At 50.0% G+C, this 115343-nt stretch carries 88 protein-coding genes and 3 pseudogenes (1 of these 91 only partly in view); 72 read left to right on the top strand and 19 right to left on the bottom strand.

Annotated elements, in window-relative coordinates:
• The 7 genes from ACFVVF_RS08705 to ACFVVF_RS08675 form a co-directional block, all read left to right on the top strand.
• Positions 1-123, top strand: the final stretch of a protein-coding gene (locus ACFVVF_RS08705; protein WP_387807228.1) for an ABC transporter permease. Its footprint begins 807 nt before the window's first position; 123 of the gene's 930 nt are visible here — the last part of the coding sequence; the start codon falls outside the window, past its left edge; it ends in the stop codon at positions 121-123.
• 14 nt (positions 124-137) lie between these two features.
• Positions 138-1034 carry a carbohydrate ABC transporter permease gene (locus ACFVVF_RS08700; RefSeq protein WP_387807226.1) on the top strand — a complete coding sequence of 299 codons (897 nt, stop codon included), beginning with the start codon at positions 138-140 and terminating at the stop codon, positions 1032-1034.
• A gap of 133 nt (positions 1035-1167) precedes the next feature.
• Positions 1168-2835 carry an ABC transporter substrate-binding protein gene (locus ACFVVF_RS08695; RefSeq protein WP_387807224.1) on the top strand — a complete coding sequence of 556 codons (1668 nt, stop codon included), beginning with the start codon at positions 1168-1170 and terminating at the stop codon, positions 2833-2835.
• 79 nt (positions 2836-2914) lie between these two features.
• Entirely contained in the window at positions 2915-6898 is a 3984-nt protein-coding gene (locus tag ACFVVF_RS08690) for a X2-like carbohydrate binding domain-containing protein (protein ID WP_387807222.1), read from the top strand.
• Between the two features lie 224 nt (positions 6899-7122).
• Positions 7123-7569, top strand: a complete 447-nt coding sequence (locus tag ACFVVF_RS08685; RefSeq protein ID WP_387807220.1) for a CcdC protein domain-containing protein — start codon at positions 7123-7125, stop codon at positions 7567-7569.
• Between the two features lie 106 nt (positions 7570-7675).
• Positions 7676-8899, top strand: coding sequence for a sensor histidine kinase (locus ACFVVF_RS08680; RefSeq protein WP_387807217.1), 1224 nt, complete (start codon positions 7676-7678; stop codon positions 8897-8899).
• Positions 8892-9584, top strand: a complete 693-nt coding sequence (locus ACFVVF_RS08675; protein ID WP_387807215.1) for a response regulator transcription factor — start codon at positions 8892-8894, stop codon at positions 9582-9584. Before ACFVVF_RS08680 ends, ACFVVF_RS08675 begins: the two co-directional genes overlap by 8 nt.
• A 520-nt stretch (positions 9585-10104) precedes the next feature.
• Here ACFVVF_RS08675 and ACFVVF_RS08670 read toward each other — a convergent pair.
• On the bottom strand, positions 10105-10899 hold the full coding sequence (locus ACFVVF_RS08670) for an arylamine N-acetyltransferase family protein (RefSeq protein ID WP_387807212.1): 795 nt from the start codon (positions 10897-10899) through the stop codon (positions 10105-10107).
• 147 nt (positions 10900-11046) lie between these two features.
• On the opposite strand from ACFVVF_RS08670, the gene ACFVVF_RS08665 reads away from it, so the two are divergent.
• From ACFVVF_RS08665 to ACFVVF_RS08650, 4 genes are all read left to right on the top strand, one after another.
• Complete coding sequence (locus tag ACFVVF_RS08665) at positions 11047-12387, top strand: aminotransferase-like domain-containing protein (RefSeq protein ID WP_387807210.1); 1341 nt, start codon at positions 11047-11049, stop codon at positions 12385-12387.
• A gap of 88 nt (positions 12388-12475) precedes the next feature.
• On the top strand, positions 12476-12937 hold the full coding sequence (locus tag ACFVVF_RS08660; protein ID WP_387807207.1) for an SRPBCC domain-containing protein: 462 nt from the start codon (positions 12476-12478) through the stop codon (positions 12935-12937).
• Between the two features lie 344 nt (positions 12938-13281).
• On the top strand, positions 13282-15219 hold the full coding sequence (gene abc-f / locus ACFVVF_RS08655) for a ribosomal protection-like ABC-F family protein (protein ID WP_387807204.1): 1938 nt from the start codon (positions 13282-13284) through the stop codon (positions 15217-15219).
• Positions 15220-15464: 245 nt separating this feature from the next.
• Complete coding sequence (locus tag ACFVVF_RS08650; protein WP_387807201.1) at positions 15465-17555, top strand: alpha-galactosidase; 2091 nt, start codon at positions 15465-15467, stop codon at positions 17553-17555.
• Between the two features lie 106 nt (positions 17556-17661).
• On the opposite strand, the gene ACFVVF_RS08645 is transcribed toward ACFVVF_RS08650, so the two are convergent.
• Positions 17662-18483, bottom strand: a complete 822-nt coding sequence (locus ACFVVF_RS08645) for an SDR family oxidoreductase (protein WP_387807198.1) — start codon at positions 18481-18483, stop codon at positions 17662-17664.
• Positions 18484-18632: 149 nt separating this feature from the next.
• Here ACFVVF_RS08645 and ACFVVF_RS08640 point away from each other — a divergent pair, with 149 nt between their 5' ends.
• Positions 18633-19238, top strand: a complete 606-nt coding sequence (locus ACFVVF_RS08640) for a TetR/AcrR family transcriptional regulator (RefSeq protein ID WP_387807195.1) — start codon at positions 18633-18635, stop codon at positions 19236-19238.
• A 38-nt stretch (positions 19239-19276) separates the two neighbouring features.
• On the opposite strand, the gene ACFVVF_RS08635 is transcribed toward ACFVVF_RS08640, so the two are convergent.
• A complete protein-coding gene (locus tag ACFVVF_RS08635; protein WP_387807192.1) occupies positions 19277-20149 on the bottom strand; it encodes an oxidoreductase in 873 nt (290 codons plus the stop codon).
• 166 nt (positions 20150-20315) lie between these two features.
• Between ACFVVF_RS08635 and ACFVVF_RS08630 the strand changes: the two genes are divergently transcribed.
• The 13 genes and pseudogenes from ACFVVF_RS08630 (at position 20316) to ACFVVF_RS08570 (ending at position 36506) form a co-directional block, all read left to right on the top strand.
• Positions 20316-20873 (top strand): TetR/AcrR family transcriptional regulator, encoded by a 558-nt coding sequence (locus tag ACFVVF_RS08630; protein ID WP_387807189.1) that lies wholly within the window; start codon positions 20316-20318, stop codon positions 20871-20873.
• A 58-nt stretch (positions 20874-20931) separates the two neighbouring features.
• A complete protein-coding gene (locus ACFVVF_RS08625) occupies positions 20932-21504 on the top strand; it encodes a DUF1697 domain-containing protein (RefSeq protein WP_387807186.1) in 573 nt (190 codons plus the stop codon).
• Positions 21505-21730: 226 nt separating this feature from the next.
• Positions 21731-23058, top strand: a protein-coding gene (locus tag ACFVVF_RS08620; RefSeq protein ID WP_387808943.1) for an IS3 family transposase whose coding sequence is annotated in 2 segments (ribosomal slippage) — positions 21731-22118 and positions 22118-23058 — 1329 coding nt in all. Because the reading frame shifts where the segments join, the coding sequence is not laid out codon by codon here.
• Between the two features lie 253 nt (positions 23059-23311).
• The gene (locus ACFVVF_RS08615; protein WP_483875025.1) at positions 23312-27898 is read left to right on the top strand and encodes an SBBP repeat-containing protein; all 4587 of its coding nucleotides are present in this window, start codon (positions 23312-23314) and stop codon (positions 27896-27898) included.
• 139 nt (positions 27899-28037) lie between these two features.
• Positions 28038-28511 (top strand): hypothetical protein, encoded by a 474-nt coding sequence (locus tag ACFVVF_RS08610; protein WP_387807181.1) that lies wholly within the window; start codon positions 28038-28040, stop codon positions 28509-28511.
• 598 nt (positions 28512-29109) lie between these two features.
• Complete coding sequence (gene vanG / locus ACFVVF_RS08605; protein ID WP_387807178.1) at positions 29110-30177, top strand: D-alanine--D-serine ligase VanG; 1068 nt, start codon at positions 29110-29112, stop codon at positions 30175-30177.
• A complete protein-coding gene (locus ACFVVF_RS08600) occupies positions 30174-31022 on the top strand; it encodes a D-alanyl-D-alanine carboxypeptidase family protein (RefSeq protein ID WP_387807175.1) in 849 nt (282 codons plus the stop codon). Before vanG ends, ACFVVF_RS08600 begins: the two co-directional genes overlap by 4 nt.
• Entirely contained in the window at positions 30916-33321 is a 2406-nt protein-coding gene (vanT, locus tag ACFVVF_RS08595; RefSeq protein WP_387807173.1) for a serine racemase VanT catalytic subunit, read from the top strand. Before ACFVVF_RS08600 ends, vanT begins: the two co-directional genes overlap by 107 nt.
• 1074 nt (positions 33322-34395) lie before the next feature.
• On the top strand, positions 34396-34731 hold the full coding sequence (locus ACFVVF_RS08590; RefSeq protein WP_387808940.1) for a zinc ribbon domain-containing protein YjdM: 336 nt from the start codon (positions 34396-34398) through the stop codon (positions 34729-34731).
• 262 nt (positions 34732-34993) lie between these two features.
• A pseudogene (locus tag ACFVVF_RS08585) lies at positions 34994-35338 on the top strand (VOC family protein); the annotation flags it as partial.
• Positions 35339-35374: 36 nt separating this feature from the next.
• Complete coding sequence (locus tag ACFVVF_RS08580; RefSeq protein WP_387808938.1) at positions 35375-35776, top strand: SRPBCC family protein; 402 nt, start codon at positions 35375-35377, stop codon at positions 35774-35776.
• A 77-nt stretch (positions 35777-35853) separates the two neighbouring features.
• Positions 35854-36030 (top strand): YjfB family protein, encoded by a 177-nt coding sequence (locus ACFVVF_RS08575; protein WP_188887266.1) that lies wholly within the window; start codon positions 35854-35856, stop codon positions 36028-36030.
• Positions 36031-36203: 173 nt separating this feature from the next.
• A complete protein-coding gene (locus ACFVVF_RS08570; RefSeq protein WP_387807171.1) occupies positions 36204-36506 on the top strand; it encodes a hypothetical protein in 303 nt (100 codons plus the stop codon).
• Positions 36507-36606: 100 nt separating this feature from the next.
• On the opposite strand, the gene ACFVVF_RS08565 is transcribed toward ACFVVF_RS08570, so the two are convergent.
• Positions 36607-37098, bottom strand: a complete 492-nt coding sequence (locus ACFVVF_RS08565; protein WP_387807168.1) for a YhjD family protein — start codon at positions 37096-37098, stop codon at positions 36607-36609.
• Between the two features lie 174 nt (positions 37099-37272).
• Here ACFVVF_RS08565 and ACFVVF_RS08560 point away from each other — a divergent pair, with 174 nt between their 5' ends.
• Both ACFVVF_RS08560 and ACFVVF_RS08555 read left to right on the top strand, forming a co-directional pair.
• Positions 37273-39150: a prenyltransferase/squalene oxidase repeat-containing protein gene (locus tag ACFVVF_RS08560; protein ID WP_387807166.1), complete on the top strand. Its 1878-nt coding sequence runs from the start codon at positions 37273-37275 to the stop codon at positions 39148-39150.
• A gap of 87 nt (positions 39151-39237) precedes the next feature.
• The gene (locus ACFVVF_RS08555) at positions 39238-40248 is read left to right on the top strand and encodes an HD domain-containing phosphohydrolase (RefSeq protein ID WP_387807163.1); all 1011 of its coding nucleotides are present in this window, start codon (positions 39238-39240) and stop codon (positions 40246-40248) included.
• Positions 40249-40310: 62 nt separating this feature from the next.
• On the opposite strand, the gene ACFVVF_RS08550 is transcribed toward ACFVVF_RS08555, so the two are convergent.
• The gene (locus ACFVVF_RS08550; protein WP_387807160.1) at positions 40311-41237 is read right to left on the bottom strand and encodes an aldo/keto reductase; all 927 of its coding nucleotides are present in this window, start codon (positions 41235-41237) and stop codon (positions 40311-40313) included.
• Between the two features lie 152 nt (positions 41238-41389).
• Here ACFVVF_RS08550 and ACFVVF_RS08545 point away from each other — a divergent pair, with 152 nt between their 5' ends.
• On the top strand, positions 41390-41821 hold the full coding sequence (locus ACFVVF_RS08545; protein WP_387807157.1) for a MerR family transcriptional regulator: 432 nt from the start codon (positions 41390-41392) through the stop codon (positions 41819-41821).
• A gap of 1212 nt (positions 41822-43033) precedes the next feature.
• Here the strand turns inward: ACFVVF_RS08545 and ACFVVF_RS08540 are convergent.
• Entirely contained in the window at positions 43034-46192 is a 3159-nt protein-coding gene (locus tag ACFVVF_RS08540; protein ID WP_387807154.1) for an alpha-mannosidase, read from the bottom strand.
• A 244-nt stretch (positions 46193-46436) separates the two neighbouring features.
• On the opposite strand from ACFVVF_RS08540, the gene ACFVVF_RS08535 reads away from it, so the two are divergent.
• From ACFVVF_RS08535 to ACFVVF_RS08520, 4 genes are all read left to right on the top strand, one after another.
• Positions 46437-48068, top strand: coding sequence for a response regulator (locus tag ACFVVF_RS08535; protein ID WP_387807151.1), 1632 nt, complete (start codon positions 46437-46439; stop codon positions 48066-48068).
• A gap of 146 nt (positions 48069-48214) precedes the next feature.
• On the top strand, positions 48215-49993 hold the full coding sequence (locus ACFVVF_RS08530) for a sensor histidine kinase (protein WP_387807148.1): 1779 nt from the start codon (positions 48215-48217) through the stop codon (positions 49991-49993).
• 66 nt (positions 49994-50059) lie between these two features.
• Positions 50060-51589, top strand: coding sequence for an extracellular solute-binding protein (locus ACFVVF_RS08525; RefSeq protein WP_387807145.1), 1530 nt, complete (start codon positions 50060-50062; stop codon positions 51587-51589).
• Between the two features lie 257 nt (positions 51590-51846).
• Positions 51847-52527: a VOC family protein gene (locus ACFVVF_RS08520; RefSeq protein ID WP_387807142.1), complete on the top strand. Its 681-nt coding sequence runs from the start codon at positions 51847-51849 to the stop codon at positions 52525-52527.
• Between the two features lie 1378 nt (positions 52528-53905).
• Here the strand turns inward: ACFVVF_RS08520 and ACFVVF_RS08515 are convergent.
• Both ACFVVF_RS08515 and ACFVVF_RS08510 read right to left on the bottom strand, forming a co-directional pair.
• Positions 53906-56548 carry a glycoside hydrolase family 3 protein gene (locus ACFVVF_RS08515; RefSeq protein WP_387807139.1) on the bottom strand — a complete coding sequence of 881 codons (2643 nt, stop codon included), beginning with the start codon at positions 56546-56548 and terminating at the stop codon, positions 53906-53908.
• A 130-nt stretch (positions 56549-56678) separates the two neighbouring features.
• A complete protein-coding gene (locus ACFVVF_RS08510) occupies positions 56679-57545 on the bottom strand; it encodes a helix-turn-helix transcriptional regulator (protein WP_387807136.1) in 867 nt (288 codons plus the stop codon).
• A 236-nt stretch (positions 57546-57781) separates the two neighbouring features.
• On the opposite strand from ACFVVF_RS08510, the gene ACFVVF_RS08505 reads away from it, so the two are divergent.
• From ACFVVF_RS08505 to ACFVVF_RS08450, 12 genes and pseudogenes are all read left to right on the top strand, one after another.
• The gene (locus ACFVVF_RS08505; protein WP_387807133.1) at positions 57782-58639 is read left to right on the top strand and encodes an NAD-dependent epimerase/dehydratase family protein; all 858 of its coding nucleotides are present in this window, start codon (positions 57782-57784) and stop codon (positions 58637-58639) included.
• A gap of 2 nt (positions 58640-58641) precedes the next feature.
• A complete protein-coding gene (locus tag ACFVVF_RS08500; protein ID WP_387807130.1) occupies positions 58642-59601 on the top strand; it encodes an acetylxylan esterase in 960 nt (319 codons plus the stop codon).
• 153 nt (positions 59602-59754) lie between these two features.
• Complete coding sequence (locus ACFVVF_RS08495; protein ID WP_387807127.1) at positions 59755-60885, top strand: ABC transporter ATP-binding protein; 1131 nt, start codon at positions 59755-59757, stop codon at positions 60883-60885.
• Positions 60882-63833, top strand: coding sequence for an extracellular solute-binding protein (locus ACFVVF_RS08490; RefSeq protein ID WP_387807124.1), 2952 nt, complete (start codon positions 60882-60884; stop codon positions 63831-63833). Before ACFVVF_RS08495 ends, ACFVVF_RS08490 begins: the two co-directional genes overlap by 4 nt.
• The gene (locus ACFVVF_RS08485; RefSeq protein WP_387807121.1) at positions 63830-64804 is read left to right on the top strand and encodes a carbohydrate ABC transporter permease; all 975 of its coding nucleotides are present in this window, start codon (positions 63830-63832) and stop codon (positions 64802-64804) included. Before ACFVVF_RS08490 ends, ACFVVF_RS08485 begins: the two co-directional genes overlap by 4 nt.
• A gap of 3 nt (positions 64805-64807) precedes the next feature.
• Positions 64808-65668, top strand: coding sequence for a carbohydrate ABC transporter permease (locus tag ACFVVF_RS08480; protein WP_387807118.1), 861 nt, complete (start codon positions 64808-64810; stop codon positions 65666-65668).
• Between the two features lie 26 nt (positions 65669-65694).
• A complete protein-coding gene (locus tag ACFVVF_RS08475; protein ID WP_387807117.1) occupies positions 65695-67710 on the top strand; it encodes a YIP1 family protein in 2016 nt (671 codons plus the stop codon).
• Entirely contained in the window at positions 67703-69937 is a 2235-nt protein-coding gene (locus tag ACFVVF_RS08470; protein WP_387807115.1) for a DUF5696 domain-containing protein, read from the top strand. Before ACFVVF_RS08475 ends, ACFVVF_RS08470 begins: the two co-directional genes overlap by 8 nt.
• Positions 69937-70830: a carbohydrate ABC transporter permease gene (locus tag ACFVVF_RS08465; RefSeq protein WP_387807113.1), complete on the top strand. Its 894-nt coding sequence runs from the start codon at positions 69937-69939 to the stop codon at positions 70828-70830. The genes ACFVVF_RS08470 and ACFVVF_RS08465 overlap by 1 nt, the downstream gene beginning before the upstream one ends.
• Positions 70827-71810 carry a carbohydrate ABC transporter permease gene (locus ACFVVF_RS08460; protein ID WP_387807111.1) on the top strand — a complete coding sequence of 328 codons (984 nt, stop codon included), beginning with the start codon at positions 70827-70829 and terminating at the stop codon, positions 71808-71810. Before ACFVVF_RS08465 ends, ACFVVF_RS08460 begins: the two co-directional genes overlap by 4 nt.
• Positions 71811-72006: 196 nt before the next feature.
• Positions 72007-73368, top strand: coding sequence for an ABC transporter substrate-binding protein (locus ACFVVF_RS08455; RefSeq protein WP_387807109.1), 1362 nt, complete (start codon positions 72007-72009; stop codon positions 73366-73368).
• A gap of 137 nt (positions 73369-73505) precedes the next feature.
• A pseudogene (locus tag ACFVVF_RS08450) lies at positions 73506-75072 on the top strand (IS1182 family transposase).
• Positions 75073-75202: 130 nt separating this feature from the next.
• Here the strand turns inward: ACFVVF_RS08450 and ACFVVF_RS08445 are convergent.
• Positions 75203-76414 carry an oxalate decarboxylase family bicupin gene (locus ACFVVF_RS08445; RefSeq protein ID WP_387807107.1) on the bottom strand — a complete coding sequence of 404 codons (1212 nt, stop codon included), beginning with the start codon at positions 76412-76414 and terminating at the stop codon, positions 75203-75205.
• Positions 76415-76594: 180 nt separating this feature from the next.
• Positions 76595-77272 carry a cupin domain-containing protein gene (locus tag ACFVVF_RS08440; protein WP_387807105.1) on the bottom strand — a complete coding sequence of 226 codons (678 nt, stop codon included), beginning with the start codon at positions 77270-77272 and terminating at the stop codon, positions 76595-76597.
• A gap of 199 nt (positions 77273-77471) precedes the next feature.
• Here ACFVVF_RS08440 and ACFVVF_RS08435 point away from each other — a divergent pair, with 199 nt between their 5' ends.
• The 4 genes from ACFVVF_RS08435 to cysI all read left to right on the top strand — a co-directional run bounded on the left by ACFVVF_RS08435 (position 77472) and on the right by cysI (position 83266).
• Positions 77472-77921: an Rrf2 family transcriptional regulator gene (locus tag ACFVVF_RS08435; RefSeq protein WP_387807103.1), complete on the top strand. Its 450-nt coding sequence runs from the start codon at positions 77472-77474 to the stop codon at positions 77919-77921.
• A gap of 63 nt (positions 77922-77984) precedes the next feature.
• Positions 77985-79256, top strand: coding sequence for an MFS transporter (locus tag ACFVVF_RS08430; protein ID WP_387807101.1), 1272 nt, complete (start codon positions 77985-77987; stop codon positions 79254-79256).
• Positions 79257-79602: 346 nt separating this feature from the next.
• The gene (locus ACFVVF_RS08425) at positions 79603-81462 is read left to right on the top strand and encodes an assimilatory sulfite reductase (NADPH) flavoprotein subunit (RefSeq protein WP_387807099.1); all 1860 of its coding nucleotides are present in this window, start codon (positions 79603-79605) and stop codon (positions 81460-81462) included.
• Between the two features lie 67 nt (positions 81463-81529).
• Positions 81530-83266: an assimilatory sulfite reductase (NADPH) hemoprotein subunit gene (gene cysI, locus ACFVVF_RS08420; protein WP_387807097.1), complete on the top strand. Its 1737-nt coding sequence runs from the start codon at positions 81530-81532 to the stop codon at positions 83264-83266.
• Positions 83267-83352: 86 nt separating this feature from the next.
• Here cysI and ACFVVF_RS08415 read toward each other — a convergent pair whose 3' ends face one another.
• Entirely contained in the window at positions 83353-83679 is a 327-nt protein-coding gene (locus ACFVVF_RS08415) for a hypothetical protein (protein ID WP_387807096.1), read from the bottom strand.
• Between the two features lie 170 nt (positions 83680-83849).
• On the opposite strand from ACFVVF_RS08415, the gene ACFVVF_RS08410 reads away from it, so the two are divergent.
• Together ACFVVF_RS08410 and ACFVVF_RS08405 are read left to right on the top strand one after the other, a co-directional pair.
• Positions 83850-84368, top strand: a complete 519-nt coding sequence (locus ACFVVF_RS08410; RefSeq protein WP_387807094.1) for a TetR/AcrR family transcriptional regulator — start codon at positions 83850-83852, stop codon at positions 84366-84368.
• A 143-nt stretch (positions 84369-84511) separates the two neighbouring features.
• The gene (locus ACFVVF_RS08405) at positions 84512-85372 is read left to right on the top strand and encodes a TolB family protein (RefSeq protein ID WP_387807092.1); all 861 of its coding nucleotides are present in this window, start codon (positions 84512-84514) and stop codon (positions 85370-85372) included.
• A gap of 776 nt (positions 85373-86148) precedes the next feature.
• On the opposite strand, the gene ACFVVF_RS08400 is transcribed toward ACFVVF_RS08405, so the two are convergent.
• The gene (locus ACFVVF_RS08400) at positions 86149-87048 is read right to left on the bottom strand and encodes a LysR family transcriptional regulator (protein ID WP_387808935.1); all 900 of its coding nucleotides are present in this window, start codon (positions 87046-87048) and stop codon (positions 86149-86151) included.
• Between the two features lie 160 nt (positions 87049-87208).
• On the opposite strand from ACFVVF_RS08400, the gene ACFVVF_RS08395 reads away from it, so the two are divergent.
• The 12 genes from ACFVVF_RS08395 to ACFVVF_RS08340 all read left to right on the top strand — a co-directional run bounded on the left by ACFVVF_RS08395 (position 87209) and on the right by ACFVVF_RS08340 (position 101860).
• Positions 87209-88312, top strand: coding sequence for an ABC transporter substrate-binding protein (locus ACFVVF_RS08395; protein ID WP_387807090.1), 1104 nt, complete (start codon positions 87209-87211; stop codon positions 88310-88312).
• 3 nt (positions 88313-88315) lie between these two features.
• Positions 88316-90016 carry an ABC transporter permease gene (locus ACFVVF_RS08390; protein ID WP_387807088.1) on the top strand — a complete coding sequence of 567 codons (1701 nt, stop codon included), beginning with the start codon at positions 88316-88318 and terminating at the stop codon, positions 90014-90016.
• The gene (locus tag ACFVVF_RS08385) at positions 90013-91092 is read left to right on the top strand and encodes an ABC transporter ATP-binding protein (protein ID WP_387807086.1); all 1080 of its coding nucleotides are present in this window, start codon (positions 90013-90015) and stop codon (positions 91090-91092) included. Before ACFVVF_RS08390 ends, ACFVVF_RS08385 begins: the two co-directional genes overlap by 4 nt.
• Before the next feature lie 7 nt (positions 91093-91099).
• Positions 91100-91762: a metallophosphoesterase gene (locus ACFVVF_RS08380; RefSeq protein WP_387807084.1), complete on the top strand. Its 663-nt coding sequence runs from the start codon at positions 91100-91102 to the stop codon at positions 91760-91762.
• Positions 91763-91921: 159 nt separating this feature from the next.
• Complete coding sequence (locus tag ACFVVF_RS08375) at positions 91922-92947, top strand: LacI family DNA-binding transcriptional regulator (RefSeq protein WP_387807082.1); 1026 nt, start codon at positions 91922-91924, stop codon at positions 92945-92947.
• 244 nt (positions 92948-93191) lie between these two features.
• On the top strand, positions 93192-94160 hold the full coding sequence (locus tag ACFVVF_RS08370) for a nucleoside hydrolase (RefSeq protein WP_387807080.1): 969 nt from the start codon (positions 93192-93194) through the stop codon (positions 94158-94160).
• The gene (locus tag ACFVVF_RS08365; protein WP_387807078.1) at positions 94157-95521 is read left to right on the top strand and encodes an ABC transporter substrate-binding protein; all 1365 of its coding nucleotides are present in this window, start codon (positions 94157-94159) and stop codon (positions 95519-95521) included. The genes ACFVVF_RS08370 and ACFVVF_RS08365 overlap by 4 nt, the downstream gene beginning before the upstream one ends.
• Before the next feature lie 100 nt (positions 95522-95621).
• Entirely contained in the window at positions 95622-96551 is a 930-nt protein-coding gene (locus tag ACFVVF_RS08360) for a carbohydrate ABC transporter permease (protein WP_387807077.1), read from the top strand.
• Between the two features lie 24 nt (positions 96552-96575).
• On the top strand, positions 96576-97421 hold the full coding sequence (locus tag ACFVVF_RS08355) for a carbohydrate ABC transporter permease (protein WP_387807075.1): 846 nt from the start codon (positions 96576-96578) through the stop codon (positions 97419-97421).
• 25 nt (positions 97422-97446) lie between these two features.
• Entirely contained in the window at positions 97447-99609 is a 2163-nt protein-coding gene (locus tag ACFVVF_RS08350; RefSeq protein WP_387807073.1) for an ADP-ribosylglycohydrolase family protein, read from the top strand.
• A 2-nt stretch (positions 99610-99611) separates the two neighbouring features.
• Positions 99612-100556: a ribokinase gene (gene rbsK, locus ACFVVF_RS08345; RefSeq protein WP_387807072.1), complete on the top strand. Its 945-nt coding sequence runs from the start codon at positions 99612-99614 to the stop codon at positions 100554-100556.
• Positions 100553-101860, top strand: a complete 1308-nt coding sequence (locus ACFVVF_RS08340) for a choice-of-anchor Q domain-containing protein (protein WP_387807070.1) — start codon at positions 100553-100555, stop codon at positions 101858-101860. Before rbsK ends, ACFVVF_RS08340 begins: the two co-directional genes overlap by 4 nt.
• 63 nt (positions 101861-101923) lie before the next feature.
• Here ACFVVF_RS08340 and ACFVVF_RS08335 read toward each other — a convergent pair whose 3' ends face one another.
• The 3 genes from ACFVVF_RS08335 to ACFVVF_RS08325 form a co-directional block, all read right to left on the bottom strand.
• Positions 101924-102565: a ThuA domain-containing protein gene (locus tag ACFVVF_RS08335; protein ID WP_387807068.1), complete on the bottom strand. Its 642-nt coding sequence runs from the start codon at positions 102563-102565 to the stop codon at positions 101924-101926.
• A 46-nt stretch (positions 102566-102611) separates the two neighbouring features.
• Positions 102612-102953, bottom strand: coding sequence for an ArsR/SmtB family transcription factor (locus tag ACFVVF_RS08330; RefSeq protein WP_387807066.1), 342 nt, complete (start codon positions 102951-102953; stop codon positions 102612-102614).
• 172 nt (positions 102954-103125) lie between these two features.
• On the bottom strand, positions 103126-104004 hold the full coding sequence (locus ACFVVF_RS08325; protein ID WP_387807064.1) for a LysR family transcriptional regulator: 879 nt from the start codon (positions 104002-104004) through the stop codon (positions 103126-103128).
• 112 nt (positions 104005-104116) lie between these two features.
• Between ACFVVF_RS08325 and ACFVVF_RS08320 the strand changes: the two are divergent.
• The 7 genes and pseudogenes from ACFVVF_RS08320 to ACFVVF_RS08290 form a co-directional block, all read left to right on the top strand.
• Positions 104117-104464, top strand: a pseudogene (locus ACFVVF_RS08320) (tautomerase family protein); the annotation flags it as partial.
• A gap of 132 nt (positions 104465-104596) precedes the next feature.
• The gene (locus ACFVVF_RS08315) at positions 104597-104905 is read left to right on the top strand and encodes a carboxymuconolactone decarboxylase family protein (protein WP_387808933.1); all 309 of its coding nucleotides are present in this window, start codon (positions 104597-104599) and stop codon (positions 104903-104905) included.
• Positions 104906-105028: 123 nt separating this feature from the next.
• Positions 105029-106450, top strand: coding sequence for an MDR family MFS transporter (locus ACFVVF_RS08310; RefSeq protein ID WP_387808930.1), 1422 nt, complete (start codon positions 105029-105031; stop codon positions 106448-106450).
• A gap of 188 nt (positions 106451-106638) precedes the next feature.
• On the top strand, positions 106639-106878 hold the full coding sequence (locus ACFVVF_RS08305) for a spore coat associated protein CotJA (RefSeq protein WP_387807063.1): 240 nt from the start codon (positions 106639-106641) through the stop codon (positions 106876-106878).
• A gap of 11 nt (positions 106879-106889) precedes the next feature.
• On the top strand, positions 106890-107141 hold the full coding sequence (locus ACFVVF_RS08300) for a spore coat protein CotJB (RefSeq protein ID WP_387807062.1): 252 nt from the start codon (positions 106890-106892) through the stop codon (positions 107139-107141).
• A 49-nt stretch (positions 107142-107190) separates the two neighbouring features.
• The gene (locus ACFVVF_RS08295) at positions 107191-107760 is read left to right on the top strand and encodes a manganese catalase family protein (protein WP_387807060.1); all 570 of its coding nucleotides are present in this window, start codon (positions 107191-107193) and stop codon (positions 107758-107760) included.
• 165 nt (positions 107761-107925) lie between these two features.
• A complete protein-coding gene (locus tag ACFVVF_RS08290) occupies positions 107926-108723 on the top strand; it encodes a hypothetical protein (protein WP_387807058.1) in 798 nt (265 codons plus the stop codon).
• 715 nt (positions 108724-109438) lie between these two features.
• Here the strand turns inward: ACFVVF_RS08290 and ACFVVF_RS08285 are convergent.
• Positions 109439-110377, bottom strand: a complete 939-nt coding sequence (locus tag ACFVVF_RS08285; protein WP_387807056.1) for a phosphotransferase family protein — start codon at positions 110375-110377, stop codon at positions 109439-109441.
• 1 nt (position 110378) lies between these two features.
• Positions 110379-110957, bottom strand: a complete 579-nt coding sequence (locus ACFVVF_RS08280) for an NUDIX hydrolase (protein ID WP_387807054.1) — start codon at positions 110955-110957, stop codon at positions 110379-110381.
• A 182-nt stretch (positions 110958-111139) separates the two neighbouring features.
• On the opposite strand from ACFVVF_RS08280, the gene ACFVVF_RS08275 reads away from it, so the two are divergent.
• A complete protein-coding gene (locus ACFVVF_RS08275; protein WP_387807053.1) occupies positions 111140-112033 on the top strand; it encodes a DMT family transporter in 894 nt (297 codons plus the stop codon).
• Between the two features lie 45 nt (positions 112034-112078).
• Here ACFVVF_RS08275 and ACFVVF_RS08270 read toward each other — a convergent pair whose 3' ends face one another.
• Positions 112079-112972 (bottom strand): DUF4358 domain-containing protein, encoded by an 894-nt coding sequence (locus tag ACFVVF_RS08270; RefSeq protein ID WP_387807051.1) that lies wholly within the window; start codon positions 112970-112972, stop codon positions 112079-112081.
• Positions 112973-113092: 120 nt separating this feature from the next.
• Here ACFVVF_RS08270 and ACFVVF_RS08265 point away from each other — a divergent pair, with 120 nt between their 5' ends.
• The gene (locus ACFVVF_RS08265; protein WP_387807049.1) at positions 113093-113314 is read left to right on the top strand and encodes a hypothetical protein; all 222 of its coding nucleotides are present in this window, start codon (positions 113093-113095) and stop codon (positions 113312-113314) included.
• 19 nt (positions 113315-113333) lie between these two features.
• Here the strand turns inward: ACFVVF_RS08265 and ACFVVF_RS08260 are convergent, their stop codons facing one another.
• Positions 113334-114260: a helix-turn-helix domain-containing protein gene (locus ACFVVF_RS08260; protein ID WP_387807048.1), complete on the bottom strand. Its 927-nt coding sequence runs from the start codon at positions 114258-114260 to the stop codon at positions 113334-113336.
• A 151-nt stretch (positions 114261-114411) separates the two neighbouring features.
• On the opposite strand from ACFVVF_RS08260, the gene ACFVVF_RS08255 reads away from it, so the two are divergent.
• The gene (locus ACFVVF_RS08255) at positions 114412-115143 is read left to right on the top strand and encodes a ThuA domain-containing protein (RefSeq protein ID WP_387807046.1); all 732 of its coding nucleotides are present in this window, start codon (positions 114412-114414) and stop codon (positions 115141-115143) included.
• Positions 115144-115343 lie beyond the last annotated feature (200 nt).

Below are 115343 nucleotides of genomic sequence, written 5' to 3'. Positions count from 1 at the left end.
CTCTTGAATGCGAACTACAGCTTCGCAACGGCAGTCGGAATGTTCAATTCCGTCGTTAACCTTATTTTGCTGGTGATGGTCAACGGCCTCGCTAAGCGGATTTCGAAAAACAGTATTTGGTAAAGAGGAGTGTGCATATGGCTTCAGCGAGCAAAGCAATCAAGGAATCCAGAGGCGATCGAATAGTAATGGCCGTTATTTATGCCATTCTGAGTATCGTATTAATCGTTGTTCTTTATCCGCTGCTGTTTGTAGTCAGCAGCTCTATAAGCAGCCCAGCTGCGGTTTCATCCGGCCAGGTGTGGCTATGGCCCGTCGATATTTCCTTCAAGGGCTATGAGACGCTGTTCAAGACGCCGCTTGTGCTTCGCGGCTACGGCAATTCATTGCTGTACACAGCGGCCGGTACGTTTGTCAGCGTAATGCTCACGGTTATGATTGCGTACCCGCTGTCCCGCAAGACGATATTCGGCCGCAACGCGCTGATGATGATCATTACGTTCACGATGGTTTTCTCCGGCGGTTTGATCCCTACCTATATGGTCGTGAGAGAAATGGGCCTGATCGATACAAGATGGGCGCTTATTATTCCTAACGCGATTTGGGTGTGGCAAGTCATTATTGCAAGATCGTTTTTCCATAGCTCGATTCCAGAGGAGCTGATGGAAGCAGCGGAAATCGACGGCTGCAGCGATATCCGGTTCATTTGGAGCGTCGTACTGCCTTTATCCAAGCCGGTCTTAGCCGTATTGGTACTGATGTATGCCGTAGGCCAATGGAATGCCTATTTCGATGCTTTGATCTATTTGAAGGACGCGAAGCTGTTCCCGCTTCAGCTCGTGCTTAGAAGCATCATTATTCAGAATAACAGCGCCAACATTACGGATGCCCTGAAGCAAGTAGAGCGTCAGCAGCTGGCTGAGCTGTTGAAATATTCGCTGATCGTTATCGCGACTTTGCCTGTTCTCGTTATTTATCCGTTCGTGCAGCGCCACTTCGTGCAAGGGCTGCTGGTCGGCTCCGTGAAGGGATAAAAGGAATAAAAGGGATAACGAAAACGTTATGGAAAGCTGCTGGATATTCATTGGAAGGAGTGATGCCGATAGCAGGTGATCCCGGCATGAAGGAATACGAACAACCGAACCATTAAAAAGGGAGCGATCGACATTGAAAAAGAACATCGCAAGTCTATTGGTACTCGTCTTGTCCATCACCTTAGTTCTGGCAGCATGCTCGTCGGGCAATGACAAAGGCAATGCCGGCAGTAACACGCCGGCCGGCGAAGGCAACTCGACTGAGGCAGCTAAGCCGGTTCAGGTTAGCGTCTTTGCTGTTCAAGAGCCTAACCTGGATTGGGCAACGAATAAATTTACACAATTTGCGGAAGGCAAATTCAACATCAAATTCAAGTGGGAGACGACTCCGCCGGACGGCGCGAAAGAAAAACGCCAAATCTCTTTGGCCAGCGGCGACTATCCTGACGTGTACATGCTGACGCATTACATCGACCAGTTCTCGCAAGCAGATATCGTGAAGTTCGGCCAACAAGGCGTACTGATTCCGCTTAACGACCTGATCGACGAATATGCCCCTAACATTAAAGCAGCTCTGGAAGCGAAACCGGATTTGAAAGCGCTGACTACTGCGCCGGACGGCAATATTTACGGTCTGACTGCTTATTCGCAATGTTTCCACTGCTCGTACCCGAACAAAATGTGGGTCAACACGAAGTGGCTGGAAAAGCTGAATATGGAAATGCCGAAAACAACGGAAGAATTCAAAGATATGCTGAAAGCGTTCAAAACAAAAGATCCAAATGGCAACGGCAAAGCCGACGAAGTGCCGCTCAGCGGTTCGATCGAGGATTTCGGCGTACGGATCATTCCATTCTTGATGAATGCGTTCGTGTATGACGACGACCGCAACCATCTCCGCCTGAACAATGGCAAAGTAGAGTCTTCCGCGGTTACGGAAGAGTGGAGACAAGGTCTTGCTTATATCAAATCATTGTATGACGAAGGCTTGATCGATCCAGGCGCCTTCACGCAAAACGCCGAGGCGTTCAAAAAAATCGGCGAAAACGGCGACGTTCAGCTGCTTGGCGCAGGCGCAGGCATGCACCCGGCTATCTTCATTAACATCGATGGAGGCAACAAAAACTCGAAGGATTACAATCCGCTTTCTCCGCTGACAGGTCCTGGCGGCGTGTCGCTTGCGACACATGACGGCGGCGGCGTAAACCCTGGCGCGAAATTCGCAATTACGAACAAAGCAAGCAAGGAAGCACAAATTGCATTGATTAAACTGGTGGATTATATGTACACGCCTGAGGGCCAAACCAACGGCGCCAGCGGTATGGAAGGCATTGACTGGAGAAAACCGAAAGAAGGCGAGGTTGCGCTTGGTGAAGGCGTAACGCCGATGGTTGCTCCAATTCCTGCGGTTGAAGGCGAAGCTCCGCGCAATGCGGGCTGGAGCGGCATGGGTCACTTCTTCATGCCGAAAGAGTACCGCGACAGCTGGGTTCAAGGCACAGACATCTATGATTCCGCAAACTATGAGCGCAGATTGTATCAAGCCACTTTGCTCTATCAAGGACATGAGCCTAAAGAGCTGTTCCCGCTCTGGGCGCTTTGGGTAGATGCGGCTGATATGGACGAATCCAGCATTCTGCAAACGAACATCCGCTCCTACATCGACCAAAGCTCGCTGCAATTCATTACCGGCAACAAGAGCTTGGATAAAGATTGGGATGCGTACATTAAAGGGCTGGAAAGCTTGAAACTGAACCGTTACCTGGAAATTTTGCAAAAAGCATATGACGCATCCTTCTAAACGAATAACCTACTAACGCAACAGGCGCTCATTGATTAACAATAGGGCGCCTGTTTTTTTATTTCAAATGCCGAAGGAGATGAATGATGTGGGAGTCAAATCGATACTTAAAGCAGGCAGAAAGCGGTTAATGGTATTAGTTTTTGTAATAGTAATAGCACAGCTAGGGATACTGGCACCAGCTCCGGCAACTGTACAAGCAGCTGACAATGGTCTAGGGGCCAAGCCGTATATGGGCTGGAGCAGCTACAGTCTGCAGGTATACACCGGCCAGAATCATTGGATAAGCGCCGCGACCATTAAAGCGCAATCCGATGCGATGCACACCACGCTGCAGCCTTACGGCTATGAGTACATCAACATTGATGCAGGCTGGAACGGGGACATGGACGGGTACGGAAGACCGATTCCAAGCACAGTGCATTACCCGAACGGCTTCCAGGAAGTCATCGATTACGTACACAACAATGGGCAAAAAATCGGTATTTACGGCATTCCGGGGCTCTCTCCGAAAGCCTATGAGGATGATCTGCCAATCTACGGAGCACCGGGCTGTTCGATGAAAGATATCGCGGCCCAGCCGCTGAGATCCGCCGATTATTGGGGAATCGGCTACAAGATCGACTTCTCTAACCCTTGTGCGCAAAGCTATATTGATTCCATCGCCGATTTGTACGGGGAATGGGGCATTGATTTTCTGAAATTTGATAGTGTAACACCAGGCTCGGGCATTTCCGATTTGTCTATGGATGCGCGTGATGACGTAGCGGCATGGTCGCAAGCGCTGGCAGAGCATAACATTTGGCTGGAGCTGTCGTGGGCGCTCGACATCAACTACGCCGACTACTGGAAAGAGTATGCCAATGGCTGGCGTGTAGACTGGGATATTGAATGCTATTGCGAAGAAGGGCTGACGACATGGAGCAGCATCGCACGGCTGTTTCAGAAGCAGGAGCAATGGTGGCGCCATGGCGGCCCGGGCGGCTGGAATGACTTCGATTCAATGAATATCGGCAACGGAGCAATGGACGGCATTACGCAGGACGAGCGCCGCTCCGCAATGACGCTGTGGGCGATGTCAGCTGCGCCGCTCTATATCGGCAACGACATGACGAATCTGGACAGCTTTGGCATCGGATTGCTGACGAATGAGGAAGTCATTGCGGTTAACCAAGCGGGACGGCCAGTACGTCCGTTATCTACGGAGACGCCGCAGCAGGTCTGGTACGCCAATAACGGCGACGGCAGCTTCACGGTCGCTTTGTTCAATCTCGGTGACAGCGCGGCGACGGTAAATGTAAATTGGAGCGAGCTGGGCATCGACGGATCAGCCTCTGTCCGCGACTTATGGAGCCACAGCGATTTGGGCGTGTTCAACAGCGGTTTTAGCTCGGTTAATCTGGCTTCGCATGCTTCACGCTTGCTGAAGGTTTATCCGAAGGGCGGCACCGTTTCAGCGAATGATGACGACCACGGCTTCAAGTACACAGGAAGCTGGAGCAGAAACGGCGGCGTGGAGGAAACAGGCGGCTCGCAAAATCTGATTGTTCATGTAAGCGATTCCACTGTACAGAACAGCCTGGTTTACCCGGCAGCAGCGGGCTTCAATAAGAAGACAGCTGCGCAAGCGGATATAACAGTTGATTTGACGCTGAACGGCAATACCCTTAGCGGAATTGCGAACGGCACGGCGACATTGGCCAGCGGCACAGACTATACCGTATCGGGTACCCAGCTTACGATTAAGAAAGGCTATCTGGCCGGATTGCCAACGGGACAAGCCAAGCTGAAATTTACGTTCAGCGCGGGCAATGTGCAGTATGTGGATATTGAGATAAGCGATACGACCAATGGCGTTATCCTTTCCTTAAATGATGACGATCCAGGCATCGTGTATACAGGCTCGTGGCAGCGCAGCTGGAACCGCGGCTTCGGCGACTACAAGGATGATGTTCATTACACCGAGACCAACAATGATTATTTCCAGTATGAATTTTGGGGAACCGGCGTTTCGTTATTGACGGAAAAAGACAGCTCCCAGGGCGATATCGACATCTATGTGGACGGCGTCTTCAAGCAAACGGTCAGCACGCATCATACGAGCCGTCTGGCAGGGCAAACCGTCTATTCGATTTCCGGACTAACCGAGGGGCTCCATACCTTAAAGGCCGTGAAAAAATCAGGGACGTTCATGCTGCTTGATCAATTAAAGGTGACTTTGCCAGATTATATTATCCCGGCGGCGGGAACGTTTAACAAAAAGACGACGGCGCAGGCCGATGTGAAGACGACACTGACGCAAGGCGGACCTGCATTAACCGGAATCAGCAACGGCAGTGCCGCGCTTATCTCTGGCACGGACTATACCGTCTCTGGCAAAACGGTGACGATCAAGAAGGAATACTTGGCTTCACAGGCTGCGGGCAAGACCCGGCTGACCTTCTCCTTTGCAGGCGGTGCCAAACAAACGCTGTCCATCGATGTGATTGGCGTAACGCCGCAGACGGTATCCATCAACGATAATGACAGCGGCATTGTGTATACCGGCACATGGGGCTATAGCTGGAATCGCGGGCTTGGCGACTATAATGATGATGTTCACTATACGGAAACCAATGGCGATTACTTTGAATACACGTTCTCTGGCACAGGCATTGACCTCATAACCGAGAAGGATGTATCGCAAGGTGATATCGACATTTACCTGGACGGCGTATTTAAGCAAACGGTCAGCACGTATAATGCCAGTCGTCTGGCAGGGGTTAACGTATATAGTGCAACCGGTCTCCCGGACGGGACACATACGTTAAAGGTTGTGAAGAAATCAGGTACGTTTATGCTGCTTGACCGGCTTATTGTAACGGGAACGCCGGCAATTCAGAACAGCAGTCTGAATCCGAGCGCGGTCAGCTTTGATAAGAAGGCATCGGCACAGGCTGACATTCCGGTCTCGTTAACATTGAACGGCAATGACTGGAGCGGCCTGTTCAACGGTACGGCTCAACTGGCAGAAGGCACAGATTATACCCGCACGGGCAATGTGATTACGGTTAACAAGAGCTACTTGTCTTCGCTGCCGGAAGGTATGGCCAGCTTGACCTTTGCTTTTACCGGAGGAGCGGAGCAGAAGCTTGCGGTTGCGGTTAGAGACACTTCAAGAGGACGTTATGTGCTAGTCAACAATGACGAGCCGGGGATTGTGTATAAGGGAGGCTGGCAAAACAGCCGCAACAGAGGCATTGGCGATTATAAGGACGATGCGCAGTATACGGAAGCTAACGGAGATTATTTCGAATATACCTTCAAGGGCATTGGCATCGAGCTCGTAACGGAGAAGGATATGTCGCAGGGCGATATCGACATTTATATCGATGGCGTCTTCCAGCAGACGATCAGCACGCAGAGCCCCAACCGGCTTGTGCAGCAAGCGGTTTTCGTTGCAGCGGGGCTTGCTGACGGCGCGCATACCTTGAAAGCGGTGAAGAAATCGGGTCAATATATGCTTCTGGATCAGTTGCGGATTCAGCAATCTAATCTGTTTGGTCCGGATAAGGCCAGCTTTGATAAAAAACCGGCTCAGCAAGCTGATGTGACAGTGACACTGGCTACCGATGCTGATAATTTGATTGGCGTGAAAAATGGTGCTGCGGCGCTGACGGCTGGTACAGATTATACCGTTGCAGGCAATCAACTGACGGTGAAAAAACAATATCTGGCGAATCAGCCTGAAGGGGTAACGAGTCTGGCGATTTCGTTCCGCGGCGATTACTTCAAGGATGTACATCAAACGACAGCGAACGGCGACGCTTTCGAGTACACCTTCACTGGAACAGGTGCTGCGCTAATTGGTCCAAAAGGACCAGAGCAAGGCGAAATTGATATCTATGTGGACGGTGTATTTGTACAAACCGTCAACGCATATCATGCATCGAGGCAGACAGGGCAAACGCTTTATAGCATAAGCGGTCTAACGAACGGACTGCACACGATCAAAGGCGTCAAAAAAACAGGCAGCCGCATGCTGGTCGATCAAGTGAAGTACAACGTGCCGACGACACCATAATTTGTCTCAGCCGGCTTCAACCTTCTGAATTGAAAATGAACTGTAAAACCGCTAACCATAGGGCATCCTATGGCTAGCGGTTTTTTTGCTGTGATGGAACTCATCATATCAACTATTAAGTCGAAGAAATATCCACCTGCAGGTGGACTCCGGAATGCAAGCTGGTCCGTTACAATCGGTTTGTGGCATTCAATCAATCATACACAGAAAGAGGAATCGCAAACATGAACATGACCAGCTATATTATTATACTTATCGTCGTCGTTATTCTAAGCTTAAGGGAGAGAGAAATCCGGCCATCGCGCTTATGGATTATGCCTGTTATTTTCACCTATTTGGCCTTTTCCAACGTCACGCATCTGGATCTGTCATTCGGAAGTCTGCTTTTATACCTGTTATGTCTTGTGATCGGGCTTGCCCTTGGCGCTTGGAGAGGCATGCTGCAAAAAGTTCGCGTTAATCCGTCCACCGGTAAAATCACTTCACAGGGCTCCATCGCCGGTGTTGCCGTCTTTATTGCCGTATTACTAGTAAAGGTGTTTGCCGAATACTGGGGCGCCCATCACTCCTTCTTGTCCTTTAGCACAGCCTTGCTGTTTGTTCCGCTTGGCAGCGTCATTGCGCGGCGTTATTTCATATACCAAAAGTATCGGCAGCTGGTTGCAAGGTAATGCAATTCTGCATCATGCTTCACTGCTAACGGTGCTATAATGGGATGACTATCCAATCATTAGTGAATAAGGGGAACGGCGCGGTCTCATCATACGCCTATCATATATGATGTTGAAACAGATGAAACAACACTCGCGAAAAATTATTCTGAGCATCATCCTGCTCTGTATTATGGCCGAGACTTCAATTCCTCAGCATCCCGCCGCGGGAATTATTCCGGCAGCTGCTGCCAGCCTTATTTATTTAACTGTGTTGTGGCTGCCGGATGAGCGCTTCAAGCCACGTACCCGCAGTGTGATCGTTATCGGAACTTGGCTGCTGATGGCAATCTATTGCATTTGGTTCAATGCTTGGGGAACGGCGATTGCGTTCTCCTTCTTTATGACCGGCTATTCCGCGTTCCGGCTTCCATTCGCTTTGTCCGTCGGACAGACCGCTTTGTTTATTGCCGGGAACGCAGTCATCTTCTATACGCATGAGGTGTCATACGATAACATTTTGCTTTATTCGGTTATGCATGCGGGGATTTACCTTTTATTTTGGAATGCACGAATTAGGCGCGATACTAACCTGGCAAACAAAAAGCATTATGAGGAGCTGCAAAGTGTATATGCTGAGCTGGAGCAGGCGCATGCCAAATTGCAGCATACCCATCAGGAGCTGGAGGATGCAACCGTTCATTTGCTCCGTTATGCTGTCGTCGAGGAAAGAAGCCGGATTTCAAGAGATTTGCATGACAGCATCGGCCATGGATTAACGTCTGTTATTGTTCAACTGCAAGCTTTGCCTTATATGATGAAAATGGATGCTCCAGAGGCAGAACGGTCACTGCAAACGGTATTGGAGGTAGCCCGCCGCTGCCTGCAGGATGTGCGTTCTGTTGTCCGCCAGATGGCTGTCGACGAGGCGGGATTGGGTCTAGTAGCATTAGAAAGTCTGGTCAAACAGGTGCGAGAGCAGGCTTCGCTATCTATCGAGCTGTCTGCTACTGCCCCGGATGCGGAGTGGCCGGTGGAAATTTCCGAGCTGCTGTACCGGATTTTGCAGGAGGCGCTAACCAACGTCATTCGCCATGCGAACGCTTCGAGAGTGGACGTTGCAATCTCGGAGGAAGAGGGAGTATTAACGATGACCGTAACCGATAACGGCGGCTGGACAGCGGCATCACCGTTAACGCCGGGATTCGGTATGTCCAGTATGGAGGCCCGCTGTGAGAGAGCGGGGGGCATGCTGCGGATCGAACAGGCTGCTTCTCATGGCATGCGGCTAATTGTACAAGTGCCGCTGGCAGTTGAAGCGGGGGAAGCTGGAGGTGAACGAGATGAGTGAACCGGCTGCAATTCGCGTTATCGTTGCCGATGATCAGCAGCTGGTCCGGCATGGGCTGCGTTATATTATTAACGCACAAGACGATATGGAGCTTGCCGGAGAAGCGGAGAGCGGGGCGGAGGCCTTGCAGCTGGCTGCACAGATTCGTCCTGATGTTATACTAATGGACGTTCGGATGCCCGGCGGAAATGGCATTGAAGCGACACGAACGCTCATGCAGCTTCAACCGGACTGCAAGGTCGTAATATTAACGACCTTCGATCAGGAGGATTATGTGTACGAGGGCATTCGTGCAGGTGCTGTCGGTTACTTGCTGAAGGATGCTGCGCCGGACGAACTGGTTCAGGCGGTGCGTGCCGCTTACCGGGGCGAGGCAATTTACCGCACCGCGGTAGCGGCTAAAGTGATCGGCCGTGCGATCCGGTCGAAGAGCGGAGACGAGCTTGAGATTGATGCTGCCGGGAGGGGAAGTGCCGGCGCTGCAATCTTTGAACCGTTGACGGACAGGGAGAGCGAGGTGCTGCAGCAGATGGCGTACGGGCTGCGCAATGAGGAGATCGCTTCCGCGCTCTATATTGGTGAAAGCACCGTGAAGACGCATGTTCACCGCATTTTGCAAAAGCTCGGTGCGGAAGACCGCACGCAGGCGGTCGTATTTGCGATCCGCAACCGGTTGGTCAAGTAGCGCGCGGCTTCGCACAGCTATATGCAGCTTCGCTGCGCGTTCTGGTTCAAGTGGCCGTTCTTGATTCCAATTTTGATATCGCTCTCGCGATGAAACAATGGATAGAATCTGCAAAAAGTCCCCCTGAACTCAAAACGCTCCACTCACTTACTGTGTGCGAACTGCGGCTTATAACCTATTGCTACCTGCCACCAATCGGCTGATAACCGGATCAAAATGTAAAAGTGCAGGTGGTGAGGCGCTTTTTCGACGATTTTTCGCTTCAAAATGCAAAAGTGCATTTTGTTTGGCCTAAAAAGCCCCTTTTTGGCCAAAAAGGATGATTTCAAATGTACTTTTACATTTTGAACGCGATTTTAGACCGTTTTAGGCGTATCAACCTGCACTTTTGCATTTTGTTTCTTCAGTGGCATGCGGAGACTAACCTACGGAATCAATTTCGCATCTGGACAGGTGGCACACAGCGGCACGCGGTGCTCGATCGCACGTCGGCGGTCAAACCTTGCTCTTCGGCTTGCTTTTAAACGGGTTCATCCCTTCCAAAATGCTGCTTCAGCAGCTCCTTATACCGCGTCTCCCCGATTTCTTCCTTCGTCATCGTTCCGTTACGCCAAGCTGTAAAGGAATGGTCCGTCAGCGTCATGCTCCCTTCATCGGTCAGCTTCATAATGAGCGGATCTTTATTAAAGACGGACAGCTCATGCTCCGCAATTAATTGCTGCAGCTCATCAAGCTCAGTCACATCAGATATTAACATGCGGGAATCGATTACATAGCCAATTTTCCAGTCGGCATCCTTATGTTTGACCTTTATCTCAAAGCGATAATTGCCGTGCTCGCTATCTGCATTACGGATTCGGAATTCGCCATTAGCTGTATGCACCGTTTCGCCAGTTAATGGAACCGGGGTCAGAGGCAGGTTGCCTCCAAAGCCCGAATCGACCAAATATGTCCGGCCTTCATGGGTGAGAAGAATGGTAGCATGAGTTCTGCCGATAGGCATGAACGTCTTGGTCTCGTTATTAAACACGACGCCTCGAGTCATGACGGCATTGAAGCCATTTTCCAGCAGGAAAAGATACAGGATCGAATTGACCTCGTAGCAAAGGCCGCCTTCTCCCTGCACTAAAATTTTGTCCAGCAAGTTTTGCTGCGTAATGCGCTGTGTGTTCCGCTCCATAATGCGGAAGTTTTCGAAGGGAATCGTTTTCCCTGCCAACTCCAATACACGCGGCAAATCAGCAAAAGTGAGCTTGTGATCTGCCGGAAACCCGATTCGGCTGCGAAATAAAGCATTTAGTTGTTCAGGTATCATTCCAATCTGCCTCCCGGTCTTATCTGTTTTTGCTTTGTTAACTAAAGTTTAGAGGAGTTTGAGAGCTCTAACCATAGGAAATTGCTTGACTGTATCGGTACAGTTGAAAGTTGATTATACTTATAAGAACGGCAGAAAGGGGCGGCTATGAAAAAATATTTAGCGATTATTACCGATATGGAGCAGCAAATCGCGGAGGGAGCTTTTAAGCAGGGACAAAAGCTGCCATCGGTCCGCAGCGCGGCAAAGGGATATGGCTGCAGCATGAGTACGGTCATCCGGGCATATGAGGAGCTGGAACGCCGTCATGCTATCTATTCGATTCCGCAAAGCGGCTATTATGTGGTGGAAAAAGCCGGAAGCAAGCGGAATGAAGCGGACAGCAGGGCGATAGATTTCTCATCAGCGTCCCCGGATTTGAACGCGGTTCCGTATTTGGATTTTCAGCATTGCATAAATAAGGCGATCGATACTTACAAATATAACTTGTTCACCTATGGCGAATCGAAGGGACTCGGCAAGCTTAGGCAGACACTAGCCTCTCACTTGGCGAATGATCAAATTTTTACAACGCCCGATCGGATCGTCGTCACTTCCGGCGTGCAGCAGGCGCTTGAAATATTGGCGAGAATGCCTTTTCCGAACGGCAATTCGGTCATTCTGGTGGAGCAGCCGAGCTATGATATTTATTTGCATTTTTTGGAGACGGAGGGGCTGCCCGTGAGCGGGATCGCCCGTTCGGCGGACGGCATCGATTTACAGGAGCTGGAGGAGCGATTCCGCTCGGGCGGCATTAAGTTTTTTTATACGATGTCACGCTACCATAATCCGCTTGGCACTTCTCTTCGAGTGGAGGAAAGGAAGAAAATTGCCGAGCTGGCCGCCAAATACCACGTTTATATTGTAGAAGACGACTATATGGCCGATTTGGGCCAGGAGCAGACGTTTGCTTCTATTTATTCCTATAACGAAAGCGGGCATGTCATCTATTTGAAAAGCTTCTCGAAAATTATTTTTCCAGGGCTGCGGCTGGGCGCAGCGGTGATGCCGGAGCGTATGCTTGCTCTATTTCACACTTATAAAAGCTATGCCGATACATCTCTGCTATCCCAGGCCGCACTGGAGATTTATATTAAAAACGGCATGTACGAGCGGCACAAGCGGAAAATATATAGCCAATATACGCCTAAAATCACGCAATTGATTCATTCTCTGGACCGTTATGATGAGCGCGGACTGATCCAATTCGCCCGAGAGAGCGCAGGCATTCATACGATGTTCAAGCTTCCGATAACCGTGAATCTGGACGTGCTGGCCAGCCGGCTTAAAGCGAGAAAAGTTAGCGTCGTTACCAGCCGGAGGTTTTATTTGTCCGGTTACTTGGAGCGGGATAAGTTTCTGCGAATCAGCATATCCCGGGCTCGTCTTGAGCAGATTGATGAAGGGGTGAAGGCCATAGTCGAGGAAACGAGACGGGCAGACGGTTGAAAACAAGTTAGAGTTGAACTACGATGGATAAGCCATCCATTTTTGGCTAAATGGACTCAGGCATCATTCAAGAAAAGGATGTGGGCAGATGGCGGATCAGGAGCGGAGCAGCAATAGTTTGACTTACGAGATTGGGATTAAGGCGAAGCCGGAACAGGTGTGGAAGGCCATTACTACTTCGGAGGGCACACGGGCTACGCTATTCGGATGCAGCATCGAATCCACCTTCGAGCCGGGAGCCAGAATTGAATTCCGGGGACCGGGACCGGAAGGTGATCAAACGCTGCATGTATATGGTTTTGTACGTTCGTTCAGACCGTTTGCTGAATTTTCTTATGAACAGCATCCTGCCCCTGCTTACAATGAGAATCACGAGACGGTCTATTGCGACATGAACTTCAAATTAATAGTAGCAGATGCCGGCACTACTCGGCTGGAGCTAACTTGCGTATGGACGGAAGGAAATCCCGGATATGAGCATGCAAAAGCCGATTATCCAGTTTCTGATTATTTGGATGGGATTAAAAGCTTTGCGGAATCTTTAAAGTAATGCTTCGCGTTTGACAGGGAGACATGAGCTGCCGTTGTCATCATCGCTAAAGTTATGTTATAGTAAGGCTAATTATGTTAAAGGGGGGTGAGGTAGGTGAATCACGAATTGGTTAACAACCGTATAAGCCAGCTTCCAGTTTCGATGGCTGGCATTACTCACACGTTTTTCGCGAACGGGATCAGTCTGTCTAAATTCGGCTATACGTTTAAACCATTCGCGAGAAGACGCCTACCTTAACCACAACGGATTTTTTGTATCCTGAAGGGTCGCGGGCTTGTTGCCGCGGCTCTTTTTTTGTGTACCAAGAGGGGGTCTTCCGACATAACAGGAGGCTCTTTACTATGATTATTGTAACCATGCAGCAATTGAATAAATACCACGCGGCAAACCTGGTGCTGGACAGCATCTCCCTGCAAATTCAAGAAGGCGGAAAGTATGGACTGATTGGCAGAAACGGAAGCGGCAAATCTACGCTGCTCCGGCTGATTGCCGGGCATGAACAACCGGATGGAGGAATGCTTGCGATTCGGAAGGGACTGCAAATCGGTTATTTGCCGCAAATTCCTTCGGCATTCGATACTTTGACCGTATATGAAACGCTCGCCTATGGATGCCGGGAGCTTCTTGCTATCAAACGGGAAATGACGCTGCTGGAGGAGCGTTTGTCCAGTTCCGGTGAAGCCGGCGAGGGGGAAGAGCTGGAGCGGCTGCTTCATTCCTACGCATCTGCGCAAGATCGGTTTGAGCGCGGCGGAGGCTATGAGATGGATGTGCGGATCGATCAAGTGGCAAGCGGCCTGCAAATCGATCGCAGCAATGACCATCGCGCTTTCGGAAGCTTGTCTGGAGGAGAAAAGACGCGTGTCGTCCTGGCTTCTCAATTAATAACCCGTCCCGAGCTGCTGCTGCTCGATGAGCCTACAAATCATCTTGATCTGAGGGGGCTGGAATGGCTGGAGCAATATTTGAGCCGGTACGAAGGCACCTGCATCATCGTGTCGCATGACCGTTATTTTCTCGATGCGGCGACTGACCGGACGATAGAGCTGGAGGATGGGGGAACGCAGCTCTATCCGGTCAGCTACAGCGGTTATGTTCTTGAAAAAGAACAGCTTCTGCTGCAGCAATTTGCACAATTTCAAGAGCAGCAAAAAGTTGTGAAAAAAATGAAGGAGTCGATCCGCCAGCTGGAGGAATGGGGACGGGTCGGGGGCAATGAAAAGTTTTTCAAACGGGCAGCTTCAATACGCAGAGCGCTGGAGAAGATGGAGATGGTCAAACGTCCCCAATTAAATCGAAAGACTGCCAGCTTCGAATTGTCTCCGCTTGACCGTTCGGCCCGGATCGTCCTTGCTTTCGAGGATATCCGCAAACAGTTCGGGGAACGTGTCCTGTTAAACGGAGCGGAAGGCCGTATACTGTACGGTGAGCGGGTTGTGCTGCTTGGCGAAAACGGCAGCGGCAAGTCGACATTGTTCAAGCTCATTCAAGGCATGGAGGCTCCGGACGAGGGAAGCGTCACACTAGGCTCTCGGGTGGAGATCGGCTATCTGGCTCAGCAAGAGGCGGTAAGCGAGAGCAAGCAGACACTGCTGGACTATTTCCGGACAGAGGGCAAATACGAAGAAGGCGAAGCTAGAAATGTGCTTGCCGGGTATTTATTTTATGGCAATGACGTATTTAAGCCGCTCGCCGCGCTTTCCGGCGGTGAATGGTCCCGGGTGCGATTAGCGCTCATTGTAAGCCGCAATCCCAACCTGCTTCTGCTGGATGAGCCGACCAACCATCTTGATATCGAGTCGAGGGAAGCGCTGGAGAAAGCGCTGGATGATTTTCAGGGAACGGTGCTGGCGATTTCGCATGACCGCTATTTCATTAACCGGCTGGCCGAGCGGCTATGGGAGCTGGAGGGCGGCAAAGTAAATGGCTATACCGGCAATTATGACGCTTATAGCGAACATAGGAAACGGGAAATAGCTCGAATGGAAGAGAAGGCGGCAGCTTCATCTTCAACGCCTTCGGCCCTCGCAGCTGATGAGAAGAAGCGAAGATCAAATGCGGTGACGGAGTCTGACAAAAGCTTTAATCGCGATCTTACTCAGCTAGAGCTCGAAATTGCCTCCTTGGAAGCCAAGCTTGCTCAAGCGGACGAAGCTTTAAATGCAATGGCAGCTGAAGCGGACCACGTGCCGCTGGAAGAAGAGTGGAGGAAGCGGGAGGAGCTCGCTTCCTCACTGGATAAGCTGATGGAGGAATGGCTGGCGATCTCCGGTGAATAGTTGGAATGAGCAATAACAAGAGCAAGAGCAGGCTGGCCCCGGCAAGGGGCTGGCTTTTTTATTATCAGGGCTGCCGAGATATAATCATTTGCGTACTATTTTTCATTGGGGACAGCTGCGGGAAAGTAGGAGCCAAAATGTTGCTTTCGGCTATGAATTGGTGAATCTTAGCATATATTGCGGCGGCAGCTTTTTATATAATTTTATTTGAAAGCGCTTGCATAAATAAAATGGGAGGCTTGATAATGAAGAAGACAATCAAAACGGCTTTTCGATTTGTGATGGTGACTGCCCTCCTCTGGACTTCAGTGATTGGAGGTTTGCCGCCGCAAAAGGCATCTGCAGCTGTGTACACCTACAACCAGACGACGGTGGACGACGTGGCCGGATCAACGACGATTACGAATGGCGCACTAAAAATCGTGTACAACAAATCGAACGGACTTGCTGATTATTATTGGAGCAATGTCAAGAAAGCCGGGGGAATGTATAGCGAGTTCGCGACAACGGCAACGTTCAAGAGCAAGGATTACACAAGCCATACGTTCTCGACAGCCAACGTCGCTACATTCAATGACGGCTTTGGCACGGGCACGAGGATTACTTTTGTGAACACCGCTTCCGGCAAGGCGGATATTAGGCAGAATTACTACATTTATGACGGCAAGCCGTTTTTTCTTACAGATACTCAAGTCGTGTCGGGGACTGCGATCAGCTCTAATTACATGGCTCCTCTGAAAAGCGACAGCGGCGCAACCTCCATCAACAGCAGCGCCAACAAGCGGGCGCTTAACGTACCTTTTGACAATGACAAATGGGTCCGTTACGATGCGAAGCCGGCTAACAGCTCATCTGTAAGCTATGAAGCCTTCGCCACCTATGACAACGACAGCCGGAACGGGCTGGTGCTGGGCTCTATTTCTCATGATGTATGGAAGACAGGCATCTGGTACTACGGAACCGGTAACAACGTTACGGAGATGCAGGTGTACGGCGGGGTGGCGAACAGCAATACACGCGATGTTGATACACATGGCAAAATAACGGGCACGAGCCTGTGGTCGCCGAAAATTTTCGTCGGCTACTATGCGGACTGGCGTACTGGGATGGAAGAGTACGGGCAAGCCAACGCTACTCAGAACGGTGCGATGAGCTGGAGCGGCGGTGTTCCATTCGGCTGGAACAGCTGGGGAAGCGTACAGACGAACTTGAATTACAATAATGCGGTTGCGACCTCCAATTGGATCAAGAACAACATTCAGAACAATAACTTCTCGAATAACAATACCGTCTATATCAATCTGGATTCCTATTGGGACAATCTCAGCGACACGGAGCTGACCAATTATGTGAACGCGGTGCATGCCAACGGTCAGAAGGCCGGCATCTATTGGGCGCCTTTTGTTTATTGGGGCGATGATATGAATCAGGCCGTAGAGGGCTCCAGCTATAAGTACGGAGACATTGTGCTGAAAAAATTCAACGGTACGAGATGGGATAAATCGCTCGACGGCGCCTATCCGGTTGATCCGACTCATCCCGGCAGCAAGCAGCGGATTAATTATTTTATCGATAAGTTTAAATCGAAGGGCTTTGACTACATTAAATTGGATTTCCTGACGCATGGCTCACTGGAAGGCATCCATTACGATAACGCGGTGAATACGGGAATTCAGGCCTACAATCAGGGGATGGCTTATGTCCGCGACCGGATTGCCGGATCGATGTTTATTTCCTTGTCCATTGCACCGCTGTTCCCGAGCCAGTACGGACATGCCCGCCGCATTTCCTGTGATGTGTACGGCGATTTGAACGGGGATGTGTCGACGGAATATTTGCTCAACTCGTTAAGCTACGGCTGGTGGCAGAACGGAACGGTGTACAAATATACCGATCCGGATCATATGGTGCTGAAGAGCAATATAGAGGAAGCAAGAAGCCGGGTTAATTCCGGTGTCATCGCCGGTACGGTATTTCTCAACGGCAATGATGTGACGAACACTGCTCAGCAAGCGATCGTTTCGCAGCTGATGACGAATAACGCTGTTAATAGCGTAGCCCGTCTGGGTAAAGCTTTCAGGGCGGTAGAAGGCAACACCGGAACAGCTGCTGCGGATGCTTTCGTTCTGCAGGATGGTAGCATTTATTATATCGCATTGTTTAATTTCAGTACGAGCGCCAGCAAAAATATGTCCGTCAGCCTGTCCCGCGCCGGATTGAACGGCAGTCAGACCTATACGGTTACCGATTTGTGGACGGGCGCCGTCACTACGGCACAAGGCACTTTGTCCGTTGCCTTGCAGCCGTATCAATCGAAGCTGGTAAAGCTGAACTGATTTGATTTAATTTGAGCTGGACAAGTGATGGCTTGATGAAGCCCCTAGAGCAGATGATGCTGTAGGGGCTTTCGGCATGCTGTGATAGGATGTGCGCCTTGCGATTCTAGAAGGAGACGTCATTACCTAGATATACGTTAGGTGCCGTAACATACAGCTCACGGACGACAATGTTAAGCGGCTGCTTTAATGCGTATAGCACCGCATCGGAGATATCTTCACTGCTCAGGAAGGTTTGCCCCATCGCTTCATGCAGCCGTTGCAGCAGCGATTCGGGCAGATGATCGCCGGGAGTAAATTTCAGTTCTATTCCGAGCACTTGGGCAAGCTGCTCTACACGAGCCGGCTCCAGTGTCCGGCCAAAATTGGTAGCGACCGCGCCAGGCATTATAGTCGTGATGCGGATCGGTTCGCTTGCCAGCTCTTTCGTTAGCGCTTGCCCCAGCGCATTTACCATATGCTTAGTAGCGCTATAGAAGTCGCTACCGGGTTCTTTCGCATTTCCCGACGAAATATTGACGATATGTCCGCCCTCACCATGCAGCCGCATTGACTGAACAGCCGCTTGCGTGCCTGCCAGCAGGGCTATTATATTCACATCAATCATTTCTCTCCAGCTGTCGGGACCTGTATCTACGATGCGGCCATGAAGATGAAGGCCGGCATTGTTGATTAGTATATCAAGACGTCCGGTTTGTGCATGAGCCTCTTGAATAAAATGCTGCAGCACGACCGTATTGCGAATATCGAACGCACTGGCAGATGCCTTTCCGCCTTCAGCTTCGATTTGATGCTTAAGCTGCTCTAGCGCTTCCTTGCTTCTTCCAGTGATGAACACATGTATGCCTTCGCGGGCGAGCCGCAAAGCGACGGAGCGCCCAATGCCGCTGGAAGCACCTGTAATGACAGCCGTTTTGTTTGTTAACATCGTGAAAAACTCCTTTCTCTTGCAGAGCATTTTGATTTGCGCCGTTCGATGTGTTTATTATAGAAAGGAGCAATTTCAGATACAATGAGCACAATTGGCGAAAGTGTTCATTTTATGGCGGCCGCCAGCTGGGCCGGAATGGACGGGGAATGATGAGCAAGCATCGCGAGCAGACGAATCGGACGAAGAAGCGCATTGAAGAAGCCTTTTATGCAATCACGGAGGAAAGAGGGCTTGATGCGGTAAATGTAAGAAGCTTATGCCAGGCGGCTGGCATTAGCCGGGGAACGTTTTACCTGCACTACTTAGACGTTTATGATTTGATGGACAAATTGGAGGAGGCCGTTATTTCAGGGCTGGAGGCTCTGCCTGTGCAGCAGAAATCGGAGCAGCTGATTGATTCAGCGGAGCAGGAGCAGCCATTCCCCTCCATCCTTCAGTTTTTTCAGTATATCAATGAACATCATCTTTTCTTTAAGCTGTGGCTCCATCATGACCGTTCTAAGTTTGGCGTTAAGCTGGGCCAATGGCTGCGGGCGCGTATCAGTGAGAAAATGCCGATGAGGCGTTCCGGTACAGAAGCAGCCGGGGCTCCGGCAGCTTTTATGATGACTTATTTTCACGGTGCTTTCTTTGATGTTATCCGGCATTGGCTTGATACGGGAAGGGAGCTGCCTCTCGAAGAGGCGGCACTGGTATTGACCCGATTGATTCGAAACGGCCCGCTGCAGACGGCATTAGAGGGAGGGGAATAGAAAAAACACGCCCGCAATGGGCGTGTTTTTGGCATCGATTAGTTTTCCTTGAAACCGCGGGCCACCCGCTCGTCAAGCTCTTTGGTCTCAAAATCGGTGGATACGCTAAGCGCAGCCCATCGCTCCGTTTCGCCGAGGCGCTCCTGATCTACCGCCCGTGCAATTGCAAGCGCATCGCTGCCCAGCAGCAGGCGCAGCGGAGGCTGTTGTTCATTTGTGATGGAAATAATGGCTTGAGCTGCTTTTGCCGGATCGCCGTTTTCTTTGCCCGTACGCTCACGGGCCAGATCGATCAACTGGCCGACTGATGCTTTATAAGCTTCTGCAGGCTCAATATGCTGCATGGAGGAGCCTGCCCAGTCGGTACGGAAAGCGCCTGGCTCGATCAGCGTTACTTTAATGCCGAGAGAGGATACTTCTTTGGCTAGCACCTCGGAAAATCCTTCAACGCCCCATTTGGCTGATTGATAAGCGGCCAAGCCCGGAGCGCTGCTGCGCCCACCGATGGAGGAAAATTGAATAATATGGCCTGAGCCTTGTTGCCTCAGCTGAGGTAAAGCTGCTTTCGTTACATGAATAACGCCCCATAGGTTCGTATCGAGCTGAGCCCGGAAATCGTCGATGGAGGTTTCCTCGATTGAGGAAATATTGCCATAGCCGGCATTGTTAACAACCACATCGATCCGGCCGAAGGCCTCGACTGCTGCTTGTATAGCGGCTTGAGCTTGTTCGTAGTCGGTCACATCAAGCGGGATAGTACGGACTTGATCGCCGTAGGCTTGAACCAAGTCTGCCAGCTGCTCGGGTTTGCGGGCCGTAGCGACCAGTTGATCTCCATGAGCAAGTACCGCTTCTGCCAGACTGCGGCCGAATCCGCGAGAGCTACCGGTAATAAACCAAACTTTAGACATATGAAGTTCAACTCCCTAACGTAGATTTTGGAATGTTTATTCCAACGAGATCATCTTAAACCCGATTCGCCACCCTGTCAATAGCCCGAAATAACCGGCAGGCAGCAATTGGGATTATTGACGAGCCTCTCCGTTCATACTAAAGTGAGAGAAATGAGGTGAATGGATGAGCAAGCGCAACGATATTATGAATACGACATTGGATTTGATTGACGAGGAAGGTCTGCAGTCCGTTACTTTTGCCAAAATCATGAAACGGGCAAATGTAGGATCAGGCACGATATTTAATTATTTCGGCGGCAAAGAAGAGCTGGTCAATGAAGTGTACCGCAAAGTGAGAATACATATGGGCGAAACGATGCTGGAGGGCTACGATCCCCAGTTGGAGCTGTATGAGCGGTTCAAAGGTATTCAATTGAACAGGCTGCGTTTTGCCATTAATTTTCCGAAAGAATACAGGTTCATTGACAGTTATTCCTACTCTCCTTATATCTCAGCGGATATCCGCAATATGGAGGATGAATCGCGGGAAGCGATGGAGTCCATCATCGTCGACGGGCAAAAGCAAGGGATGATACGAGAGATGAACGTTATGTTATGTCATCAGATCATCCATGGTATTATTACCTCTGTCGTTAGAGGCTATCAAATTGATAAATATCCGTTAAATGAGCTGCAGGTGCATCAGACGATGGAAGCCTGCTGGAAAGCGATTAAAGTTTGATGCATTAACAAGAAGTTGGAATAAATATTCCGAAATTTACATAAGGGGTGCGAAAATAATGACCATATACGCTGCTTTGCTGCGCGGCATTAATGTGGGCGGGCACAATAAAATAAAGATGGCCGATCTGCGGGAGTCGCTTAAAGAGCTCAACTTGTCCAACGTTCAAACCTACATTCAAAGCGGCAACATTATTTTCGCTTCGGCTGATGACGAGGCGATGCTACGGGAGCGGATTGAGCAGCAGATCGACAAGGTGTTTGGTTTATCTATTAAGGTCATTATTAGAAGCTATGATGAGCTCAAGCAAATTGCAGCCGATTGTCCCTTCACAGAGCAGCAAATTGCCGAGGCTCAGGCGGGCTGCGAAGGCGAATGTCTTTATGTTTCCATGCTTTTGCAGCAGCCTGACGCTGAACGGATCGAGAAATTGCAAGCAATGGATTTGCAAAATGATCAGTTCCATATTGCTGACAACAATATTTATCTGTTGTACGGGAAAAGCATCCGCAATTCGAAGCTGTCCGTTCAGGTGGAAAAGCTGGGTGTACCGTCTACCGTACGGAACTGGAAAACAATGAATAAGCTTGTTGCCCTATGTGAGGAAACGGCCGGCAGTGAAGCCGGATAAAGCTTCTGTCGGTGCTGGTACAACAGTCCGGATGATCCCGGCTGCCATATTGAGGAGGAACCCTGCGACTGAATTGGACGCAGGGTTTCTTTCTGATTGTTGCCATATTTTCAGCTAGGGGATGAACTGTGACCCATAAGAAGGACACTTTGAAAAAAGTGACCCTCTTGTGGGTCATTTGTGTTTTAATCGAGATACAGGGAGGAGGAGTGAGGTCATGGGGAAGTTGAAACGTATTGTATTTACGGAGGAGCAGATACGAAAGTTAGAAGCAAACCCCAACGTTAAAAAAGCGTCCGAGTCAGCCATTACGTACACGACTGCGTTTAAATTGGAGGCTCTTCAAGGTTACAAGACGGGGCAACTACCTTCGGAGATTTTTATTCGTGCAGGCTTCGACCTCGATGTCATCGGACATCAAAAGCCGAAAAAGAGCTTAAAGCGTTGGCGTGAAACATACGAATTGTACGGCGAAGAAGGGTTGGCTACTGAACGACGCGGTAAGAAAAGCACAGGACGAAAGCCGGCTGGTGAGTTGGCGGTGGAAGAAGAGTTGAAGCGAGCCCAGGCCAAGATCAAACTCCTGGAAGCGCAGGTGGACTTGCTAAAAAAGGTCGAAGCGCTCGAGCGGCAGAAAAAGAAACGCTAACGGCTGCTGAGCGCTTTGCGATCATTAACCGTACCATTCGGGCCTATGACCTAAAACGCATGACGCGTTATCTGTGTGAGCTTGTGGGTGTAAGTCCGAGCGGTTACTACAGATGGCTTGCAGCCGAGGATCAACGCCAAATTCGGGCAGCGGCAGATGAAGAGGACATCGTTCTTATCAAACACCATTTTGAAGTACTGAACGGCAAAGCTGGGGCGCTGGTCATAAAAATGCGTCTTGAGCAAATCAGTCATGTCATCATGAATCATAAGAAGATTCGGCGTCTCATGCGCAAGGCAGGCCTTGTCGCGGTCATACGACAGGCTAACCCCTACCGGAAGATGGCTAAGGCAACTCATGAGCACCAGACTTGCCCTAACCTGCTAGAGCGCCAGTTTGATCAAGGTGAACCCGAAAAAGTATTTCTCACAGACATCACTTATTTGCGTTATGGAGGCGGTCAGTGGGCATACCTTTCCTGTGAAAAGGACGGCGCCACCAGACAGATCCTTGCCGATTGCGTAGCAGCCACGCTTGAGCTTCCTATTGTTGAACGGACACTTCAACGCCTTTTAGAGCGACTGGACGGGAATATCCATCCGGAGGCCATTATACACTCCGATCAAGGGATGCATTATACACATCCTAAAACCCGTCATTTCATAGCTGAGGCAGGTTTTAAGCAATCAATGTCACGCAGAGGTAACTGTTGGGACAATGCCCCCATGGAGTCATTCTTCGGTCATATGAAAGACGAGGTTGATTTTATTAACTGCCAAACGATTGAGGAAGTACAAGTTGTTCGAGTTAGGGATTACATCAATTTCTACAATTCAGAAAGATACCAGTGGACATTAAAAAAGATGACCCCCGACGAATTCAGAGGTCATCTGCTTGCTTGTTGAGCTTAGGGGCTCTTTGTTTTAATCGTCTACAATCCGGGTCACAGTTCAGGGATAGGATCAACAGCCTCTTTATTCGGCTCATTGTGATGAGAATGCAATTTATTTTTAATTATCAGCACCTTTCAGCTTCGCCTGCTGTGATCAACATGCAAATCTGCAGGTTGTCAGCCGCTGTTTTCTGCAAATACACCTTCTATTCTGCCTAATCATACGATGGATAAAAAACAGGGAGAGTAGATATTCGTTGCGTGCAATGAAAGCTGCTTCAAGGAATTCCATCGAGCAGTACGGGAAGCTCCCGTTGTTGTTTGTCCAGAACAAAGGGCAAGAGCAGGAGGATATTTTATTTGTTACTCAAGAACCGGGTTTTAGATCTGCGTTTAAAACAGCCCAATTTGAAATGACATTATTTACGAGAAATCAGGCGAATGTAAATGAAAGCGAAGTCGAAGTCGAAGTAGAAACCGAAGCCACAGCTGCGGCTGAAACTGATAGCGAAAACGACTTGAAAACTATTCAAGGCGTCGTGCTGACATGGCAATTTACTAACCCCAGCAATGACGTGAAGCTGGAAGGTGTAGACCAAGAAAAAGGCTATTTCCACTATTTCCGGGGCAATGATACGAGCCGTCATTATGTCGATATCCCTATTTTCCGGGAAATTGCCTATCGGGGACTATGGTCAGGCATCGATTTGGTCATACAAGGAAATAAAGAAAGAATCAAATTTGACTGGCTGCTTCAACCGGGCTCCCGGGTAGAGGATATCCGTTTTATTTGCAAGGGCTCCGATGCTGTTCGGCTGAATGATTCAGGTGAATTGCTTTTTTGTACGCCTTATGGAGAACTGACAGATTTAAAACCAATTGCCTTTCAGGAAATTAATGGTAATAAAAAGATATTGGAATGCCGCTACGTATTAATAGAATCAACAGGAAATAGCTGGACAATCGGATATGAGCTGACTGAGGAATATGACGGGGACCACCCGCTCGTCATCGACCCTGCCATCATCTATTCTACGTTTCTGGGCGGCAGCGGCTTTGAGGAAGGCTTGGCCATCGCAGTGGATGATTTTGGCCATGCCTATGTGACGGGGAGCACGACTTCGACTAATTTTCCGCTGACGCCGGGCGCCTTTCAGACGACGATGGCCGGTGTTGAGGATGTATTCGTAACCAAGCTTAATCAGACGGGAACGGGGCTTCTTTACTCTACTTATCTTGGCGGGAGCTCATTAGACAGCGGTTCAGGCATTGCAGTCGATCATTCCGGTTACGCTTATGTGACGGGATTTACTCTTTCAGCAGATTTTCCGACGACGCCAGGTGTAATCGGACCTGTCCTGTCAGGCACATCTGACGGCTTTGTCACAAAGCTGGGACCTGACGGCAACTTTCTCGTGTATTCCACGTATCTGGGCGGATCGGGCTCCGATGATGGCATTGCGATTGCAGTAGATGACTCCGGCAATGCCTATATAACCGGGCAGACGGACTCCGCCGATTTTCCAACGACACCCGGCTCGTTCATGCCGACGAATAGCGCAACGGTTCCTATTGGGTTTGTTACGAAATTAAATGCGACGGGAACAGCTTTGGTCTATTCCACTTACCTTGGCGGCAACGGTACGACTAACGGCAATGGCATCGCTGTGGATACAGCCGGAAATGCGTTTGTAGCCGGACAGACCGTTGCCCGAAACTTCCCTACAACGCCGGGCGCCTACCAAATTACATTAGCCGGGGGCATTGACGCATTTGCTACTAAGCTGAATGCAGCAGGCAGCGCCTTAATTTATTCTACACTGCTAGGCGGCTCCCAGAATGACGATGCTGAGGATATTGCCATTGACGATGCCGGGAATGCCTACGTGGTGGGCCACACAAGCTCGGCCAATTATCCGACAACACCCGGAGCTCTGGTCATCCTAGGCGGAAGTCAGGAGGTGTTCGTTACCAAGCTTAATCCGACAGGGACGTCGTTAATTTACTCTTCAGTTTTTGGCGGGAACGCAGTCGATACGCCTTATGCGATTGCGGTTGATGATAATCGCAGAGCTTATGTGACAGGAGCAACGGTATCCAGCAATTTTCCGGTGACGCCGGATGCATTTCAGCCTTCCAGACCGGGATCAACGGATGCTTTCATTTCGGTTCTTGATCCGACGGGCTCTTATTTGGAATACTCTACCTATTTAGGAGGCAGCGCAAGCAGTGATGCAGCGCGTGGTATTGCCGTTGACCATCAGCATAACATTTATGTGGCAGGCACGACATTCTCCTTTGATTTTCCGACGACGCCCGGCGTATTTCAGCCTTTCCTGAATGTCATTGACGCTTTTGTAACGAAATTCGGAGAAGAGGCCGTGTTGTTCGTTAATAAGTTCTCCGACCGGTTCGAGGTGAGGCCGGGAGAGGTCGTTTTCTTTTTTATCGAAATTAGCAATGGCCCTGTCCCGCTCTCTAATATTGCTATTGATGATCCGATGCTTGGCTTCTTCACCGTTTTTCCAGAATTGCCGCCATTCCATTCAACAGGCTTTCAACTGGAGTTTGTTGTACCGCCGGATACGCCGCCTGGTCCAATTGTCAATACTGTGTTCGTAAAAGCGGATCAGCTGCGTGACCCTATCGTCGCGGAAGCCGTTGTTATCGTAACCGAAAATCCGATTTTAGCCGCGACCAAAAGCGTGACCCCGTCAGCTGCCAAACCGGGGGAAACCGTTATTTTTCATATTTCCATTACCAATCACGGCAATGTCGAATTAGCAAATGTCCGGCTGATCGATCCGCTTCTGGGACTGGATCAGACAATCGGCAACATTCCAGTCGGCGGAAGCATAAATATTGATTGGCCGTTCGAAATTCCGCTGGACGCACAGGTCGGATTTACGATTGCTAATGTACTGCAAATTAGCGCTGACAATCTGCCGCAGCCGGAACGGGTAGGCACGGTCGTCGAAGTGCTTCCTGCACCCCGGCTCAGCTTGGAGAAATCGGCAGATCGTATCGTTGTGCTTCCGGGAGAGACGCTGAACTTTAGCGTGACCTTGACCAACTCCGGCAATATTGCATTGACGAATATTACAGTAACCGATGATTTGGCCGGGTTCAGCTTCGACATTCCGAGCTTGGCGGCGGGACAGACGGAGAGCTTTCAACTGCCGTTTCTAGTGCCGCTGGAGGTTCCGCCGCGAGTGTATACGAATACGGCGATGGCGATAAGTGATCAGACGGCGCCTGTATATGATACTGCGGATGTAACTGTACTTGCCGCTCCGCAGATCGGCATACGCAAGCTGCCTGAGCTGTCCTCCGTATCCCCCGGCCAGACTTTCACTTATACAATTGTGCTGAATAATATCGGCAACGTTCCTTTGACTGCCATTCACCTAGTCGATTCGCTGCTGGGTGTTGATCTGGCGGCGGAGAATTTGGCGGTAGGGGGACGGCATGAATTTCATTTTCCGTATACGGTGCCTCAAGATACACTGGTCGGAACGGAGCTTATCAACGAGCTTACCGTTCGAACGTCTGAAGCGGGGACGCAGCAAGTAATAGCATCCGTAACGGTCGTTGGTACGGGACTGTCGCTGAGCAAGACTGCCGACCGGGCGCTGGCTGCACCGGGGGAAACGGTCAATTACACGTTGTCCATTGAGAATCTTACCGTATTGCCGCAGACGAACCTTGCGCTGAATGACCCGCTGCTAGGCATTAGCGAAACGGTGGCCAGTCTTGCCGCTGGCGCTACGATAACCCGATCGGGCAGCTATACCGTACCGGCAGTAGCGGTTAACGGAAGCGTAATTGTCAATACGTTTACTGCTGCTTCCGACCAAACGCCGCTCCAAGAGGCGGCAGCCGATGTAGTCGTAAGGACAGATCCCGACGCGACAACGACGCTTGCAGTGAAAAAACTGCCGGACCGTAATGTTGCGGCGCCTGGAGAAACGATACGCTATACCGTGGAAATCACGAACACAGGCGCAAATCCAGCGACAAATGTGACAGTATTTGATTCGCTGACTGGCACACAGAATACGATTGCTGTAATCGCCCCTGGAGAAACAGCATTGGCGGAGTATACGTTCCCCGTATCAAGCACTGCCTTGCAAGGAACGGTATTTGCCAACCGGGTAACAGTTGATTGGCTGGAGAGGCCAGAAGACACATTGCCTGTACAGAGCGAAGCGCGCGTCGTAGTTGGTCTGCCTGCTACTTTACTGGAGCTTATCGTCGAAGCGGCTCCGCCTGTTGCTAAGCCGGGGGACACGGTCTCGAAAATCATCCGAATTACGAATAAATCAGATCGGGTGCTGACGAATATTCGCGGCATCGATTTGCTCGTTCGGTTCAATACAGTCATACCAGTACTTGCACCGGGAGAAAATCGCGTATTTACTTTGCCGTTTACAATTCCGGCAGACACGGTCGGAGGAACAACTTTCCTGAACAATGTCGCAGTATTTTCCAACCAGTCGCCCTTGCAGCAAGCCGCTGTTGTGATTACGGCACAAGCACTGCCAAGCGCTGTTTTAACGGAAACAGTCAACCGTCCTGAAGGAAGCCCGGGGGATACCGTCATCTTCACGATTCGGCTTCGGAATACGGGGAATGTTGGGCTGTTGAACACCCGATTGACAGCGCCGCTGCTGCATTTTCAGTTTTTTGAGCCCAATTTCGAAGTTGGTGCCGACGAAATCATTCGTATACCGTATGTGCTGCCGGAGACGGATGAGGATATTGTCATTACGAGTCCGGTGACCGTTGTCGCTGATAACATTACCTCTTTGCATGCGAGTGCTTCGGTAAGGGTTATTGTGGAGGAAGAATAACGGTATTCTGCAGCTGAAGTGCAGCAGCCACCCCTTGTGGACGGCTGCTGCACTTTTGTGCTAAGCGGAATAGAATGAGCTGCTGCTGAACTGGGAAGAATATTGCAGGATTGCAAATGAAGAGCAGGGAGGTATTTTTGTGAAAGTCTACATAATGAAGCTAGTTCTTTGTGCGTTTGTGTTCGCCGCTGTGGCCGTTAACGGACAAACACATGCAGCTTCTGCAGCAGCAGCACCTGTATCTAATATTCCGATGCTGACCAGTGTGAATCAATTAGCAGCGAACCAGCTGCGGATTACGTATGATCAGCCGGTTGATCAAGTAAAAGGGATCAATCCTCAAAACTATTGGATTCAGAGCACAGCAGAGACGACGCCAACTAATATTGCGACGCTTGGCATGAACGACAGCGTCAATGCAAACAATTCGCTGACGGGAGACAAGGTGAAAATTGAAGCCTCCGGCAGCACAGGGCAGGACTTTGTTTTAACCTTTAATCAGAATATTGCCCGCGGCATGGCTTTTAAACTAATCGTATGTTACGTTACGAAGCCGGGTGCTCCGCCGTACAGCGGGGATAACGGATCGATCGCGTTCGTCGGGCTGCGATAAGGCGAGGGGCAGCGACAACGCGATTGTGATACTGTGATACTGATATGGATAACTTTGATTATGTGGCTAGTCTTCAGTGTGCAAATCAAAACAAAATGCAAAAGTGCAGGCTGATGGGCGTCAAAAGGCTCCAAATAGCGATCAAAATGTAAAAATGCAGTTGAAATCGCTTGATAAGTCGCTTTGGAGCCTTTTTGGCCCATTCAAAATGCACATTTGCATTTTGAAGCAATAAATTGTAGAAAAAGCGGCTGACAACCTGCACATTTGCATTTTGATTTGTTAAAAGTTTACGGCTGAATGGAAAGACTGAGCCCATTCTTTAAAAGTTGTGAAAAGCTTTATGATAATTGCATTAATTGAGATTAAATCGCTAGGCAGATCAGTTTGCATTCACTATGCGGTATTGCTCTGAGTTCGATTCACGCCCTGCGAAGGGCGTATTTTTTATGTCCGGATTTAAGGAAGTTCAATATTTTTCCTTATATCTTTAAGATCCGGGGCTTTAATCTTTGGACTTTCTTAAGCTTGTCTTTAATTGCTTTTAAGACCTCCCCTCTAAGCTAGAGTCAGATAGATTAATGGGGAGGCTTACTAAATGATGACAAAAACAACAGCAGCAATAGTGTTCGGAGGCTGCTCGACGGAATATGAAGTTTCATTGTCTTCGGCTTCGGCCGTTATCGAGCATTTAGATAAAGAGGTTTACGAGGTCGTAATGATCGGTATTTCGCGTGAAGGGAACTGGTACCGGTACAGCGGAGAAACGGCGTTGATCCGGAAGGATAGCTGGCTGGATCATCCTAGCTGTGTGCCTGCCGTTATATCACCGAGCCGGCATCATAAGGGCTTGCTTGAGCTTGTTGGGACGGAGCATCGTTTTACGCCGCTGGATATTGTCTTTCCTGTACTGCATGGCAAAAATGGCGAAGACGGCACGATTCAAGGGCTGCTGGAGCTGTCCGGCATTCCGTTTGTCGGCTGCGGGACACTGTCATCCGCACTCTGTATGGACAAGGCTTTTGCGAAAATAGTTGCCCAAGCCGCCGGAATTGATGTGCCTGAATTTGTTACGGTTACTCCTGGAATGGCGGTTGCCGATGCGGTTGCTGCCGCAAGCAAGCTTGGTTATCCGCTTTATGTGAAGCCGGCTCGATCCGGTTCTTCGATTGGCATATCGAAGGCGTACACAGAGCCGGAATTGGCGGCAGGTATTGAGGGGGCGCTGCGTCATGACAACAAGCTCGTTATTGAACGGCATGTGGATGGCATTGAGCTTGGCTGCGCCATTCTTGGATATGCTGGCAACGATCCAATAACCGGTGAAATTGATGAGATCGCGTTGACCGGAGAGTTTTTCGATTATGAGGAAAAATACTCCCTAAGTACGGCGGCCATTCATCTGCCATCCCGTGTTGATTCGGAGATGAAGGAGCTTGTGAAGAAGACAGCGCTGCGGATTTACCGGGAGCTGGATTGCAGCGGGTTCGCTAGGGTCGACCTGTTTCTGGCTAATGACGGCAGACTTCTTTTCAACGAGGTCAATACGATTCCGGGCTTCACCTCCAAAAGCCGCTACCCGAATATGATGCGGCATGCCGGTATTGACTTTCCCGAGCTGCTGAACCGGTTAATCGAATCGGCGTTGAAGGAGGCGCGGGTATGAGCGGCAAATTGCTGGAAACCCGCAAGCCGGAGCAATTGCATGACGGTTATGCGCGCTTGAATCGATCAGATATTTATAAAGGGAAGCTGCTGCTCGTTAACCGCAGACATCCTGTACGTTCTGTGGCGGATTCAATCGTAACGCTGCCAGCGGATATTTTGCGAGCCGATCATGCTGAAGAGCCGTTCATATCGCTAGATTTGAGCTGCTCTGCTCAACTGTCGTGCTTGCTGGATGCTTGTATGGCCAAGGAGCAAATCACGGTAGTCAGCGGCTACCGGTCTGCTGAAACGCAAGGGCAAATTTATGAGTCGGCGGTTGCCGAGCATGGGGAGACGTTTGCGAACAGCTATGTTGCCCTGCCGGGTGCGAGCGAGCATCAGACTGGACTGGCTGTAGACGTTGGTGTTCGCGGCGGCGAGACGGATTATATTCGTCCTACATTTGCAGGGAGCGCCATTAGTGATATTTTTCGCGAGTTGGCCCCGGAATACGGTTTTGTTCAGCGCTATCAGGAGGGCAAGGAGGCGGTGACGGGCATTGCTTGCGAGCCGTGGCATTACCGTTATGTAGGTTATCCGCATTCGGCCGTCATGGAGCAGTATGGCTTTTGCCTGGAGGAATATATCGCTTTTTTAAAACAGTTCCCTTACGGCGTTCAACACCTATACTTTGGCGGAAATTACGAAATCTATTATGTACAAGCGGCTGGGGATGCGGTAGAGCTGCCGATTCCTCATGGAGAGAGTGAAAGCGTGGAATGGTCCGGCAATAATGATGACGGTTTTATCGTTACGGTTCGCCACCGCTGTGATCGAGACAAAGGCGGCGATAACATTGGCTAATCTCCGTTACGGCGGAATGGATATTTTCAAGCTGGCCGCTGCTTTTCTAGTTATTACCATACATTTGGGCCCTTTATTGTCAGTAGACCCTTATGCAGATTTTGTGCTGACGGGCATTATTGCGCGGCTTGCAGTTCCGTTCTTTTTTATCGCATCCGGTTTTTTCTTATTCGGTAAAATGAAGGGCGACAGGCAGCGCGAGCTAGTATCGATGCGTCGTTTTACACTTCGGGTTGGCGTATTGTACGCGGCCGGAATTATCGCCTATTTGCCGCTTAATGTGTATGACGGTTATTTCAAGCAACCTGTTAGCGTATGGGGAATGCTGCAAGATGTCGTGTTCAACGGCACGTTCTATCATCTCTGGTACTTGCCGGCTCTCATTACGGGAGCATGGATCGTGTACGGGCTGCGGATGTTTCTATCGTTGAAAACAGTGCTCGCAGTGTCCGCCGCATTGTATGTACTGGCACTGCTCGGCGACAGCTATTATGGATTAACGTCGGCCAGTCCGATATTGACAGGGCTATACGATGGCATGTTTACGGTGTTTGATTATACGCGCAACGGCATCGGCTTTGCTCCTCTGTATATGGCACTTGGGGCGTGGGCGGCGCTTCGTCCGCTTCCTTCCCGCTCAAGACTCCGGTATACTTCTGCGTTTATCGTCTCTATAGCAGTATTGTTAGGCGAAGGAATAGCGCTTCATGCCGCAGGCTGGCCTCGTCACGACAGCATGTACCTTGCCTTAGTTCCTGCTGTTTACAGCTTGTTTCGTTTGCTCCAGTCGGCGGAGGGAAGGGAGCATCCTTACTTGCGGTCGCTCAGCACCTGGATTTATATGCTCCATCCGTGGGCGATCGTGCTGGTGAGAGGCGGAGCGAAAGCGACGGGAAGCTTTAGTGTGATTGTAGACAATAAACCGGTATTTTATATCGCGGTATCCTTTCTCTCGGTTGCTCTGTCTGCTGCGGGAATTTGGCTCTTGCAAGCTATTAAGGGAAGAGGAGAGCGTGGGCTCGGTGGTGGACATGGACATGGTCATGGGCAAGAACAAGAACGAGGGCAAGAGCAAAGACAAGGGCAAGGGCAAGAACAAGGGCAAGGGAAAGGGCAAAAACAAGGGCAAGGGAAAGGGCAAAAACAAGGGCTTGGTCTAAAGAGAGGGATGGGGAGTTCCCGGCATCGTGCATGGGCTGAAATCGATCTGGACCATTTGGCACATAATCTGAAACAGCTGCAGAACGTAATTCCGCGGAGTACGGCAATTATGGCTATCGTCAAAGCGGATGCTTACGGACATGGAAGCATTGAAGTGGCGAAGCGACTATTTAAGGAAGGTGTGCGGTCCTTCGCTGTCGCAGATATTGAGGAAGCAATTGTGCTGCGGCGCAGCGGCATCAACGGAGAAATTGTAGTGCTCGGTTACACGGCAGATCATCGTCTCGGGGATATTATCCGCTACCGGTTGACACAGATTGTAGTCAGCGCGGAGGACGCTGAGCGGCTGCAAGCTTTTGGAAGGCCGATGATGGTTCATGTCAAAATCGATACGGGCATGAGGCGGCTTGGCGAAAGTTACGAGCATATCGAGCGTATTTTATCAATCTATCGGCATAAGTTTTTGCTTATCGCGGGCACATTCAGCCACTTAGCGGCAGCAGACCGTCAGGATGCTGCAGGGATTGCACTAACGCTCAAGCAATTCGAAATATTCGGAAGCGTGATCGCTCAAATAAAACAAGCAGGCATCGATCCAGGTCGCATTCATCTGCAAAGCAGCTATGGCATGCTGAATTATGAAGGGGCAGGCATGAATTTAGCTCGGCCGGGCATCGCACTCTATGGGACTTTGGGCAGCGAAAAGGATACCGTCCGGGCAGAAGTTGGTCTGCGTCCCGTACTTTCCTTGAAAGCAGCTGTCAGCTTGGTAAAGTCTGTGCAGGCCGGGGAGTCGATCGGTTACGGCGGAGATTACTTCACTCAGCGGGATAGCCTTATTGCGACGCTCTCTATAGGCTATGCGGACGGAGTTGCGAGGGAATATGCGGAGCGAGGCGGATATGTTCTTATTAACGGCCAGCAGGCCAAAATCGTCGGCAAAATATGCATGGATCAGCTTATGGTGGACGTTACGGACATCGAAGGAGTCTGCCAAGGCGATACAGCGACGTTGATCGGACAGGACGGCGAGCAGGTCATCACCGCTGCTGGGATCGCTGACCGGCTCGGTACGCTGACGAACGAGGTGCTCGTCTCTATCGGAAGCAGGGTCGAGCGCGTCTATGTGACGCGATGAAGTTGCGTAGCGAAGTATGAGTGCGGCCGGCTTAGCGAAGCAGCTTCACAAAAGAGCGAAGCGAATTTCGCTAATTGGAGCGGACGGAGGCTCATGGAACTGTGCAGCGAACCAATCTTCGCAACTCGAGAACCTAGGTTCACCAGTAGCGAAGATAGGTTCGCAATTTGCGCAGCTCCGTCAAGAATGGCCGAATTCGGCCAATTCCAACGAATGCAGCTTCGTTAATTAGCGAAACAGGTTCGCTCGAGCAGAGTCCAACAACAAACCTAGTACATGAAGCGAGTGCACCAGCCCTCCAGCGAAGCAGCTTCGCAAAAGAGCGAAGCGAATTTCGCTAATTGGAGCGGACGGAGGCGCGTGGAACTGTGCAGCGAACCAATCTTCGCAACTCGAGAACCTAGGTTCACCAGTAGCGAAGATAGGTTCGCTATTTGCTCAGCTCCGTTAAGAATGGCCGAATTCGGCCATTTCCAACGAATGCAGCTTCGTTAATTAGCGAAGCAGGTTCGCTTGAGCAGAGTCCAACGACAAACCTAGTATATAAAGCGAGTGCACCAGCCCTCCAGCGAAGCAGCTTCGCAAAAGAGCGAAGCGAAATTCGCTAATTGGAGCGGACGGAGGGTCGTGGAACTGTGCAGCGAACCTATCTTCGCAACTCGAGAACCTAGGTTCACCAGTAGCGAAGATAGGCTCGCTATTTGCTCAGCTCCGTTAAGAATGGCCGAATTCGGCCATTTCCAACGAATGCAGCTTCGTTAATTAGCGAAACAGGTTCGCTCGAGCAGAGTCCAACGGAAAATCAAGAACGACGAACAAAGCTTAGTTAGTTAGCAAGTTCCAGAGGGTACACGGCTTCTGCTCCAACTGGACTTTCGGAGGTGGCGACATCGTAAATCGCTCATCCATCGCTGCAAAATGCATCCTATAGCCATTCAAACGAACCAAATATTCAAATCTTGCCAGACTCTAACCTAGCTGCTCTTCTAGTGTTCATCCATCTAATAGGGTTGTCAGCAGCGGAAAACTATGACAGTATGGATAGCGACTATATGGATCTGGAGGAAATGAATGATGGCTGCTTTGCCCAACTGCCCCAAATGCAACTCCGAATATACGTACGAGGACGGAAATTTATTCGTTTGTCCCGAATGCGCCCATGAGTGGGATCTTGCTGAGGATACGACAGAAGACGTTAAGCTGGTAAAGGATGCGAACGGGAATCTGTTGAACGACGGTGATTCTGTAACCGTAATAAAAGATTTGAAAGTGAAAGGCAGTTCATCCGTTCTGAAGATCGGAACCAAGGTGAAGAACATCCGTCTCGTTGACGGCGATCACAATATCGATTGTAAAATCGACGGCTTTGGCGAAATGAAGCTCAAGTCCGAATTTGTCAAAAAGGCGTAATATAGGAAACAAATATTTATGAATGGACGTCCTTCTGTGCATCGGAATTTCCGATATGCAGGAGGGCGTCCTTGTTTAGATACAGTAATAAATTTCGGAAAAAGGGAACACCGATAGTCTGTCGAAAATAATGGGTATGATCTCTGGAAACTCAAACCTTTTTTCATACAATCTGTGGACGAGGTTTTCTGTTACCCTAGCTATTTGTCGGAGCCCCAACGAACGGGCACCTTATATACTTATTGATTGGAGAGATGCCTGAATGAAAGTAAAACGAATTGTTGCTAATATCGCGGCAGATAAGCTGGAAGCAGCGCAACTGTTTTATGGGACGGCGCTTGGCCTTGAACGGATGATGGACCATGGCTGGATAACTACTTATGGTTCAGATGAGAAGTCAAATGTACAAATTAGCATTGCTTCGCAAGGCGGAAACGGCACTCCGGTGCCTGATCTATCCATAGAAGTAGACGATGTTGATGTTGCCCTTGAGCGTATGAGGGAAGCCGGCTTTCCAATAGAATATGGGCCGACAGATGAAGATTGGGGAGTTAGAAGGTTTTACGTTCGTGATCCGTTCGGCAAACTTGTTAATATACTAGCCCACATCAACTTAAGCAAAAGCGACAGTAAACCCGTCGGATTGACTGCGGCTGCTGGCTTTCAAGTAGGTATCCGCAGAACGCTGCCCGTTTCCAGAGAGCAGGCATGGGCATTTATAACCTCAACGGAGGGCTTGAGCTTATGGATTGGGCAACTGCCGAAGCTGGAGCTGACAGTGGGCGAAACGTTCAAATCCGATGAAGGTGTAACAGGACAGTTAAAAGTCGTCAAGCCGCTGCATCAGCTCAGACTGACTTGGCAGCCCAAGGATTGGGATCGTCCGTCGACTTTGCAGATCCGGCTCTTGTCTGACAAGCCGGATAAAACGACGATCAGCTTTCATCAGGAGCAGTTGGATCATGCGGCAAGACGGGAACAAATGAAGCAGCACTGGGAGAACGTGCTGACTATCATCGCCGAGCGCGCAGGTAGGCAGCTTTAAATAGAGTCTGCTTTGTCTAACTCAGGGTGAAAATTAACAGGCAATCAGCCGATATAAGGTAAGGAGGAGGGATTGCAATGGATATAGCCGCTTTATCGGTATCGTTGAATCAATCTGCACTATCACAAGCTGTTGGCATTAAAGTGCTGAGCATGGCCAATAAGCAAGCCGAGCAGCAGGGTCAGGGCATCGTTCAGTTAATGAATGCAAGCCTTAATCCGAACGTAGGCCAAAACCTGGACATCCGGGTATAGCCATCCCAAAACTTAGCTTAACTACTGGAAAGAAAACTGTATGCGACCACAGCATACAGTTTTCTTTTTATTTTTTCAAAAAAAGTATAGTAATAAAGTAGGGAAAGGATGGTATGATAATAATTATCAGTGCTATCCATTCACTCACCCGTTCAGAGAGGTGCAACCTTCACGTGAAAAATGCTAAAGTGAACTTATTTCTTCTTCTCTTCCAGATGGCCTATGCCTTGTCTTTGCTGGCTTGGATTCTGGTTGCGTTTACCTCGTTCATGCTGTTCGATTCTCCGGGGTCATTGGGTGACGCGGCAACGATTGCCTTTTTTATTTACGTCTGGATCTATCCGCTGGCTCTGATAGGAACGATAGCGGCCAGTTGGCTGCTTTACCACAAACGGAGATTTAAAACAGCGGTATGGGTGAATCTTGTACCGCTGCTATGGATTCTCCCATTGATTGTACTGATTTACGTGAGTTAGACAAAGGTTGGACGTCCTCCTGGGACGTCCATTTTATTTGCCGCAAGCCCCAAATGACCGAATAAACTTCACTCATTTACTCTTATTCCTTATGCGAATGCTAACGGAAAATACCGTTAATATATTTCGAGATTAGGCTGCCGATGCTTTTTCTCGCATATTCACGAGTGACCGCAAATCCACCGTCATTGCCGCGGCAGGTATAACGGAACAAGACGATACCCTCCGTATGCTCCTCCTCATGCACGACAATACCCGCGTGATCAAGTGCTTGATGGGTTGCCGCCAAATCTGTGCGCATTTGTGTCAGCACGATTCTAGTTGCTTTGACAAACAATGGGCGAAGTGATCTTGCGCGGCTCTCAATATCGGTTAAATTTTTCTCCACGATGCGATAGGCCATTGGCAATAATACCGAATCATGCATCAATTGAAGCTCGTCACGCGCAGCCGCAGGCGGCGCTGGAGGCCAGCCGTTTGAAGCGGCGATTTCGTATTCCGTATGCAATGCAGGCTCGTGAACTGTTGAAGCATTCGGCCTCAAGCAATCCGAATATCCGTTATCCATTAGTTGCTTACTATTCACTGTCATTCGTAAGTCACCTCTCTTTCATTATATGCGAACATACGTTCTTTAGTCAAAAACAAAAAAATGAGTTCTTAAGATTCTCTGGAAAAGGAATGTTACGGAGCAGCCGATCATAATGTCTGCCCGTATTGCCGCATATACATAAGAAAACTAAAGCTGCAAAGGATGAACGCGTTTATGGATATGGGCAATTTGCGGGAGAGGATCAAGCTGCTGACGAATGAATTGCTGCACCGTCAGTCGGCTGACGGCGCTTGGCGGTTTTGCTTTGATTCCGGCGTCATGACCGACAATTATTTGATTATACTAATGACCGCACTGGGGATAAGAGACCCGGGCTTCATTCACGCCTTGGCAGTGCGAATTGCTTCATCCCAATACCAGAATGGAGCATGGAAGCTGTATCCGGATGAGCCGGAGGGCAATTTAGAGACGACAGCCGAATCCTGCTATGCGCTTTTATGCGCTGGATATTATCGGCCGAGCGATCCGCGTATTTTGCTGGCCAAACAGTTCATTCGATCTAAGGGTGGATTGTCTGAGGCGCGCAGCCTGCTGACGCAAGTTATTTTTGCCGCAACCGGCCAAGCGGAATGGCCGCGCCAGCTGCGGATTCCGCTGACCGTATTTTTCTCTGAGCTTGGCGTCGGTTTTGATTTGTTTTCGCTTTCGGGCCATGCCCGCGCGCATTTGATTCCGACACTGATCATGTCGAACAAGCAATTTTATGTGAGAAATGCGAATATGCCTGATTTATCGGATCTGTTTCTGGACGGCCCTAAGACGTTCAAGAACGATCGAACCTGGATTTCGAATCTGCATGAGCTGTTCTCGGCGCTTCCGCTGGCCAGTACGCTGGCTTCCATTGGCTCCGCGGCTGCGATGGAGCAAGCCGAAGCTTATATGCTGGAGCGGCTGGAGCCCAATGATACGCTGCTCACGTACGAGACTTCAACCGTTCTGATGATATTCTCGCTGCTAGCATTAGGGTACACCGCGGACGATCCTTTGATCAGCCGGCTGCTGCAAGGCATCCGTTCGCTGCAATGTATGGATCGTGCACATATTCAGATCGCGACGTCGGAAGTGTGGGACACGGCACTACTTAGCCATGCTTTGCAGGAGGCGGGTGTCGCAATCGAATCAACGGCGCTTCAGAACGCGGCTTATTATTTGGCTGCCAGACAGCAGACCCGCAAAGGCGATTGGGCGATCCGAAACCCTCATACCGAGCCTGGGGGCTGGGGATTTTCCGACATCAACACGCTTTATCCTGATGTAGATGACAGCGTCGCCGCGCTCAGGGCGCTGCTTCCGTACCGGGAGAGCTACAGCTTCCCGAATGGTACAGCCAGTTGGCAAAGAGGCCTGAATTGGGTGCTGGCGATGCGTAATGACGATGCGGGCTGGCCCGCTTTCGAGCGGAAGGGGAAATGGATGCCGGCCAGCCTTTTCCAGTTCGAAGGCTCAACTGACGTTGCTACTGATCCTTCTACCGTAGATTTGACTAGCAGGGTTCTCAGTTTTCTTGGCAAGGATTTGGTCATGACGATCGGCCATCGCTGGATTGACGACACGGTGCAGTGGATTTTGTCTCAGCAGACGAAGGAGGGAAGCTGGTACGGGCGTTGGGGGATTTGTTATATCAACGGTACCGGGGCGGCGTTGCAAGGCATGTCCGATGCAGGCATGGCAAGCGATCATCCTGCTATTAAAAAAGCCGCGAACTGGCTGCTGAGCATTCAAAATGAGGATGGAGGCTGGGGAGAGTCCTGCTTGAGCGACAAGGTGAAAAGGTACGTGCCGTTAAACGCCAGCACGCCTTCACAAACCGCATGGGCGCTGGACGCGCTTATTGCCGCCAATGATAAGCTTACACCGGAGATTGAAAAAGGAGCCGAAGCGCTGCTTCGTACGCTGGAGCGGAGGGACTGGACCTATTATTATCCGACCGGGGCAATGCTGCCGGGGAGCGTCTACACGCACTACCCAAGCTATAACTATATTTGGCCGCTGCTCACTTTGTCAGCAATAGTGAAAAAATACGGTTCGTAATCATGTACGATAGCTGGATCGATATGGTAAGATGGAACCGACCTTATATTTCCTTTTAACGGACAGAGACAAGAAAGAGAGATTGTCATGACTCAACAACTAAACTTGTTTTTGCAATTGGCGGATGCCGTCATCATCACAGATGTCAAGCATACGATACTGCGCGTAAACGGTGCATACGAGAAGATTACAGGCTATCAGGAAGAAGAGATCATTGGGAAGCGTGCCGGTATTCTGCGTACGCCCTATACGTCCCAATCTGTCTACGATGGCATGAAGAGACAAATTCAGGCCGGACGGCCGTGGTCCGGTGTATTTACGAACCAGAAACGGGATAAGGAGCTGTGGCACTCCTTTATTACAATTACCCCATTCGACATTGAAGGCGAGCTCTATTATGTAGGAGTATTCCGCGAGCTGGAGAAGCTGAAGCAAGGTCTTTATTTGGACGAAGATCGTGCCAGCCGGATGCAGGGTTCTTTGCTGAAGGTGCTGGCTATTTCCTGCGAAATTCGCGATCCGGGAACGGAAGCGCATCTGTCGCGGGTGCAGAATTTGACTGAGCTGCTAGTGGAAAGACATAACGAGAGGCTGGAACTGGCCTTGCCGAAGGTAGAGCTGGCACGCATTGCCAATGCCAGCATTTTGCATGATATCGGCAAATCCGGCATTCCCGAAGGCATATTGTATAAGCCGGGGTCCTTAGCCGATTATGAAAGAACGATCATTGAAATGCATCCCATTATTGGCGTTGATATCGTCGATAAAATATTCGCTGAGCTGGATGATGAGTTGTTTGAAAGTGAGCTTCAAACGGCGAAAAACATTATTTTATACCATCATGAAAGATGGGACGGCACCGGTTATCCGCATGGCTTGAAGGGTGAGTCTATTCCGCTGGAAGCAAGGATCGTCAGCGTTGTCGACGTATTCGACGCATTATCAACGAAGCGTGCCTATAAGGAGAAGTGGAGTCTTGATTCGACGCTAGACTACTTGCGCGAACAGCGCGGCAGGCAGTTTGATCCAAGCGTTGTTGATTCGTTTCTGTCGCTGGCAGATGACGGACAGCTTATTCCGCATTTAGCTGCTCAGTGAGCAGGCGGCTTCCACATAAAAAGCACCGAGCCCATGGGGCCGGTGCTTTTTGGCATGTTGTATTAAGGAAGCATGTTGCCCGCTGCTGTGTAGATTTGGTACCATTCTTGCCGGGTCAGCGGAATGTCCGAGCCTTTGCAGGAGTCTATTAAACGTTGAACGTTTGTTGTGCCAAGCACCACTTGAATGTTCGCAGGGTGGCGCGTAATCCAGGCAACGGCAATAGCCGTGTTGGTTACGTCATATTTGGCTGCGATGCTGTTGATCACTTCGTTAAGCTCCGGATAGTTTTCCAGATCACCGAGGAACGGGCCGTTGAAGAAGCCTTTTTGGAACGGCGACCATGCTTGTACAGTTATTTCATTCAAACGGCTGTAGTCCAAAATGCTGCCGTCGCGATTAACCGATTGGTCGATATTCATATTAACGGCGATGCCGGCGTCAACCAATGGCGTATGCGCGATGCTGAATTGGAGCTGGTTAACGACGAGCTTTTGCTTCACATATTTTTGCAGCAGCTCGATTTGCGCCGGATTTTGATTGGATACGCCGAAGTAGCGTACCTTGCCGCTCTTGTGAAGCTCTTCGAACGCTTCAGCCACTTCTTCCGGCTCAACGAGAGCATCCGGGCGGTGCAGCAGCAAAATGTCGAGGTATTCGGTGTTCAGCCGCTTCAGAATGCCGTCCGTCGATTCCAAAATATGCGCTTTGGAGAAGTCGAAGTAACCTTTGCGGATGCCGCATTTGCTTTGCAGAATCATTTTCTCACGAATGCTTGCATTCATTTGAATGGCTTCTGCAAAATAAGATTCGCATTCTCCGTACGAAGGACCGTAAATATCAGCGTGGTCAAAAAAGTTGATTTCCTCATCCATAGCTGTGCGGATCAGCTTCTCCGCTTCGGTCAACGAAAGCTGCTTAATGCGCATGAGGCCCAGAATAAGATTGGACACCTTCAAGTCGGTATTGGCAATATCGATGTATTTCATTTTTATATAATCTCCCTTCAATCGGCTTTACTTTTTCAAGATATACGATAGAGTTAACTCTAGGTCAATCTCGAATTTGAATTTAATCAAACTTATCGTTAGCGTAACCTCAAAACGACCTTTTATTACCAAGCGAAGCTGGAGGGAAAGAGATGAATTACACCATTTCGCAAGTGGCCAAAAAAACAAACTTATCGATTTACACGATACGTTACTACGATAAAGAGGGGCTTCTGCCCTTCATAGACCGGGAGAACGGGACAAGGGTTTTCCATGAGCAGGATGTTGACTGGATCGACCTGATCTGTTGTCTCAAAAATTCCGGCATGCCGATCAAAGAGCTCCGTACGTTTATCAACTACTGTACCGATCATGACGCCGTCGTCGAGAAAGGGCTGGAAATCCTCATCAAGCATCGGCAAAATGTTGAGCAGCAGCTTCGCGACACACAGCGCAATCTGGAGACGATCAATTATAAAATCGAGCATTTACCGCAGATGTACAGAGAGAAATTCGCCGTTCGCGAGCAGCGTAAGACTGAGCTTGGGGCGGGGAATTCTGAAGGCAATAGCTCGTTGAATTGACTCCTTTTTTAGTGGCGTTGGCAGACCACCGTATTCTTCTCTTTCGCTAAATGAATATAATAGGCGAAAGAGGAGAATGGTTAGCTAGCTTCTTAAACCTCCTCTAGCTGGTGAACTGTCCTTGTAGATGCCGATGAACCCTACCACATCCAAACTGGCCTCTCCCATAATGCTCGACGGCAATCGATTAAACCTCTACAAACTTTCCACGAGCATCAGATAACAGTTAATCAATCCAGCGACCCCAGTAACTCAAGCGGATAATTACCTCTCCTAATTTGTCATTCCCGTCACATCAGGCTGCTAACCAAACACCCACTAACTAGTTGCCTCTGCAGCACCGTCGGTAAACTAAATACTCTCTAGCTAGACGCCTTTGTAGCATGGGCGGTAAACCAGACCTTCTCTAACTAGTCGCCTCTGTAGCAAAGGTGGTAAACTAAACTTTCTCTAATTAGTTGCCCCCCCGCTGGATGGTGAACAAAATGCAAAAGTGCATGCTGATAAACGCTAAAAGGGCCAAAATGGCCATCAAAATGTAAAAGTACATTTGAAATCGCTCGTTTCTGCGAAATCGGACTGTTTTGGGCCAACCAACCTGCACATTTGCATTTTGAAGCGGGAAAACATCGAAAAAATGGCTCACAACCTGCAGTTTTGCATTTTGATTAGCTAGCCGCGGCCAATAGCGAATCTGCTTCGCTATAGAACGAATCAAACTTCGCTATATTACAGCTAATTGAAGGTGATTCAGCTATAGCGAACTAAACTTCGTTTTTCGAGAACGCAGCTTCACCAACAGCGAAAATCTCTTCGCTAATGCGAGAGGACGGCCTGAAATCACACGTTTTGACCACAATTAGCGAATCGGTCTTCGCTAAAAAGCGAATCCGCTTCGTTGTCCATAGCTTCAAGAAGATTTGTGCCGGCCGAATAGGGTGAGCGGAGTGTTTTGAGTTCGGGCTGACTTTTCGCAGGTTCTATCCATTAGTCATCGTGTAAGCGATGCGAGAATGGAATCAAGAACGGCAGTACGAACCAAAACGCGCAGCGACCCCGGTGTGGTGCGTTACGCACACTGGACGCCATGCAACACGCAGCGACCTCGGGTACGTTGTACGCGCATGTAAAAAGCTGCCGAGAAATCTCTCTCGACAGCCCACGCCAGTCACGTTCACATCGCCCAGCGTCTCTTCACCGCAACCGCACCGATTAAACGTAAACCTTCACCGTCTTAATCTCAAACGGCCGGAAATCAAGCGATACTGAGTTTCCTTTCAAGGCCAGCTCTTCCTGCGCCTCTTCCAGCATGTTGGCGATAACAACGCGTTTTGGCGCCTTATCGAACGTTAGAAGAGCGCCTTTCACCGCCGAACGTTCCGCTTCATAGAGGCGGATGACATAGGCGTCATCGTCCTCAGCCGGCTTCACCGCTTCGACAATAACGTTTGGAGCGTCAATCGCGAGGAAGGATTGCTCCTGCGCAGCAGCTCTTCCGCGAACCGAAAGCGCAGGCACATTCAGCTCGTAGGCCGGGCGAATGACGGTTTCTGCTGCAAAGCCGCCTTCATGCGGCAGCAGGGAGTAAGTCACTTCGTGAATGCCGGCATCGCCGCGCGGGTCAGGGTGAGCGCCGCCCTTGTGGAGCGTCAGGCGGATATCAGAACCCATTACGGATACGCCGTATTTGCAGTCGTTCAGCAGTGCTGCGCCAAAGCGGTTTTCCGACAGATCCGTCCACTTATGCGCGCATACTTCGAACATCGCCTGATCATACGGCGTATTCGTGTGGGTTGGACGCTCGACATGGCCGAACTGCACCTCGTGGCGGGCCTGCTGAGCGAGCAAATTGACGTCGAAGCCGACCTTGAGCAGCTGGTGCTTCTCGCGCCATACGATAACCGTCTCGAAGTCGACTTGAGCCGAATCCGAGTGGAACACCATATGCTGCGTAATGGATGATTGCCTTCCGATCTGGTATTCGCTGCGCAGGCGGAACTGAAGCGGGCCGTCTGCGGCGACTTCACGGGCGACGAGACGGGTTTGCAGCTGCAGCTTGCTGAAAATATCACGGTCGATATCCCAGTTGTCCCAAGCGCCCGGCAGGTCTTCGCCCATCAGGAAAGCGTTGAGCGGATGGCCGCTGCCGCGAAGCTCGCGCCTGCTAGCTTTATGAACGAAGGAATCGATATAGCCGAATTCGTCAAAACGAACCCGAGCATGCGGCGTATCCAGCGTGCCTGCTGTCTCGTCATAGCGGAACGGAGAAGGCGCATCCACCGCGTCCGCCCCTGCATTTTTCAGTGCAAAGACACGCGACCCGATAGCCGGTATCACTGTCTCTCCTACGAGCAGCTTGTGGCTGCCGAATACATCGGTGATCCGCTGCGAGAGAAGCGACTCGTCCGCCAGAGTCTGATTCTGAGACAAGCCGGCAATAGCAACCGTGCCTTTGCGGTCCCAGCTCAGCGTATTCCACACCGTTACGGCATTCTCGTCAGCCGCTCCCGATCCTGCTCCCGCAAGCAGCCCAGCAGTCGCTTTTTCCGCATCCAGAATGACTTGGCCAACCTCTGCAATGGCACGGTCATGGACCTCGGGAATCGAGGTGCCCGGCAAAATATCATGGAACTGGTTAATGAGCAGCAGCTCGTAAAGCGAAGCCAGACGCTCTTTATCAATACGGCCGCCCTTCGTGCCGCTGATCGATTCAACAAGCTCCAAATTGCGGAGCGCGAATTCTGCCTTCCGGTTGTTGCGTTTGATCTGGTGAATTTGCGTCAACGTTCCGCGGTGGCCCTCGAAATACAGCTCGCCGACATGAAGCGGAGGATTGACTGCTTCTGCCTCCAAATTTTGCATGAAGCGGCTTGCCGTCGTATGCTCGGTTTTTGGCACGCCTTCCAGATCGGCGGAGCGTCTAGCCATTTCAATCATTTCGTATTGCGGCCCGCCGCCGCCGTCCCCGAATCCGTAGGATACGAGCCGGCTGTCATTCACGCGCTTGTGAGCAATAGCGTTATGCGAAGCGTAGACGCGGTCGATCAGCGTCTCGGCATCCGGCCAGCAGTGAATCGTATTGAAGTGGGTGAGTACCTTCGTGCCGTCCAGCCCCTGCCAGTAGAATGTGTCATATGGAAAATGATTTGTATCATTCCACGAAAGCTTCGTCGTTAAGAAATAACGGACTTCCGTTCCGGCCATAATCTGCGGAATAGCGGCGCTGTAGCCGAACGTATCAGGCAGCCAGAACACGTCTGCCGTATAGTTGAAATGCTTGCGGGTATAGCGCTGACCGACGAGAAACTGACGGATGAGCGACTCGCCGGATACGAGGTTGCAGTCGCTTTCGATCCAGACGCCGCCGTTAATCTCCCAGCGTCCCTCGGCAATCCGCTGCTTCATGCCTTCAAAAATGTCCGGGTAGTGACGGCGCATCAGCTCGGCATGAAAAGCGGAGCTTTGGATGAACGTATATTCCGGGTATTGCTCCATCAAGCTGAGTACATTCGCATAGGTGCGCGCGCATTTGCGAATCGTCTCATCACGGGTCCACAGCCATGCCGTATCCATATGGGAGTGGCCGATGATGCCGGTCTTTGGTGCAGATTCGCCCGTTTTCCGCTCCAGCAGCGGCTGCATCAGTTCTCTTGCTTGGCGCAGAGGAGCCCGCCATACCTCTTCGGCAACCTCGTTCGGTGATTGCGCGAGAATCGGGAACAGCTCGAGCAGCGTATTTTCGATTTTGGCCCGGCGGAACGGATCGACCGCTCCGGAGCCCGCCACTTGCTGAAGCGTGCGCAGATCAAAGACGAAATCCTTCACGTCCTCGCGGCAGAGCATGACATCGATAGACGTATAGACGCGATTGTAGCGCTGCTCGCCGGAGAAGTTCGCCTCGCTCACCTGATACGGCTGCGTTCCGACGCATGGATGCCCCGCATAGGCCTCGAAGGCTAGGTCAAATCCAGTGCCGGCTTGAGCTTCCTTCGTCAGCAGCAGCGTATGATGATTGCCGCGGTTAGCCGCTTCTCTCGGATGCGTGAAGATGCCGCTTGGCTTGCCGTTCACGAAGAAGAAGGTTTCTACGCCATCCGTCTCTGCGCGGATATAAAGCTTGCGGCCATGCAGCTCCTTGGGCACCGTGTAATGGCCTTTGAACCAGGCGGAGCCCCATTCTTTGCCCCATTGCTGTCCGGATTTGGCCGGGCGCCAGCCCTCGTTGCCCTCGGGAACCTGGTAGCGATGCTCGTCCGTTTCGAAAAACACCGTTTCGACCTCGCCGACTTTTTCGAAAATAAGCTCGGTATAGATCTCGTCGAGCTTCTTCAATTTGCCCAGCGTTTTGTTTATGTGATTGGCATGGATCATCGGTTTAACAGCTCCTTTTGGCAGCATATTTACATATGTTCATTTTAGTGGGGAGGATGAGGCTGATCTACGGGGAAAAAGTAAACTTTCAAGGGCATAACGACCTTTTTCGGGTATCCGGTTTATACCTGCCCTATAAAATTGTAAAATTACCCCGTGCAATCTAAAACTGAGTGGGTTAGTATGAAGATAGACAGTAGGCCAAAACCCATTGGATGTTAAATTCGGCTGGAGAGGTGAAAAAATGCTGACAGCTCTTATAGTGGATGATGAATTCGAGATTCGTGAAGGTTTACGGAAGCGCTTCCCATGGGATAAATTCGGCATAAATCAGGTGCTTGTCGCCGATGATGGCGACTCCGCGCTGCGGATGGCGCTCGACCAAAGGCCGGATCTTATTTTGACTGATATTAAAATGAATCGAATGTCCGGGCTGGAATTTCTGCGTTCTTTGGAGCCCTATGAAGATTATAAGCCGGAGACGATTGTCGTCAGCGGCTATGATGATTTTGAACTTGCTAAGCAAGCGCTCCAAATCGGGGTGCTCGATTATATTTTGAAGCCGATCAATCTCGATGAGCTGGACGGGGTGGTCAGCCGGATTACCGATCATATTTACGAGCAGCGGGTGGAGCGGCAGCATGAGCAGCAATTATTCAATCAAATGCGGTTCGCCATTCCGAAAATGCGTGAGGATCTGCTGCGGGAAATGTTCGAGCTGCCGTTCGATCCGCATCGCGAAGCGAGACAGCGCCACCGGCTTCAATCGCTGAATCTGGAGTGGATGTCCCAGCATCAGATGATGCTGGTCGTCGTGGAAGCTGACGATTTGAAGGCGATTGAGAACCGCCGCTTGAAGGATAAGGAGCTGGTGCTGTTCGGCATCGGCAACGTTGTGAATCAGACGCTGGAGGAGGAATATCCGTATCCGTTCGCGATTGGCACGGACCGGTGCAACCGCTGGGTTGTGATGCTGGGCTGCATGCGGCAGGAGCATGCCAAGCTGGCGAGCGGCATCGCACAGCTGTGCATTCAGCGGATTAACGAGTTCGTCAAAGTAAAGGCGAGCGCAGGCATGCGCACGACACCGGGCGGCCTGGAGCATTTGCATGACATGTTCGTCGCTGCATCCGATGTGCTGGAGCGGAAGGCGCTATTCGGCGGAAATCGTCTCTTTACCGAGCTGTGGCAGGATCAGGAGGGAGAATGCGACAATCTGTCGCTGCGTGAGCCCGATGAGGTGCTGGACATGGTCAAATACGGCTCTGACGAAGATATTTCAGCGGCGATGGATCATTTTATCGAAATGGTGCAGGCTTGGCGCCTCTCGCAGTTGAAAGATATTCAGCAGGAAATATTCCAGTGGCTGTTCGAAATCTTCCGCAAAGCGGCATCCGCAGGCGTCCCGAATAAGCGATGGGGCAGCAATCCGATAGCGGTATGGGAGCTTCTGGAGCAGTATGATACGCTGCAATCGCTGAAGGAGCAGACCGAGCGGTTCTTGCTCGATATCGCCGCAGATTTCCGCACCGTATCGGCAATGCCGAGTCAGATCGTGTGCGAAGCGGAAAGGCTGATGCACAACAATTATGCGGACAGCTTGACGTTGCATAGCGTAGCCAGCGCGGTTCATGTGACGCCGGTGTGGCTTAGCAAGCTGTTCAAGAAAGAGAAGCGGATGACGTTTCTCGAATATTTGACCAATATCCGGATCGAGAAAGCGAAGGAAATGCTGGGGGACATTCAGTTCAAGGTGTATCAGATTTCCTATCAGGTCGGCTACAAGGACCCTGTCCACTTCTCGAAGCTGTTCAAGAAGCAGGTAGGCTGTACGCCGAAGGAATATCGAAGACAGAAGGGAATTGCGGAGGAATAGCAGGAATGGAAGGGCCGGTCGCTTGAAGCAGCGTATTCGCTGCATAAGGGGGATTCGGCCTTTCGCGTTCCATTTTTCCGTATTATTTGGCCGTTTCGGCAGTCGGAGCGTGGACGATGCAGTTGTTGAAAAAAGGTTCCTTGCGGTTGGCAACATCGTTTCGGAACCGGATGATTTTTATTTTTTTTCTCATCATAATCGTACCTTTTCTATTATTCGCCTATTATTCGCATATTAAATCGATTGAGGGTATTTCGAACACCAACACAAAGATGACCATGGGCTATTTGTTGCAGGCGAAAAAAAGCTTCGAGCTTTATCTGTACAAGCTCAACGATCAGGTTAACGACTTAATCGGTAATAAGCAGCTGCAGGATTTGCTTGTGAAGGAGCCGACCGATGCTGCCGCAGAGGAAACATTTGCCGTCAATATGCTTGCGTTTCTCTATCAGAATACGCCTGCGATTGATGCGTTTCGGGTCAAAATTTACCCGATCCGCCCGGCCGACTATCCGTCTTACTTAAGTACGATCGGAGAATCGATTCAAATTGAGGAACGGTACTGGTTTCAACGATCACGAGCAACGATCAGCCCGTCCTGGTATTTGTCGATGCCAAGGCAGGGCGCATACGAGAAGCCGCTGCTGTCTTATGTGAAGCGGTTTACCGGACTATACGACCGCAGGCCGCGCGGCATTATCGCAACGGACTTGTCGGAAGATTATTTGGCCCGTTATTTTTCACCTTCTGCGCAATTGAAAAACCAGAAGATGCTGCTGCTCAACGAAGACGGCATGATCTATTATGATTCTTCCGCCAATGAATGGACGGGCCAGAAGTTTCCTTCTCCCTCTTATATCAAATTCGTGGCATCGGCGGATCAAGGCTCGCAGGCGGTTACCATCGACGGGCAAACCTATCTCGCGACTTATGTTAAGCTGGACAGCCAGCCGTGGGCGATGGCGAGCCTGACGCCGCTTCAAGAGCTGACGGGAACGATCGATGAAATCAACCGGATGCTCGTTATTTTTCTTATCCTTTATTTGATCTGCTGTATCGGCGTTATATTCTACATCACGTCCCGCTACACGCAGCCGATCGCCCATTTGGTGCGGTTGATGAGAAGGCTGGAGACCGATAATATGCAGGATTTGATCCCGAAATCCTCCAGACAGGATGAGATTGGCTGGCTGTACAGCGGGGTCTCCAATATGGTCAAGCAGATTGAGGGTCTGGTCGAGGAGGCTTCGCTCGCGGAACGTAAAAAGAAGGTGCTGGAATTCCAGGTGCTGAGCCATCAGATCAATCCGCATTTTCTGTACAATACGCTGGAATCCATCCGCTGGAAGGCGGAAAATCACGGACGCAGCGACATTAGCGAGATGGTGTCGGCACTCGGCAATTTGCTCAGACTAAGCCTGAATCAGGGGAAAGAAAATACGACGCTCAGGCGCGAAATCGAGCAGGTTAAGGCTTACGTTATGATCGAGCAGGCGCGTATGGGCCAGCAGGTGCGCATCCTTTACTCCTTCGACGAAGAGCTGCTTGATCTGCCGTTCTTGCGGCTGCTGCTGCAGCCGTTGGTGGAGAACGCGATCCAGCATAGCGTACGGGATGATTTCCAGAAGGGTAAAATCATCATCTCCGCGAAGCGGGAAGAGCAGGATATCATTATATCTATTGCCGACAACGGTAAGGGCATACCAGCATCCGTCGTTGAGGAGCTTCAGAAGGAACATACGCCGGGAAGCTCTGTTGCTCCGGGCGTAAGAAGAGGAGTTGGCCTGCGCAACGTAAATGAACGATTGAAAATTTACTTCGGAGAATCGTATCAGCTGATGATCGAGACGGCTCCCGGCGCAGGGACGACGATTACGCTGAAGCATCCTGTGCTGCAGGACGGCGAGGAACTGAATGCGCGTTAAGGAACACGACAAAACCGGAGTTCACCCTCGTTTTGCATTAAAATTATTGCCCGGAAGGATGGTTCGATGAACCGACTTGTCGCAAAGCTGCTTATGCTTGCAGCTGCAATGCTGGTATGCCTTAGCGTTGCGGCCTGCGGAAGCAGCAATCACGATGATTTTGCCTATAACGGTTCCAAAAACGGTTCAGAGCAGGAAAAGGAAATCACGCTGAAGTTTTATTTTGGCGGGGAAAAGAAGGCCGCTACCGATGAGGTATGGTCTGAAGTGAGCCGCTATGTCAAAAGCAAAGGACTCAACGTTAAATTCGACATTAACTTTATCCCTTTCAGCGAATACAGGGAAAAGATGCTTGCAATGGCGGCAGCGGGCGACACCTGGGATATGAATTTCGACGGGGACTGGCTTTCCTACAAGCTGATTGCCGCGAAAGGCTCCTATATGGCGCTTAACGAGCTGCTTCCGAAATATGCGCCTAATTTGCTTCGCAAGTATAAGGAGCAAGGGACGCTGTCGGCCGCAACGGTGAACGGGCAAATCGTAGGACTTCCATGGACGATGAAAATGAATGAGCGCAAATTCGCCGGCTGGCGGGTTGACCTTGCCGAGAAGGCGGGCTTGACGATTGAGCCCGACTCCATTAAGACGATTGAAGATGTCGATTGGCTGCTTCGGGAATTGAAGAAAGCCTATCCGAACGAAAAGCTGAATCGGACGCCGCCTTTATCTCTCTTTTTCTCAAAAGAAGAATGGGTCGATATGAACTTTCACGGCTTGGGCTTTTACTGGAATGACCCGGAGATTACGGTGCGGGCTGTTGAACAGCAGCCGTTCTATCTCGAATCCGCGAAGCTGTCGAAGGTCTGGTACGATGACCGGCTCATTAACCGGGATGCCATTATCGATAAAGGCGACGCGTCGCTCCAGTGGAGAAACGGCAAGTCGATGTTTACGATTACGTCCCATGAATGGGCGAATGCTGACCCAGGCTTTGTTGATCCAACCTATAAGCAGGGCATGTCGCTGCTGTACCCGGACAAAAAGTTCGTTAATCGTTCCTCGATTGCGAATGTCGTAGCCATTAACCGGAATTCCAAAAATCCCGACCGGGTGCTGCGGTTCCTTGATATGCTGGAAACGGATCGGACGCTGTACGATCTAGTGATCTATGGTATCGAGGGCAAGACTTACCTCCTCAACGGGGAGGCTGCTGACTATCCGGAAGGAATGCAAACCTCATCCAGCAACTATATGGAATGGGGCGGGCAGTGGGCGTTTTGGAAGCCGCAATTTATGCGCCCGACAGCTACCTATGGCAAAAACTTCTGGGTAAAAGAAGAGGAGTTCGCAAACGAGTCTTTCAATGTCATTTCGCCTCTTGACGGATTGTTCATCGCGGAAGACGGCATGAAGGATGAACTGGCTGTGCGTGACCAGCTAGGCGAAGAGTACGGCAGGCCGATTGAGTATGGTACGGTTGTCGATGTAGAGCAGTCGGTGGCCTATTATATTGAGCTGCAAAAAAATAACGGGCTCGCTAAAATTTTGGCCAGAACGCAAGCCATCGTCGACGAATATTTAGCATCCAAAGGTTAACTAAACGCATCCGAGATAAGCCTTCATGAAATGATATGTCTCATGAAGGCTTATCTTTTTTTGCATATAGATAGGTAGAGTCGGATCAGATACCGGTTCATCGGGCAGCCGGAGTGCGGGAGTGTAATCATAAAGTTTACTGGAGATATACGGTTGTTTCAGCACCACAACCGGTAATAAGATCAGATCAATGAATCATATGGTAATATATTTCAATTTTATTTTCTTACTTTTCATGAAATAGGGGGGAGTGTATTTTGCGGATACACAGTGTGCGGCTGCTTGCGAAAGACTTAGAACCACTTCAAAAGTTTTACGCTCATTTACTTGGACTTCCATTACTGGAACATTCAAAGGATTCATTTACTGTATCGGCAGGGCAATCTTCCTTAACCTTTGAGCGAACAGAAAATGCGGGGGAGAACCCATACTATCATTTTGCCTTTGACATTCCCAAAAACCATATGGATGAATCGATAGATTGGTTAGCTTCTAAAAAAGTATCATTAAATCTTTTGCCCAACCAAACATACAAAATTTACTCTAGAACATGGGATGCAACATCCATTTATTTTGATGATCCAGCTGGTAATATTGTTGAGTTTATTTCTAGAAATTCCTTGAATAACGCAGCAGACACCACCTTTTCGAGTATGAGCCTTTTAAATATTAGTGAAATCGGTCTGGTTGTTCATGATGTAAACAGCACTATGAAGCTTTTGGAGAGCAATTTGCAGTTGGATGCCTATCATGATAACAACAATTCATTTGCTGCTGTGGGGGACGTCGATGGTTTATTTATTCTATCCGCTCACAAGAGAATTTGGCTCGGGTCGGATAAAGAGGCGGATATATTCAGAACCGAAGTTACAATTGAAGGAAACGATCAAGGAACCTCGTATGTCGGTTCATTTCCTTACAACATCATTGTTAAATAACAGTCCGCTTATGGAAAATGTTAACCGTCCTTACACAAGGCCGGTTTAACTTCACCAATTTAGACGTTTCCCTGCCAAAGAGGGCATGTCAACAGATCGTTAAGCCCCTGCCGGGGCCTTAACGGCTTCGTGGCGAAGCAAAAGGAGAAGGTTAAGTCCCTCAAAAGGCCTTAACTTCACAAAATTAGCCGTCAGCCTGCCGAAAAGCGCATGTAATCAGGCCGTTAAGCCCCTGCCGGGGTCTTAACGGCTTCATGTCGAGGCGAAAGGAGAGGGTTAAGTCCCACAGGGGCTCCTAATTTCGTAAAAGTTACTGAACTACATCCGTTATCCCCCGCCTGCCCCGGGCAGTTAACCGTGCTGTTGCTGATTATGTAAGGGGGGCTTACCTCCTCGATTATGTGGCGCAGGGACTTCTGCATAAGGTAACTTCGACGTACTCAGATATGTACTTAAACCAACTTCACGTCAATGAGCCGCTTCCTTAAACTAACGTTAGGAACTATGTCTGGTTTGGTGGAGGTGCGCATATCCACTATTGGCAGCAACTATCGAAGTGACGAGTTAAATGATTATCCAGACAAAACTGACTGCCTGGCTTCCTCGAGACCTCATCAAAATGCAAAAATACATTTTGATGAGCCTCAAAAGTGCCAAAATAGCCATCAAAATGTAAAAGTGCAGTTGAAATCCTTCAAAAACGCTTAATTAAGCTGTTTTCTCCCAATCAAAATGCACTTTTGCATTTTGGGGCGATATATCACCTAAAAAATGGATATTTAAATGCGCTTTTACATTTTGATGTCTCGCTTTAGTTGCTGCTGCAGCAAACTAGACTCTAAAGATCATTTGTGAGGGAATAAGAGGATATGAACGATGAAGAAATCGAATCAAGAACGGTAGTAAGAACCAACACGCGCAGTGATCATGCAGTGGAATCAAGAACGGCAGCATGGGCCAGAACGCGCAGCGGTCCCGGGGTTTGCAATAAATGGTTAGCTCTGAGTGCGTTACAGAATAGGGTGAGCGGAGCGTTTTGAGTTCAGGCTGGCATTTTGCAGATTCGAGCCACTATCCAGAGTGTAAGCGATGGGGCAGTGGAATCAAGAACGACAGCATGGACCAAAACGCGCAGCGACCCCGGAATGCGGCAGCATAAGCCAAAACGAGCAGCGATCTTGAAATTGTCTGCGAAAAATAAAGAAAGGGTGCATCCCGCCATCGTTGGATGGAAGGATGCACCCTTTTCCATATTGCATTCTAGTTCCTCATGCCGCACCAGCTACGAAAGCGAGCTTCACCCCTGCATCGTATCCTATCCTATCCTATCCTATCCTATCCTATCGTTCCCTGCTAAGCATAGCTAGCATTACCTGATTTAAATTGCGATAAAATCGACGGATAAAGCAATATTGTCGGAGCTTGGGCCGACGAGCGCTTTGAAGGTGCCCGGCTCAACTACCCAGTTCAGCTCGCGGTTCAGTACGCTCAAGTCCTTCGGTGTCAGCGTGAAGGTAATCGTCGTCGATTCTCCGGCTTTCAAGTGAACTCTGCGGAAATGCTTGAGCTCCTTCTCAGGACGGGCAACGGTGCTGAACACGTCGTTGACATACAGCTGAACAACTTCGTCACCAGCCAGGCTGCCTGTATTCGTCAGTTGGACAGTCACGACAGCATTCTCGCCGGGAGCGATTGTTGTGGACTGAATTGAGATGCTGTCATAACGGAAGGTCGTATAGCTTAACCCGTGGCCGAATGCATAGAGCGGACGGTTGTCGCCGCCGACATAATGCTTTTGTCCGCCGCGGCGCCGGTTGTAATAGACCGGAATTTGGCCGATTGTCCGCGGGAATGACATGGGAAGGCGGCCTGCCGGATTATAGTCCCCAAAAAGCACCTCGGCGATCGCTTCGCCGCCGCGTTCGCCCGGATACCAGGCTTCAATGATAGCTGGAATATGCTCCGATTCCCAGCCCAGCGTAATCGGCCTGCCGTTCTGCAGTACGAGCACAACCGGTGTTCCCGTCTCGTGAATCGCTTTGAGCAGCTTCTGCTGATCACCAGGGAGATCCAGGCTGTTCCGGTCGACGCCTTCGCCGCAAGTCCGCTCCGAGTCGCCGAGACATACGATGGCAACATCAGCTTTGCGGGCAAGCTCGACAGCCTCTTGAATGCTTTCCTCCGCATGACTCCAGCCCAATACGATTTCGACGCCGTTCGTATCCTTCCAATATTCAACGCGCAGATCATATTCTTGGCCGGCCTTGAGCTCAACGGGCACGCTTTGGTTAGCGCTCTTGTCCTTGCCCCAGCCGTCAATGAGCAGCTCGCCGTCCAGCCAGAAGCGCATGCTGTCTTGGCTGAGCGTTCCGATGAAGCCGGATACATTCATATTCGGCACAAGCTTGCCCGTCCAGCGGACGGTAAAGTTCATGCTGTCAATCGCTTGGTCAGGCTTCGTAATGACCCAGTTGTAGTCGATATAAGGGTCAATTCGTTCCACAACCGGCGTTCCGCTCAGGTCGGTATTGTTGAAATACTGGGCGCGCAGCCCGGAGTTGCCGCTGCCGTCCGTGAAGCTGCCGATCGGAATGGCCTCAAGTTCATCTTGGAGCACGCCAGTTCCTTTGGCATACAGCACTTTTGTTTTGGAGCTGACTGCGGATTTGATTCCTTTCAGCACGGTTGTCGGCTCGAAGCCCTCGATGAACGGCGTGTAGTCGCCAAGCCGCACCTGATTGGCACTTGGTCCAATGACCGCAATCGTGGACAAGCCTTTCGCCAGCGGCAGCGTCTTGCTCTCGTTCTTCAGCAGAACGATGCCTTCTCTGGCTGTCTGCAGCGCAGTCTCGCCATGCTTAGCGCAGCGGACAACCTGCTGCGGCAGGGAAGGATCGGCGTACGGGCGCTCGAACAATCCGAGCATAAATTTGACTTTCAGCACGCGGCCGGCAGCTGTATCGATCGTATCGATGCCAAGCTCGCCCTCTTGAACCATTTCAATAATCGCTTGCTGATATACATCATGCGGATAGTCGTAATATTGCATATCTGTGCCGGCAACAAGTGCCTGGCGAATCGCGTCTTTGCCGGATTCAGCCGTGTAGTGGGCATGCTCCAGACGGGCGATTGCGCCCAGATCGGAGCGGACGAAGCCCGGCATATTCCATTTGTCTCGAAGCACGCCTGTCAGCAGGCTGTGGTCTGCCGAGCAAGGCACTCCGTCAATAGAGTTATAGGAACACATGGCATTGATAGCGCCGGCTTCAACGAAAGCCGCTTCAAATACCGGCATATGATAGGACCAGATGTCATTGAGTCCGATGACAACTGGTGAATGGTTCAATCCAGATTCGGGAATGCCATGAACGGCAAAATGCTTCGGTTCCGCAATAATATTTTTGCCGGAGGACAGATCGTCGCCCTGCAGCCCTTGGATCATCGCAACAGCCATCCGGCTGGCTAGATGGGTATCCTCGCCGTACGTTTCCTCGACGCGCCCCCAGCGCGGCTCGCGAGCCAGATCCAGCACAGGGCCAAACGTTTCATGAATGCCATGGCTGCGGGTCTCAGCAGCGATCCCCTCGCCGATTTGCCGGGCAAGCTCCGGATTCCAGGTCGAAGCTGTCGTAATGGCATGCGGATAGACGGTAAAGCCGGGACGAAGCAAGCCGTGCAGCGCTTCTTCGCTGAATAGAATCGGGATGCCGAGCCGCGTTTGCTCGACAGCGTATTTTTGCAAGGCGTTGTTCGTTTCTACCGTTCCATACAAATCATGGATGCAGCCGATGCCTTCCTCGCCGATGACGGATTTGACCCGATCCCATAAAATCTCGGCATCATCGGCCATAACGGTCATCATCCGGGGATGGGCCGCGCTCATAAACGAGGCGCCAAAGTATTGATCAAGCTGTCGGACCTTTTCCTTGAGCGTCATCCGCTCAAGCAAATCGCTAACTCTGGATTCGATGTCGGCTGTCGGATCTTTATACACTTCGTTTGTCGTTTTCGTTTGTGTCATTCCAATCGCGCCTCCCTAAAGTGAATGCGTTTTCGCCAGCTTTGACGCCGCATCCTATATGTTCTGGCTTAATAGCTCCACTATAAAAGAAAAATCCCTGACTGACTTGTCAGGGATTGATGAGCGATTGTCATATTTTGCTCCGGTAGGCGGTTGGCGTGCAGCCGTTCAATTTTTTAAAGACGCGATTGAATGTCTCAATGCTGTTGAAACCGACTTTAAAGGCGATATCGGTCACGGAGGCATCTCCGTCCTTCAACTGCTCCATCGCTTCCGTAATTCGAAATTCATTGACGTAATCGACGAAGTTTTTATCCGTTGCTTCTTTAAAGAAGCGGGAAAAGTAATGCACGCTGTAGCCGGAGACGTCGGCAGCGCTCGTGAGCGTAATGTCTGATTCATAGTTCTGCTCGATAAACTTCAGAACATCCTCCAGCCGCCGCTGCTTTTCCAGCCGCTTAATCGTTTCCTCAGGCGAGTAGGGAGACATCGGCATATCCCTCACGATGGCTGTCAGCATATCATTCACTCTTGCTTTAATGGCAAGCTCGCAGCCCTGCCGGCGGTTTTCCCATTCCTCATAAATAACGAGGGCGCTGCGCTCAAATAGCGAATGAAGCGTTTGCATGCCGTCCGTCATCAGCGTATCGTCCGAGCTCAGATGGGGAGTGTCAAACCGTTTGCTGAACACTTCATCCGCGCAATGATCGAAGATCGATTTCTCCAGCTGCAAAATAATTTTTTTGCAGCCTTCCGGGCTGGCAAAAAACTGATGCACGTCACAAGAGCCGATGAAGAGCAGATCTCTCGGCTGCATGGCGATTTTTTCATGATGCAGTCCGATTTCCATACTGCCTTCCATAATATAGACAATTTCCATTTCCTTGTGCCAGTGCGCACCCGTACCAAACTCGACGGGACTGATAATGATGTTAAGCGGGGAATTTGTTTTTCGGGTGATTTTCTCATGCCAAGCATGCATATGCTGTTCTTTCATTGGAACCGGCCGCCTTCCTGTAAAGGGACGAGTATAGTCTTAGTCTAGCGTATCCAGAGGCGGTCTACAAGCGCTTCCAAACGATCATTTGGGCAAAAAGAAGATAAAAAATCGATAGAAAGTTTTGCATCGTCTCATTTGGCGAATTTCCGGCTTCGCTTACACTTATCCTGACATGTTTATTCCAGCCAAGCGTGGGAGCAAATACCGTTTAAATGATGGAGGTGCAGCCGGAAATGAATAAAATCGCAGTTACGGGCGGCAGCGGCAAGCTGGGAACGAGGCTGGTAAAGGAATTATTACGGCAAGGAATAGAGGTCGTTTCGATTGATACGGTGAGATCCGGCCAGCTGCATTGCAAGCAAATCAAGGCCGATCTTAGCCAATTTGGCGAAGTCATCGCGGCAGTGCAGGGAGTGGATGCCATTATTCATTTGGCAGCGATTCCGGCACCGAAAGGATATACGAATCCTTATATTTTTACGAATAATACGATCTCCGCCTATAACATATTGGAAGCTGCAGCAGTGCTGGGCATCCGTAAAGTGGTGATGGGTTCAAGCGAGTCCTCATACGGCTTTGCATGGGCGAAAACCAGATTCTCTCCTGACTATTTGCCAGTGGATGAGGAGCATCCGCAGCAGCCGCAGGAATGTTACGGGCTCTCCAAAGTGGTCAATGAGGTGACCGCTGAGATGTTCGACCGGAGTGTCGGTATGCAGGTCATTTCATTGCGCTTCTCCTTAATTGCTGCACAGGAGGAATATCAGCACCTGAGCATTAGCAAACCCGAGCAGTTCAAACATATTTTTTGGAGCTATATTGATATTCGCGACGCAGTTAGCGCATGTATCGCTTCGCTCCGTGTAGAGGATCGCGGCGCGATCTGCCTCAATATTACAAGCGATGATTGCTTGAGCGACTGGGAAACGCAGAGGCTGCTGGACACCTTCTACCCGGATGTAACCGACCGGAGATCGGCATTCCAAGGCTTCGAAGCGATCGTCAGCAACGGACTCGCCAAAAAGCTGCTCCCGTGGAAGCCGCTTTATTCTTGGCGGGATGAGCTTGGGAAAGCGAAACGGGAGGACTAAATATGGCACAGCAAACCGATATGCCGCTGCATGAGCTTAGGGCGTACAAGCCTGAATTAACGAAGCCGGAAGACTTTGACGAATTTTGGGATCGCTCGCTGGAGGAGCTGGCGCTCACGCCGATTGAATACTCGCTGGCCAGAGTCGCTTACCCCAGCCGCCGGGCGGAGCTCTTCAAAGTCAGCTTCACCGGCTTTAAAGGCGCTGCCATTGAAGGATGGCTGGCGATTCCGGCAGGCGAAAGAAAGCTGCCGGGTATTGTAACTTATCATGGCTACAACTGGTCTCCTGACGGGGATATCCATGAAACGGTCAATTTATGCCTGCAGGGGTATGCGGTACTGCACATGTCCACACGCGGACAACAGGGCGAAAGCTCCGACAATGTTATTTCACCGCATGGCTCCATTGCCGGCTGGCTGACGAAGGGGATTCAGCATCCCGAGCACTATTATTTCCGGGGCGTCTTTATGGATGCGGTCCGCGCGGTAGAGGTGCTGTCAGCGATACCTGAGGTGGACAGCGGACGAATCGCTGTAGCAGGAGCGAGCCAAGGCGGAGGCATCGCGCTGGCGGCAGCCGCGTTTTCTCCGATTCCGGTCGTTGCCTGTGCCGACTATCCGGGCTTTACGAATTTCGAGCGGGTTATCGACACGGCCGATACGATGCCTTATCAGGAGCTGAACGAATATTTCCGCCGCTATTCCGATCCGGCGATCGAACAGCAGGCAAGGAAGACGCTCGCCTATCACGACATTATGAATATTGGCACGCGTATTCGCTGCCATACGTTCATGACGGTCGGGCTGGTCGACAATATTACGCCTCCTTCTACGATTTTCGCCGCGTATAATCATTTGAACTGCTCTAAGGAAATTTCGGTGCACCGTTATCACGGGCATGAGTTCATCCCCGGGGCGCATAGACGAAAGCTGGAGACGCTGCTGGAGCGCCTTTATTAATGGAGATCTATACAATGATGGAAATTAAAAACAAGAATACAAGCCAATATTCGACTGTAAAAGCAAACAATCACTCATTCAGCCGCAAGGCATTGGTAAGGTAACATAAATGGCAGGAGATAGTCGCAAATACTTCACGAGAGGTGAGCGAGGGTGGGAAGCATTACGTTCAGCCATGTTTACAAGCATTATAAGGGCGAGTCGCGTCCGGCGGTCGACGACTTCCACCTTTCCATAGAGGAAGGGGAGTTTCTCGTATTGGTCGGGCCATCCGGCTGCGGGAAATCGACGACGCTGCGCATGCTGGCAGGTCTGGAGGAAATTACGAAGGGCGATTTGTACATCGACGGCAAATTTGTCAATTATACTTCGCCGAAAGACCGGGACATCGCGATGGTATTTCAGAATTACGCGTTGTACCCCAACTTATCTGTATACGAGAATATCGCACTCGGCTTGAAGCTGAGGAAGACAGCGAAGCATGACATCGAACTGCGGGTAAACCGTGTTGCGAAAATATTGGAGATTTCGCATTTGCTGGAGCGCAAGCCGAGTCAGCTGTCCGGCGGTCAAAAGCAGCGTGTGGCGCTCGGCCGGGCCATTGCCCGCGAGCCGCAAGTATTTCTCATGGACGAACCGTTGTCGAACTTGGACGCCAAGCTGCGTGCCCAGACGCGGGCCGAGCTGATCAAGCTGCAAGGCGAGCTTAAGCGCACGATGGTGTACGTCACCCATGACCAGGTAGAAGCGATGACGATGGGCACGAGGATTGTTGTTATGAAGGACGGAGTCATTCAGCAGGTTGCGCCTCCTAGAAAACTGTATGATCAACCGGCCAATATGTTCGTTGCCGGCTTCATCGGATCGCCGCAAATGAACTTTCTGGAAGGCAATATCATTCGCCAGGAAGGCCGCTATTACTTCTCCAACAACCGGCTTAAGCTGCCGGTAGCAGAGCAGCAATACGATCAGTTCGAGCAATCGGCCCGTACGCTTCGCAATATCATTATGGGTGTTCGTCCTGAATATGTCCTGCTGCGGGAAGATAACGGAAGCGAGCCGGAGGACGGCTACTTCCGGGGAATTGTCGAAATGAGCGAAATGACCGGCTCAGACGCTTACGTCTATGTGAAGATCGGCGAGAAGACCGTTATTGCCAGAAGCGATCCGGAAACCGTCTATACGAAGGACCAGAAGCTGTTGATTGGTTTCAATATGAATAAGGTTCATTTCTTCGACGAGCAGACGGGCGTGTCGCTCGCAGCCGGAGGAGATGAAAGATGAGCAAGGGGAAACTGCTCGGTATCGCTCTGCGGCTCCTGGTTGTGGCGGCGCTGATCTTTGGAGTCGTCCGCTGGGTCGGCGGCAGCGAGCCCGTCATACATGCGACTTCCGTCTCACCGGAGCAATTGCTGAGCTTTGAGAATAAAGACCCGCTGATCCCGTACGCCAAGCTGATGCTGGATAAAGATACCACTCAGCAAAGCGGACTGCAGCCAATTGTCATTGCACCCGGGGATTACTCGAATGCATCGTCTGACGCGATACTGCAAGCCGGTGACGGCGAGGGCGGCAATGCTGCAGCGATTCGCTGGGAGAACGAAAAAGGCTCCGTAGAATGGAAGCTGAATGCTCCGCAAGAGGGCTGGTATGAGCTTCACTTCAAGTATAAGGCGATGCCGGGCAGCAATGCTTCTATCGTACGCGGCATCCAGATTGACGGAAAATATCCGTTTGCCGAAGCTGAGCGGATTGAACTGGAACGGCTATGGAAAGATTCGAAATTTCCTTACGAACGCAATGAAATCGGCCAGCAGGTCCGGCCATCGCAAATGGAGATTGTCGAATGGAGAGAGAAAGCGGCCGTTCATTACGCAGCTTCCTCTGAGCCGCTGCTGTTCCATTTGGGAAAAGGCGAACACACGTTGAAGCTGGTTGGTGTAAGGGAGCCGGTTATCATTGCCGAACTTTCGTTCCAGCCGCCGAAAGCGATTCCTAGTTACGAAGAATACAAACGCTTACATCCTGAAACGTCCGCTTCGGAAGAATGGTTTGCCGTAATGGAAGCGGAGGAAGTAAAGCAGAAATCGAGCATTGCCATTCAGACCGACTTCTGGTCGGAGCCGCATATTTCTCCTGATCCGAAGGGACGGATTACGTACAACGTACTTGGCGGACAACGCTGGCGCCTTCCGGGAGAATGGGTGGAATGGAGCATGAACGTGCCGAAGGACGGCTGGTATGAAATCGACCTAAAGGCGTTCCAGGATTACCGCAACGGCTTCGAGGCTTACCGCACACTGTCGATCGACGGTGAGGTGCCTTTCCGGGAAATGCTGCATTACGGTCTTCCGACCAAGAAGGAATTCGTGATTAAGACGCTTGCGAATAAGGAAGGCGAATCCTACTCGTTCTACTTAACCGAAGGCGAGCACACGCTGCGTCTGACCTCGGACTCATCGCTTGTACAGCCGGTATTTCTGGCACTGAGAGATACACTGGCCGAGCTTGCCGATTATGACCGTCATGTCCGGCTTCTGACAGGCAACTACAGCAAATCCGGCTTCGATGCGAACATCGACTCTACCCGTACTTGGGATATGAGGAAGCTCGACCCGCAGGTTGAGCAGACGATTGCTGGTTTGATCAAACGGCTGCAGGATGTCAGAGGATACATCGACGGTTTGAACGGCGTCGACTCCGATTTGTCGCAGGCGATCAAATCTTCGACGGCACTGCTGGAGAAGATGGCTGTCGATGTCAATGAAATCCCGGTAAAAGTCAATGATTTCTCAACGATTCAGAACAATATCGGCACCTGGCTGGCAACGTTGACGCAGCAGCCGCTCTTGCTGGACTACATCGTTATCAAGACACCAGGAACCGATACGGGGTTGAAAACGGCAAGCGCTTTAGCCCGGGTACCATACGCGGTTACAGACTTCGCCCGTTCTTTCTACTTGGATTATGATACGCGCAAGCATAACAAAGAAGAAGCACTTACCGTTTGGGTACAGCGCGGCCGTGATTACGCCGAGCTGCTCCGCGAACTCGTAGATCAGGACTTTACGCCAAAAACAGGCATTCAGGTCAACATTAACCTGATGCCGAATCCCAATATGCTGATCCTGGGCAACGCCGCTGGCGAAGTGCCGGATGTAGCGCTTGGAGTTGGGGAATCCACTCCTGCCGATTACGCGATGCGGGATGCTGTAGCGGATCTGTCGCAATTCCCGGACTTTAAGGAAGTGTTCGACCGGTTCATTCCCGGCGTAAGCCGCTCTATGGTTTATGACGAAGGCGTCTATGGATTGCCGGAAGTGCAAAACTTCCAAGTGATGTTTTACCGGACAGACATTTTCGAGAATTTGGGCCTGACTGCACCGGATACTTGGGAGGACCTGTTCAAGCTTCTGCCAACGCTGCAGGAGAACGGGATGACGATGAGTTATCCGAAAGCGGATTTCACGACGCTGTTCTTCCAGAATGGAGCTGAGGTGTACTCACCGGACGGCCTGCAAGCACAATTGACCAGCGAAGGCGGACAATACGCGTTCAAGCGCTGGACCGATTTGTACAAAAAATATAATCTGCCGATTGATATTCCGGCGTTCTTCCAGCATTTCCGGGATGGCGACATTCCGATCGGCATCGCCGACTTCAACACCTACGTACAGCTTCTTGTTGCAGCGCCGGAAATTACCGGGCATTGGAAAATCGCTCCGCTTCCAGGCGTGAAGCAAGAGGATGGCACCGTAGAAAGATGGTCGCCGCAAGGCGTATCGGCAGCCGTCATTATGGAGAAAAGCGACAATAAGGATGAAGCTTGGCAGTTTCTGGACTGGTGGACCTCCGCTGAGGTTCAAACGCAATACGCAAGTGATATCGAATCCTTCTACGGACTTGAGTTCCGCTGGAACACGGCTAACGTCGAAGCGATGAAATCGCTGAGCTGGCCGAGCGACGACTTGGCTGCGCTGCGTGAACAGTCGCGCTGGGCGAAAAACATGCCGTATGTACCGGGCTACTATTTCTTGACACGGGAAATGGAATTTGCCTGGAACCGTACCGTAATGGAAAACATTCCGGCTCAAGACTCGCTCGAGCAGGCGCAGCTTTCACTGCAGCGGGAAATGAACCGGAGACAAGGAAACTTCGGAATCAAGAGCACTGACAATTTGCATATTCCGCAAGTGACTGAACCTTATAAGTGGGAGGAGACTGACAAATGAATACGGAGCTGACTCCCAGCCTTGCGAAACAACCCGGACGGAAATCTTCCGTCCGGCTCAAATTGAAACGTTTCTTGCTGGATATTAAAAGAGATACCTTTGCTTACCTGTTTTTGGCTCCGTTTCTGATCTGCTTCCTGTTGTTTATTGTCGTTCCAGTCGTCATGGCCGCAACACTCGGCTTTACGTCCTATGACGGTTTCGGCAAGCTGCATTTTATCGGGGTAGACAATTACATCGCATTGTTCACGCAAGACATCATCTTCCTGACGAAAGCGATTCCGAATACGTTTCTGTTCGCTTTGATCGTTGGTCCCGGCGGCTACTTGCTGTCATTCGCCTTCGCGTGGCTGATTCATCAGCTTCCGATGAAGATCCGGGATTACTACACGCTCGCTTTCTATGCGCCTTCCATGGCCGGCGGTGTTGCACTGACCGTCGTCTGGATCGCAGCATTCAGCGGCGACCGGGTCGGTTACTTCAACAATTTCCTGCTTGGCATGGGCTGGATTGACAGCCCGGTTATCTGGCTGCAGGATCCGAAATATTTGCTGAAGATCATGATCGTTGTATCGCTGTGGACCAGCTTCAGCGTAGGCTTTCTGGCGATGCTCGCCGGTCTCCAGACCGTCAACCGCGAGCTGTACGAAGCCGGACGGATCGACGGCATTACGAGCCGCCTTCAAGAGGTATTCTACATCACGATTCCTTCGATGAAGCCGCAAATGCTATTCAGCGCCGTGATGTCTATCGTCGGCACGCTGAAGGCAGGAGGCATATCGACGCAATTGACAGGGATGCCGATTACGCCTTCGTATTCCGGTCATCTCATCATCAACCATATTGATGATTACGCATTCATCCGCTTCGAGCTCGGCTATGCTTCGGCCGTATCGGTTATGCTCCTCATTTTCAGCTATTTCGCGATGAGGTTTGCTACTAAGCTGTTCGGTTCAAAGGAGGAGCTGTAGACGATGCTGCTTCGCAAATTACGTAAAATCACGGCGTTTCAAGCCGTTTTGATCAGCTGCTTGACTGCACTGGCAGTATTCATGTCGCTGCCGATTATTTTTATCATCAACCATGCCTTTAAGCCGCAAAATGAGCTGTTCCTGTTTCCGCCGCGCTTTTTCGTGCAGAGCCCGACGTTCCGGAATTTCGAGTCGCTCATCTTGCACGCATCCAATGCGACGGTACCGTTCACCCGGTATTTGTTCAACAGTATTATTATCGCGGCACTGACGCTCGGATGCGTTATTCTCGTCAGTACGATGGCCGGTTATGTACTTGCTAAATACCGCTTTCATTTCAAAGGGCTTATTATGTCGATGATTACGCTCTCGCTCATGTTCGCGCCGGAAACGGTGGGCATTCCGAGGTACTTGATCATTAGCGGAATTGGCATTAACGATACGTATTTCGGCCATATTTTGCCGGCGCTTGCTTCACCGGTTGCCGTATTCATGCTCGTCGGATTCATCTCTCAAATCCCGAGCGAGCTGCTTGAGGCGGCCAAGATTGACGGAGCGAGCCATTTCGGCATCTTTGCCAGAATCGTTCTGCCTTTGTCTGTACCGGCAGTGGCCACCATCTCGATCCTGACCTTTCAGGGTGTATGGGGCGACGTCGAGACATCCACGCTGTTTATGCAAGAAGAGACGATGCGAACGCTTGCCTTCTATGTCAACAGCTTGCTGAGCGGGCTTCAAAACAGCGTTGCCGGCCAAAATATGGCGGCAGCAGCCGGCTTGCTCATGTTTCTGCCGAACCTCATTATTTTCCTACTGTTTCAAAAGAGAGTGCTCGAGACGATGGTGCATTCCGGAATCAAGTAATTCAACCAGCAAAGGAAGTCGTAACGATGAAGAAATTTGTCACATTGCTGCTTCTGGCGGCGGTCTGTTTCCTTGCCTTGCCTAAAGCGACGTATGCAGAGCTTCCTTACCGGACCAGCTATTACGATGCCAACCAGTCGAGCTGGCTGCGCATTCAGCCGATCTATGAGCCGGCGGAGACGACAGGAGCCCGATTTACAGAGCCTGTCGATCTGCAGGTCGGAGCGGATGACAACGTATATGTGGCCGATAAAGGGGCAGGAAAAGTATTTGTGATGGACAATGACGGCTCCCTGATTCAAACGATCGGCGACGAGGAAGGTCCGGGGGCGCTCAGCGCGCCTGAAGGCCTTTACGTTACCCCGGAGGGGCAGGTCTACGTCGCCGACTCCGGCAACCAGCGCATAGCGGTGTTCGGTAAGGACGGCAAGTTCGTACGCGAATACAAAAAGCCTGTATCGACATTCATGGAATCGGAGCATTTCGTTCCGACCAAGCTGGTCGTCGATCGGCGGGGCGTCATGTATATCAATTTGAACTCCTCCTATCAAGGATTGGTTCGCATCAATAAGGACGGCGAGTTTCTAGGGTACTTTGGAGCCAATAAAGCGCAGCAAACCGTTCTGAACTGGCTCAAAAAGCTCATTCTGAACAAAGAGCAGCTCTCCAAAGAGCTCGCGGCGCTTCCGCGTCCGATCTCAAACGTGTCGCTGGACAACGACGGCTTTATTTACACCGCAACAGCGGGCGGCTTTGGCCAAGGTGCAATACGCAAGCTGAATGCGGGCGGTGTAGATGCGCTCAAGAACAAAACGATTCAGAACGGGCACGGTATCGTCGATACAGCTATCGATGAAAGAGGGTTCCTCTACGATATTGATATGTTCGAGGGCCGGGTCACGATCTATGACGACAACGCAGAAGCTTTGTTCGCCTTCGGTTTCGTGGACAACGGCACTCAGCAATATGGCGTACTTGGTTATCCGACGGGTATCGGCGTCGATGCCGCGCATAACATTTGGATTTCGGACAGCCGCGTCGGCACTGTCCACAAGTATAAGCTTACGGAGTTTGGCAGCGATGTTATGAACGCGCTTGCTCTCTACAAGGAAGGGCGCTATAAGGAAAGTGAACCTTACTGGGATCGCGTATATGCCCGCAACGATATGTACAACGGTACGTTCCAAGGGCTTGGCAAAGTCTACTTGCATGATAATGAGCAGCATGAAGCGCTGTCGTATCTGAAAGCGGCATTTGATACGAAGAGCTACTCCAAGGCGTTCTGGCAAGTTCGTCTGACCTGGCTGCAAAATCATTTTCTGCTGGCGGCTGCCATCATCGCCGTGCTAATTGCTTTGATCGCCTACGGACCGCGCCTGGTTCGAAGCTATTTTAGACGGTATCCGCTGCCCCCATCATGGGAGAAGCCCGTACAGGATTTGCGTAATTTCTGGTACGTCATGTTCCACCCGTATCAGGGCTTCTACCGGCTGAAAGAAGCAAAGGTTCCGTCCTGGATTATTATTTTAATTCTAGTAGGCGCCATTGCTGTCAAAATTATTTCGATGTATTACACCGGATTCCTATTCAGCCCGGTGGAGCTGTCGCAAATTAATCTGTTCGGCAGTCTCGGATTGTTCGTTGTTCCATGGGTTACGTGGATTATTGCGAACTATCTCGTATGCAGTGTCAAGGACGGCGAAGGGAAATTCAGGGAAGTCATTCAGGGCAGTACGTATGCGCTTGCCCCGTACATTTTCTTCTCCATTCCGACGCTCCTTCTGTCGAACATCGTAACGCTCGATGAGCGGGTTATCGTCGATTCGTTAAATGCGATCATGTTTATCTGGATGGGCGTCATGCTTATCGTAATGACGCAGGTTATCCACAACTTCGATTTCATGGAATCAATTAAGAACATCGCAATAACGGTCTTCACGATCGCTACGATCTGGCTGTTCGCCTTTATCGTATTCGGTCTGACCTTCAATCTGTATGATTTCTTCTACCAGCTTTACAAGGAGGTGACCTTCATTGGCTAATTTCATCAAGCGTCTTTCCCTTCGCGTAAAGCTCGTATCGTTCATTGTGCTGGCCCTCGTGCTTGTGATCGTTATCGTTCAGCTGGTGAAAAAAGATGAGGTGACCCCGGCGCAAGCCATGATCAAAGCAGGCATCGAGCAGCTGACACCGGACCGTGCTGCTGTGCTGACGGGGCAAGAGTGGAAGCCGTCATCGGCAGGAGCAGACGGCTTCTCCGAAGCATTGTCCAACGCCGATTATACGCTTTATGTAGATCCGGCTACGACTCAAGTGGCAGTTGCTGACAAGCGGTCCGGCTTCCGCTGGACCAGCAATCCTTCGAAGGAGCAGCTTGAGGGAGAGACGGTCAAAGGCAATCTGCTCACCAATCTCCAGTCGCCTTTCGTCCTGACTTACGTCCGTACGCAGGGCAAGGATCAGACGATTCGGGAAGTGACGAATGCGCTCGATCCGAAGATCAAGAAGTCGATCTCGGCGAATGAAAGCCTCGTTCAAGTAACGTATACGCTTCCCGAGAAGAACCTTAGCTTCAGCATCCAATACGAGCTGACGAAAGAGGGGCTGAAGGCGCGGATCCCAACGGACGGCATTAAGGAAGAAGGCGAGTACGCCGTATTCAGCATCGAGCTTCTCCCGTATTTCGGAGCGGCGTCCGCCAAAGAAGACGGTTACCTGTTCGTTCCGGACGGTCCGGGCGGATTGATCAAATTCGAGAAAGAGCGGGCGGGCGTCTCCCGCGGCTACAGCCACCAGGTCTACGGACTTGAATTGACGAATGCCGGCAACTGGAGCCGGTCCGGCGAACGCCGGGAGAATATCGCTTATCCCGTATTTGGAGTGAAGCGCGGTAATAACGCTTTTGTTGCCGTATTGACCAAAGGCGGCGATTCGGCGAACATTTCGGCAATGCCGCCGGGATTGAAATCCACGTTCTACAACATTTTCTCCGGTCAGATCTACCGGGAGGAATACTTGTACCGGATGAGCCGGCTGGCAGCTCCGATGAAAGCGATTCAGAAGGAGCGGCTCCAATCGGATCGCGAGGTGGAATACCGCTTCCTGAGCGGCAAGGATGCTGATTATGTCGGTATGGCGAAGTCATACCGCAGCTACTTGGAGCAGGCAGGCAAGCTTGGAGAATCGATCAAGCCGGTCGAGCATGTGCCCCTGACGCTGAGGCTGATGGGCGGCAATTTCGCCGAAGCCTACAGCCGGATTCAATACGTTGCGGCAACAACGTTCCCGCAGGCGACTGAAATCGCCAATACGCTGTATGACCGCGGCGTCAAAAATATGGACATCATCTATTATGGCTGGCAGAACAAAGGCGACTACGATCTGTACAAACGGTTTCCGATCGAGCCAAAGCTTGGCGGAGAGAGCGCGGCACGCGACTTCATCTCGGAGATGCGGAAGAAGGACATCGATGTCATGTTCGAAGACGATTTTGTCTGGATCAACCAGAACAATTCGGAGCTGTCCGGCAAAAACAACGGTATCCGAGGTATCGACGGGACAGTCTTTATTGATGAAGGCTGGTTCATCAGCAAGCCGGAACGTACGGTTGCTATGGCTTATGAAACGATCGACAAGCTGAAGGATATCGGCGTTTCGGGTATTTTGTACAACTGGGTTGGCGAGATGGTATTCCACGATTATGACAAATCGTTGATTGGCACTAGGGAAAATACGATTAACGTCTATGAAGGCCTTCTGGATTATACGCAAAAGACGCTTGGCCATGCCGGTGTATACCGCGGCAACGATTACACAATTGCAGGTTCTAACATCATCGTCAACATGCCAAGCGAATCGAGCTATGATTTCATGGTCGACGAGACGGTTCCGTTTTATCCGATTGCCGTGCATGGGTACACCTCGTATACGTTTGGCGACGGCAATTTGCGCAACGACGTGGAAGAGGAGTTTTTGAAGGCGATTGAATACGGTGCCACGCCATCCTTCTTCCTCACTCACGACGAGTCGAGAAAGCTGAAATATACGGCATCGGGATATCTGTTCAGCAGCCAGTACGACAAATGGACAGATCGTATACTGCAGGAATACGAAGCTTTCGATTCCTTGTCCGGTCTGTACGCGCAGCGCATCGACAATCATGAGAAGCTGTCCAAGGATGTTTTTGCAACAACTTATGAAGACGGCACTCGCGTCGTTGTCGATTACGGCAGGAAAACGTTTTATGTAGAGAAAGGGGTGGGCGCTTAATGAATGCGAAGGCTAGAAGACGTGTAGAGCGCCTATACCAAGGAAAAAAATACGGCGTCGGCTTATTGTTCATGCTGCCGTGGATTATCGGGTTCTGTTTGTTTGTTGCGATACCGATCGGCTGGTCGCTGTTCATGACCTTTAATAAGGTGCAGGTGAGCGTAGGCGGCTTCAAATACGAATGGATTGGCATGCGGAACTACCGCGACGCTTTTCTGAAGGATAACGTGTTCCCGATCGAGCTGATTACGTACTTTCAGGAAATGCTGCTGATGGTTCCGATTATCGTCATCTTCGCATTACTGATCTCGCTTATGCTCAATCAGAAGTTTCCCGGACGATTTATTTACCGGGCGCTGTTCTTCCTGCCGGTAATCTTCGCAACCGGTCAGGTATTGTCAGAGCTGTTCCTCCAGGGAGCGGGAGATATTCCGTTCCTGGAGCAGTACAATCTGCTTCCGATTGTAGAGGAATACGTAGGTGCACAGTTCGCTGGAACGGTTATGGATGTACTCGGCAAGGCGGTACTTATTCTCTGGTACTCCGGTGTGCAAATTCTGATCTTTATCGCAGGCTTCCAGACGATATCGCCAACGATCTATGAGGCGGTCCGCATCGATGGTGCGTCACCTTGGGACAGCTTCTGGAAAATTACGCTTCCGGCATGCGTACCGTTTATCAGTTTGAACGTTCTGTACACGATTATTGATCTGTTCACGTTCCCATTGAATCCGGTGCTTAAGCATGTCAGAGACAATATGTTCAAAGTCGACACCGGTTACGGTTACGCCAGCGCGCTGGCATGGATCTACTTCGCGTTTATCTTCGTGCTGATCGCCCTTGTACTCTGGCTATTCAACCGAAGCCTTAAGACAAGGAGGGCTCATACATGATCACCGCAGTGAAAACGGAATTCGAGCGTATCAGCCGCGGCGTCCGCTCCGTATTCTGGGGCCGCAGAGCGCAGAAAGTGAAGCTTCTCGTTATCGGCCGGAACGTATCCGACGGACTAATCGCCAAGCTGATTATTTATTTGCTGTTGTCTATTGTAGCGTACCTGTATTTGCAGCCGATTCTGTACATGGTCAGCACGATGTTCAAGACGATGGCCGATTTGCTGGATCCAACGGTCAAGTGGATTCCTCGCGAAGTGACCTGGGAGAACGTAACCAAGGCGATCAAGGGGCTGCAGTATCCGGAGGCGCTGCGGAATACATCGCTGATTGCCGTCACCTGCTCTCTGGTGCAGGTTGTCGTCTGCGCGATGACTGGTTATGCGCTTGCGAGACTGTCTGTACCGTTCAAAGGATTGATTACGGCGCTCATTATTTTGACGTTTCTCATTCCGCCGCAAGTTATCATCATTCCGCTTTACGTTATTTTCAGCAAAATGGGATTGCTCAACTCGCTATTCGTATTTCTCATTCCCGCTATATTCGGGCAGGGCTTGAAGGGCGCATTGTTCATCCTCATTTTCAGGCAGTTTTTCCGGTCGCAGCCGCCTAGCTTGGAAGAGGCTGCCAAGCTCGACGGCGCCTCGACAGCAAGATTGTTCTTCGGCATTATGCTGCCGCTGGCACGTTCAGCATGTCTCGTCGTATTCCTCTTTTCCTTCATCTGGTATTGGAATATGTATTACGAGCCGTCGATGTTTCTGGCGAAAGGCTTTACGCCGCTTTCGATCCGCCTCGACATGCTGGAAGAGGTGCTCAATCCAACGCTTCTTGGCAACACCCGTACGATAACGAATCCGATTACCGAGGGAACGAAGATGGCAGCGGCATTCCTGATCATTCTGCCGCCGATTCTAATCTTCATGCTGCTGCAAAGATGGTTCGTCAGCGGCATCGAGCGGACGGGTATCGTGGAGTAATTGGCAATTTCATAGGGCGGCGTTAAGCCGCCCCCTACATTCTGTTAGGGAGGTGATGGCCGAACCCGGCATCAGACCAAATAGAAGGCAATTCAGCAAGTATGCTTCATTGCAGCGGCGTTCAGTCATCATCCGCAATTATGTATGCGCTTTAAGGGGAACGGTTAGGGTCAATCATTCATGAGGAGGAAGTTAAATGAAAACTAAAAAGAGCTTTGCTTGGATGCTCACACTTGTATTCGTATTAACACTTGTATTGTCCGCGTGCTCGGGCAACAGCGGAAAAAATACGCCTAGCAACGGGGGCGAAGCAACGACTGCGCCTACAGCCGAGGCTGAAGCAACGAAAGCGCCTGAGAACAAAGAGCCTGTTACACTGAAGCTGATCTCCTGGTCGGATTCATATCAAGAGCTTTATGACAAGTTCCATGAAAAATACCCTTGGATTACAATCGAGCAAATTCCGGTAAACAGCCAGCCGATCATGGAAATCATCGCTTCCCTGGAAGCAGCAGGTACACCTGCCGACTTGACTTGGATCGATTCCGACTTGATCACTTATGATCAAAGCGGCCTGCTGGAAGATCTGACTCCATACATTGAGAAAGATCCAACTTTCAATGAAGTTCAATTGCCAGACGGCTTCTTCGATACAATGACTTGGAAGAACAAAAAGCTTGCTGTTCCTTTCGTTGACGTTCCAATGTGGATTCTGGTCAACAAAGACCTGCTTGCGAAACATGGTGTGGAATTCCCGGCTAATGACTGGACGTATGACGATTTCCGCGACATCGCCAAGAAGATTACCGATCCAGAAGCAGGCGAGTACGGCTTGACGACGCAGCCTGAATTCCAAATGCGCGTATTGAGCACGAAAGCAATTGCTGACGGTCACGCAGCGAACATTCACTACCTGAACGAAGATATGACTCAAAGCTTGTTGAACACGCCTGACGTTATGAACGATGTAAGATGGCTGTCTGATTTCGTATGGAAAGACGGATCGATGCAAAGCTTTGCAAAAGCAGCAGAATCCGGCGATGTAACAAGAGAGTTTATCAATGGTAAAACAGGCTTTGCAATCGGCGGCGACTGGGTGCTTCCGAACCTGAAAAAAGACGCGAAATTCGAGTGGGACGTTCTTCCTTTCCCTAAAGGTAAAGTAAGCCAGCCTGGTTACACGATCTATGGTCCTCTGTCCTTGCTGAGCGGCTCGAAACATAAAGAGGAAGCGTTCCTGTGGATCGCATTCCAATTCTCGAAAGAAGCTCAAAAATGGAAAATCGACCAAGGCGCGAATGCTTCTGTAATCGATCCTGAGTTGACAGCTTACTACGACGAAACGCCAATGTGGGCTGGCAAAAACAAAGAAGCGGTTAAAATTGCCAAAGAAAACGCTAAAATCCAACCAGGCGTTACTGTCCCTGCATGGGGCGAGTACAACTGGAATGATCTCTTGAATAAAATCGTATTTGAAGGCGCAGACATCAACCAGCTGATTCCAGAAACGGAAAAATGGAATAAGCGTACACTTGAAGTAAGAGACACGTTGAAATAATAACGACGGACGAAAGGGGCTGTCCCAAAAGTCATAAATGACTTAGGGACGCCCCTTCTTCATATTGTCAAACAAAAAGAAACCGTTTCTTGGTAAAATGGAAGTGCGACCCACCATTTACGAAAGGAACGGTTTCTTTGTACATTCAATATACCATGGATCAACTCTACTTACCAATGGATTTAGAAGAAGACATCCCCGCCAATCATCTCGTTCGTGTAATCAATGCTGCAGTTAATCGTCTGGACGACTCCATCTTCAACGCGGCCTATCCCGGAGGCGGACGAGATAGTTACCACCCCAAGATGCTCACCAAAGTCATCATATATGCTTACTCGCAGCGAATCTACTCCTCCCGTCAAATTGCCAAAGCCGTTCGTGAAAATATCATGTTCATGTGGATTGCTGGTAGGCAGCGACCAGACTTCCGGACCTTGAACCGGTTTCGCTCCGAAAGGATGAAAGACGTACTGGAAACGGTCTTCACCAGTGTCCTTCAATTTCTAGCGGAGGAAAAGTATGTGAAGCTCGAGCATTACTTTGTCGACGGCACAAAGATCGAAGCGAACGCAAATCGCTACACATTTGTCTGGGGTAAAGCGGTCGTGAAGCACCAAGCAAAGCTGCAAGAGAAGGTGCAGACCCTGTTTGCAACAATCGAAGCGGCGGAGAAGCAGGAAGATCAGGAACATGCGGGCCAAGACCTTGCCGAGCTTGGCGAAGCGACTTCCCTAACGAGCGAAAAGTTGGAGGCTGCCGTTCAGCAATTGGAAACGAAACTGCAGGCCCAGCCAAAGGACAAACCGCTAAAAAAAGCGGTACGCGCGCTCCGAAAAGATCTGCTCCCGCGTTTACAGAAATATGAGACCCATCAAAAACACCTTGGCGAGCGGAATAGTTACAGCAAGACCGATCCCGATGCGACCTTTATGCGAATGAAAGAAGATCATATGAAAAATGGTCAGCTCAAGCCTGGCTACAATGTGCAGATTGGAACGGAAAATCAGTTCGTTATTGGCTACAGTTTGCATCAACGCCCGACTGACACACGTTGCCTGAAGCCGCATCTGGAGAAGGTCAAGGCCGCTCTTGGTAGGTTGCCAAAAACGGTAATCGCTAATCGCGGATGCCGGATATGGCGGAGAAGAAAATTATGCGTTCCTAGAAAGTGAACAGTTGGATGCATTAGTGAAGTACAGCACGTACCACAAGGAAAAATCGAAGAAGTGGCAGCAAGATATCAGCAAGCTGGATAATTGGCAGTATGACGAAGCGGAGGATACGTGGACTTGTGCAGCGGGTCGCCAACTGCTGTTTCATTATGAAAGCAAAAAAACGACGGAAAGCGGCTACGAAATAAGAAATCGACATTACCGAAGTGAAAGCTGCGAAGGTTGTCCACTCAAAGAAAGATGTACGAAAGCGCAAGGGCCGCGTGAAATCAGCGTAAGTATCAAGTATCTGCGCTACAAGCAGCAAGCCCGTGAGAAACTCAAAAGCGAGGAAGGACATGCCCTATCGGTTCGACGAATGATTGAACCGGAGAGTGTGTTTGGGCAAATGAAAAACAACCGGGGATTCCGGCGTTTTCTGCTTCGAGGTCTCCCGAAAATGAGCCTAGAGGTCGGGTGGCTTTCACTCGCCCACAATCTGCTCAAGAAAGCAACAATCGACCGGAAAGCAGAAAAAGCGATGCAGGGATAACCGCCCCGCATCGCTTTTCCTCTATTTTTTACATGAACTTTCATCCAGTGAACTGACTAGTCAAGTGAGCGTACCTACTTTTGGGACGGCTCCTTTTATCTGTTCAACAGGATAACCGGATGAGTAGACTTCAGTCTCTCGGTCCGGAAGGCCTCGGATAGTAGGAGAAACCCGGATAACGGACGACCGGCCATTTCTCCTTGCGCAATGCGTTAAGCAGCTCTGGACCGACATGGAGGTTGCTTGCGACGAGCTGCTGCGGAGTCAGCGCCATCCACTGGTTCAAGGACACGTCCTCAAACCGGTCGCTCTTGAACATTTCCAGAAACCAGAGCGTTTCCGTTCCGGTGTTCTGAATATAATGGCCGAAGGCAAACGGCACGTATCCGACGTCTCCTGCCCGGTAATCGAACGTGCGCGCTCTGCCGTTTCCGCCAAATACGGTCATTCTGCCTTGTCCTGACAAATAATATTGCCATTCATCGTTGTTCGGATGCCAGTGAAGCTCCCGCATTGCCCCAGGCTCGACCTCAACCAGCGCAGCCGCTATCGTCTTGGAGATCGGGAAATTAGTAGAGTCTACAATCCGGACGCTGCCGCCCGGTGTGCGGAGCGGCGGCTGGGCAAGAAGACGGTGCTTGAAGCTGAGCGGAATTTTGCCATAGGGAGACTGTACCTCTTGACTCTCCAGCGTGCCTGGCACGCGATCCTGATAAATATAGACCTGATCACCCGGGATGCTGCGGAATGCTTCCATCGGCACGCCGAAATTAGCCGACAGCACATCCTTAGGGGTGTGTGCGAACCAATCGGAAATTGATAATGTATTCAAGTCTGAGAAATTCCCGTCATCAAAGACGAGCAGAAATTCACAGCCTTCGGCGAGAGCTTGAATGGAATGGGGCAGTCCTGCCGGAAAATACCACAGATCGCCGGGGCCAACATCAGCAATGAAGTTGCGTCCGTTCTGATCGACAGACGTAATGCGTGCGGTTCCCCAGATCATATAGGCCCATTCTGCTTGCTGATGCCAGTGAAGCTCCCGTACACCGCCGGGCGTTAAGCTCATATTGACGCCAGCCAGCGTCGTGGCGACCGGGAGATCGCGAACTGTAATTTCCCGCGACCAGCCGCCATGATTGAGCTGCATATGCGTATCGGAGAAAGACATTTTCAAGTTGGGCATTAAGCCGGCATCTGTAGCCGGAGGAACCAGCATGTCCGGATTTTCCAAGTCCCGCATAATATCGCGGGGGCCGTAATCCGGGCCGCCTGCGCCGTCGCTGCGGATGGGCTGCGGAATAGGGAAAGGGGCTTCGTTCTTAGAACGTTCATCGTTCATGGCTCTTTCATTGCCTCCCTTCACCATTAATGAAATTGTATAATAACAGGCATGAGCACGTGCATCTATCCATAGCTATGTGATTCCGCTTGTCTTTTATGTACATAAACGCCGTAAAAGGGGAAGTGGCTCCTGCCTTGCCGGACAGAAGCCTTTAATTGCTGGATCATGAGCAGCCGCTCAATCGTTTAATCCGTAACCTCCGCCATATCCGTTAGGAGCGGGATAGCTCCAGCCGTTGCCGATCTGTCCGTTAAAGGAAGGCTGCGTGTAGCTGCGTGCCTGCTGCTGCGGAATTTGTGCGTAATCCTGATCCAACTCCCTGTGGCAGCTGCTTGGCGGTCCGATAACGACCGTATCTGTAATCGGTGCAAGCGTGTTTTTCACCTTCGCTTCATCGAGGCAGTAGGTATGAGCGAATACGCTTGCCGGCGTTAGGCGCAGCATATCGGATGCCGGAATAAATTCCGGAACCGGAGCGTCGAAGATGGCAAGCAGTTGAGTATTGTCCACGGTAGCCATTTCATAGTGCCACCAGCCTTGGGGAACATTCGCGACTTGACCGGGCTGGATCTGAAAGTTAAGCAGCTGCTTGGTGAAGGGGTTAATCAGAGAAACGAGCGCAGCGCCTGATATGCAGAACACAAGCTCTGAAGCATTCTGATGAATATGAGGCTCAACGACATTGCCTGTACTCAGAAAAATATTGAGCAAGGATACGTTGCCCAGCGTGTTTAATTGCTGAATGCCAAGCGCATCGATATAGTTGCGCGAATCCTTTTGGAAAAACGGGTTGTTTTTCAAATCATAAGTAAATTGAACAGAGGGTGACGTAAAGTCCATATAGGAAACAGCCATGCTAATCCTTCCTTTCACTTGCGGTTATAGGCGATCGCATAAACCATTGTATTCGTATGCCCAGGAAAGGTGAGGAGAGTGGAAGAGGTGTAGTTGTTCCTTACAGCAGTCATTGTATAGAAGGAAATAGCGCATGGAAATTATATATTGACAACATAATTTAATGTAACTATAGTGGTTCTATTGAAGGAGTGATGACATGGGAGCCAACAGTCATTTTACCGTTGCCTTGCATATTTTGTCCCGCATTCGCTATGAACAAGTCAAGAAGGATGACCTCTCCGTCTACGTGACCTCACAGGCGATTGCAGAAAGTGTCAACACCCATGCTGTGTTTATAAGACGAATCCTCAGCAGCTTGCATAAGGCCGGCCTGGTTGATGTCCGGCGGGGCAATGTGAACGGCGGCTGGAAGCTGACCCGGTCCACCCAGGATATCACGCTGCTGGACGTATATGACGCTGTTGTCGATCAGCCGCTGCAGGAGATGCACCATAGCAAGCCTAATCAGCGCTGCTCAATCGGCCGCGGCATTCAGCCGACGCTGCGGAAATATTACGGTGCAGCAGAACAGGCTTTTCGCGAAGAGCTGTCTCGCACGAATATGGAGACGATTTACGAGGAGACGATGATTCTTGCGGTGGAGTAAAATTTTTTATGATCATCAATGTAACTGATTCAATTACATTAAGAAAGTGGAGGGAGCCTTCCCGTGTCTAATTTACAGAGAACCTCACGGTTTTATTATGGATGGATTATTGTAGGCATTGTATTTGCGACGCTGCTCATTTCGGCAGCAATCAGCTCCGTGCCAAGCGTTCTCATGATTCCTCTGGAGAAGGAATTCGGATGGGGGCGGAGCGATGTTTCCGCTGCTGCTTCAATTCGGATATTATTGTACGGCTTAATGGGCCCATTCTCCGCTGCCTTTATGGCCCGGTTCGGCGTATCGAGAATTATGCTATTATCGATCCTTTTACTAGTCATTAGTATTGGATTTACGCCGTTTATTACAGAGATCTGGCAGTTTATCGTCATCTGGGGCATATTGGTCGGGTTAGGAACAGGTTCGCTAGCCAATGTGCTTGGCGTAACGATTGCCAACCGCTGGTTCGTCAAGCATAAAGGACTTGTTATCGGTATGCTGACGGCAAGTGCGGCTACCGGCCAATTGCTGTTCTTACCGTTAATCGCTCAGGCTACGAGTCTATGGGGATGGCGTTTTGCAATCTACGCGATCATTGGCGCGCTTCTGCTCCTAGTCCCGCTAATCGGTTTCGGCATGCGCAATCATCCTTCTGATATCGGGCTCCCGGCGCTCGGCGAAGAGACGGTCGTTAAGCCTGCTCCCTTTACCGGCAATTTGTTCATGACGCCAATTAGAGCCCTAGGCTCTGCCGCCAAAAGCGGCACCTTTTGGCTGCTTGCAGGAACGTTCTTCCTCTGCGGCTTCTCAACCAATGGCTTGATCGGAACGCATCTTATTCCGGCATGCGGAGATTTTGGCATTCCGCTTGTCATTGCGGCTGGTCTACTGTCTCTGATGGGGTTGTTCGATCTGGTAGGCACGACGCTGTCAGGCTGGCTGACCGACCGTTTCGACAGCCGCAAGCTGTTGTTCTGGTATTATGGCCTTCGCGGCTTATCGCTTATCTTCCTGCCGTTCGCGCTTGGCTCCGGTTATACGCAGCTGCTTATCTTTTCCGTCTTTTACGGACTGGATTGGATCGCGACCGTTCCGCCGACAGCGAAGCTGTCCTCAGATGCCTTCGGCAAGGAGAAGGCTGGCATGATTTTCGGCTGGATTGTCGTAGCACATCAAGCTGGGGCATCGACTGCCGCATACGGTGCGGGTGTTCTTCGGGACCTGCTCGGCAGTTACACGGTGCCGTTTGCCGTTGCAGGCTTCCTTTGCTTATTCGCTTCGGTAATGGCGATGCGCATCCGCAAGTCGAAGTCTGCTGCTGCAGGTGCAGCGGCGTAAAGCTTTTATAAGAATAGGGCTGTCTCCGTTTATGGAGGCAGCTTTTTTTTGCACGGGCGATGGTTCAAAAATTGTCTTATACGGCTGTGAAAAAATCCGGCATGTCATTATTAATCTATATCAAAATTGTGGTGCAAACAGCCATTTAGCGGCCAATTGGAGGCCTGTTCGCGAGTCATGTCGTTTTATAAGAAAAACTGAATGATTTCACAAAATTTCTTATAGCTAAAACTGCCCCGAATTCATTGACCATAGTGCGGTGCTGAGGTAGCATTAGGTCAGAATATAAAACAAAGCGTCGAACTTGGAATTATGCGTTTTCGAAAACGATACGAGGTGAATGCAGTTGCAACTCAAAGTGACGAACAGTCCATTTACGGAAGAACAAGCTGAGCTTTTCAATCGGTTATTGCCAACCCTTTCTCCTGCACAAATCCAATGGTTAAACGGGTATTTGGCATTTTACAGCGCGGGGGCATCTTCAGCCGCCGGCTCGGAAACATCGGTCGCAATTGAAGCCGTCAGCGCAGTACAGGAGGCACCGCCTGCTGCAGTCGTTGAGGCTCCGAAGGATGCAACGATTCTCTTCGGCTCCCAGACAGGCAATTCGCAGCGTCTGGCAGGCAAGCTTGCTGAGAAGCTGAAGGGGCAGGGCGTTGAAGTGACCCTCTCCTCCATGAACCAGTTCAAGACCAACAATTTGAAAAAAGCCGGCCATGTATTTATTCTTGTCAGCACGCACGGCGAGGGAGATCCGCCGGACAATGCATTGACCTTCTATGAATTTTTGCACGGCAAACGGGCCCCTAGGCTGGAAGAGACCAAGTTTTCGGTACTTTCCCTGGGCGACACGTCTTATGAGTTTTTCTGCAAAACAGGACAGGACTTCGACAAGCGTCTTGAGGAGCTTGGCGCGCAGCGTATCGTAGATCGGGCTGACTGCGATGTCGACTTCGACGAAACGGCATCAGCGTGGATCGCCAGCGTGGCAAGCGCGTTAAACACTTCCGCTGGTGCTGCAACTGCTGCTGTTCCGGCTGCAACGTCATCTGCGTCCGTCTCCACACAAGGAGAATCAGAATATTCGCGTGTTAATCCGTTCAAAGCTGAAGTACTGGAAAACTTGAACCTGAACGGACGCGGTTCTGACCGTGAGACTCGTCATCTGGAGCTGTCTCTTGAGGGTTCGGGATTGACGTATGAGCCGGGCGATTGTGTAGGTATCTATCCGCAGAACGATCCGGCGTTGGTCGAGCGTATTATTGAAGAACTGAAATGGAACCCGGATGAGCAGGTTGCTGCAGGAAAATCGGGCGAGACTGCATCACTCCGGAATGCGCTGGAGCATCATTATGAAATTACGGTGCTGACGAAGCCGCTGCTGGAGAAAGCGGTTGCCTACTCCGGCAACGACAAACTGGCAGAGCTGGTTAAGCCGGACAATAAAGAGCAGTTGAAGACGTATATCAACAGCCGGGATTTGCTCGACCTGCTTCGTGATTACGCGCCATGGACAATTGCACCGAAGGACATTGCGAATTTGCTTCGCAAGCTGCCGCCGCGTCTTTACTCCATCGCCAGCAGCTACAGCGCTCATCCTGAGGAAGTTCATCTGACGATCCGCAAAGTGCAATACGATGCGCATGGCAGAGAACGCAACGGAGTATGCTCCGTGCAAGCCTCCGAGCGACTGGAACAAGGCGACAAGCTGTCGATTTTCATTCAGCAAAATCCGAATTTCAAGCCGCCGGTCAATCCGGATACTCCGGTCATCATGATCGGTCCCGGCACAGGCGTTGCGCCATTCCGGGCGTTTCTTGAAGAGCGTGAAGAGCTTGGCGTAACGGGAAAAAGCTGGCTGTTCTACGGCGATCGCCATTTTGTAACCGACTTCCTGTATCAGACCGACTGGCAGCGTATGCTCAAAGACGGCGTCCTTACGAATCTGGATGTAGCCTTCTCCCGCGACACGAAGGAAAAGGTGTACGTACAGCACAGAATGCTGGAGAAAGCGAAGGAGCTTTACCAGTGGCTGGAGGAAGGCGCGCATGTGTATGTATGCGGAGACGAGAAGCATATGGCGCATGACGTTCATAAGGCGCTCTTGACGGTTATAGAGCAGCAGGGCAGCAAAAACTCGGAAGCGGCTGCCGCCTATTTGGCGGGATTGCAGGAGCAAGGCCGTTACCAGCGCGATGTTTATTAATCGTTGCATTTATAGATAAAGATCGTTGTAATTTGTACGTTATGCAAAAGCAAAGGAGTTGGCAGCAATGGCAAAGAAACATAAAGTTGAACCGATTGGCGGACCTCCAAGCGACGTAGAATTGCTGAAAGTCGAAAGTAATTACTTGCGCGGCTCTCTGGTAGGATCTCTCGCCAACCGCATTACAGGCGGCTTGCCTGAATTGGACAACCGGCTGCTGAAGTTTCATGGCAGCTATATGCAGGATGACCGGGATTACCGCAACGAGCGGGAGAAGCAGAAGCTGGAGCCTTCCTACCAATTCATGCTTCGTGTCGTTACGCCGGGCGGCGTATCGACACCGGAGCAATGGCTGGTCATGGATGAGCTGGCTGATAAATATGGAAGCGGAAGCTTGCGTATTACGACTCGTCAGGCTTTCCAACTGCATGGCGTTCTGAAATGGAACTTGAAAGAGACGATTCAGGATATTAACCATGCGCTGTTGACGACGCTGGCGGCATGCGGCGACGTAAGCCGTAATGTAATGTGCAACCCGAATCCGTACCAATCGGAAGTTCATAGTGAAGTCTATCATTGGTCGCAGCAGCTGACGACGCATCTGGCACCAAAGACGCCTGCTTATCATGAAATATGGCTCGACGGAGAGAAGGTTGTTGACAGTCTGGAGCAAGAGGAAGGTTCGGCGAAAGAGGTTGAGCCGATCTACGGACCGGTCTACCTGCCGCGGAAGTTCAAAATCGGCATCGCTGTTCCGCCATCTAATGACGTCGACGTTTATTCGCAAGACCTTGGTTATATTGCCATCATCGAAAAGGGCAAGCTGGTAGGCTTCAACGTTAGCGTTGGCGGCGGCATGGGCATGACGCATGGCGACAACCAAACTTATCCTCAGCTCGCTCGCGTCATTGGCTTCTGTACGCCGGACCAAATTCTCGATGTGGCAGAAAAGACAGTTACAATCCAGCGTGATTACGGCAACCGTTCCGTACGGAAATATGCCCGCTTTAAATACACAATCGACCGTCACGGCCTCGACTGGTTCGTTGACGAGCTTCATGATCGTCTGGGCTGGAAGCTGGAGCCTGCCCGTGAATTCAAATTCGATCACACAGGCGACCGTTATGGCTGGATAAAAGGCAAAGACGGCAAATGGAACGTCAACTTGTATATCCAAAGCGGCCGGATTGTCGATACGGATACGCTGAAGCTGAAAACAGGCCTGCGCGAAATTGCCAAAATTCATACCGGCGATTTCCGGATGACAGCGAACCAGAACCTGGTCATTGCGAACATCACCGGTCAGAAAAAAGCGAAGATTAATGCACTGTTGAAAGAGTACGGCATTTCCGAAGGCTCGCATCTTTCTGCTTTGCGCCGCAGCGCTTTGTCTTGCGTAGCTTTGCCAACCTGCGGCTTGGCAATGGCGGAAGCTGAACGTTACCTGCCGACGCTCATCGACAAGCTGGAGCCGATTCTGGAGGATGCCGGCTTGCGCGAAGAGGAGATCAATATCCGGATGACCGGCTGCCCGAATGGCTGCGCTCGTCCTGCACTGGGTGAGATCGCTTTTATCGGCAAATCGCCGGGCAAATACAATATGTATATGGGAGCGGGCTTCTCTGGGGATCGTCTCAGCAAGCTGTACCGCGAAAATATCGGCGAAGAGGAAATTATCGATACCTTGAAGCCAATCATTAACCGTTTTGCAACGGAACGCGGGCAAGGCGAGCATTTCGGCGACTTTGTCGTACGGACTGGATATGTGAAAGCGGTCCTTTCCGGAACGGATTTCCACAGCTAATCCTATAATGAAAATGAAAGGGACCTCTTTACCCGATGCGGGTGTAAGAGGTCCTTTTGCTTTTAGAATTTTACTTCCGGTTATAGCTAATCGTAGCGTATTTTATGGGATTCCACTTTCCAGTTCTCGTCGAACTGGAGGACGAGTAGACTGTCGTCAACACCTAATCCGGCTCTGCCCAAATAATAAACGTACTGGAAAGCAGGCTCGTCCAGCTTCTCTTCAGGCTTGCCCAGCAGACTAATGATCTCATCCTCTGTCTTGCCCACAAGATTATTGTTCTTATTTAATAAATCACTTAACATTGCGCTTCTTTTCTCACGGTCGCTGGTCCAGCTATTCGCGGTAAATTGGCTTTGGCAAGCGCATAGCAGCAATAGTGCTAGTAAAGAGAGTACTATTTTTCTCAACATGATCCTCCTGTATTATTTTATTTCCAATATTATCTAGACGCAAAAGAATCAAAAGGGTTGCATCACAAATAGGTTGCAGCGGAGAAGCGGGTCGCCTATAATGATTTCAATAGTAATTGGTTAATCAATAAAATGTTATTATATAACGAGTGCAACAAAGGAGAATAGCTATGGCAAAAGTAACTGCAGCTTCTGCGAATCGCCGAGCCGAAATTGTAGCCGCTGCAATCGAAGTTTTTGCAGAAATCGGCTATTACCGGGCGACAACAGCGCAAGTGGCGGAGCTGGCTTCGATTTCCCAGCCCTATGTATATCGTTTTTTTACCAAGGAGTCGTTGCTTGTCGAAGCACTGGACGTATCTTGGCAGCGGATTACCGGCCAGTTTCAAAGCGTCATTGATTCCGCCGCTCCGGAACAGCTGGAGGACGGCCTGACTCGCGCTTACGAGGCCGTTATGCAGTCGCACCGCTATGAAATTTTGCTGCAAATGCAAGCACAGACCATTAACGAACCGGCGGTTCGGCAGTCAATCAGGCAAGGAATGGGTAAAATCCAGCAGATGGTTAATGACGCTTTCAAGCAAGCGGGAATTGATCAGCCTGAGGCGCGTACAACCAACTTTTTAGCCCGCGGAATGCTGTGCAACGTTTCTATGGCGCTTGATATGCCAGAGCTGTTTGTGAAGTAATGTTGGGTCTGTTTTGAAAGAGGAGTCCGCAATTTTGTTATTGCCGATTCCTCATTAGAAATATGGTCGTGAGAAATGAAAACTGAATTGAAAGCGTAATCACTAATGCTATATATTTTTTAGGAATGCGAGGAGAGATTGCGATGGGGAAGACAAGCACATTAACTAGCATTTTGGAAACAGTCGATATTTCGACGGGGGAACGAACGGTGTTAGCTCAATTCCCGTATTTGATCGAAGCGCCAAACTGGACATCGGATGGAACAGCGTTAATTTACAACTGTGAAGGAAAGCTGTACGCATTCGAAATAGCTACAGGCAACAGTTCGGTCATAGATTCGGGATTTGCTGTACGCTGCAATAATGATCATGTGCTGTCTCCCGGCAATAATACGCATGTCGCGGTGAGCCACCATACCGCGGAAGACGGCAAATCCCGCATTTATACCTTCCCTTTGACCGGTGGTGCACCCGTTCTGATTACTCCGATGGGGCCAAGCTATCTTCATGGCTGGTCGCCGGATGGCAGCACGTTGTCCTATTGTGCAGAAAGGGATGGCGAATACGACATTTATACGATCCCGGCAATTGGAGGGCTTGAAACGCGGCTGACGGACAGTCCAGGGCTAAATGACGGTCCAGAATATTCACCGGACGGCAGTCATATTTGGTTCAACTCTGTCCGCTCCGGACTGATGCAGGTATGGCGAATGAATGCGGATGGCAGCGAGCAAACGCAAATGACCTTCGAAGAAAGCAATAACTGGTTTCCCCATATTTCACCGGACGGCCAGTGGGCAGCCTACATATCCTATCGCAAGGGAGACGTCGACCCGGGCGATCATCCCGCTAATAAGGAAGTTGAGATTCGCCTGATGCCAAGTGTAGGCGGCGAGTCCCACACATTGGTGCAACTGTTCGGAGGACAAGGTACAATAAACGTCAATTCCTGGTCGCCTGACAGCCAACAGCTCGCTTTCGTGAGCTACCGGATCGAGGGATAGAATAGAGGCGTAGTATAGTGGGAAAAGAGCTGCAGCCGCAGCTCTTTTTTTTGTCTTGTCGACGATCCTCATACTTGTCTCCTCGTGAAATGAGGAACAAAATGTAAAAGTACATTTTGAAAAGCCTCAAAAGCCCCAAAACTGCCTTCAAAATGTAAAAATACATTTGAAATCGCGAGATTTAGCCTTTTTGGCTTAATTTAGGCCAACCAAAATGCACTTTTGCATTTTGAAGCCATAAATCGCCGAAAACACGGCTGACAACCTGCACTTTTACATTTTGATTCGTTCCAACCCCTGCTAGCTTGACTATAAAAAGTGGGTACGACCGTTGCACGGCGGCTAGTTGATGCTGACAATAACTAAAACCTACTAAACTTCGCTATACGAAAAACGCAGCTTCCTTCTCCAACGTTCTTTAAAGTAACATGCTCTGTCTAATCTTCGCTCGCTACGCTGCCTGAGTGCAATGCTCACATGAGTCTGCTATGCTCGGATTTGCCTTGCTGCGTCACAGTAGCGACATGAAACCAAAATTCATCGAGAAGCGATGCGACAATGGAATCAAGAACGGCAGCATGAACCAAAGCGGGCAGCGGCCCGGGGGGTGTTGAAGTTGCAGTTAGGGAAAGCGGAGCGTTTTGAGTTCATGCTGACATTTTGCAGATTCTATCCATTGATCATCGTAAAAGCGATGAAACAATGGAATCAAGAACGGCAGCATGAACCAAAACGCGCAGCGATCCCGGGTTTAGTAATGCACCAACAACAACGATCTAGCCCCGCACATCCTCCGGCAGACAGGACAGCTTCATAAACTGAATAAAAGTCCGCACCTGATACGCCATCACATCTTCTTTCCGGTAAGCGAGGCAAATTTGCCGCTGCTTCACTTGGCCTGGCAGATCCAGCAACACAATTTCTCCTGCTGCTGCTTCCTTCATGGCGCTGCGCCACGGGAGAATGCCGACGCCAATGCCATGCTTGACCGACTCCTTAATCGTCTCAATGGCACCCAGCTCCATGCCGATGGTCCATTGCAAGCCATTGTCCTTCGCCCAGCTGTCAGCCAGTTCACGGGTAGTAGAGCCGTGCTCATGGAGCAGAAAGGCTTGTCCTTTCAGATCGTCGACGGATATGGCCGCCTGGCTTGCCAGAGGGTGGGACTTCGGCAGTGCCAGCTTCAGCTCATCCTCAGCCAGCGGAATCGTTTCTAAGCCTTCCACATCGGTATGGAGCAAGGAAACGACGGCGACATCGATCTGATATTCGCGAAGCAGCGTCAAAACCGCGCCGGCGTGTTTGACGGTTAACAGCGGGACTACATTTTCATAGCCGGATTGAAAGGCAGCCAGATAAGGCGGCAAGAAATAGGTTGCAGGCGTATAGCTGGCGCCGATTTTCAGCTGGCCCCGGCCTTGCTCGCGATGTTCCTTCATTAGCCGCGATGATTCGTCCATGAGTGCGCATATTCTTTTGGCATAGGGTAAAAGCGTTTGTCCCGCATCTGTCAGCTGAAACTGGCGCATTTGTTTATGAAATAGGTTAAGCCCCAGATCTTCCTCGAGCTTTTTCAAATGAAAGCTGACTGTCGGCTGCTTCAAATCGAGCTCTGTGGCTACTTCCGTCAGCGTTGACAGACGGGCTGCCTGGACAAAAACGCGAAGCTGTTGAATGTTAATAACGCATCCCTCCTCGAAATTAATATAGATATTATCGATAAGAATATCAATACATATAGATACATTTAATTTAATCTTATCATTCCTTTAATCCTCCATTTACAATTTGTCCTTAATCTAAGTAAGGAAGAAGAACATAGCGGGAGGTAATGAAATGTTGAAGAGAGCTAGGCAAAAGGGGATTTTACTTATTGGTTTGCTGACGGTGGCGATATCGATTACAGCATGCGGGAATAACGGAGGGACGCCGAACAACTCAGGAGCGTCAAATGCTCCAAACCTGAATAGTGCAGCTGAAGCAAGTCCGGCAGCCGACACAGGGTCCAAGGATGAGCCGCTCGTAGTCTACTTGAATGACTTTGACGAAATTATTAAGCCGATGTTTGAAGAGGCGACTGGCTACAAGCTGGAGCTGGTAAGCGGCAACGGAGCGGAGATCGCTTCGCGTATTGAGGCCGAGAAGGGGAATCCTCACTGGGATGTCGTCTGGATGGACGCAATGCCAACAATCGACCAAATGGGCAAAAACGGACAGCTGCTTGAAGGCTGGTCGCCAAGCAACGTTGATCAACTGACGGATTTTGCTAAAGCATTTGTGCCGGAGAACAAAACGTATTATCCGACTGGCGCACATGCCGCGTCCGTCATCGTCTACAACACGAAAGCCTTTGATGCGAATACTGCTCCAAAAACATGGGCAGATCTGGCTGACCCTAAATTCAAAGGAGTTGTAGGTATGGCTGATCCGGCGGTAGCGGCGCCTGCCTTCCCGTTCGTCGCTTGGTTTTTCCAAACGCAAGGTATGGACGGCGGCAAGAGCTTTTTTGACGGCCTGCTGAAAAACGATCTGCATGTTTACCCGAAAAATCCGAACGTAGCCAAAGCGTTGACAGGCGGCGAGATTAAAGCAGCTGCGCTGCAAGAGAGCAATGCTTATGCGCTGAAAAACGCTGGCGAGCCCATTGAAATCATCTGGCCGGAGGAAGGCGCTCCTGCGTCGGTGCGCGTAGCGGCGATTCAGAAAAATACAAAGCATGCTGATGCTGCCAAAGCATTCGTGGAATTCATCCTGGATCCAAAAACGCAGCAAGCACTGATCGATAACGGGGAAGAAAGCTACTTTGAGGCTTCTGCCAATGGAGTGACGGAGAAGTCCGATCGCGCGGCGAATGCGAAGCTTGTCGTGGCTGAAGCAGCATGGGCTGGCGAGCATGAAGGCGAAATTAAGCAATGGTTCGCTGACAAAGCGGTGAAGTAACCGATGTTTCGATTAAAAGCGCAAGGAAACCGGACCGGCTGGCTCGTGCTAGCCGTCCTGTTTCTGCTTATTTTGCTTCCGCTCGCCGCCGTTGTCATCCAAGTGCTGCTGCCCGGCGTTTTTTTCGGCAACCTAGAGATCGGCAATTTATCTTTGCTGCTTGATGTATTCCGCAGGCCGCTGTGGTACGTCTCCCTAAAAAACTCAGTTGTGCTGGGGATTGGAACTACCGTGCTTGGCACGATGCTTGGCGTTGCCCTTGCGATGGTTCGTTCGAAATGGACGTTTCCAACGGCCAAGCTGCTGGATATTGCGGTCTGGATTCTAATCATTACACCTTCGTTTATTTTGGCTCAAGGCTGGGTGATGTTCGCCTCGTCTGACGGATTGGCAACGAGATGGCTTGGCTGGAGCGGCCTGCATCAGCTTGTGTTTCAGCCCGCTGGCTTGATCGCCGTCATGACATTGAGCAAATTTCCGATGGCCTACCTGACGGTAATTGCCGCATTGGAGTGGAAAGTGGAACAGCTTAGCGACGCAGCCCGGTTATCAGGCGGTTCCCGCTGGACGGTATGGCGGACGATTCAGGCGCCTTTGCTGCTGCCGGCTATTTGCTCCGGCGCTATGCTCGTTTTTATGGATACGGTTGGCGATTTCGGCATGCCGGCATCGATTGCAACGATTTTCCGGTTTCCGACCTTGCCTTATTCGATCTATTCTGCGTTATACACGTCACCGATCCGGTTCGATATGGCGGGGGCGTTGTCCTTCTATCTTGTATTACTGATCGCTGTAGCGATGAGTGTACAGCTGTACGCATTGCGCAAATCGAGATTTGATTTCCTGTCCTCGCGGGCAGTTCGTTCGGTGCCGAAGCGGCCAGCGAAAGGCGCCTTATGGCTGATGGCCGGCAATCTGCTGTTTCTAGCAGTTGTACTGGGCATTCCATTCGGCTCTAACCTGTTAATGTCGATTTCGTCCAACGCTTCGGCAGATGCAAAAACAGGATTAACGCTAAAGCATTACAAGGCGCTATTCACGACTGACGGCAATCTGCTTAGCGGTCTCATTCATTCCCTCGAAATAGCTGCTGTGGCTGCTGTTATCGGTCTCGTTGTCGGATTCTTTGTCGCTTATGTGCTGAACTATTCGGAATTTAAGCTCCGCAAACTCATTGATGTTATTTCGCTCGTCTCGCTTGCTGTGCCGGGTATCGTGCTCGGTATCGGATATATTTTCATATGGAATCAAGCTTGGCTGGAAAAGATCGGGCTGCTGCTGTACGGCACGCCATGGATCTTGGCGCTGGCAAGTGTCGCCGGTGTTATCCCGGTCATCACAAGGGTTGTCGTGGGAGCGATGGCCAAGGTGCCAAGGCAGCTGCTGTCCGCCGCCCAAATGCAAGGAGCGGGTTTCTTGTCCCGGATGAGCTCGGTACTCATGCCGTTGATCAAAGGAGCACTGCTATATGCGGGTCTTGCAGCTTTTGGAGCAAGCGTGTTCGATCTGGCGATTTCGTCGATTCTGTATCCGCCAAATTTCATGACGCTGCCTGTCGTCATCAATAAAGCGTTTGAGGATTTGAAATTCGGCTATGCTGCGGCGGCGACGTTAACCGGCGGCGGATTGGTCATCCTCATTATTGCCGCTATGGAACTGCTATTTAAACCTGCGCGGAAGCGTCAAAGGAGATCATCGCAATGAATACGATACTGGAAGTCAAGGAATTAGCAAAATCATTCGGCAGCCACACCGCACTGCGCGACATCCATTTCTCGGTGCAAAAGGGTGAGATCATCAGCGTGCTAGGGCCTTCGGGCTGCGGCAAATCAACGCTGCTGCAATTAATTGCAGGCTTGCAAAATCCCGATGCCGGCGAGATTAAGCTGCGCGGCAGCGTGGCGGCGTCTGGATCGCGGTCTATTCCACCGGAGAAGCGGGGCATTAATATGGTGTTTCAGGATTATGCCCTATGGCCTCATATGAGCGTCTATGACAACATCGCTTATGGGCTGCGCCGCCAGAAGGTACAGTCAGCCGCTATTCGTGAGCAAATCGCGGAGCTGACAGCGCTGCTTCATCTGCAGGGCTTGGAAGACCGGCTGCCTCCCCAGCTGTCGGGCGGCCAGCAGCAGCGGGTAGCGATTGCCAGGGCGCTGGCAACGAAGCCGGATCTATTGCTGCTAGACGAGCCGCTCTCCAATCTCGATATGCGGCTGCGGATCGAGATGCGTACGGAGATGGCCTATTTGTTCCGCAGGCTGGGTACAACCGTATTCCACGTTACGCATGATCCTGACGAGGCATTTGCAATGGCGGACCGGCTGATGATTATGCGTGCGGGAGCAGTCGATCAGATCGATCCTCCAAAAGCTTGCTATGAGCGTCCGGCAACACTTTCAGCAGCTATGCTGCTCGGAGCAGGCAACCGGCTGAAGGGTCGTGCCGTCACAATGGCAGGAGGAGATATAGGCGTGATCATTGGAGAGCAGGAAATTAGAGGCACTTGGAATGCCCGGACAGCTGCTTCGGGGGACGAGGCGGAGCTGCTTTTCCGGCCGGATGCAGCGGTCTTCATGAGCAGCCCCGTCGCAGAAGGCTTGTCTGTAACGGTTTTGCACAGTGTATATGAAGGGAAGTTTGTGCGCGTCCTTGCCAAGACGGCAGACGGCCAGCAGCTTTCTTTTCTTCATGAGGAGCCTTTGAATGCGGGGGCAGAAGGTTATTTGCACATCAGTCACGTATTTTTATTTCCGCGGGAGCAGCATAACGAGAGGTAGAGCATATATGTCACGACAATTCGTCATTTCAGATATACACGGTCATGCGGAAGGAATGGAATTACTATTGCAAGAGGCGGGCTACCATCCAGGCAAAGACAAGCTCGCGCTGCTTGGGGACTACATTGATGCAGATCCTGCGACATGGGAGTCGTTAAAATACGTCAAAAAGCTTTGTGACGAAGGTGCTGTTGCCTTGGCCGGCAATATGGAGGTTGCGCTGCTTGCGCTTATAAAAGAGAAGGGCTCGCGAAAAGCGCAGGAGGTCAACGCTGAATATGAATTTATTGAATCGCTGCCTTTCTTTGCGCAGTCCGGTTCTTACTTATATGTACATGCCGGCATTCGCCCGGGAATCCGGCTGGATCGGCAAAGCAAGACGGATTTGACAACGATCCGCGAGCCATTCTGGGGCAGTGACTTCGACTTTCCCGCCAATATTGTGTTTGGCCACACGCCAACGCATAAAATGGGAGCGGCACCCGGCGAGCTGTGGCATGCCCCCGGGCGACTGGGGATCGATACCGGCGCAAAACATGGACAGCGGCTAACGTTAGTAGAGCTGTCGGGGCAAACGGCGTATTCATGCAGCACGGCATCTACCAGCCTCTATGGGGATGTCCGGGAAAGCAGCTGGAAGGCGGAATCGCAATTAATACCTTTTAGCTGAGAAGTATAAGTTAAGTATGAACGTCAAAGGCAGAAAAGGCCTTTGACGTTTTTTTACAACAAAAGTTAACGAAAAGTTGATGGCTAATCGTATTCATGTCATAATAATAATCGAACCGGTTTCATAAATTCGGTTTAGAACGATACATAGGAGCAGAAGATGAACGAAAAATCTGATCATGTCACAATCGCCGATGTCGCCAAACTTGCAGGTGTAGCGAAATCGACGGTATCACGCATAATAAACGATGTTCCAGGCGTGAAGCCTGTTACGAGGACTAAAGTGCTGAAAGCGATTGAAGAGCTCGGGTTTAAGCCAAATATGATAGCCAGAAGCTTGAAGACGAATATGAAATACCAGATAGCGCTTGGGATCGATGATATCCGTAACCCTTATTATCCGGAGCTGGCTTGGGCGGTCGAGCAAGTTGCCAAAAACAGTGGATACCGGGTTGTGCTAATCAATCATTATGGGAACCCTACTGAGGAACTATCGCTTATTCGTCATACGAATGAGATGCATATTGACGGTCTAATTTTGCTTTCCATAAGCTATCCGCAAGCTTTGAAAAAATATATTAATCATTCTTCTGTACCGGTCTGCCTCATCGGTAATATTGGCGATGACGTCAATGCGGATATGGTGTATTTGACCAAGCCGGAAGGCATGCTTGCAATGGAGCATCTGATCCGCATCGGTTGTGCAAATATCGCCTATGCCGGAGGGCCAAAGCAGCAGCATCAAGGGATGCGATACGACGCATACGAGAACGCATTGAACGCAAATTTTATGAAAGTAAACTTGTCCAATGTTTTTGTGGGGGCGGATTTTTCGCTGAATACGGGTATTCAGGCTGCTGAATATTTTGCGGGTCTTCCTGAGCTTCCCGATGGTGTCTATGCCGCGAACGATATGATTGCGATCGGTCTCATCCAAGGATTGATCGAGCGGGGTATTCGTGTTCCCGAAGATATAAAGGTAGTTGGTGTGGATGATATCAGCTGGTCGACTATTGCCCGGCCGAAAGTCAGTTCCGTATCCAATCTTACCGGGGAAGTAGGCAGGATAGCAGCCGAATTACTGCTGCAGCGCATTCAGGAGGGAAATACTTCTCCGCTTCGAAAAGTTCAGCTTGAGCCGCGTCTCATCGTTAGGGATTCCAGTGTAAAGGTGAGCCATGCTTAAATGGCTCACTGCTTCATGCGGTGCTAACGCGACTCCTGTGTTTTGAACGAACGGCAGAACGGCAGCATGACAAACAAAACCGTCCATTGACAATTAAAAACGGCTATGTGATAATCATTTTAGAACCGGTTCGAAAAGTTCTATAATAATAATCCAACACAGTACAAGAATTATAACGGCACTTGAAAAATGATTATTTTTTTAAAGCATTATGTAAGAGCTTACATTCAAGGGGGTCATTTCATTGACACAATTGCAACGCATGATTTTGGATACGGACATCGGTACAGATGTGGATGACGCAATGGCAGTAGCGCTTAGTATGTTCTCATCGGAAATTCAGGTTGAGGGTATCACAACCGTCTATGGGGATGTCGATTTGCGGTCCAGAATGGTGAGAAGAATATTGCAATTAGGCGGCAGAGAGGATATTCACATTTATTCCGGCATACGGGAGACGCTGCTGCGAAACCGGGAAATCTGGTGGCTTGGTCATGAAGGAGAAGGTATTCTTCACTTGGATGAACGGGATGAGGAGCTTGGCTTCGAGGAGAAGCATGCGGTGGATTTCATCATCGAGACGGTTATGAACAATCCGGGCGAAATCACGCTGGTTCCGATCGGGCCGCTCACAAACATCGCCGCCGCGCTTATTCGCGAGCCTAAAGTGGCCCAAAATGTGAAGGAAATTATTCTCATGGGGGGAGTGGCTCGTATTGGCAGCAATGCATCAGAGCTAGACTATTACGAGCACAATATTAGCAGAGATCCTGAGTCGGCTTCCATTGTATTCGGAAGCGGCGCTCCTATCGTTATGGTGGGCTTGGATGTGACACGCAAAGTATTGCTGAATCGCACGCACCTGGACCGGCTCACGGCGACTGGCAAGCCGCTTAATCTCATTCTTGTCAAGCTGGTGGAACGATGGCTTGATTGGTATAAGCATGACTATACGGCGATGAATGATCCGCTTGCAGTAGCGCTTCTAATTAACAGGAGCTTTGTAAAGACCAAGAGGATGAAGGTGCATATTGAATATGATCACCGCCATCCGACAGGTCAGACGATCGCCCAGCAGCAAGAGGATGCCAACGTAGAAATTTGCGTAGAGGTAGACAGCGAGGCTTTTATGGAGCTGTTGCTGCAACGGCTATGCGATTATGAAGTCAAGCAGGCAGAGCATGTTTTACCATTTGGGGAGGGATTAAAGTGAACCATTCTAGAAAATTCCGTCCGGCGTTAATTGCAGTACTGCTGATTGCAATTGTGGCCATGGTCTTATCAGGCTGCAGCTCAAACGGAAAAACAAATAAGCCAGATCAAGGTAAGCCGCAAGCAGCAAAAGTAATTATTCCATTCTGGATTACCCCACAAGATAAAGGCATTACAGCATGGTTTACAAAATGGACGAATGAATTCAATAAAAGCAACCCTGGTATTGAGGTAAAACTTGAATTTGTTCCTCAAGACGCTTGGCAGCAAAAGCTAAAGGCGGCGCAGTCCAACGGAACCGCTCCACAAATTTCTTATTCCAACTATGCGAGCATTCCAATGAACATGAAGCAAGGGATGGTAGCTGCGCTTGATGACTATATAGAGCCGAAGGTGTTCGAGGATCTATACGATAATATCAATGAGCTGATTACGATCGGCGGCAAACATTATGCATTTCCTGTATTCGTCGAGCCTTATGAATTGCTGTTTTACCGCAAGGATTTCTTTGAAGAAGCAGGATTGGACCCAAATAGTCCGCCTAAGTCATGGGATGAATTAATTGAAGCGGGCAAAGTGTTAAGCAAGCCGGGACGGTTCGGACTTTCCGTGCCGGGAAGCGCAGATATCGGTTGGACACATTGGTCGTTCCAGAATATGATTGGACACTTCCCGATTAGCGATGACTGGTCTAAGGCAACTGTAAATGACGATCAATACCGGCAGCTATTCACTTTTTGGAAGCGCTTGTATGACGAGAAGGTTGTACCAAAGCAGGCGCTGGCTCCAGCATGGGATATCAAGCCGTTAGCTGAGGGCAGAGTCGCTATGGCGCTTAATGGTTCATGGGCGATTGGCAATCTCAAGAACGATTACAAGGACGTTATGGACAAAATCGGTATTGCAGTCATGCCAACACCGGATGGCGAGATGGCAGGCAAGACGGTTGCCGCTATGGGCGGCTACTCACTAACGATGGACGCCAAAGCTAAAAATCCGAAGGAAGCGGCCGAATTTATTCAATACTTAGTCGCCGGCGATCCGCAAATTATGCTGGACTTCTTCAAGACGACTCAGTATTCGAAGTTTTCCGGACGGAAGTCGGTTGATGCACTCATCAACAAAGAGCCGGAGATTGATAAGGATCCGTATCGCAACGTGGTCGTGGAGCAGGTTATTCCTTATTCAAAGCCCGAGCCATGGTATTCCTTTGATTTGTCCAGCATTTACGCCAACGCATTAGAAACGGTCGTCACGAAAGGCGTGAAGGTCGACGACGCGTTGAAGACGTTGGAGAAGGATTTGAACGACTACATCAAGGTTCATAATTACGCGAACACAAATCCAAAGCTGAATCCATAGCGGGATAGCATTTAATTACGCTTGCGGGCAGGGGGCCTGTGAAGGTCTTCCTCTCTGCAGCGTTTAACCGGGATACGGATCATAAGGTTCAAACATTGGGGTGACAAAATTGGATAATACGAAGCCTAACGAATTAAAGACGATCAAAGCGCCATCCCGAGCGAAGCAGGATACGAAGGCGGCGTATGCGATGCTGCTACCAACCTTTTTGCTATTAAGTCTCTTCGCGGTATTGCCGCTTGGCATGTCTGTCTACAAAAGCTTTACCGATTTTAGCTTTTATAAAACGCCGGAGTTCACCGGTTTTCACAATTATCGCATCGTGCTGGCAGATCCTTTTTTCCGTAAATCAGTGCTGGTCGTGTTCAAGCTTGTATTTCTAATCGTACCGCTGCAATTTGCAGCAGCCTTTCTATTCGCCAATTTGATAAAAGGAATGAGCAAGAAGGTCAGCGCATTCGTCAAAACAACGATATATATACCACTAGTCATTAGCGGAATCGTCGTCGGCGCAATCTTCTCGTTCATCTATGACTACCAAGGCGGCATTCTCAATTCACTGCTTCAGTTTCTTGGCCTAGAGGGGCAGGCATGGACCGCTGATCCCAGCTTTGCCTTGTACAGTGTTGCTGCACCTGCGATCTGGCAAAGTTTCGGTTATGTCACTCTGATGATGCTGGCAGGTCTGCTGGACATTCCGAATGATTATTATGAAGCGGCCAAAATGGACGGCGCATCAGCGTTCCGCAGAATGCTGCATATTACGATTCCCAATATGAAAAACATTTTTATTTTCATTCTAATATCGGGGGTAACGGGAAGTCTTTCGTTGTTTGAAATCGTTCTTATGATTACAAATGGAGGTCCGGGTGCGGATACGCTAACGCCTTTCTTGCATTTGTTCAATCATTTCAACAATGATCCTACTATGGGTTATACAGTGGCGGGTGCAATATTAATGGCGTTGATACTTGGCGCTTTCTCAGCTGTTGTCTTCCGGCTTGTACAGTCGGATAAAGCCATAGACTAGATAGATTGGAGCAGAGTGAATGCCATGAATAATGAGAAAATAGCCCGGAGCTTTATGAACCTGATCGGCATCCTCGTCGCGCTATTCGCCATTTTTCCATTAATTTGGATGGTTATTTCGGGATTCAAGAAGCAAGAGGAGGTTCTTGCTTTTCCTTTAAAGTTTTTTCCTGAGCAATGGAATGTTAAAAATTATCGTGAAATATTAACGGATTCCACCTCTTTTTTTCCGGATGGAGCGTCCTTTACCCATTCCATGCTGGTTACATTTGCAGTTGCTGCTTTTTCTGTTGTATGCAGCTTGCTGCTGAATTCGATGGCTGCTTATGTGTTCGCCAGACTTGATTTTCCTTTGAAAAGATTTCTATGGGTCTACTACATGATGACGATGTTCGTTCCAGGTATTGCCGTCTATATTACCAGCTTTATGGTCGTGGATATGCTGCAAATGACGAATACGTTCTGGGTATTAACACTGCCAGGAATTGCGTACGTATGGAGCGTCTTTTTTATCCGGCAATTTTATTTGAATATTCCTGTGGCACTGGAGGAAGCGGCTCTACTTGACGGAGCGTCGAGATTCCGCATCTATCTTTCCATTTTTCTGCCGCTGTCGATTCCGCCATTTGTCATTATGGGTATAAATGTGTTTCTCGGGTTCTGGTCCTCGTTCCTCTGGCCGGTTATGACAATATCAGACCCGTCTTTCTATCAAATCAATCAATTGATTATGTTTTTTAAATCGCAACGGAATACAGAATGGCATTACATTATGGCCGCAGCTTCGATCGCTTCTATACCGCCGATCGGCCTGATGCTTATTTTCCAAAAATATATTATGCAGGGTATCAAACTTTCAGGAATTAAATAAATAGAGGATGACAGGAGAGAGAAACATGGAGAACACTTCCGTCTTGAACATGAGAAAAAGCGTAATTAAGAAAGATTATATAGAGCGCACCTATGCCGGTTGGCTAGGCAAAGTAATCGGCGTCCGTCATGGAGCCAATGTAGAAAATTGGAGCTATGAAAAACTGAAAAGAGCTTTCGGAGAAATGACGGGTTATGTGCATAGCTTTCGGAATTTTGCCGCTGATGACGATACAAATGGACCGCTATTTTTCCTCCGGGCACTGGAAGACTACACGTACACAAGGGAGCTGTCTGCTAAAGAAATCGGCTTAACCTGGCTCAATTATGCGCCGGATGGTCATGGCTTTTATTGGTGGGGCGGTTATGGCATCTCAACAGAGCATACTGCCTATGAAAATATGAAACACGGTATTATGGCGCCGGATTCAGGATCGGCCAAGCAGAACGGGATCGCCGTTGCAGAGCAAATCGGCGGGCAGATTTTCATCGACGTCTGGGGCATGATCGTTCCTGGTAATCCGGAACTGGCCGCAGAGTATGCCGCTAAGGCAGCAAGCGTCTCTCATGACGGCGAGGGGATATACGGCGGTATGTTCATCGCGGCGGCGGTCTCTGCTGCATACACAGCAACTACGATCGATGAAATCATCGACGCCGGTCTGTCTGTTCTGCCGGAGGATTGCGAATACCGGAGAATGACGGCTGCTGTTCGAGCGTTCCATAAGAACAATAACGCCAATTGGCATGACGGTTTTGCTTTTGTGAAATCCCACTTCGGTTACGATAAATATCCCGGTCACTGCCACATCATTCCGAATTCGGCGGTCATTATTCTTTCTTTATTGTATGGTAATGGCGATTTCTCTCGCACGCTCAATATTTGTAATATGTGCGGCTGGGATACCGACTGCAATGCGGGGAATGTTGGGGCCATTATGGGAGTATGGGCCGGTCTGAGCGAGATTGGCGAGGAGTGGAGAAAACCGATTAACGACTTTCTTTGCTGCTCAAGTGTAATCGGTACGTTGAATATACTTGATTTGCCTTGGTGTGCTGCGTATATTTCCCGCTTTGGCTATTTAATTGCAGGAGAAGAAATGCCTTCGGAGTGGAAGGCGATTTTAATGGGGAATGGAGCGAAATTTCACTTCGAATATCCAGGTTCTACGCATGCAATGAGAACGGCCACTACTGACGAAACTCATGTCACTGCATCGATTGAAAATTCGGATGAGCAAGCAGCTTCCGGCCTTAGATCGCTGAAAGTCGTGTTCGACAAAGTGCAAGGCGGGCATGCCTACAGGCTGTACCATCAAACGTATTACCGGCCGCATGATTTTAACGATAGCCGATACGATCCCAGCTTCTCTCCAATTCTGTATCCTGGACAGCGTATTCGGGCTAAGGTGTTAAATCCGCAGGATGCAGCGATTTCCGTAAAAGCTTCGTTGTATGTGATGGATGGCAATGATAATAAGCGGTATTACGGGGAGCCAGTAGTGCTGGAGCCAGGTGCTTGGCATGAGCTTAGTTATGACATTCCATTCTTATCCAGTGCATGTCTGGAAGAAGCGGGTATTGAATTTGTTCCGCTGGACGGCTGGATGTCGATGCTGGTCGCTTATGTCGATGATTTCTCTTTTGATGGGAAGCCCAACTACGCGATCGACTTTGCAAAAGAACGTCTGGAGGTTTGGAACAGCCTGCATACGGAGATTAGTCAGTTTACCTATTTAAGAGGGCTGTGGACACTGGAGGAGGGGCAGCTTAGCGGCAGCTATTCAGCAGGTTCTGCAGAATGCTACACCGGAGATTTGAGCTGGACGGATTACCGGTTTGAAACAGAAATCATTCCCAAACTGGGCGAGGGACATTATATGCTGTTCCGGGTTCAAGGCGGTATTCGTTCCTATGCTGCAGGCCTTGGATCAAACGGCAAGCTTCAATTGCTTAAAAATGACAACGGCTACACCATTTTATGCGAAACCGATCTGCCTTGGAAAGCAGAAGAAGGCTGCCGAATTAGCGTGACCGTCATTGGAAACCAGATTGTAATCGAGCATAAGGGGGCCGAAGTAATCAGGTATGAGGATGATGACCGTCCATACTTAAGCGGTCAAGTCGGATTCGCCACAATGAACGGAAGCCATACCCATTATAACGGCTTTTCGATAAAAGGAGTATAACGATGATGCGGGGTACAATCTTGGTTGCAGGCAGCATCAATATGGATATCGTAAACGGTGTTCAGGCTTTTCCGGCTCCCGGGGAAACGATTACCGGCTTGGGTACAGCCTATCATCCAGGCGGAAAAGGAGCCAATCAAGCGGTAGCCGCTGCCCGTTCAGGTTGTCCGGTCGTCATGCTTGGTGCTGTTGGCACAGATCTATTTGGCAAATCTCTGCTAGCGAGCCTTAGTGAAGAGGGAATCAAGACGGAAGAGGTGATAATCAAGGCAGGCAGTTCAGGCATGGCTTTCATTACAGTCAATAGTTCGGGAGAAAATACGATCGTGCTTTCGCCCGGAAGCAATGGTCTGCTTGTTGAGCAGGACATTCCGGAAGACAGACTGAATCAGGCGGGAATGCTCCTGCTGCAGAACGAGATTCCTTGGCCAACTAATCTTTATCTCATGGAGCAGGCGGGTAAAAGAGGAATTCCAGTTCTGTATAATGCAGCTCCTGCGCATAAGCTGACAGCCGTTGTCCTGCCTTTGATCGATACGCTTATTATGAATGAAACGGAGGCAGAATCCGTAACAGGAGAGCCGGTTGCCAATGTCAATGAAGCGTCGCATGCTGCTTCGCTGCTGGTTAGTCAAGGCGTGCGCCATGTGGTTATAACATTAGGCAACAAGGGTTGTTTCTATATGGATGATGAAGGTATTGCTGTTCATCAGCCGGCATTCGAAGTCGAAGCATTGGATACGACGGCTGCAGGCGACACCTTTATTGGCGCCTACGCGTCAGCCCTGCATAAGGCGAAAAACCGTTTAAGTGCGCTGCTGTATGCTTCAGCAGCATCTGCAATAGCAGTCACACGCAGGGGAGCGCAAAGCTCGGTTCCGGATGAACAGGAGATTGAATTGTTCTTATTGCAGCGTATTAACGGACAAGGAGGGATGTCTGTATGAAATTAGGAGTCACTTTAGTGGCAGCCTGCGTGCTAACAGTTGCTGTCCTTTTCCTGCTTGGCGGGAAAATGCAAACCGGGTCGAGCTATTACGTTGACAGTAATGATTCTGCTGCGAGCGATGAAGGTGCTGGTTCGAAGGAGCGGCCTTGGAAATCGCTTGAAGCGATAAACAGCCGAAGCTTTGCCCCGGGCGATACGATTCATTTCGCTGCCAATTCTGTCTACACAGGAACGGTTACGATATCCTCGTCGGGGAATCCAGGCAAGCCAATTGTATTAACCCGGTATAAAGACGGGAACAAGCCCTCCTTTTCTAATTCAGGCGGCTTGCACGCGCTGGTCCTAACAGGCAGCTACGTGCGCATCGATGGTTTGGAATTTCGCGATACGGCAGTAATTGAGCATTGGAACGCTAGCAGCTATATGGAGAGCGGAGCAGTATTGATTCAGCAGGAGGCTGATCATGTTACGGTGACAAATAGCGAGTTCAGCGGTGTAGGGGTTGGTGTCAAAACCTATGGGCTGCATACGAAGATTACAGGGAATCACTTTCATGATCTCGTGATCGCCTATTCGGATCAAGAGCAGTCCTATGGAGCGATTGGTGTGAGTCTAAACCATTCCAACGCTGAGGTCTCCTATAATCATTTCGTCAACTGCCGATCTACGGACAGCCCTTATGGAGCAGATGGCGGAGCAATCGAAATCGAAGGCTATATAAACGATAAGTCGAATATTGCCATTCATCACAATGTTTCGTCTGGCTCGCAAGGCTTTATCGAGGTGACGGAGACGCGTGCCAGTCAAGTGGCAGTGTATCAGAATGTTAGCGATGATTACCAGCAATTTATCGCTTTTGATACGACGGTGACACCATCTGACTTTTCAGTGGAGCATAATACGGTGGTCCGTACGAAAACCTCTAATGTGACAGCGCTCTTTACGGTGCTATTTTACCGGGAGGAGGGGCCGGAACCGGAAGACAGCTGGCTTAATATACGGAACAATATTTTCTATACCCCTGCAGCTAAAGTATTGAACGGGTCCTATTCTTATAAGTCTTATAATTATCCTCATAGTTTTAATTTGTTTTTTGACGGTACCGGAGATCCAGTGGGCTATCCGCTTGGTCAAGGAGATTTAGTTGGAGACCCTCAATTCAGGAGCCTGGAAGGCGGCGATTTCCGCTTGGGAGCTGGAAGTCCAGCAATAAATGCGGGAACATCGCTTGGCTATAAAAGGGATATCGAAGGAAAGCGTATTAAAGGCAAGCCCGACATGGGAGCCTACGAATACAGGTAAGTCGATTCACTTATAAAAAAGTGCTTAAAGGCGACAACTGCCTTTAAGCACTTTTTCCTGCTTCTAGCGGCTTCCCGCCGCCCACCTCGCGCTGTTTCTAATTAATTGGCGATAAGCTTCCGGCTTGAAGCTTGGCTCACAATGGCCCGGCTGCAAATATACGACTCTGCCAAGCCCGTAACGGTGCTCCCATGCTGCAGGATAACGCTTGCCTTCATACTCGTATTCCAGAAAGACGTTGCGCGGAGCAAAGGAGTCGAATTCGAACATGTAAGGCTCTTCATCAACAGAAAAATCCGGCACATCTTGCAGCAGCAGATGTCCTGGTGCCGACCCGAAGTAATGAAGCGTCTGGTATTCGGGGTGCGTAGTGAACTTGCCTCCGATAAGCTGTGCAAGCTCATAGCTGTTCTGCAGCGAGATTCCGTTGTGGATGACGAGCAGACCGCCGCCTCCGGCCACGTAGCGGACAAGCCCTGCTGCTTGCTCTTGCTCAATGCTGCGGCTCCAGCAGTCCGCATAGGACACAACGGCATCTACCGCTGTGGAAGACAAGTCCGATAACGCATTGTAATCCTCAGTAACAGTAAGCTGAAAAGCTTCGCCAAGCAGCTCAGCAAGCTGCTGCCGTGCAGGCTCCAGCGGATGCCATTCAGCTTTCTCATTGTCGCCAAGCAGCAATAGTTTTCGTGTAACCGTACTCATTTTTTGTAACCTTCCTCTCCATACCTGCTAAATTAGAAACGGCCTGTTAAGGCCCATCCTCTGGCGGTTGTTGTTTTTGCTGCTGCAGCTTCTGCAAATAATCATCGAGCCGATCGAAACGATCTTCCCAAACTTTGCGGAAGGAGGACAGCCAATCATTCATTTCCTCAAAAGAATGGGAACGCAGCTTGTATATCCGCCGATTGGCAACCGGTTGAACTTCTACGAGCCCGACATCGCTCAGCACGCGCAGATGCTTGGAAACTTGAGGCTGGTTAAGGCCAAGGCGGTCGGCGATTTCTCCGACGGTTAACGGTCCGTCACGCAGAAGTTCGACGATATGCAGCCGGTTAGGCTCGGAAAGAGCATTGAACGTAGTCGAATTCATAACGTGATCCTACTCCATACTGAATAATTTAAGGGTAATCTGTATTGAATATATGTTATTTGGAATATTCCTGTCAAGGAATATTTAGGTAAAAATAACGGTATTACCGGTATTTGGCTGCAGTCAAGAGAACCAAACAGCTCCGGCATAGGTAATTGCGATTAGGAAAAAGCTAAGCTTGAAATCCGATCTGCTCCTTGATGAGCTCAATGACGCTGCGCTTTGTAGCGGATAAATAATTCGGCTCCCGCCTATGCAGAAGGCCGATCGAAATGTGCGGCTCTCTCATTAAGACATCCAGCTTCGTTACTCCGCTTGGCAGGGGCAAGGAGGCGAGAGTGGCACCAATCCGGCTGGAGCCTTGGACAAAAGAAGGAAGGAGCGACAATTGCGTGACGGTATGAGTCAGGGGGCGAGATGGCAGAAGGGAAAATTCTTCATCCAGCCGGATATGGTACAGACAGTTGTCTCCGCCAGCAATCAGCGGGTATGGCAGCAAATCCGAGAGGGAAAGCGATGTCCGGCTGGCTAGCGGATGCGTGTCATCTGCAATGAACGAAAGCCCCTCGGCATATAGTGGCTCGAAGTGAAGTCCATTTCTAAGCGGATGATCCCCGCAAATGGCAAAATCCAGCTTGCCGCTCCTTATATCTTGCAGCAAAGCATCCGTATTGGCTACCGTTACACTCCAATTGAAAGCAGGCTTTCTCTCGGCCAGTCGTCTCAATATGCCAGGAAGCAATGCGGCTGCCGCGGGTTCAACGGCCCCGATGGCGATAATGCCGATTTCCTCCTTCTCCAGCGACTTAGCCAAATCCTCAGCATATTGCCAATGCCGGATAAGGGACTGAACCTCCTCGGCGTAGATCCGCCCTGCTGCCGTCAGTTCAGCTTCCCAGCCGCGCTGGAACAACGCGAAGCCAAGCTGCTTTTCCAAGCGTTGAATCTGATTCGTGATCGTCGATTGTGCGTAGTTCAGCTTAGCCGCCGCTTTGGAAAATGTGCCTTCTTCTACAATTGTCCGGAAAGCGATTAATTCTTTCAGATCCATGTGCATTGCCTCGCTTTATCTATAATATCGATTAAGATGTTTGTTTTAATCCATTATATAGATGAAGAATGTTGCTGTAAAATAAAGCTACTATAAAGAGGAGGGATACCACATGCCATTTGTACGCATCGACTATGTAGAGGGACAATATAAGGAGGCGGAATTGGCCGCCGTCAGCGGAATGATTCAGACTGCTTTAACCGATCAATTTCATTCGCCTGCAGATGATTGCTTTCAAGTGTTTCATAGCCATAAAACTTCGGAATTTATTTATAATACGCAATATTTGGGTGTGTTGAGATCGGACCGGCTGCTGTATATCCAAATCACTTGTGCACCGGGAAGAACGATTAAGCAGAAGCGCGGGTTATATAGGCAATTATCCGAGTCCATCGCAGCCGCCTGCGGTATTTCCATAGACGATGTATTTGCCATATTAACCGAGACGGAGCTGGACAATTGGACATTCGGCAAGGGATTAGCTCAGATGGCCGACGCCAAGCCAGACTGGATACCCGTGCCGGCGCAGCGGCAAGAGCGGGACAGTATAGAAACGGGGCAGAAGCGGGGAACATCTGCAAGGCATGAGACAATCGCGACTTCTGTTAACGAAGCTTATGGTCAGATCGCACCGGCTTTTGTGCAATATACGGAAAAGGTGCTGTTCGGTGATGTATGGCGCAGAGGCGAGCTGTCACTGCGGGAGAGAAGCCTGATTACAGTCGCTGCACTCACAGCTGGCGGGAATGTGACGCAGCTGGATTATCATTTTAAGCTGGCAAAGGAAAATGGCCTTTTTGAGGTGGAGCTTGCAGAGGTCATTACCCATCTGGCTTTTTATACAGGTTGGCCTCGAGCAGACTCTGCGCTTCAGGCATTAAAAACAGCGTTTGGACTATAATAATTACCTCAAAATGAGTCTGAAATAGTTTGAAACACCAATCCGGATATACTATAATTACCCATTATAGAGATAGGAGGAAATCATGTGAATTCTGCAAGTGCAGCAGCAGCTCCGTCATCTGTGGATTTGAGCAATGTGAAGAGATTGCCGATATTAATCTCGCTAATTATCGGTGCATTCTTTTCCATACTTAATGAGACGTTGTTGACGATCGCTTTTCCAGAGCTGGTTCATGAGCTTAATGTAACGGCTTCTACGCTTCAATGGCTGTCAACGGGTTATATGCTCGTGGTGGGCGTTCTCGTTCCGGCTTCGGCATTACTCGTGCAATGGTTTACGACTAGGCAAATGTTTTTGGGGGCCATGATTTTATTTACTTTAGGAACGCTCGTATGCAGCATCTCGCCGGGCTTCTCGCTGCTTTTGGTGGGACGTCTGCTCCAGGCGGGAGGTACCGGACTTATGCTTCCGGTTATGATGAATACGATCCTCGTGCTTTATCCGCCGGAGAAACGCGGAGCGGCGATGGGCAGTATCGGACTTGTCATTATGTTCGCACCTGCTATCGGACCTACGCTGTCGGGTCTCATTCTGGACTCGCTTAGCTGGCGCTGGCTGTTCTACCTTGTACTGCCTTTTGCAGTATTTTCGATCATTTTTGCTTTTGTTTATTTGAAAAATGTATCGACGCCAACAAAACCGAAGGTTGATATTCTTTCGATTATTTTGTCCACCATCGGCTTTGGCGGTATCGTCTACGGCTTCAGCAGCTCCGGTGAAGGCGGCGGCGGCTGGTCCAGCCCCGAGGTGTACGGAACGCTGGCTGCAGGTATCGTAGCGCTGCTCTTATTCGTATGGAGACAGCTTAGCGTCAAAGAACCGTTAATGGATTTGCGCGCTTTCCGTTTCCCGATGTTTACGCTAACGGCGATTCTTCTCATTATTATGATGATGACGCTGTTCTCGACGATGACGCTGCTGCCATTCCTGTTCCAGGGTGCGCTGCTGCTCAGCGTATTCGCATCTGGACTGATCATGCTGCCGGGCAGCCTGCTTAACGGTTTGATCTCTCCGCTGACAGGCAAGCTGTTCGACAAATTTGGTCCGCGAGCGCTCGTTATTCCAGGGACGATTTTCCTGACGATCGTCATGTTCTTCTTTACAAGAGTGACGGTCGAGACGACGAAGCCGACGTTTATTCTGCTTCATATCTGCATTATGATCGCGATTTCGATGATTATGATGCCGACACAGACGAACGGTCTGAACCAGCTGCCGAGCCGGTATTATCCGCATGGCACGGCTATTCTCAATACGCTTCAGCAAGTAGCTGGCGCAATTGGCGTCGCATTGTTCATCGGGATTATGTCCTCTGGACAAGAGAAATTTCTTCTAGATTCAGGAGATCCGACGAACAAAGCTTTATGGCCGCAGGCTATGGTGGCGGGCGTACACAACGCTTTCTTGGTCGGTTTTGGATTTGCGATTGTGGCTCTCGTGTTGTCCTTCTTTATTAAACGGACGAAGAGCCCGGAACAATAGGTCGTGTACGATTAGTTTATGGATGATTGAAAACAGCTTGACTCTTGAGGAGTCAGGCTGTTTTTTTGTTGCAGTTAAGGGCAGCAGCATGAGGGGCGCTACAGTTTGGCCGCCGTATTGGCGGTTCTTTTGGTCAAGCAGCGCCTCATATACTGCACGGAAGCGTATTACGAGAGGAGGCTTTGTTCGTGTCCCAGAACGAGCAGGTCCGGTACTATAAGCCTTTTGTGGGTCCGTTTGATCCTTGTCCGCCCATTTTGGTAAAAAGCTACAGTACGCCGCCACAGCTGTTTATTCCATTCCAACCGCCGAACTGGCCGCAGTTCAGCCCGCATGAAGCATTGCGATACGGCACGTTATGGCCGGCATTATTCAGCCCGTACGAGTCGAAGCACACGAAGAAAGTGGAAGGTGAGGGTGAAGCCTAGTGTCAAAAACGATGGACAGCGAATTTTACAAGCTGCTGCATGAACTGCAGGCCATCGATTTCGTATTGGTGGAGTTGAATTTGTATCTGGACACACACCCGAATGATGTGAATGCTATTCAGCAGTACAACCATTGCGCCCAAGTGAGGCAGCAAATCGCTTATCAATACGAGACACGTTATGGTCCGCTGAAAAACTTCGGGCAGAGCTATTCGGGTGCGCCTTTTCAATGGGTGGACACTCCATGGCCATGGCAGGTGTAGCCTGCCGCTATTCGCTTGTGAGCTTGCAACAGTGAGGAGGATAACGGAAATGTGGGTTTACGAGAAGAAGCTGCAGTACCCGGTCCGCGTCAGCAAATGCGACCCTTTAATGGCCAAATTTCTGTTGGAGCAATATGGCGGGGCGGATGGTGAGCTGGCTGCGGCTTTGCGATATTTGAACCAGCGTTATACGATTCCGGATAAAGTAATTGGATTGTTAACCGACATAGGCACGGAAGAATTCGCCCACCTTGAGATGATTGCGACTATGGTCTATAAGCTGACCAAGGATGCAACACCGGAGCAGATGAGAGCGGTGGGGCTGGGCGATACGTACGTATCCCATGATAATGCGCTGTTCTACCAAAATGCCGCAGGCGTTCCATGGACGGCTGCCTATATTCAAGCGAAGGGTGATCCAATCGCAGATTTGTATGAGGATATCGCGGCTGAAGAGAAGGCGAGGGCGACTTATCAGTGGCTGATCGATATGACGGATGATGTCGATCTGCAGGATGGCTTGAAATATTTACGGGAGCGTGAAATCGTTCACTCCTTGCGGTTCCGTGAAGCGGTGGAAATATTGAAGGAGAAACGTGATGAGAAATTCTACTATTAGGTGCGAACCTCTCTGCAGTGATTGGCTGCTGGGAGGTTTTTTTATTTTCCAGCCTATGTTATCAGTACCGTTTAAGGTGTTCGTGGACGGCTGCAAGCAGGATAAGCAACTAAACCTATAATTGGCACGTCTGTATAGAAAAGGGGGTGTAGCATGAGATATCGATTGTTTTTATTGCTGATCATTTTATTACTGATATTTGCAGCCGGCTGCGGCAAAACGTCAAATCATTCCAACGAGGACAATTCTGATCACGTAACCCAAGCTCCATCAGTGACAGAGTCTCCGCCTTTTGCTTTTGAACGAGATCATGTCACCAAAGCTATTATCTACATGAATGCATCTGAGCGAATCATTGCGGAACTTACAGACTCTGATAGCTTAAATAGGCTGGGCAAGCTGCTAGATCATGCTCGTGTAATCTCTGGGGCAGCACCAGACGACCTTTTATACACAATTGTGTTGGAGTCAGGAGATGAGGTTTCGCGAGCATTGGATGTGACCGGAAACGGAAGTGTATTTACCGATCAGACGACGAAAAGCTCGTATGAATTAGACAAAAAAGGCTTCGAGAAATTTGTCGCGGAGCTGAAGGCCATAACAGCCAGCAATTTCGAGCCCAAGATTGATTTTGACTTCCCGCCGGGAGCTGACAGTGATGAAGAAGCTGTTATTGCGTTAGTGAAGAAGACCATGGAAGCCATGGTTAACAAGAATATGGACGAGTTCCATGCCAATCTGGAACATCCTGATCAGGATTACTTGGATTTTCTGATTGATACCTACCGGCTGTACCGGTTTACTGAGCTGGAGCTGATTGAGCCCTTCGATGCGTCCAATGGGCGTAAAAACATCCGAATCCGTTTCGAATATGAGGAGGACGGTGCGATTGGAAATTCAGGCTACATATTTACTTCGCGTAAAAATAAGGAAGGTAACTGGAAGATTGAAAATATTGATTAACAACCTGGAGCTGCTGGGAGTCTGAATACGAAGGTGATGTATTGAGAAAGAAATGGTGGTTTAGATTTATCATTCTTATTCTGATGATGGTTGTAATTATGATTGTCTTTGGGATTTGGTTTTTCGGTCAGTACATCTTACCAACCCCACTTGATTGGGATTGAACGCCAGGATGGCTAGAACTCGTGGGAGCGAGATAATAGACTATAAGCCTCTCGTAGGGCATTAACCTTACAATCGTTAAGTCTTTTGTTGCGTTTGCATGGATTTTAATATGGATAAGACCCTGAAAGGGTCTTATCTGACTCCTAGCACCAAATTTGCCCAGCAATAAGACCCTCGCAGGGTCTTATTGCTGGGCAAAGTGAGGGTCAGCCCTCATGTATGTACGCATTTCGTTAGCATAAGACCCTGAGAGGGTCTAATCTGACTGCCCGCACGATGTTTTCAGCATCATAAGACCCTCACAGGGTCTTATGATGCTGAAAAGTCGGGTTTGTCCCACGTATGCCCGCATTTCATTATGGATAAGACCCCCGCAGGGTCTTATTGCTGGGAAAAGTCGGGTCAGCCCTCGTATATGTACGCATTTCGTTAGCATAAGACCCTGAAAGGGTCTTGTCTGATCTCCCTCCATTACGCTCGTTTGTTAAGGGAGCTATATCATTAGCCAACATTGCTTAAACTTGTTTTCAACCTTTTGTATTGATCTAATCTACTCTCGCACACGATCCATCAAACTAATCACATAGCTGTCCAGCCGTTCTGCCATCAATTGAGGCGTTAATCCTTTCATGCCTAGAGCCGTCCAGCCTTCATACACTTCGGGGGTTGACCCGTCGGAAAAATCGGCCACCGTCACGAGATCCCAGTAGGGATGATAAATAAAAGAATCGCCTCGATAAGCTTGGTATGCATTCAAAAAATCATCCGCTGTCTGTACATCATACAATTGCACCAGATTGGCACGGCAATGGCCAACATCGATGCCTGCAGGTCCAAGGCAGCCGTTGACCCAGTCTACAACGCCGCTCACTTTTCCTTCATGCCATAGAACATTGGCCGGATGATAATCCCGGTGAATAAATTGCATTTCAGTGACTGGCGGGGGGCCGAGAACGATACGAGCGGCTTCTTGCCACTCTTGAGGATGCTTCGACCACAATGAAGTATCCAGCTTAGATGCATCACTGTAAGGGGCGAAGGTCCATGGGAATCCAGCCGAATCATTGCTGCTGCTGTTATGCATCTTTGCCAGCGTCTCAGCCAGTCCGTCCACCCAATGCTGCAGATTAGCCGGCTCTAGAACAACCTCGCCATCTAGTTTGGTCATCAGCAAAGCCGGCATACCGCAGCTGCTGCCTGTTTCGTCTAAAGCAATGACCTCTGGGATGGCGACGCCGCTTATCCGGGATGCCCGGCGAAGGCTTTCAGCTTCCCGGAACGTTAAGTCGGGCTGCTCCTGCAGCCATTCCTTATTATCAATTTGACGGAGCACGTAATCCCGCTGTTGCCCGTCTATCGACAGAGTCAGGCTGTGGACAGGCGAGGATACACCGCCGTAAAGTCTTTTGACCGCTAAAACTGTTGCTTCGGGATGGACGGCATCTATAGCCCACTGAAGTGCTTGTTCCGATAAGAGATGGGAAGACATGTTAAATCGCTCCTTTAACAGCAACGGATTGGCTGCGTTCCAGCTTAAAACGCTCCAAATAGCTCTGTCTCCGTTCCCCGTCATATTCGATAGCTGAATCAATCACTATTGAAATTTGCTCTACCATATCATCGTTGTCGAAAATGCTGTGATGGTTATAGCAGCGTTCGTCTTCAAGCAATTTCATTAGGCAGGTTGGCAGGTTCGAAGCTACGCCTAAATTGTCCGGATGCATGATCCAGGATATTTCCTTCCAGTCCAATATGCCTTCGTCCGTCTTGATCGGCGTCTCATAACGATAATCCTCAGGCAGCTCCGCAACATATACATAAATGCCGCCAAAATCGGTACCGCTTACCGAGGTCCACGTGATCATTCCTTTAAAAAGAAGACTGCGAAAGGCTTCAGCGGCGATTCCGGTTTCCTCGGCTATTTCTCGCTCCATAGAGGAGCGGGCAGTCTCCCCTTTATCCAGCTTTCCTCCGACTCCATTCCAGCGGCCCATCCAGGAGGAGCGCTCCCGATTAAGCAATAAAATCCGAGAGCCTTGGCGAATCAGGCCTAAATTGTATTTGAGCATGTTTTTCTCCCTATATATCTGTCTATATTTTCAAATCTTCTTATCTACAAAAATAGCATAGTTTGGCTTTCCTTCCTATAACCAAATCTTAAATTGCGCACTTTGCAAAAGAGGCGTATGATGGGAACCGGAGTAAATCGCTTTGCGCATTTCGTATTTCGCATCAGGAGGAAATATTCAACATGAGTAAGTTAACAAAGCTTCACACCGCAATGCTTATAGCCTTTTTAGTCATCGTATGGGGAATTAACTGGCCGCTCACTAAAGAAGCGCTTCAGGATATGCCTCCGATACTGTTTTCTGGGGTACGGACGCTAATCGGCGGTCTGCTGCTCCTGATGGTGGCTATTCCAAGATATAAACGGCTGCAATTGAGGAAAAACGGTTCGATTTATTTAATTTCTACATTGTTTAACGTCATTCTGTATTATGGCTTGCAAACGATAGGCATTCATTATTTGCCGGCAGGACTCTTTTCCGCCATCGTGTTCCTGCAGCCGGTGCTCGTCGGACTGTTCTCATGGCTTTGGCTTGGGGAGATGATGAACGGATTGAAAATTGCAGGCCTCATCCTCGGCTTTGCCGGTGTAGGCGTAATGAGTGCCGGCGGCTTAAGCGGACATTTGTCGATGACGGGTATCGTGCTTGCTCTTAGCTCGGGGCTCAGTTGGGCGCTTGGAACGGTCTTTGTGAAAAAGGTAAGCAGCCGGGTTGACTCGATCTGGCTCGTATCCATTCAGCTGACAGCGGGCGGATTGCTGATGACCGGAGCCGGCTCCTTCATCGAGAGCTGGTCGGACGTCAACTGGAGACCGCAATTTATTTTTAACCTGCTGTTCATCTCCGTGTTTGTCATTGCGATTGGCTGGATCGTCTTTTATAAGCTGATCAATTCCGGCGAGGCGAGCCGGATGTCGTCTTTTACGTTTTTAATTCCGCTCGTCGCGATTATGATCAGCACCTTGTTCTTTAATGAACCGTTTACGTTCTCGCTGCTTGGCGGCTTGGTATGTATCCTTGCCAGCATCTATTTGGTTAACCGAAAACCAGCAGCCAGACAAGCAATGCCGGGCTAGCTTTACAAAGAAAGGCGCCGACTCGAATCGGCGCCTTTCTTTTATTTATTTTTTCGCAAAAAAGCTTTGGAACGCTTCTTTGATCTTATCTTGTTCGAGCGATACGGAAAAAAGCACATAATCGCCGCTGCGAATAACTTGATAGTTTTTCGCCAGTTCATACTGATCCTGCAGGTAGTTCTCGAATGCTTTTTGGATCATTTCCGCTCGTTTATCGAAGCCGGCCGCAACTGCTTTATAATCGCTGTCCGATTTCAGCTTAACAATTGAAAATTCACTGGCTTGTATCATAATCATCGCCTGATAGAACTTGCCTTCTTCAAGCTGCTCACCGGCATCAATACCGTAGAATTCTTTGATTTGATCGCCTTCAATAGCGACAAGGGAGCCAAATTGTACTTCTTCTTTTATTTTCGCTGCGATATCGGCTGCCGTAATTTGATCTGCCGGCTTCTCCGAAGGTTTGGGGGAAGGTTTGGCAGACGGCTTCTCGGAAGGTTGAGCGGACGGCTTAACGGTCGGCTTGTCCGATGGCGCCAGCGACGGTGTAGCCGAAGGATTTGAAATTGGCGTTGGTGTCGGTTTTGGCGTAGCCGAGGGCTTATTAGAAGCTTGCGGCTGCTCCGATGCAACAGGTTTTTGAGTAGCTTTTGGTGTTGCTTCAGATTGTTCCGTTGGTTTAGAAGTTGGATCTGCTGTTGCTTCGGGCTCGGGAGTCGGGGCGGTAGCTGCCTCTGATTCCGCATTATTCGAAGGCTCACTGGTATGAGTGTTATCTGTTGAAGCGGGCGGTTCTGTCGTCTCGGGAGATGCCGTAATGGCCGGTGGAGTCGATTCTGTATTTTGGCTGTTGTTGCCGTTTACGCCGCCGCAACCGGAAGCGGTTACAGCGATGGATAGAGACAGAAGCGTCACACAGAAAGATTTGAATGATGCCATTGTTCAATTTCTCCTTTTATGCATTGTTATCTAATAGACGGTTTTGTCGAAATAAAGGTTTCACATAGGGCGATTATATAAAGGGCAATATAACGTATTCCAGTTATGGAGGCGGATCGGATGATGAATTTAGACGATAATGCGGGAGAGCTTTTGGCTGAGCTCAATGAGTTAATTCAGCACTGCATTTCCATCGAGCTTCGGATTCATAAAGCGGATGTGGACCGCATTGTGCAGGTGATGGAGAAGCATGGCTTCAAATACAAGGTATCATGGGCTTCCATGGAACTGACCGATTTTATCGTGATTGATTTTTGGAAAAGAGAGCTGCTGAAAAAATAACAGCTTAAGCACTTTTGGATTAAAAGCTTTGGAATGGCGTGCCCAGCCGTTCCTTGAATTGTCCAGGGGAGCAATCGTTATACCGCCGGAACATCGTGTAAAAATGTCCGATATTGGACATGCCGACGGCAGCGGCTATTTCAGCTATGCTTAAGTTTTTGGTCAACAGCAGCTGTTCGGCCCGTTTGATTCGCTTATAAGCGAGAAAGTCGGTAAAGGACATGCCGACGGCTAATTTGAATTGCTTAATAAAATAGGTATAGCTCATGTTGATTCGGCTGCAAAGCTCGGAAATAGCGATTTTCGCGCTCAAATGCTCATCCACATAATCGAGTATGGGCTGCATCCGCTGCAGCATCGGATTGTCGTTATAGTGAAGGCAAAGCTTATGGTCATGACGGATCAAAAGCATCAAAATTTGCTTGAACATAGAGGCAACAGCAAGATCATGGCCTGCATCTCCGCGCTCCATTTCATCATGGATTTCTTTAATGAGAGAGCCGATCCGTTTGCGGACCTCAGGATTTTCCCGGCATACATAGTTAAGCGAGCTAAGCGGCCGAAGGACTTCGGAAAACCGCTTCATGCTGTTCATCGTGCTCTGGTCCCAATAGTTTTGCAGATCGACTTGAAAGACGTAATGGCTGAGCTGAAGATCGGTCGGCATCGTTGTGTGCGGTTCGTTGGAGCCGAATATCGCAACATCGCCCGCATTGAGAATCAGCTTTTCATCGGGGCAAAACGCCGTTTGCTGGCCCTGAACGATATAGACGAATTCGATTTCTTTATGATAATGCCATTTGACGTAGTTTTTCTCCTGCCAATTCGTTTCAATCTGCCGCTGAAAAGCCTCCGGCGCACGTTCCTGCTCATCGATCCGCCAAATTCGCAGCGCCAGCAGCGGGTTCTGATAAATAACCTTCTCATATTGCAGCTCCTGGTACATAGCAGCTCCTCTCGACAAACCCTTTTGCTTTCATTATACAACAGAATACCGTAATAATAAGATGCAATCTGGAATTGGTCAGGCCGCCGCAATTGTTTAGAATGTTAACTATACGGAACATTTGATCATTCGTAGGAGGAATTGACGAGCAATGGCGAAACAGTTGAACGTAACGATATGGAATGAATTCCGGCATGAGAAAACAAATCCCGAAGTAACGGAAATTTACCCGAATGGCATCCACAAGGTAATTGGCGAAGGCATTACCGGCGATGTCAATATTACGTATGCAGTGCTTGACGACCCGGAGCATGGATTGACAGAAGAAGTGCTTAACAGCACTGATGTTCTGTTGTGGTGGGGACATATGGCGCATGGCGATGTACAAGATGAAATCGTGGAACGTGTGCATAACCGTGTCTTGCAAGGCATGGGGCTGATCGTACTGCATTCCGGCCATTTCTCGAAAATTTTCAAAAAGCTGATGGGCACGGGCTGCGACCTGAAATGGCGCGAAGCCGGCGAGAAGGAGCGTCTGTGGGTTGTGAACCCGGCGCATCCGATTGCCGCTGGCATCGGTGAATATATTGAGCTGGAGCAAGAGGAAATGTACGGCGAGCATTTCGACATCCCGCAACCGGATGAGCTGGTATTCATCAGCTGGTTCGAGGGCGGCGAAGTATTCCGCAGCGGCTGCTGCTATACGCGCGGCAACGGCAAGATTTTCTATTTCCGTCCAGGTCATGAGACGCACCCGACCTACTACAATACGGATGTACGCAAAGTCATCTCCAATGCAGTTCAGTGGGCGGCTCCGGTCGATCGCGAGTACCCGCGATACGGGCACGTTCCCGTATCGATCGAGCCGATTAAAGCGAAGTAATAGGATGTGTAGAACCCTGCGAGGTGAGCATTTGCTCTGCTCGCAGGGTTTTTTTACGAACTACCGAGCTAGAAAATCAGGAAACCAGGAAATGAACGAACCACGAACCACGAACCACGAACCACGAACCACGAACCACGAACCACGAACCACGAACCACGAACCACGAACCACGAACCACGAACCACGAACCACGAACC

The sequence above is a fragment of the Paenibacillus sp. NPDC058174 genome (assembly GCF_042883865.1).
In the GTDB taxonomy this organism is placed as follows: domain Bacteria; phylum Bacillota; class Bacilli; order Paenibacillales; family Paenibacillaceae; genus Pristimantibacillus.
This window is presented reverse-complemented; position numbering and strand designations above follow the sequence as displayed.

Excerpts from the sequence above, each read along its gene's own strand:
- ACFVVF_RS08395 (WP_387807090.1), top strand. The coding sequence starts at position 87,209 with ATGTTGAAGAGAGCTAGGCAAAAGGGGATTTTACTTATTGGTTTGCTG.
- ACFVVF_RS08600 (WP_387807175.1), top strand. The coding sequence starts at position 30,174 with ATGAGCGGCAAATTGCTGGAAACCCGCAAGCCGGAGCAATTGCATGAC.
- ACFVVF_RS08510 (WP_387807136.1), bottom strand. The coding sequence starts at position 57,545 with ATGAAAGAACAGCATATGCATGCTTGGCATGAGAAAATCACCCGAAAA.
- ACFVVF_RS08485 (WP_387807121.1), top strand. The coding sequence starts at position 63,830 with ATGAATACGGAGCTGACTCCCAGCCTTGCGAAACAACCCGGACGGAAA.
- ACFVVF_RS08665 (WP_387807210.1), top strand. The coding sequence starts at position 11,047 with ATGAAAAAATATTTAGCGATTATTACCGATATGGAGCAGCAAATCGCG.
- ACFVVF_RS08475 (WP_387807117.1), top strand. The coding sequence starts at position 65,695 with ATGAAGAAATTTGTCACATTGCTGCTTCTGGCGGCGGTCTGTTTCCTT.
- ACFVVF_RS08350 (WP_387807073.1), top strand. The coding sequence starts at position 97,447 with ATGGAGAACACTTCCGTCTTGAACATGAGAAAAAGCGTAATTAAGAAA.
- ACFVVF_RS08435 (WP_387807103.1), top strand. The coding sequence starts at position 77,472 with ATGGGAGCCAACAGTCATTTTACCGTTGCCTTGCATATTTTGTCCCGC.
- ACFVVF_RS08460 (WP_387807111.1), top strand. The coding sequence starts at position 70,827 with ATGATCACCGCAGTGAAAACGGAATTCGAGCGTATCAGCCGCGGCGTC.
- ACFVVF_RS08270 (WP_387807051.1), bottom strand. The coding sequence starts at position 112,972 with ATGGCATCATTCAAATCTTTCTGTGTGACGCTTCTGTCTCTATCCATC.
- ACFVVF_RS08385 (WP_387807086.1), top strand. The coding sequence starts at position 90,013 with ATGAATACGATACTGGAAGTCAAGGAATTAGCAAAATCATTCGGCAGC.
- ACFVVF_RS08560 (WP_387807166.1), top strand. The coding sequence starts at position 37,273 with ATGGATATGGGCAATTTGCGGGAGAGGATCAAGCTGCTGACGAATGAA.
- ACFVVF_RS08680 (WP_387807217.1), top strand. The coding sequence starts at position 7,676 with ATGATGTTGAAACAGATGAAACAACACTCGCGAAAAATTATTCTGAGC.
- ACFVVF_RS08440 (WP_387807105.1), bottom strand. The coding sequence starts at position 77,272 with ATGGCTGTTTCCTATATGGACTTTACGTCACCCTCTGTTCAATTTACT.
- vanG (WP_387807178.1), top strand. The coding sequence starts at position 29,110 with ATGATGACAAAAACAACAGCAGCAATAGTGTTCGGAGGCTGCTCGACG.
- ACFVVF_RS08650 (WP_387807201.1), top strand. The coding sequence starts at position 15,465 with ATGAAGAAGACAATCAAAACGGCTTTTCGATTTGTGATGGTGACTGCC.
- ACFVVF_RS08535 (WP_387807151.1), top strand. The coding sequence starts at position 46,437 with ATGCTGACAGCTCTTATAGTGGATGATGAATTCGAGATTCGTGAAGGT.
- ACFVVF_RS08670 (WP_387807212.1), bottom strand. The coding sequence starts at position 10,899 with ATGATACCTGAACAACTAAATGCTTTATTTCGCAGCCGAATCGGGTTT.
- ACFVVF_RS08285 (WP_387807056.1), bottom strand. The coding sequence starts at position 110,377 with ATGTCTTCCCATCTCTTATCGGAACAAGCACTTCAGTGGGCTATAGAT.
- ACFVVF_RS08410 (WP_387807094.1), top strand. The coding sequence starts at position 83,850 with ATGGCAAAAGTAACTGCAGCTTCTGCGAATCGCCGAGCCGAAATTGTA.
- ACFVVF_RS08685 (WP_387807220.1), top strand. The coding sequence starts at position 7,123 with ATGAACATGACCAGCTATATTATTATACTTATCGTCGTCGTTATTCTA.
- ACFVVF_RS08480 (WP_387807118.1), top strand. The coding sequence starts at position 64,808 with ATGCTGCTTCGCAAATTACGTAAAATCACGGCGTTTCAAGCCGTTTTG.
- ACFVVF_RS08415 (WP_387807096.1), bottom strand. The coding sequence starts at position 83,679 with ATGTTGAGAAAAATAGTACTCTCTTTACTAGCACTATTGCTGCTATGC.
- ACFVVF_RS08540 (WP_387807154.1), bottom strand. The coding sequence starts at position 46,192 with ATGATCCATGCCAATCACATAAACAAAACGCTGGGCAAATTGAAGAAG.
- cysI (WP_387807097.1), top strand. The coding sequence starts at position 81,530 with ATGGCAAAGAAACATAAAGTTGAACCGATTGGCGGACCTCCAAGCGAC.
- ACFVVF_RS08505 (WP_387807133.1), top strand. The coding sequence starts at position 57,782 with ATGAATAAAATCGCAGTTACGGGCGGCAGCGGCAAGCTGGGAACGAGG.
- ACFVVF_RS08565 (WP_387807168.1), bottom strand. The coding sequence starts at position 37,098 with ATGACAGTGAATAGTAAGCAACTAATGGATAACGGATATTCGGATTGC.
- ACFVVF_RS08555 (WP_387807163.1), top strand. The coding sequence starts at position 39,238 with ATGACTCAACAACTAAACTTGTTTTTGCAATTGGCGGATGCCGTCATC.
- ACFVVF_RS08355 (WP_387807075.1), top strand. The coding sequence starts at position 96,576 with ATGAATAATGAGAAAATAGCCCGGAGCTTTATGAACCTGATCGGCATC.
- rbsK (WP_387807072.1), top strand. The coding sequence starts at position 99,612 with ATGATGCGGGGTACAATCTTGGTTGCAGGCAGCATCAATATGGATATC.
- ACFVVF_RS08700 (WP_387807226.1), top strand. The coding sequence starts at position 138 with ATGGCTTCAGCGAGCAAAGCAATCAAGGAATCCAGAGGCGATCGAATA.
- ACFVVF_RS08265 (WP_387807049.1), top strand. The coding sequence starts at position 113,093 with ATGATGAATTTAGACGATAATGCGGGAGAGCTTTTGGCTGAGCTCAAT.
- ACFVVF_RS08500 (WP_387807130.1), top strand. The coding sequence starts at position 58,642 with ATGGCACAGCAAACCGATATGCCGCTGCATGAGCTTAGGGCGTACAAG.
- abc-f (WP_387807204.1), top strand. The coding sequence starts at position 13,282 with ATGATTATTGTAACCATGCAGCAATTGAATAAATACCACGCGGCAAAC.
- ACFVVF_RS08660 (WP_387807207.1), top strand. The coding sequence starts at position 12,476 with ATGGCGGATCAGGAGCGGAGCAGCAATAGTTTGACTTACGAGATTGGG.
- ACFVVF_RS08380 (WP_387807084.1), top strand. The coding sequence starts at position 91,100 with ATGTCACGACAATTCGTCATTTCAGATATACACGGTCATGCGGAAGGA.
- ACFVVF_RS08575 (WP_188887266.1), top strand. The coding sequence starts at position 35,854 with ATGGATATAGCCGCTTTATCGGTATCGTTGAATCAATCTGCACTATCA.
- vanT (WP_387807173.1), top strand. The coding sequence starts at position 30,916 with ATGGAGAGAGTGAAAGCGTGGAATGGTCCGGCAATAATGATGACGGTT.
- ACFVVF_RS08255 (WP_387807046.1), top strand. The coding sequence starts at position 114,412 with ATGGCGAAACAGTTGAACGTAACGATATGGAATGAATTCCGGCATGAG.
- ACFVVF_RS08330 (WP_387807066.1), bottom strand. The coding sequence starts at position 102,953 with ATGAATTCGACTACGTTCAATGCTCTTTCCGAGCCTAACCGGCTGCAT.
- ACFVVF_RS08375 (WP_387807082.1), top strand. The coding sequence starts at position 91,922 with ATGAACGAAAAATCTGATCATGTCACAATCGCCGATGTCGCCAAACTT.
- ACFVVF_RS08690 (WP_387807222.1), top strand. The coding sequence starts at position 2,915 with ATGAATGATGTGGGAGTCAAATCGATACTTAAAGCAGGCAGAAAGCGG.
- ACFVVF_RS08590 (WP_387808940.1), top strand. The coding sequence starts at position 34,396 with ATGGCTGCTTTGCCCAACTGCCCCAAATGCAACTCCGAATATACGTAC.
- ACFVVF_RS08635 (WP_387807192.1), bottom strand. The coding sequence starts at position 20,149 with ATGTCTAAAGTTTGGTTTATTACCGGTAGCTCTCGCGGATTCGGCCGC.
- ACFVVF_RS08300 (WP_387807062.1), top strand. The coding sequence starts at position 106,890 with ATGGACAGCGAATTTTACAAGCTGCTGCATGAACTGCAGGCCATCGAT.
- ACFVVF_RS08675 (WP_387807215.1), top strand. The coding sequence starts at position 8,892 with ATGAGTGAACCGGCTGCAATTCGCGTTATCGTTGCCGATGATCAGCAG.
- ACFVVF_RS08260 (WP_387807048.1), bottom strand. The coding sequence starts at position 114,260 with ATGTACCAGGAGCTGCAATATGAGAAGGTTATTTATCAGAACCCGCTG.
- ACFVVF_RS08455 (WP_387807109.1), top strand. The coding sequence starts at position 72,007 with ATGAAAACTAAAAAGAGCTTTGCTTGGATGCTCACACTTGTATTCGTA.
- ACFVVF_RS08630 (WP_387807189.1), top strand. The coding sequence starts at position 20,316 with ATGAGCAAGCGCAACGATATTATGAATACGACATTGGATTTGATTGAC.
- ACFVVF_RS08545 (WP_387807157.1), top strand. The coding sequence starts at position 41,390 with ATGAATTACACCATTTCGCAAGTGGCCAAAAAAACAAACTTATCGATT.
- ACFVVF_RS08335 (WP_387807068.1), bottom strand. The coding sequence starts at position 102,565 with ATGAGTACGGTTACACGAAAACTATTGCTGCTTGGCGACAATGAGAAA.
- ACFVVF_RS08340 (WP_387807070.1), top strand. The coding sequence starts at position 100,553 with ATGAAATTAGGAGTCACTTTAGTGGCAGCCTGCGTGCTAACAGTTGCT.
- ACFVVF_RS08640 (WP_387807195.1), top strand. The coding sequence starts at position 18,633 with ATGATGAGCAAGCATCGCGAGCAGACGAATCGGACGAAGAAGCGCATT.
- ACFVVF_RS08280 (WP_387807054.1), bottom strand. The coding sequence starts at position 110,957 with ATGCTCAAATACAATTTAGGCCTGATTCGCCAAGGCTCTCGGATTTTA.
- ACFVVF_RS08550 (WP_387807160.1), bottom strand. The coding sequence starts at position 41,237 with ATGAAATACATCGATATTGCCAATACCGACTTGAAGGTGTCCAATCTT.
- ACFVVF_RS08295 (WP_387807060.1), top strand. The coding sequence starts at position 107,191 with ATGTGGGTTTACGAGAAGAAGCTGCAGTACCCGGTCCGCGTCAGCAAA.
- ACFVVF_RS08325 (WP_387807064.1), bottom strand. The coding sequence starts at position 104,004 with ATGGATCTGAAAGAATTAATCGCTTTCCGGACAATTGTAGAAGAAGGC.
- ACFVVF_RS08515 (WP_387807139.1), bottom strand. The coding sequence starts at position 56,548 with ATGACACAAACGAAAACGACAAACGAAGTGTATAAAGATCCGACAGCC.
- ACFVVF_RS08490 (WP_387807124.1), top strand. The coding sequence starts at position 60,882 with ATGAGCAAGGGGAAACTGCTCGGTATCGCTCTGCGGCTCCTGGTTGTG.
- ACFVVF_RS08625 (WP_387807186.1), top strand. The coding sequence starts at position 20,932 with ATGACCATATACGCTGCTTTGCTGCGCGGCATTAATGTGGGCGGGCAC.
- ACFVVF_RS08405 (WP_387807092.1), top strand. The coding sequence starts at position 84,512 with ATGGGGAAGACAAGCACATTAACTAGCATTTTGGAAACAGTCGATATT.
- ACFVVF_RS08525 (WP_387807145.1), top strand. The coding sequence starts at position 50,060 with ATGAACCGACTTGTCGCAAAGCTGCTTATGCTTGCAGCTGCAATGCTG.
- ACFVVF_RS08615 (WP_483875025.1), top strand. The coding sequence starts at position 23,312 with ATGAAAGCTGCTTCAAGGAATTCCATCGAGCAGTACGGGAAGCTCCCG.
- ACFVVF_RS08465 (WP_387807113.1), top strand. The coding sequence starts at position 69,937 with ATGAATGCGAAGGCTAGAAGACGTGTAGAGCGCCTATACCAAGGAAAA.
- ACFVVF_RS08275 (WP_387807053.1), top strand. The coding sequence starts at position 111,140 with ATGAGTAAGTTAACAAAGCTTCACACCGCAATGCTTATAGCCTTTTTA.
- ACFVVF_RS08445 (WP_387807107.1), bottom strand. The coding sequence starts at position 76,414 with ATGAACGATGAACGTTCTAAGAACGAAGCCCCTTTCCCTATTCCGCAG.
- ACFVVF_RS08390 (WP_387807088.1), top strand. The coding sequence starts at position 88,316 with ATGTTTCGATTAAAAGCGCAAGGAAACCGGACCGGCTGGCTCGTGCTA.
- ACFVVF_RS08645 (WP_387807198.1), bottom strand. The coding sequence starts at position 18,483 with ATGTTAACAAACAAAACGGCTGTCATTACAGGTGCTTCCAGCGGCATT.